This is a genomic window from Colwellia sp. 12G3 (assembly GCF_002836775.1).
Lineage (GTDB): Bacteria > Pseudomonadota > Gammaproteobacteria > Enterobacterales > Alteromonadaceae > Colwellia.
The window spans coordinates 1-115,343 of the sequence record NZ_PJAQ01000032.1 but is presented as its reverse complement, the minus strand read 5'-3'; the positions used below and the strand labels follow the sequence as shown (position 1 = coordinate 115,343).

At 38.7% G+C, this 115,343-nt stretch carries 98 protein-coding genes (1 of these 98 running past the window's edge); 48 read left to right on the top strand and 50 right to left on the bottom strand.

Annotation, left to right across the window (positions count from 1 at the left end; translation table 11 throughout):
• The 4 genes from CXF71_RS09375 to CXF71_RS09360 form a co-directional block, all read left to right on the top strand.
• A protein-coding gene (locus CXF71_RS09375; RefSeq protein WP_101232694.1) for a response regulator transcription factor crosses the window boundary here: on the top strand, window positions 1-687 show its 3' portion. It extends 15 nt beyond the left edge of the window; the window shows 687 of its 702 coding nt (coding positions 16-702); its start codon lies beyond the left edge, outside the window; it ends in the stop codon at window positions 685-687.
• The gene (locus tag CXF71_RS09370) at window positions 677-1,966 is read left to right on the top strand and encodes a sensor histidine kinase (protein WP_198559864.1); all 1,290 of its coding nucleotides are present in this window, start codon (window positions 677-679) and stop codon (window positions 1,964-1,966) included. Before CXF71_RS09375 ends, CXF71_RS09370 begins: the two co-directional genes overlap by 11 nt.
• 140 nt (window positions 1,967-2,106) lie before the next feature.
• The gene (locus CXF71_RS09365; RefSeq protein WP_198559863.1) at window positions 2,107-2,979 is read left to right on the top strand and encodes a carboxylate/amino acid/amine transporter; all 873 of its coding nucleotides are present in this window, start codon (window positions 2,107-2,109) and stop codon (window positions 2,977-2,979) included.
• 177 nt (window positions 2,980-3,156) lie between these two features.
• Window positions 3,157-3,387 carry a glutaredoxin family protein gene (locus CXF71_RS09360; RefSeq protein ID WP_101232692.1) on the top strand — a complete coding sequence of 77 codons (231 nt, stop codon included), beginning with the start codon at window positions 3,157-3,159 and terminating at the stop codon, window positions 3,385-3,387.
• Between the two features lie 135 nt (window positions 3,388-3,522).
• Here CXF71_RS09360 and CXF71_RS09355 read toward each other — a convergent pair whose 3' ends face one another.
• The gene (locus tag CXF71_RS09355) at window positions 3,523-4,707 is read right to left on the bottom strand and encodes an NAD(P)/FAD-dependent oxidoreductase (protein ID WP_101232691.1); all 1,185 of its coding nucleotides are present in this window, start codon (window positions 4,705-4,707) and stop codon (window positions 3,523-3,525) included.
• 365 nt (window positions 4,708-5,072) lie between these two features.
• Between CXF71_RS09355 and CXF71_RS09350 the strand changes: the two genes are divergently transcribed.
• Window positions 5,073-6,599, top strand: a complete 1,527-nt coding sequence (locus CXF71_RS09350; RefSeq protein WP_101232690.1) for a DUF4397 domain-containing protein — start codon at window positions 5,073-5,075, stop codon at window positions 6,597-6,599.
• Window positions 6,600-6,603: 4 nt separating this feature from the next.
• Window positions 6,604-6,933: a winged helix-turn-helix domain-containing protein gene (locus CXF71_RS09345; protein ID WP_101232689.1), complete on the top strand. Its 330-nt coding sequence runs from the start codon at window positions 6,604-6,606 to the stop codon at window positions 6,931-6,933.
• Between the two features lie 101 nt (window positions 6,934-7,034).
• Here CXF71_RS09345 and ftnA read toward each other — a convergent pair whose 3' ends face one another.
• The 4 genes from ftnA to CXF71_RS09325 form a co-directional block, all read right to left on the bottom strand.
• On the bottom strand, window positions 7,035-7,562 hold the full coding sequence (gene ftnA / locus CXF71_RS09340; protein ID WP_101232688.1) for a non-heme ferritin: 528 nt from the start codon (window positions 7,560-7,562) through the stop codon (window positions 7,035-7,037).
• A gap of 238 nt (window positions 7,563-7,800) precedes the next feature.
• Window positions 7,801-8,274, bottom strand: coding sequence for a peroxiredoxin (locus tag CXF71_RS09335; protein ID WP_101232687.1), 474 nt, complete (start codon window positions 8,272-8,274; stop codon window positions 7,801-7,803).
• Window positions 8,275-8,565: 291 nt separating this feature from the next.
• Window positions 8,566-10,518 carry a methyl-accepting chemotaxis protein gene (locus CXF71_RS09330; RefSeq protein ID WP_101232686.1) on the bottom strand — a complete coding sequence of 651 codons (1,953 nt, stop codon included), beginning with the start codon at window positions 10,516-10,518 and terminating at the stop codon, window positions 8,566-8,568.
• Window positions 10,519-10,619: 101 nt separating this feature from the next.
• Window positions 10,620-11,438, bottom strand: a complete 819-nt coding sequence (locus tag CXF71_RS09325; protein ID WP_101232685.1) for a class I SAM-dependent methyltransferase — start codon at window positions 11,436-11,438, stop codon at window positions 10,620-10,622.
• Window positions 11,439-11,723: 285 nt separating this feature from the next.
• On the opposite strand from CXF71_RS09325, the gene CXF71_RS09320 reads away from it, so the two are divergent.
• From CXF71_RS09320 to CXF71_RS09310, 3 genes are all read left to right on the top strand, one after another.
• Window positions 11,724-12,422, top strand: a complete 699-nt coding sequence (locus CXF71_RS09320) for a single-stranded DNA-binding protein (protein ID WP_101232684.1) — start codon at window positions 11,724-11,726, stop codon at window positions 12,420-12,422.
• Window positions 12,423-12,478: 56 nt separating this feature from the next.
• The gene (locus CXF71_RS09315; RefSeq protein WP_101232683.1) at window positions 12,479-14,605 is read left to right on the top strand and encodes an SHOCT domain-containing protein; all 2,127 of its coding nucleotides are present in this window, start codon (window positions 12,479-12,481) and stop codon (window positions 14,603-14,605) included.
• Window positions 14,606-14,798: 193 nt separating this feature from the next.
• The gene (locus tag CXF71_RS09310) at window positions 14,799-15,548 is read left to right on the top strand and encodes a TVP38/TMEM64 family protein (protein WP_101232682.1); all 750 of its coding nucleotides are present in this window, start codon (window positions 14,799-14,801) and stop codon (window positions 15,546-15,548) included.
• A 61-nt stretch (window positions 15,549-15,609) separates the two neighbouring features.
• On the opposite strand, the gene CXF71_RS09305 is transcribed toward CXF71_RS09310, so the two are convergent.
• Window positions 15,610-16,083, bottom strand: coding sequence for an NYN domain-containing protein (locus CXF71_RS09305; protein ID WP_101232681.1), 474 nt, complete (start codon window positions 16,081-16,083; stop codon window positions 15,610-15,612).
• A 149-nt stretch (window positions 16,084-16,232) separates the two neighbouring features.
• On the opposite strand from CXF71_RS09305, the gene plsB reads away from it, so the two are divergent.
• Both plsB and CXF71_RS09295 read left to right on the top strand, forming a co-directional pair.
• Window positions 16,233-18,668, top strand: a complete 2,436-nt coding sequence (gene plsB / locus CXF71_RS09300; RefSeq protein WP_101232680.1) for a glycerol-3-phosphate 1-O-acyltransferase PlsB — start codon at window positions 16,233-16,235, stop codon at window positions 18,666-18,668.
• Between the two features lie 107 nt (window positions 18,669-18,775).
• Window positions 18,776-19,570, top strand: coding sequence for a hypothetical protein (locus tag CXF71_RS09295; protein ID WP_101232679.1), 795 nt, complete (start codon window positions 18,776-18,778; stop codon window positions 19,568-19,570).
• A gap of 93 nt (window positions 19,571-19,663) precedes the next feature.
• Here the strand turns inward: CXF71_RS09295 and CXF71_RS09290 are convergent, their stop codons facing one another.
• From CXF71_RS09290 to CXF71_RS09260, 7 genes are all read right to left on the bottom strand, one after another.
• A complete protein-coding gene (locus CXF71_RS09290) occupies window positions 19,664-21,574 on the bottom strand; it encodes a putative bifunctional diguanylate cyclase/phosphodiesterase (protein WP_101232678.1) in 1,911 nt (636 codons plus the stop codon).
• A complete protein-coding gene (locus tag CXF71_RS09285; RefSeq protein ID WP_101232677.1) occupies window positions 21,574-23,166 on the bottom strand; it encodes a diguanylate cyclase domain-containing protein in 1,593 nt (530 codons plus the stop codon). Before CXF71_RS09285 ends, CXF71_RS09290 begins: the two co-directional genes overlap by 1 nt.
• Window positions 23,159-23,593, bottom strand: a complete 435-nt coding sequence (locus CXF71_RS09280; protein WP_101232676.1) for a hypothetical protein — start codon at window positions 23,591-23,593, stop codon at window positions 23,159-23,161. Before CXF71_RS09280 ends, CXF71_RS09285 begins: the two co-directional genes overlap by 8 nt.
• Window positions 23,593-24,837, bottom strand: a complete 1,245-nt coding sequence (locus CXF71_RS09275) for a hypothetical protein (RefSeq protein WP_101232675.1) — start codon at window positions 24,835-24,837, stop codon at window positions 23,593-23,595. The genes CXF71_RS09280 and CXF71_RS09275 overlap by 1 nt, the downstream gene beginning before the upstream one ends.
• Before the next feature lie 350 nt (window positions 24,838-25,187).
• Window positions 25,188-26,468 (bottom strand): TRAP transporter large permease, encoded by a 1,281-nt coding sequence (locus CXF71_RS09270; RefSeq protein ID WP_101232674.1) that lies wholly within the window; start codon window positions 26,466-26,468, stop codon window positions 25,188-25,190.
• Window positions 26,468-26,989, bottom strand: a complete 522-nt coding sequence (locus CXF71_RS09265; protein ID WP_198559862.1) for a TRAP transporter small permease subunit — start codon at window positions 26,987-26,989, stop codon at window positions 26,468-26,470. Before CXF71_RS09265 ends, CXF71_RS09270 begins: the two co-directional genes overlap by 1 nt.
• Before the next feature lie 130 nt (window positions 26,990-27,119).
• The gene (locus CXF71_RS09260) at window positions 27,120-28,211 is read right to left on the bottom strand and encodes a TRAP transporter substrate-binding protein (protein WP_101232673.1); all 1,092 of its coding nucleotides are present in this window, start codon (window positions 28,209-28,211) and stop codon (window positions 27,120-27,122) included.
• A gap of 551 nt (window positions 28,212-28,762) precedes the next feature.
• Between CXF71_RS09260 and CXF71_RS09255 the strand changes: the two genes are divergently transcribed.
• Both CXF71_RS09255 and CXF71_RS09250 read left to right on the top strand, forming a co-directional pair.
• Window positions 28,763-29,902, top strand: coding sequence for an FIST signal transduction protein (locus CXF71_RS09255; RefSeq protein ID WP_101232672.1), 1,140 nt, complete (start codon window positions 28,763-28,765; stop codon window positions 29,900-29,902).
• A gap of 13 nt (window positions 29,903-29,915) precedes the next feature.
• Complete coding sequence (locus tag CXF71_RS09250) at window positions 29,916-31,727, top strand: putative bifunctional diguanylate cyclase/phosphodiesterase (RefSeq protein ID WP_101232671.1); 1,812 nt, start codon at window positions 29,916-29,918, stop codon at window positions 31,725-31,727.
• Window positions 31,728-31,752: 25 nt separating this feature from the next.
• Here the strand turns inward: CXF71_RS09250 and ubiA are convergent, their stop codons facing one another.
• Together ubiA and CXF71_RS09240 are read right to left on the bottom strand one after the other, a co-directional pair.
• Window positions 31,753-32,616 (bottom strand): 4-hydroxybenzoate octaprenyltransferase, encoded by an 864-nt coding sequence (gene ubiA, locus CXF71_RS09245; protein ID WP_101232670.1) that lies wholly within the window; start codon window positions 32,614-32,616, stop codon window positions 31,753-31,755.
• 65 nt (window positions 32,617-32,681) lie between these two features.
• Entirely contained in the window at window positions 32,682-33,302 is a 621-nt protein-coding gene (locus tag CXF71_RS09240) for a chorismate--pyruvate lyase family protein (protein WP_101232669.1), read from the bottom strand.
• A gap of 260 nt (window positions 33,303-33,562) precedes the next feature.
• Between CXF71_RS09240 and CXF71_RS09235 the strand changes: the two genes are divergently transcribed.
• Complete coding sequence (locus CXF71_RS09235) at window positions 33,563-33,952, top strand: flagellar basal body-associated protein FliL (RefSeq protein ID WP_101232668.1); 390 nt, start codon at window positions 33,563-33,565, stop codon at window positions 33,950-33,952.
• An 18-nt stretch (window positions 33,953-33,970) separates the two neighbouring features.
• Here the strand turns inward: CXF71_RS09235 and glpG are convergent, their stop codons facing one another.
• The 4 genes from glpG to CXF71_RS09215 all read right to left on the bottom strand — a co-directional run bounded on the left by glpG (window position 33,971) and on the right by CXF71_RS09215 (window position 37,966).
• Window positions 33,971-34,861, bottom strand: a complete 891-nt coding sequence (gene glpG, locus CXF71_RS09230) for a rhomboid family intramembrane serine protease GlpG (RefSeq protein WP_101232796.1) — start codon at window positions 34,859-34,861, stop codon at window positions 33,971-33,973.
• A gap of 6 nt (window positions 34,862-34,867) precedes the next feature.
• Complete coding sequence (gene glpE / locus CXF71_RS09225) at window positions 34,868-35,194, bottom strand: thiosulfate sulfurtransferase GlpE (protein WP_101232667.1); 327 nt, start codon at window positions 35,192-35,194, stop codon at window positions 34,868-34,870.
• Window positions 35,195-35,612: 418 nt separating this feature from the next.
• The gene (tdh, locus tag CXF71_RS09220) at window positions 35,613-36,668 is read right to left on the bottom strand and encodes an L-threonine 3-dehydrogenase (RefSeq protein WP_101232666.1); all 1,056 of its coding nucleotides are present in this window, start codon (window positions 36,666-36,668) and stop codon (window positions 35,613-35,615) included.
• A gap of 89 nt (window positions 36,669-36,757) precedes the next feature.
• A complete protein-coding gene (locus CXF71_RS09215; protein WP_101232665.1) occupies window positions 36,758-37,966 on the bottom strand; it encodes a glycine C-acetyltransferase in 1,209 nt (402 codons plus the stop codon).
• A gap of 362 nt (window positions 37,967-38,328) precedes the next feature.
• Here CXF71_RS09215 and CXF71_RS09210 point away from each other — a divergent pair, with 362 nt between their 5' ends.
• On the top strand, window positions 38,329-38,757 hold the full coding sequence (locus CXF71_RS09210) for an Lrp/AsnC family transcriptional regulator (protein ID WP_101232664.1): 429 nt from the start codon (window positions 38,329-38,331) through the stop codon (window positions 38,755-38,757).
• Window positions 38,758-38,858: 101 nt separating this feature from the next.
• Here the strand turns inward: CXF71_RS09210 and CXF71_RS09205 are convergent, their stop codons facing one another.
• On the bottom strand, window positions 38,859-39,737 hold the full coding sequence (locus tag CXF71_RS09205; RefSeq protein WP_157826728.1) for a hypothetical protein: 879 nt from the start codon (window positions 39,735-39,737) through the stop codon (window positions 38,859-38,861).
• An 86-nt stretch (window positions 39,738-39,823) separates the two neighbouring features.
• Between CXF71_RS09205 and waaA the strand changes: the two genes are divergently transcribed.
• Window positions 39,824-41,179, top strand: coding sequence for a lipid IV(A) 3-deoxy-D-manno-octulosonic acid transferase (waaA, locus tag CXF71_RS09200; protein ID WP_101232662.1), 1,356 nt, complete (start codon window positions 39,824-39,826; stop codon window positions 41,177-41,179).
• The gene (locus tag CXF71_RS09195) at window positions 41,176-41,937 is read left to right on the top strand and encodes a 3-deoxy-D-manno-octulosonic acid kinase (RefSeq protein ID WP_101232661.1); all 762 of its coding nucleotides are present in this window, start codon (window positions 41,176-41,178) and stop codon (window positions 41,935-41,937) included. Before waaA ends, CXF71_RS09195 begins: the two co-directional genes overlap by 4 nt.
• 199 nt (window positions 41,938-42,136) lie before the next feature.
• Here CXF71_RS09195 and CXF71_RS09190 read toward each other — a convergent pair whose 3' ends face one another.
• Genes CXF71_RS09190 through CXF71_RS09180 form a run of 3 tightly spaced genes read right to left on the bottom strand, consistent with a single transcriptional unit; the run spans window position 42,137 to window position 45,362 of the window.
• The gene (locus CXF71_RS09190; RefSeq protein WP_101232660.1) at window positions 42,137-42,553 is read right to left on the bottom strand and encodes a phosphate ABC transporter substrate-binding protein; all 417 of its coding nucleotides are present in this window, start codon (window positions 42,551-42,553) and stop codon (window positions 42,137-42,139) included.
• Window positions 42,554-42,561: 8 nt separating this feature from the next.
• Complete coding sequence (locus CXF71_RS09185; RefSeq protein ID WP_101232659.1) at window positions 42,562-43,695, bottom strand: porin; 1,134 nt, start codon at window positions 43,693-43,695, stop codon at window positions 42,562-42,564.
• Window positions 43,696-43,742: 47 nt separating this feature from the next.
• Window positions 43,743-45,362 carry a methyl-accepting chemotaxis protein gene (locus CXF71_RS09180; RefSeq protein WP_198559861.1) on the bottom strand — a complete coding sequence of 540 codons (1,620 nt, stop codon included), beginning with the start codon at window positions 45,360-45,362 and terminating at the stop codon, window positions 43,743-43,745.
• A 224-nt stretch (window positions 45,363-45,586) separates the two neighbouring features.
• Between CXF71_RS09180 and CXF71_RS09175 the strand changes: the two genes are divergently transcribed.
• Window positions 45,587-45,907, top strand: a complete 321-nt coding sequence (locus CXF71_RS09175; protein ID WP_101232657.1) for a hypothetical protein — start codon at window positions 45,587-45,589, stop codon at window positions 45,905-45,907.
• On the opposite strand, the gene CXF71_RS09170 is transcribed toward CXF71_RS09175, so the two are convergent.
• The 3 genes from CXF71_RS09170 to rph all read right to left on the bottom strand — a co-directional run bounded on the left by CXF71_RS09170 (window position 45,904) and on the right by rph (window position 48,836).
• Window positions 45,904-47,292 (bottom strand): alpha/beta hydrolase, encoded by a 1,389-nt coding sequence (locus CXF71_RS09170; protein WP_101232656.1) that lies wholly within the window; start codon window positions 47,290-47,292, stop codon window positions 45,904-45,906. The genes CXF71_RS09175 and CXF71_RS09170 overlap by 4 nt on opposite strands.
• Before the next feature lie 158 nt (window positions 47,293-47,450).
• Window positions 47,451-48,104 carry an orotate phosphoribosyltransferase gene (gene pyrE, locus CXF71_RS09165; RefSeq protein WP_101232655.1) on the bottom strand — a complete coding sequence of 218 codons (654 nt, stop codon included), beginning with the start codon at window positions 48,102-48,104 and terminating at the stop codon, window positions 47,451-47,453.
• A gap of 18 nt (window positions 48,105-48,122) precedes the next feature.
• Window positions 48,123-48,836 (bottom strand): ribonuclease PH, encoded by a 714-nt coding sequence (gene rph / locus CXF71_RS09160; protein ID WP_101232654.1) that lies wholly within the window; start codon window positions 48,834-48,836, stop codon window positions 48,123-48,125.
• Between the two features lie 408 nt (window positions 48,837-49,244).
• Between rph and CXF71_RS09150 the strand changes: the two genes are divergently transcribed.
• The 4 genes from CXF71_RS09150 to CXF71_RS09135 all read left to right on the top strand — a co-directional run bounded on the left by CXF71_RS09150 (window position 49,245) and on the right by CXF71_RS09135 (window position 53,460).
• Window positions 49,245-49,778 carry a thioredoxin family protein gene (locus CXF71_RS09150; RefSeq protein ID WP_101232652.1) on the top strand — a complete coding sequence of 178 codons (534 nt, stop codon included), beginning with the start codon at window positions 49,245-49,247 and terminating at the stop codon, window positions 49,776-49,778.
• An 86-nt stretch (window positions 49,779-49,864) separates the two neighbouring features.
• Window positions 49,865-50,602: a gluconate 2-dehydrogenase subunit 3 family protein gene (locus CXF71_RS09145; RefSeq protein ID WP_101232651.1), complete on the top strand. Its 738-nt coding sequence runs from the start codon at window positions 49,865-49,867 to the stop codon at window positions 50,600-50,602.
• A gap of 97 nt (window positions 50,603-50,699) precedes the next feature.
• Window positions 50,700-52,427 (top strand): GMC family oxidoreductase, encoded by a 1,728-nt coding sequence (locus CXF71_RS09140; protein WP_101232650.1) that lies wholly within the window; start codon window positions 50,700-50,702, stop codon window positions 52,425-52,427.
• A 169-nt stretch (window positions 52,428-52,596) separates the two neighbouring features.
• A complete protein-coding gene (locus CXF71_RS09135) occupies window positions 52,597-53,460 on the top strand; it encodes a YicC/YloC family endoribonuclease (protein WP_101232649.1) in 864 nt (287 codons plus the stop codon).
• 269 nt (window positions 53,461-53,729) lie between these two features.
• Here the strand turns inward: CXF71_RS09135 and CXF71_RS09130 are convergent, their stop codons facing one another.
• Both CXF71_RS09130 and CXF71_RS09125 read right to left on the bottom strand, forming a co-directional pair.
• Window positions 53,730-54,905, bottom strand: a complete 1,176-nt coding sequence (locus CXF71_RS09130) for a conjugal transfer protein TraF (RefSeq protein ID WP_101232648.1) — start codon at window positions 54,903-54,905, stop codon at window positions 53,730-53,732.
• 11 nt (window positions 54,906-54,916) lie between these two features.
• Entirely contained in the window at window positions 54,917-55,996 is a 1,080-nt protein-coding gene (locus tag CXF71_RS09125; protein WP_101232647.1) for a hypothetical protein, read from the bottom strand.
• A gap of 293 nt (window positions 55,997-56,289) precedes the next feature.
• Here CXF71_RS09125 and CXF71_RS09120 point away from each other — a divergent pair, with 293 nt between their 5' ends.
• The 11 genes from CXF71_RS09120 (at window position 56,290) to CXF71_RS09070 (ending at window position 69,261) form a co-directional block, all read left to right on the top strand.
• Complete coding sequence (locus CXF71_RS09120) at window positions 56,290-56,955, top strand: YceH family protein (RefSeq protein ID WP_101232646.1); 666 nt, start codon at window positions 56,290-56,292, stop codon at window positions 56,953-56,955.
• Between the two features lie 41 nt (window positions 56,956-56,996).
• Entirely contained in the window at window positions 56,997-57,926 is a 930-nt protein-coding gene (locus CXF71_RS09115; RefSeq protein ID WP_101232795.1) for a mechanosensitive ion channel family protein, read from the top strand.
• A 79-nt stretch (window positions 57,927-58,005) separates the two neighbouring features.
• Entirely contained in the window at window positions 58,006-58,662 is a 657-nt protein-coding gene (locus CXF71_RS09110; protein WP_101232645.1) for a hypothetical protein, read from the top strand.
• 241 nt (window positions 58,663-58,903) lie between these two features.
• Window positions 58,904-59,848 carry a SphA family protein gene (locus tag CXF71_RS09105; protein ID WP_101232794.1) on the top strand — a complete coding sequence of 315 codons (945 nt, stop codon included), beginning with the start codon at window positions 58,904-58,906 and terminating at the stop codon, window positions 59,846-59,848.
• 50 nt (window positions 59,849-59,898) lie between these two features.
• Complete coding sequence (locus tag CXF71_RS09100) at window positions 59,899-61,836, top strand: DUF3604 domain-containing protein (protein ID WP_101232644.1); 1,938 nt, start codon at window positions 59,899-59,901, stop codon at window positions 61,834-61,836.
• A 3-nt stretch (window positions 61,837-61,839) separates the two neighbouring features.
• On the top strand, window positions 61,840-62,889 hold the full coding sequence (locus tag CXF71_RS09095; protein ID WP_101232643.1) for a HupE/UreJ family protein: 1,050 nt from the start codon (window positions 61,840-61,842) through the stop codon (window positions 62,887-62,889).
• A gap of 153 nt (window positions 62,890-63,042) precedes the next feature.
• Window positions 63,043-63,912: a peptidyl-prolyl cis-trans isomerase gene (locus CXF71_RS09090; RefSeq protein ID WP_101232642.1), complete on the top strand. Its 870-nt coding sequence runs from the start codon at window positions 63,043-63,045 to the stop codon at window positions 63,910-63,912.
• Window positions 63,913-64,177: 265 nt separating this feature from the next.
• Window positions 64,178-65,572, top strand: a complete 1,395-nt coding sequence (locus tag CXF71_RS09085) for a GAF domain-containing sensor histidine kinase (RefSeq protein WP_101232641.1) — start codon at window positions 64,178-64,180, stop codon at window positions 65,570-65,572.
• A gap of 255 nt (window positions 65,573-65,827) precedes the next feature.
• Window positions 65,828-66,355, top strand: coding sequence for an anaerobic ribonucleoside-triphosphate reductase activating protein (gene nrdG / locus CXF71_RS09080; RefSeq protein ID WP_101232640.1), 528 nt, complete (start codon window positions 65,828-65,830; stop codon window positions 66,353-66,355).
• Window positions 66,342-68,123, top strand: coding sequence for an anaerobic ribonucleoside-triphosphate reductase (nrdD, locus tag CXF71_RS09075; protein WP_101232639.1), 1,782 nt, complete (start codon window positions 66,342-66,344; stop codon window positions 68,121-68,123). Before nrdG ends, nrdD begins: the two co-directional genes overlap by 14 nt.
• A gap of 115 nt (window positions 68,124-68,238) precedes the next feature.
• Complete coding sequence (locus CXF71_RS09070; protein WP_101232638.1) at window positions 68,239-69,261, top strand: Gfo/Idh/MocA family protein; 1,023 nt, start codon at window positions 68,239-68,241, stop codon at window positions 69,259-69,261.
• A gap of 83 nt (window positions 69,262-69,344) precedes the next feature.
• On the opposite strand, the gene CXF71_RS09065 is transcribed toward CXF71_RS09070, so the two are convergent.
• Window positions 69,345-69,968 carry a helix-turn-helix transcriptional regulator gene (locus tag CXF71_RS09065; RefSeq protein WP_101232637.1) on the bottom strand — a complete coding sequence of 208 codons (624 nt, stop codon included), beginning with the start codon at window positions 69,966-69,968 and terminating at the stop codon, window positions 69,345-69,347.
• Window positions 69,969-70,148: 180 nt separating this feature from the next.
• On the opposite strand from CXF71_RS09065, the gene CXF71_RS09060 reads away from it, so the two are divergent.
• The 4 genes from CXF71_RS09060 to CXF71_RS09045 all read left to right on the top strand — a co-directional run bounded on the left by CXF71_RS09060 (window position 70,149) and on the right by CXF71_RS09045 (window position 75,898).
• Window positions 70,149-70,559, top strand: a complete 411-nt coding sequence (locus CXF71_RS09060) for a VOC family protein (protein ID WP_101232636.1) — start codon at window positions 70,149-70,151, stop codon at window positions 70,557-70,559.
• A gap of 53 nt (window positions 70,560-70,612) precedes the next feature.
• The gene (locus CXF71_RS09055; protein WP_101227376.1) at window positions 70,613-71,029 is read left to right on the top strand and encodes a VOC family protein; all 417 of its coding nucleotides are present in this window, start codon (window positions 70,613-70,615) and stop codon (window positions 71,027-71,029) included.
• 113 nt (window positions 71,030-71,142) lie between these two features.
• Complete coding sequence (locus tag CXF71_RS09050) at window positions 71,143-73,530, top strand: fatty acid cis/trans isomerase (protein ID WP_101232635.1); 2,388 nt, start codon at window positions 71,143-71,145, stop codon at window positions 73,528-73,530.
• A gap of 196 nt (window positions 73,531-73,726) precedes the next feature.
• Window positions 73,727-75,898 carry a prolyl oligopeptidase family serine peptidase gene (locus tag CXF71_RS09045; protein ID WP_101232634.1) on the top strand — a complete coding sequence of 724 codons (2,172 nt, stop codon included), beginning with the start codon at window positions 73,727-73,729 and terminating at the stop codon, window positions 75,896-75,898.
• A gap of 501 nt (window positions 75,899-76,399) precedes the next feature.
• On the opposite strand, the gene recQ is transcribed toward CXF71_RS09045, so the two are convergent.
• A complete protein-coding gene (gene recQ / locus CXF71_RS09040) occupies window positions 76,400-78,259 on the bottom strand; it encodes a DNA helicase RecQ (protein ID WP_232771430.1) in 1,860 nt (619 codons plus the stop codon).
• A 246-nt stretch (window positions 78,260-78,505) separates the two neighbouring features.
• On the opposite strand from recQ, the gene rarD reads away from it, so the two are divergent.
• On the top strand, window positions 78,506-79,408 hold the full coding sequence (rarD, locus tag CXF71_RS09035) for an EamA family transporter RarD (RefSeq protein ID WP_101232633.1): 903 nt from the start codon (window positions 78,506-78,508) through the stop codon (window positions 79,406-79,408).
• Window positions 79,409-79,477: 69 nt separating this feature from the next.
• On the opposite strand, the gene CXF71_RS09030 is transcribed toward rarD, so the two are convergent.
• Window positions 79,478-80,737, bottom strand: a complete 1,260-nt coding sequence (locus CXF71_RS09030) for a diguanylate cyclase (RefSeq protein WP_101232632.1) — start codon at window positions 80,735-80,737, stop codon at window positions 79,478-79,480.
• Between the two features lie 68 nt (window positions 80,738-80,805).
• Complete coding sequence (gene uvrD, locus CXF71_RS09025) at window positions 80,806-82,980, bottom strand: DNA helicase II (protein ID WP_101232631.1); 2,175 nt, start codon at window positions 82,978-82,980, stop codon at window positions 80,806-80,808.
• Window positions 82,981-83,355: 375 nt separating this feature from the next.
• On the opposite strand from uvrD, the gene CXF71_RS09020 reads away from it, so the two are divergent.
• Window positions 83,356-85,410 carry a sensor histidine kinase gene (locus CXF71_RS09020; protein ID WP_101232630.1) on the top strand — a complete coding sequence of 685 codons (2,055 nt, stop codon included), beginning with the start codon at window positions 83,356-83,358 and terminating at the stop codon, window positions 85,408-85,410.
• Window positions 85,411-85,430: 20 nt separating this feature from the next.
• Here CXF71_RS09020 and CXF71_RS09015 read toward each other — a convergent pair whose 3' ends face one another.
• The 4 genes from CXF71_RS09015 to lptM all read right to left on the bottom strand — a co-directional run bounded on the left by CXF71_RS09015 (window position 85,431) and on the right by lptM (window position 88,365).
• Window positions 85,431-86,198: an HAD-IA family hydrolase gene (locus tag CXF71_RS09015; RefSeq protein ID WP_101232629.1), complete on the bottom strand. Its 768-nt coding sequence runs from the start codon at window positions 86,196-86,198 to the stop codon at window positions 85,431-85,433.
• A gap of 91 nt (window positions 86,199-86,289) precedes the next feature.
• Window positions 86,290-87,003: a DUF484 family protein gene (locus CXF71_RS09010; RefSeq protein WP_232771429.1), complete on the bottom strand. Its 714-nt coding sequence runs from the start codon at window positions 87,001-87,003 to the stop codon at window positions 86,290-86,292.
• Between the two features lie 202 nt (window positions 87,004-87,205).
• Entirely contained in the window at window positions 87,206-88,036 is an 831-nt protein-coding gene (dapF, locus tag CXF71_RS09005) for a diaminopimelate epimerase (RefSeq protein WP_101227367.1), read from the bottom strand.
• Entirely contained in the window at window positions 88,036-88,365 is a 330-nt protein-coding gene (gene lptM / locus CXF71_RS09000) for an LPS translocon maturation chaperone LptM (RefSeq protein WP_101232628.1), read from the bottom strand. Before lptM ends, dapF begins: the two co-directional genes overlap by 1 nt.
• 156 nt (window positions 88,366-88,521) lie before the next feature.
• Here lptM and cyaY point away from each other — a divergent pair, with 156 nt between their 5' ends.
• Genes cyaY through CXF71_RS08975 form a run of 5 tightly spaced genes read left to right on the top strand, consistent with a single transcriptional unit; the run spans window position 88,522 to window position 93,280 of the window.
• Window positions 88,522-88,842, top strand: coding sequence for an iron donor protein CyaY (cyaY, locus tag CXF71_RS08995; RefSeq protein ID WP_101232627.1), 321 nt, complete (start codon window positions 88,522-88,524; stop codon window positions 88,840-88,842).
• 24 nt (window positions 88,843-88,866) lie between these two features.
• Window positions 88,867-89,820, top strand: a complete 954-nt coding sequence (gene hemC / locus CXF71_RS08990) for a hydroxymethylbilane synthase (RefSeq protein WP_101232626.1) — start codon at window positions 88,867-88,869, stop codon at window positions 89,818-89,820.
• Entirely contained in the window at window positions 89,804-90,646 is an 843-nt protein-coding gene (locus tag CXF71_RS08985; protein WP_101232625.1) for a uroporphyrinogen-III synthase, read from the top strand. Before hemC ends, CXF71_RS08985 begins: the two co-directional genes overlap by 17 nt.
• A 49-nt stretch (window positions 90,647-90,695) precedes the next feature.
• The gene (locus tag CXF71_RS08980; protein WP_101232624.1) at window positions 90,696-92,072 is read left to right on the top strand and encodes a uroporphyrinogen-III C-methyltransferase; all 1,377 of its coding nucleotides are present in this window, start codon (window positions 90,696-90,698) and stop codon (window positions 92,070-92,072) included.
• Window positions 92,069-93,280, top strand: coding sequence for a heme biosynthesis protein HemY (locus CXF71_RS08975; protein WP_101232623.1), 1,212 nt, complete (start codon window positions 92,069-92,071; stop codon window positions 93,278-93,280). Before CXF71_RS08980 ends, CXF71_RS08975 begins: the two co-directional genes overlap by 4 nt.
• Before the next feature lie 78 nt (window positions 93,281-93,358).
• Here CXF71_RS08975 and CXF71_RS21645 read toward each other — a convergent pair whose 3' ends face one another.
• From CXF71_RS21645 to CXF71_RS08950, 5 genes are all read right to left on the bottom strand, one after another.
• A complete protein-coding gene (locus CXF71_RS21645; protein ID WP_232771428.1) occupies window positions 93,359-93,538 on the bottom strand; it encodes a hypothetical protein in 180 nt (59 codons plus the stop codon).
• Between the two features lie 379 nt (window positions 93,539-93,917).
• Window positions 93,918-97,211, bottom strand: coding sequence for an SGNH/GDSL hydrolase family protein (locus tag CXF71_RS08965; RefSeq protein ID WP_157826726.1), 3,294 nt, complete (start codon window positions 97,209-97,211; stop codon window positions 93,918-93,920).
• Window positions 97,212-97,705: 494 nt separating this feature from the next.
• Window positions 97,706-97,912: a DUF3565 domain-containing protein gene (locus tag CXF71_RS08960; protein ID WP_101232621.1), complete on the bottom strand. Its 207-nt coding sequence runs from the start codon at window positions 97,910-97,912 to the stop codon at window positions 97,706-97,708.
• 49 nt (window positions 97,913-97,961) lie between these two features.
• Window positions 97,962-99,497, bottom strand: coding sequence for an FG-GAP repeat domain-containing protein (locus tag CXF71_RS08955; RefSeq protein ID WP_101232620.1), 1,536 nt, complete (start codon window positions 99,495-99,497; stop codon window positions 97,962-97,964).
• Between the two features lie 177 nt (window positions 99,498-99,674).
• Entirely contained in the window at window positions 99,675-103,157 is a 3,483-nt protein-coding gene (locus CXF71_RS08950) for a hybrid sensor histidine kinase/response regulator (RefSeq protein WP_101232619.1), read from the bottom strand.
• Window positions 103,158-103,458: 301 nt separating this feature from the next.
• Here CXF71_RS08950 and CXF71_RS08945 point away from each other — a divergent pair, with 301 nt between their 5' ends.
• The 4 genes from CXF71_RS08945 to CXF71_RS08930 all read left to right on the top strand — a co-directional run bounded on the left by CXF71_RS08945 (window position 103,459) and on the right by CXF71_RS08930 (window position 107,487).
• On the top strand, window positions 103,459-105,588 hold the full coding sequence (locus tag CXF71_RS08945) for a TonB-dependent receptor (protein ID WP_101232618.1): 2,130 nt from the start codon (window positions 103,459-103,461) through the stop codon (window positions 105,586-105,588).
• Window positions 105,589-105,650: 62 nt separating this feature from the next.
• Window positions 105,651-105,917 (top strand): hypothetical protein, encoded by a 267-nt coding sequence (locus CXF71_RS08940; RefSeq protein WP_101232617.1) that lies wholly within the window; start codon window positions 105,651-105,653, stop codon window positions 105,915-105,917.
• A complete protein-coding gene (gene pnuC / locus CXF71_RS08935; RefSeq protein WP_101232616.1) occupies window positions 105,917-106,561 on the top strand; it encodes a nicotinamide riboside transporter PnuC in 645 nt (214 codons plus the stop codon). The genes CXF71_RS08940 and pnuC overlap by 1 nt, the downstream gene beginning before the upstream one ends.
• Before the next feature lie 14 nt (window positions 106,562-106,575).
• Entirely contained in the window at window positions 106,576-107,487 is a 912-nt protein-coding gene (locus tag CXF71_RS08930; RefSeq protein WP_101232615.1) for a phosphotransferase, read from the top strand.
• 193 nt (window positions 107,488-107,680) lie between these two features.
• Here CXF71_RS08930 and CXF71_RS08925 read toward each other — a convergent pair whose 3' ends face one another.
• From CXF71_RS08925 to CXF71_RS08885, 9 genes are all read right to left on the bottom strand, one after another.
• The gene (locus CXF71_RS08925; protein ID WP_101232614.1) at window positions 107,681-108,103 is read right to left on the bottom strand and encodes a F0F1 ATP synthase subunit epsilon; all 423 of its coding nucleotides are present in this window, start codon (window positions 108,101-108,103) and stop codon (window positions 107,681-107,683) included.
• A 58-nt stretch (window positions 108,104-108,161) separates the two neighbouring features.
• Window positions 108,162-109,547, bottom strand: a complete 1,386-nt coding sequence (gene atpD, locus CXF71_RS08920; protein WP_101232613.1) for a F0F1 ATP synthase subunit beta — start codon at window positions 109,545-109,547, stop codon at window positions 108,162-108,164.
• A gap of 101 nt (window positions 109,548-109,648) precedes the next feature.
• A complete protein-coding gene (gene atpG, locus CXF71_RS08915; protein WP_101232612.1) occupies window positions 109,649-110,512 on the bottom strand; it encodes a F0F1 ATP synthase subunit gamma in 864 nt (287 codons plus the stop codon).
• A 38-nt stretch (window positions 110,513-110,550) separates the two neighbouring features.
• Window positions 110,551-112,092 carry a F0F1 ATP synthase subunit alpha gene (gene atpA, locus CXF71_RS08910; RefSeq protein WP_101232611.1) on the bottom strand — a complete coding sequence of 514 codons (1,542 nt, stop codon included), beginning with the start codon at window positions 112,090-112,092 and terminating at the stop codon, window positions 110,551-110,553.
• Between the two features lie 15 nt (window positions 112,093-112,107).
• On the bottom strand, window positions 112,108-112,641 hold the full coding sequence (atpH, locus tag CXF71_RS08905) for a F0F1 ATP synthase subunit delta (protein ID WP_101232610.1): 534 nt from the start codon (window positions 112,639-112,641) through the stop codon (window positions 112,108-112,110).
• A gap of 12 nt (window positions 112,642-112,653) precedes the next feature.
• Window positions 112,654-113,124: a F0F1 ATP synthase subunit B gene (gene atpF, locus CXF71_RS08900; RefSeq protein ID WP_101232609.1), complete on the bottom strand. Its 471-nt coding sequence runs from the start codon at window positions 113,122-113,124 to the stop codon at window positions 112,654-112,656.
• A 47-nt stretch (window positions 113,125-113,171) separates the two neighbouring features.
• The gene (gene atpE / locus CXF71_RS08895) at window positions 113,172-113,408 is read right to left on the bottom strand and encodes a F0F1 ATP synthase subunit C (protein WP_011040932.1); all 237 of its coding nucleotides are present in this window, start codon (window positions 113,406-113,408) and stop codon (window positions 113,172-113,174) included.
• Window positions 113,409-113,505: 97 nt separating this feature from the next.
• Window positions 113,506-114,291 carry a F0F1 ATP synthase subunit A gene (atpB, locus tag CXF71_RS08890; protein ID WP_101232608.1) on the bottom strand — a complete coding sequence of 262 codons (786 nt, stop codon included), beginning with the start codon at window positions 114,289-114,291 and terminating at the stop codon, window positions 113,506-113,508.
• A 43-nt stretch (window positions 114,292-114,334) separates the two neighbouring features.
• On the bottom strand, window positions 114,335-114,721 hold the full coding sequence (locus tag CXF71_RS08885) for an ATP synthase subunit I (protein ID WP_101232607.1): 387 nt from the start codon (window positions 114,719-114,721) through the stop codon (window positions 114,335-114,337).
• Window positions 114,722-115,343 lie beyond the last annotated feature (622 nt).

The following is a 115,343-nucleotide window of genomic DNA, read 5'->3' as shown; positions in this document are numbered from 1 at the left end:
ACATCACTTTATATGTTATTAGTTGAAGATCAGCTAAATATCGCGCTAAATATTTCAGACTACATGGAAGAAAAAGGCCATGTATTTGATTTTGCCAGTCAGGGAAAACAGGGACTAGAGATGGCGCTAGAGCATCACTATGACCTAATCATTCTTGATTTAAATTTGCCTGTTATGGATGGTCTAGAAGTTTGTCGGCAATTAAGAGAAAAATCCAATTGGCACATTCCTATATTGATGTTGACTGCAAGGGATAGTATTGAAGATAAAGTGTCTGGTTTTACCGTTGGGGCGGATGACTATTTAACAAAACCGTTTTCATTACAGGAACTTGAAGTGCGATGTTTGGCGTTATCTCGGCGTTATTTATTGCAAACCAGCGATATTCTAACCTTGGGGCCTTTAAGCCTAGATAGGAAAAGAAAAACAGTCACCCGTTCAGGGCAGCTGCTTGATTTACATTCTATGGGGTTTCGCATTTTAACGGTTTTAGCCGAAGCCTACCCTCAAGTTGTCAGCCGCTCGGTGTTATCGCAAAAAATATGGGGAGATGACCCAACAGAATCTGACGCCATGCGATCTCATATTTATCAGCTTCGTTGTGTACTGGATAAGCCGTTTGATTTTCCACTATTAAAAACGGTGCATGGTGTTGGTTTTACCTTGGATGTAACTGATGAGAAGTAAAACGATAAAGAATAAAGCGGTAAAATTTCATAGCTTAAGTCGGCACATTGTGGCCCAATTTTGTATATTTACCCTAGTATTATCGGCTTTTTATGGTTTGTTCTGCTTTATGCTCTTATACAGTTTAGAAGACAGTTTCATCGAACGAGAAGTTGTGCAGGAAGCTAACTATTTGACCACCCAATACCAACAAACTAAGCAATGGCCGGTGATTAGAAATTCATATATGGCACTGCATTTCTCGAAAAATAGTTTACCTGCTGACTTAAAACAACAATTTACCGATGAGCCTCAGCGGAAAGAGTTCTATGGCGCAGAGGGACGCCACTATCATCTTTATACTTTACCTCAATACCCAAATACCTACCTTACTGCTGAAGTTAGCCAAAAATTGTTAGTACGTCCCATTCGGGATGGAGTGCTTCAGTTTTTACTAATAAGTGGCGCTTTTTTAACATTAATCGCTTTTGTTATTGCCTGGATATTAGGACGAAAAACGGCGAAACCGTTAAAGCAGCTGGCTGATTTAGTTGACGGTGTTGCGCTTGAAAATATTCCCGATAGCTTCGCATACCAATTTCCTAACAATGAAATTGGTATTTTAGCGCGTGCGCTGGAACATTCTATGCAGCAAATTAGTAAAGCGTTAGAGCGAGAGAAATGTTTTACTCGAGATGTCAGTCATGAATTACGCACGCCTGTAGCTATTATTAAAAATGCGGTTGAGCTATACCAAGAAAAAAATATAACGAAAGATGAAGGCAAAAATATTATCAGTCGCATAGCCGATGCCTCGATACAAATGGAGCAAACCGTGAATACCTTGTTGGTTTTGGCCAGAGAAGAGCACACATCAGTTAAACAACAGTCGGTGAAATTGCTACCACTGATTGAGCAATCAATAATAGAACATGGTTATTTGCTTGACGGAAAACAGGTTGAGGTTCAGGTTAATGACAATTGCAACGCCAGTGTATTTGCGCAACGGGGCATGCTAAAAGTACTGTTAGATAACTTGCTAAGTAATGCCTTTCAATATACCGATTTAGGTACAGTAAAAGTCAGCTTTTTTGACGAGCAATTAATCATTGAAGATACCGGACCCGGTATTGAGTCGGCTATTTCAACAAGAGTAACTGAGCCAGCAGTAAAAGGTAGTCAAAGCACTGGCTACGGTTTCGGTTTATCTATTGTTAAACGCTTATGTGAACATCAAAATTGGTTGTTAACTGTGGTGAGTCATCAGGGCACGAAAATCTCTGTTTCGTTTGATGGATAAGTCGTTATTGATTTTGAGAAGGGAACAACCATTATCTGCAATCAATGCCTTATCTAAATCGTTTTTTTCTCCCACTGAACATACATTTTGAATGGTCACGGGTATATACTGTCGTCATTAATTAATTAACGATGATATTTATGGCCTATTTATTTGCAGTGACCCTGCTTTGGGCATTTTCATTTAGTTTAATTGGGGTTTATTTAGCAGGCCAAGTTGATGCGTGGTTTAGCGTTTTGATGCGTATTGCGCTGGCTACTTTAGTTTTTTTACCGTTTTTAAAGTTTAAAAAAACACCAAAGCCCTTAGCTATAAAGCTAATGCTCATTGGCGCTATACAACTTGGCGCCATGTATAGTTTTTACTATCACTCCTTTTTATACTTATCTGTGCCCGAAGTATTATTATTTACGGTAATGACACCCATTTATATCACCCTACTAAATGATGCGCTTGAAAAGCATTTTAATCCTCGATTTTTTGTTATAGCCATTATTGCCGTGTGTGGTGCTTTAGCTATTCGCTATGAAAGTATTAATAGTAACTTTTTGATGGGCTTGTTATTAGTGCAAGCCGCCAATATGTGCTTTGCCACAGGGCAAGTTACTTACAAACGCTTAATGATTAACAGTAAGCTGGATCATAAAACTGTCTTTGGATGGTTTTTTATTGGCGCATTAATAGTCGCTACTATGTGTTATGTTTTATTTGGCAATACAGATAAGTTACCAAGTACACCAACTCAATGGGGAGTGCTCATCTACTTAGGTATCATTGCTTCGGGCTTAGGCTATTTTTGGTGGAATAAAGGCGCGACGTTAGTCAATGTAGGTGCGTTAGCCGCAATGAATAATGTACTCATTCCAGCAGGTATTGTTGTTAACGTACTCATATGGAACACAGAGGCCGACATACTGAGGTTAAGCATCGGCGCTGGGATTATTTTAGCCGCATTATTACTTAATCATATAAACACGATACATTCGATGGGCAAAACCTTGCCTGCTGGCTAGTCATAAAATATTAAAAGATGATAAAACCAAGTTTCTGTTGGCAACTTCAAGCTCATTGGTTTACCAAAGTAGCTTGGTTTTCTTTGAATAGAATCGAAAGTTCCGTTAATTCATCTTTGTTTTTTTTTGAGAGTTAAGTAAAATAGTTAGTCTTTAACAGTTCTGTAAAGGTTAGTGATGAAACGCGTTGTTTTATATATTTCAGATAAATGCCCCCATTGCCGTGAAGCTCAAAAATACTTGGATGATAATGGCATTAAATACAGGGTAACAAATGCGAAAATGCAGCGCGGTAGAAAAGAGCTTGACGCTATAGGGGCTCGCTCTGTACCAGCCCTTAAAATTGGTAATGAAGTAATGATTGGCTGGAATCTAGAAAATTTTAAGAAACTCTATGCCGCAGATTAAGAAGTTCAATTCTCTAATTAGAGAATTGAGCAACCAATGGGCACAGAGTTATTGATTACTCCATTTCAACTGGATAACAAAATCTAAAGGAGCAGAGCATCATAAAACCTGCCCCTTAGCATTATACAAACCAAATTAAACTGCCTGTCCACAAGCATAACCACTAGACCAGCAAAATTGGAAGTTATACCCCCCTAACCAACCAGTAACATCAATCACTTCACCAATAAAAAATAACCCTGGCTGCTTTTTACTTTCAAAAGTCTTACTCGATAACTCATCGGTATCGACACCGCCAAGGGTCACTTCGGCCGTTCGGTAACCTTCAGTGCCGTTCGGTTTGATCTGCCATGCATGTAAGTATTCACTTAGTGCAGCAATCTCAGGGTGATTGAGTTGTTTAATGGGTTTGTCTTCGATGACGCCGTCTTTAACCAAAACTTCAACAAAACGTTTCGGTAATAAAGTCGCCAGTAAGTTTTTTACTGACTTTTGCCCTTGGTCATTTTGCCATTGGTTTAAAGTTTCAGTCAGGTTATGTTCGGGTAATAAATTGATCGTTACCGCCTGCCCTGCGCGCCAATAAGATGATATTTGTAATATCGCTGGCCCTGACAAACCTCGGTGGGTAAACAAAATATTTTCTTTGAAGCTGGTGCCATTTTCGCTTGTGACTTCGGTCAACAAGCTGATGCCTGATAGGCCATCAAAACGTTCTTTATCGTGCTCGTGCAAGGTAAATGGTACTAATGCGGCGATGGTTTCGAGTACATTTAAATCGAATTGCTCTGCAATTTTATAACCTATGGGTGTAGCGCCTAGTTTCGGCATGGTTAAACCACCCGAAGCGACAACTAAGGATTTGCATTGGTAGCTTTTGTCATTCGTTGTCACGCTATAACCGTCATCAATTTTGGTGACCGACAACACTTCACTGCGCAGGTTAACTTCAACTCCTGCCCATTCACATTCGGTCATCAATATATCAACCAAATCTTGCGCACTGTCATCGCAAAATAATTGCCCGAGGGTTTTATGGTGGTATTTCAGGCCATGGCGATCGACCAAATCTATAAAATCTTGCGCGCTATAACGGCTTAAAGCGGATTTGGCAAAATGGGGATTTTGACAAAGATAATTCTCGGGCGTTGTATTTTCATTGGTGAAATTTGAACGTCCACCACCACTGATCAATATTTTTCGCGCGGGCTTCTTACCCATATCAACCACAACGACGCTTTTACCGCGATAACCTGCTTGTGCTGCACACATTAAGCCTGCTGCGCCGGCACCAATTATTAATACGTCTGTTGTGTTCACTGTAATACCTTAAGTATAGAAGCCTATAAGAACGCTTAATAAGGAAGTTCTGTGAAGAAGACTTTGAAAATTTCGCCGCTATTATAATCTTTATGCAAATAGTGCGTATACAAAAACTTACCTTACCATTTTTCATTTGTTGTTTTCATAAGCATTTTTACCGAAGCCCCCTTTTCCATTGGCTGAAAACCCGTTGAATTACCTACCAAAAGTGCCGATTAATTAGGCTATTGTGCAAGAAAATGTCACGCTAAATAAAGAAATGCAAAGATTGTGTAAAGGCAGGAACTCTTCCCCAAAGTGACTATCTATTGCTGCATAACATTCACCAACAATTTGTTGCAACTTTACATAATGGAAAACAAATGACCACACTTAATACCCTACAAGCCTTAAAGAGCTGTCTTGCTGCCAGCCTATTATTATTTATTTTACTCGGCTGTGAATCTAGTGACGATAGTAGCGGAGAAGGCTACATTAAACTTTATAATTTATCGAAAGACTCGCCGAGTATTTATTTAACAGTCGATGAAAACCTTACTGAAAATAACGATGATGATGACCATTTTGAGCAAACTTACTCAGCCATTGCCTATGGTAATGCCCATAGTAATATCAGTTTAACCAGCCAAGACTATTACTATCAGCTAGCGTGGCAAGATGATGACAGCTCAGATACTGATGACCTTTCAGTTATTTATGAAAATAGCCTCACTTTAGCTGAAGAGACTATCCACATGATAGTACTTAGCGACAGCGTCTTAGCACCACAAGTGATGGTGCACAGCATCCCTGTTATTGATGATGAAGATGATACTACCGACGATCTTTTCAATCTTAGGGTGTTAAATATGCACTCAGACCAGCAACCCATTGATTTTTATCTTTCTAAAGAAAATGAAAGCTTTAATGAAGCCGTTCTAGTGGGTCAATATAGTTATCAGCAATTATCTGATAATCAAAAACTTGACCAAGATGACTATATTTTTTATATCACAATGGCGGGTAGCGATGAGGTGTTATTCAGATCAACTAGTATCCCTTTTGCTTATAGCTCTCAGAATATTATGGTAGTAAAAGAAAATAACGGTGCGGGGACATCGCCTTATCTATTAGATAAAATGTCTGATTCTGCGGTAATTGAGTATGTAGACGCCGAAGCTGAAGCACAATTTAGCGCCTATAATGCCGTTGCTAATCATGAGCAGTTAAGCAATTACCAAGAAGTTTTTTCTTTACATATTAACGGTGTGGGTGATAACCCCGCTATTGCTTCACTAGCCTATGGTGAAGTGAGTAATGCAATAACCATAGCTAGTGGTGACTACAGCGTAGACCTAACCGACACTGAGGAAAATACACCGTTATTAAGTAACCATTTATTATCTTTAGTTGAAAATACCAATAAAACATTATTTTTCTATGCTGAGCAAGAATATGTCGATACCGATAACGATGGTAATATTGATGAAAATGGTGATGGCATCATTGATGAAATTGAAGTTAACCTATTCTCTTTAATGGTTGAAAATAGCTTACTGACCAGTATTTACGAACATGAAGTTGAAATAGTTAACTTAATTCAATCTGATGATTTTTCTCAAGTTGCCGTATACTTTGTCAGACAAGACGAAACCATAGAGTCTTCGATTTATAACCGTGAAATAAGCTATAAAAATACCAGTTCACTTTTCCTAAAAAACAACAGCTATCAAGTTTTTGTTGTCGCTAAAGATAATGGCAGCTCTATCATATTAAACTCATTTGAATTGATACTGAATGAAGAATCTAATGAGCAGTACTTAATACTCGAAACAAGTAAGAATTCGCCCACTGGCTATAAAACAACAATGTTTCCGCAAACTCCCGAGCAACAACAAGAAGCAGAGTAGGCGCATGTTAACTACAGAGAAACACTTAACCCTAGACAAAATTTTTATTGCCCACGTTGAGTTAAATTTTTTAAATCGCACTGTATTTTTTTTAGGGGAGCCTGTTACCACTACCGGGCTTGAATTTAATTTACTTGCTTTACTTATGGTTGATGCAGGTTCATTGGTTTCAAGAGAGGTTATTGCTCAGCATATTTTTCAGCGTAAACTTGGCTGCTGTGATAAAAGCATTAATAGTCACATGACTAATTTAAGAAAGAAGTTATGGGTGATTTCTTCGTGCCCTGTTATTAAAACAGTTAAGGCCCAGGGGTATATATTCTTAAAGCCTTAATGATTTAACATCTTTGCAAATACACTAAAAATGTTCCCTTCAAAACTCTAAAACACTTTTGAGGGGAACATTTAGTTAGACGGTATAATGGAACAGGATTGTTATGCGCCAGCTTCTGTCATTATGCTGGTGCTACCAACTTTGGCTAGTTCCGCTAAATCCTTATCAACGAAGAACAACGCATGACCGTCATTCCCAACTAAGTTGATTTTATCTAAAATACCTTTGAACAAAGTCTCTTCCTCGTGCTGCTCGGCAACATACCATTGTAAAAAGTTAAAGGTAGAATAGTCTTGATTCGTAAAAGCTTCATGAGCAAGTGAGTTAATTCGCTCAGTGATTAAACATTCATGTTCGTAAGTCATTTCAAATAACTTACCTAACGATTCAAATTCATGTGGCGGCGCATCAATGGCACCAATAATAGGCAATGCACCGGTTTCACTTACGTAAGTAAATAAGCGATTCATGTGCTGAATTTCTTCATTAGCATGTTTACGTAAAAACTCTGCTGCGCCAGCAAAACCTTTTTCTTCACACCATGCGCTCATTTGTAAGTACAAGTTGGAAGAATAAAACTCGAGGTTAAGTTGTTGATTTAACTTGGTTACCATTTCAGCTTTTAACATGATGTTGCCTTAAAGATTTTAATTGGGTGAATTCTGCCTTTTTATCTGTATTGATTCAAGCAATTAATTGTATCACTTTAACTTTGAATACATAAAAAAACCTTATTAACCAATTGGTTAATAAGGTTTATCATTCTTATTCGTGTTCTTATATTCATTGCTTTTAGTGGCTATTGTACTGCCTGTTTTTAGTACGCTAACGCCCACCGTTGTCACTCATACTTATAACAACTGGCTATTAAAGCTGTTCCAGAATAACTTCAGCTTTACTGACTTCAAATGACTTAGGCTGCTCTACATGCAAGCTAATAACCTCGCCATTATCAATAATCATAGCGTAACGCTGAGAGCGTACACCACCAAAACTAGCGGTGTCCATGCTTAAGCCTAATGCTTTGGTATAGCTACCATCGCCATCGGCAAGCATCATAATATTTTCAGCATTTTGTGACTCGCCCCACGCATTCATTACAAAAGCATCGTTAACTGATACACAAATTATTGCATCAACGCCTTTGGCTTTTAATTCGTCAGCCGAAACTACGTACCCTGGTAAGTGTGCCGCAGAACACGTTGGTGTAAAAGCGCCCGGAACAGCAAATAATACGACCTTTTTAGCCGCAAAAAGTTCTGCGGTATTATGCGTGACCATTTCGCCGTTTTTCAATTCTTGTAGTTCGCCTACTGGCATTAGTTGGTTTTGTTGGATCATGAAAACACCTTTATGAGTTTGTGAAAAAATCGCGTAAATAGTTAAACAACTTACACTAGTGGAAGTTAACTATACTCGCTCCACTTGAAGATGCATGATTCAGCTGGAATTAGAAACGCCTTTAGGCAAGGCATTGATTGAAGAGAATAGTTATTCTATTGTCGAAATCAATAACGCAGCATAAAGCGTTTATAAACCAGTCCTTTGGGGAAGGCTGAGCAAATCATACTTCCTGAAACGAGCATCTTCAAGTGGAATGGGTATATACCTAGCTTAACAAACTTAAACTTATTAAGACGCTTTTTTAAGTGTCAGTCCGATATCGTTGACCTGATTACTTACATCGACTGAAATTACATTGGATAATTGCTGCGAGTCACTCACTTCTTTGTCTACATTAGCCATCGCTTGTTCAAAGGCAATAAAGTGCGTGCGTTGCAGGGTAATTTGCTCAAGCGTGTCTTGAGCAACCGTTGCAGAAACTTGCGCTTGCCCTGTTACGGCTAACGCAGTTTCTTGCAATTCATCAGCAATAATGCGTTGATTATAAGATGCTTTTTCAATGTCATTGATAATGCTTTCAATCGAATTACTGGCCCCTTGTAATTGGTTTAAGCGCGCTGAAATTTGTTTGAGCGATTCTTGTGTTTTACCTGCAAGTTGACGTACTTCATCGGCAACAACCGAAAATCCTCGACCATGCTCACCTGCCCTTGCCGCCTCAATAGCAGCGTTCAATGCCAATAAGTTAGTTTGGTCGGCAATGGCGCTGATCACATCGACAATAGAGGTAACTGACTCTACCGAGAGAAATAGCGAGGTGATCGCACTTTTACTTTCCTTAGCTGCCAAGTTGGTCGATTCACTAGCCGCTAGCACTTGTGACACATGCTCCTGACTAATCTCCATCGCTTGTTTGGTCGCTTGAGCATTGTTAACCACTTGCTCTGAAAGGGTGTTGACTGTTTCGGTTGCCTCACCCAAGGCTTCCAGAATTTTTCTCGCCCCTTGTACATGTTCACTGGTGGTATGCGAAGACTGGTAAATGCTTTTGACTTGGCTCTCCATCGTCGTTAATGCTTTGGCCACTAAATCAAGTTGCTGAGCTTTCTCTTTATCATCTTGCGCTAATTTATTGACCATGTGATTAAAGCTAGTGGAGATTTCACCAAACTCCGTTTTGTTATTAATATTGGTAATATTGTCTACTTTGCCCTGCTCCATTAATTGCACAAAGCTATCACGTAAATTACGTAGTGGCTTGAGAATAACACTTCGCTGCAACCAGTAATTGGTTAATAGAAAGACCACTAAAAAGATAAGTAATCCTATGACAATAATATAAAGCTGTTCATTTATTTGCTCTTGCTGTTGTGAAATATCTGTTTCACCTTGCATGATGGCTTTTTCAATATTGCCCACTTGTTTAGCTAATAACGCGAAGCCAATTTGTCGCTGCTGCTGCTGGGCTAAAGTATTTTCTAATTCTCGTTGGTAGCGATTGAATAAAGACTGTAATTCGTTAATAGCATCGAGGCTTAAGTCCTCTTTTTCTTCGCTATCGCCGAGCAAGCCTTCACTGTCATCAACTAAGTCGTTTTCGCTTTCTTCATAAATAGCTAAAGCTTTTTGTACTGATAAGAAACGACCTAGGGTTTTTAACTCTTTTAAAAGCGGCTTTATTGATTGAATATTTGGCTGTGGCTGGGTAAAAACAGCTTCTCTGGCACTGACTAAATCGGCAAGTAATTTCCCCATAGTCTGCATTGTAATAAGATAGTCAAACTGTTGCTTTACCGACAGGACTTGAGTCTTTTGTACATAGTGGGATAAATCATTATTAAGCGCGATCATTTCGTGTTCGCCATTACGCAAGAGTACTAAAGGATCACCACTGAGTTTACCCATGGCGCGAAATTTAGTCTCTATATTATTACCTAGAGCCTTGGCTTGTGAGTCGATTTGTTTAGAGAGTTTATCGATATTTAAGCTATGAGTTTGCTTTACAATAGCTGTAAGTTGTTTTTGTGCCTTGTTTAATAAAGCGGCATCACCTGTTTGTAGGTACTCAACAATAGTGCGATTAAACTTAACGGTTGTTAAGGAAATAAGCGTTTGATAGCCCTTATATTGTGTCCTACTTTTACTTAACGATTCACCTACGTGATACATGGTGACCATAAAAATTACGGCAAAAATACTGATTGCCGTCACAGACAAGCGAGAGAAACTAGAAACGCGCATAAATGAATGCCTTTAAGGTAAATAAAGGCAATAGTCACTCATCAATATGACAATACGGTTACATAAATGTGACGTATTTTGTAGGGTACGTAATGGCAGTACTAAGCCGTAGGCTTGGGAATGGCTTGTTTAACATAAACATCAAAGCGATTTTTTTTCATATTGATGCTCATCGACGGTTTTTTATTGGCTAGTGGCGGCGCATAGCTTGGTCTTTTTACCACAACGCGATACTTTGCTAAGGCTAAGGCTGGTGCAAGTAAATCATCTGCATCCAGATCTTCACCAACAAGCGATTGGAAAATTCGCATTTCTTTTTTTACTGCTGCCGACTTTTCACGGTGCGGATACATAGGATCTAAGTACACCACATCTGGAGCAATAGCTAAGTCTACTTCTTCTAGTGATGAGCCGTGAATTAACTGCATGTTATTAGCAATTTCGGCAACTTCATGATGTAGTTTCGCGCGCTCAATACCGTCATCTAACAATGCAGCTACAACAGGCATACGTTCCAATAAGGTAAGCTTACAACCAAGCCCTGCTAATACGAATGCATCTCTGCCAAGTCCTGCGGTAGCGTCTAAAACATGTGGTGTAAAACCATGTTTTAAACCAACCGCTTTGGCGATATCTTGACCACGGCCGCCACCAAATTTACGACGATGTGCGACTGCACCTTCAACGAAGTCTACTTTAATAGCGCCCAGTTTAGGCTCATCTAATTTACAAAGCTCAAGTGCGTGGTGATGCATTTGCAACATAAATTCAAGTTTTGGCTGTTTACTGGCAGCAGCAACATGCCCTATGTAGTTAAACTGCCATTTTTTGGCAAGTCGTTTAGCGTATTCGCTATCGACACTATCTACGTAACCAAGAGCAATGTTACTTAAGTTTTCGCTGACAATAGTTGGGCTCATTAGCTTCCTATATGCTTGCCCAAGAAAGACAAGATTTTTTGATTTGACTCTAAAATATTATCCTCATTATAAAAGCCATGGCCTTCTTTGTCTTTCACTAACCACTCAAATGGCTAGTTAATTGCGGCTAAAAATACTTTTAATACATTTCTAGGCATTTATTCCTGACAAACTATTAACAACAGCACTGCATTCATACTAAAATGTGATCACTTGTCCTAAATTACACCAAGAGAGAGTAAGTAACTGAGTAATTGGTTTACTGTACACTCACAGGAAAAACTTTTGTCATTATCAGATGCCGTTAATAAACATATAGAAACACCAAGTCCGCAGCTTTGTGCCGTGACTTTATTGGGCAATTTAGTGGCAACGCCAGATATTCGTTATCGTGCTAACCCTGCTACCGCTGTAACTGAAATTGTTTTAGCAACCTCGAGTAAGTGGTTAGATAAAAGCACCAATAAGTACAAAGAATGGACCAGTTACCATCATGTAAAGGTGGAAGGCGAGTTAGTAGAAAAGGCATTACTTCACGCCAACAAGGGTGACATTATTTTATTGCATGGTTATTTAAGTAATATCAAGCCCAATTCGACGGATAATAATACAAATCTCATCGGTATTGTACACGCCAATTTCGTCCAAAAGTTCAATAAGGGCTATACTCAAGCAATTAACCAAATTCACTGTAGTGCTCAATTAATCTCAAAACCAAAACTGATGTTAACCGAACACAATAAGCATATTACCCAAGCAAATATTGTTATTAACCAGCACATTTATAATACTGATAAGCAAATATGGCAGACAATTTCAGTAGAACGTGCCATTCACGTTTGGGGAAAACAGGCACAACATCTAGCAGAACATGGCGATATAGGGGATGAGCTGATGTTAGAAGGAAAATTAAGTTACGTCAGTGGCGCGAGCAAAGAGCAATTTATTGAAGTAAAAAATGTGCATTTATTTAAAAACACATAAAAGTATATTGTAAAAGATTCGTTAGCAAAAGACTGAACTATGGATGACTCTACATAATGCTTACCGTAAAAAAAACGCTCTGTTTTATGGTTTTCCTATGTCTGCTGATCACCAGTAGTGCCAGTAGTGCCAGTAAAGAAAATCAATATTTATTGCAAAAAGTAGCGCAAGCCCCGCAATTAAACAACGAAAAAGATCAGTGGCTGTTACTGTTAGAGCAACCAGGAAACAGTCAATATTATTACTTGGCGAATAGACGCGGCAAAATTTATCAGCTGGAACAAGACAGCCCTGATAACACCTCTTTATTATTAGATTTGCAGAATTTTTCATCTAAAAATAACATATTGCAGCTAAGTGCTTTCACTTTACACCCTAATTATTCCTTACGTGATCAAACAGGGTTTGGCACTTTCTATACGGCTCATGTTGAAAAAAAACTTAAGAGTAGAATAGAGAAACGCTTAGCCGAATCCGCTGTATCGACGCCACTTTCATTTGATGCGGTGGTAACCGAATGGCAACTGAATGGAGCCAAGCAAGTCGATGAATCAAGGCGACGTGAAGTTATAAGGATAGCCATTCCCACCGTAGAAAGTGGCATTAGGCAATTAAACTTTAATCCTTACAGTAAATCATGGCATGAGGACTTTTCACAACTGTATATTTCACTGTCTCAGAGCCCAACGCTAAAGCAATATCCGCTTTATTCCGGTGCAATATTACGTATTCATCCAAAACAAAATACCACTGAAAATTATAGCGTGCCACATAGCAATCCTCATTACGCTAAGGACAAAATTGATAAGACTCTTTATTTATTCGGCGCAGGCCAAATAAAGCAGTTTATTTGGCCTGATAAACATTCCTCTAGATTATTGATATCACACCAGTACAGTTTCAACGACACGCTAAGGCATTGGCTCTCCTATAGTGATGGTGGTGAAGACTGGCGACAACAACCACCTAAAGCGTTTTTATATCAAAATCAAAATGAGCTGCCAGCCAATAGTTTATTAGTCTATCGAGGCCAAAATGCCCCTGCCTTGCGCAACAAATTGTTATTGTTATCGAACAATAAACAACATTGGCAACTTAAATCATTATCTCGTGAGAAAGTATCTGAATCGACAGACGCCACTACTCAACAACAAAGGGCACTTTCTTCTCCAATAATAGAATGGCAATTACAGCAACCCGAGTTACAAGCAAATAGCTTAACCTTCTATCAAGATAATCGTGGAGAACTATTGTTTTTCAATGAAGATAGCGGTGCTATATATCATTTATTTCAACAAGATATTATTTATGGTTCACAAAAAAGTGATCAAAATGGCTTAAGTGCTGTCACTGCTTTTTTTGTTATTGTCATTGGTTTATTTGGTTCTTATATCTATTACCAAGTGATTATCCAACAAAAGTCAGCTAAGTCGCTGGTACGCAGGGAATTCTCTAACCTAGCATTAACAGAGGACAAACTCGCACTAAACTTATTTAGACGTCACCAGCATGACGCCGAAACTATGATAGCGCTGGATGAGATTAAGCAATGTCAACTTTTACTGGGTGATTTAGTTATTGCGACAATTAACAGCACACTTGCACATGGCTTTAATGACCAACAAGAGCAAGCGTTACGTGAGATATTTCATAATGAACAAATTGCTAAAATGGTTGATGGCAAAGTTAGGCGCATAAGCCTGATAATCAATACGAGTGAAAAAAACAAGTACATTATTTGTTTATACATGCGTAAAGGCAGCGATAGAATAACTAAAAATAGTTATTTTGAAGTGATCGATAATGCTATTGATTGGTGCTGGGTTATTGCCAAACACATCAATAAGGAGCAAACGGGAAAGCGCACTTTAAGACCTACCATCACTGCCAAAAATAATGCCCTAGCAGAACACACAACCCATGATAATACGCCACTGCATAACCAAGCAGCCATTATTCGACCCGCAACCCACCCTTACTCCCAAATAGCCGCTGTAGAGTCTAAAAAAATAATGGAAGATTCTATCTCTGAGGAAAATGGCGATGGCCCGACATTAGAATCAGCCAAAATAGAAACAGATTTGGTGAACGCATTAGAAAAATTGGTTAAACTACACCAAGAAGGTTTTTTAACTGCTGATGAATTTGAGCAGGCAAAAGCCAAGTTATACCATTTTAATTAAGTGTGTGATCTTGTGCTGTGTAGAGAAAAAATATCAAGGCAATACGCTCGATTGAACAATAGCTGTCTATGGCGATTGAAAGCAACGACGTTATTGGATATTTAGACTCTTTGAAAGTGAACTATTACTTAGTGTCATTGGTATTATCCAACCGTTAAAATAAAGCGGAGTCATTAATTCATTTGGTATAACCATGCTTTCCAATTTTATCCTATATACTTCCCGCGCACGTACCATCAAGATACTGGCTAGCCTCATTATGATAATGATTATCTTTATTGGGACATATCAATGGCTGATACATAGTCCCACGCTGCCTTCAACACTTGCCTCCACACTGGCAGAAAACGAAGCTGGTTTTAGTTTAAGTGAATGGACAATCGGTTTAGTTGAGCAACTTAATTGGCAGCAAGAAACTAGCTCACTGGCTTTTAATACACTGTTGTTGTTTGTTTTTTTATCGTTGGCAACCAGTATTGGCTTACCCAGACAAATTGCTGCTTTAGTTGCGGGTATTAACTTGGGTGCTTTCATCGGCGTGATTGTAGCCACATTGGCAGCAACACTCGGTTGCTTAATTACCTTTAGTGTCGCGCGTTATCTGTTAAGCGATAGCATCACCCGTAAATACCCAAGTCAGCTGAAGAAATTATCAATATTTCTTGGCGAACGAACGTTCTTAAAAGCTATTATTATACGAATATTACCGCTAGGCAGTAATTTTATAACTAATATTATTGCGGGGGTTAGTAAGGTATCCATGCCCGCTTATGTTAGCGGCTCTTTCGTTGGTTTTATCCCACAAATGATCATCTTTTCACTTGCCGGAAGCGGTATACGTTTAGGGGAAAAAAACGAACTAATTGCCAGCGGAATATTATTTATTATTGCGCTTTTACTCACCGCATATTTAGTTAAAAAGCATAAAGCAAAAAACGGCTAATAACGGCTAATAACGGCTAATAACGGCGATTTTATCTGATAAAACAGAGTGTTCATTTATATTATAACAATAGACTTTGCTCTATCTTATGGTGAACATCTGCCGCATCCACTAAGGACTTTGCCGTTAAACTTTCAACACTATAAACTTCGGTACTCACCCCATATTTCTCACGTATTTTTCGGAGCAACAAATCAAAGTCGCCATCACCTGAAAGTAAGATAACGGTATCTACCTCAGCTGCCGCTTCCATAATATCAATCGTAATACCCACATCCCAATCACCTTTGGCAGAACCATCACGACGTTGAATATAGGGTTTTAGCTTGACGTCAAAACCAATATGTTTAAGTGCTTTTTGAAATTTATGTTGTTGGTCATCGCTGCGCTGAATAGCATAGGCATTGGCAATAGTAATATCACCTTGAGCCATCAATTCTTGCCATAATAAACGGTAGTTAAATTGCTTAGCAAAAGCATCTCTGGTGGTGTAATAAATGTTTTGTACATCAACAAAAACGGCTATTTTTTTCAATGTGAACTCCTGAAATCAAAGGTATTTATTTATTATCAAAGGCAATAACTTTAGTGTGCTACAGTTTACCCACAAACCAAGACAATTTTAACTAATGATGCTAAAATTCACCTTTTATAGCTGTTAATGACTAATCCGAGCGATACAACATGTTGGCCTTACGTTCTTTTTTCTACTTATTATTAAAACTTCCACTAAAGTTACTGGTTCGCTGTAACATCATCGCAGATAGCCAAAGTATTACCGAACAGCCTAACAAGCCAATTTTTTACATTGTTCGTCATCAGTCTGCTTCCGACTTACTCGCCTTACAAAGTGCGTGTAAAAAACAAAATCTTCCCGATCCTCTTGGGCAAGTAACTATTAACGGTAAGCGCTTTAATCGCACTCTCTGTTTAGCAAAACCAACACCACTTTTTTCATGGCGAAAAGCCAGTAAAACGACGGCCATGGCTCAGGGTATAGCGCTCTTAAATCAACATGCCCATGATGAAGATCTCGATGCAAAATTAATTCCAGCCAATTTAATTTGGGGCCGCACGCCAACTAAGGAACGTAAAAATCTCAATATTGGTACCTTGATAGCGGATCAAGAATCTCCGAACTGGTTACGAAAACTCTTTATCGTACTGTTTTTAGGGCGCGATACCTTAGTGCGTTTTAGTGAAGCTTTTTCGTTCCGTAATATCACTGACAATCATGGTAGTGATGAAGTCGCCGCTCATAAGTTTTTACGGGTAGCTCGCTTTCACTTTCATCGTCAAACCATTGCGGCTAAAGGTCCCAGGTTAATGCACCGCAAACAGATGTTTACCGCTTTATTTGCCAACCCGTCAGTGAAGCGCATGATCAGCGACGAAGCAAAAAGTAAAAAAGTATCAGAAGCTGAAATAAAAAAACAAGCGTTAATCATCATGAATGAAATTGCTGGTGATTACAGTGTTTCGTGGGTACGTTTTGGCGAAATTATTTTGCACTGGTTATGGAAACGCTTATACAGCGCTATTAACGTCAGTAACGCCAAAGTGTTGCGTAAGTTAGCGCAAGATGGCCATGAGATAATTTATGTTCCATGTCATCGTAGCCATATGGATTACCTACTACTTTCTTATGTGATTTTACAAGAAGGCTTAGTCATGCCACGCATTGCTGCGGGTATAAACTTAAACTTCTGGCCTGCAGGCACTGTTTTTAGAAAAGGCGGCGCCTTTTTCATTCGACGTAGTTTTGGCGGTAATCGATTATACTCCACCATTTTCCGTGAATATTTAGGGCTTTTATTTGAACGTGGTTATGCCGTTAAGTACTACACCGAAGGTGGTCGAAGTCGTACAGGTAGAGTATTAGCGCCGAAAACGGGCATGCTAGCAATGACTATTCAAAGTTTATTACGCGGTATTGATAGACCACTGACCTTAGTTCCTGTTTACATTGGGTATGAGCACGTTATGGAAGTAGGCACCTACCATAAAGAATTAAGTGGTAGTGAGAAAAAAAGCGAATCAATGTTTGGCGTACTAAAAGCCATTAAGAGTTTACGTAACTATGGTAATGGTTATGTGAATTTTGGTGAGCCGATGAACATTAACGAATTTTTAAATAAACAAGTACCTGATTGGAAAGACGCTATTGACCCCATTGATCCACAAAAACCGACGTGGTTAACACCTACGGTAAATGTGCTTGCGGGACAAGTAATGGAGAACATTAATAAAAGCGCTGCGTTAAACGGTGTTGCTTTAACAGCCTTGATTTTGCAAGCGAGTAAGAACAAAGCCTTATCTAAACGTGAGTTAGAAAAACAGCTCGATTTTTTCTTAAATTTACAACGCCAAGCCCCCTTTAGTGAACAACTCACTATTCCTGAAGAAACAGGTGCAGAGCTACTAACACATGTCATATCTCTTAATAAGGTAACTATCACAGAAGATAGCTTTGGCAGCCTAGTTTCCCTCTCTGAGACCGCTAATTTAGAGATGCGCTATTATCGCAATAATATTTTGCACACCTATGTGGTACCCGCTATGGTTTGTCGCTTACTTGATAAGCACAGCAAAATAAATCAGGACGAATTAGTAACCAAAGTTCATAAGCTAACTGCCTTACTCAAAGAAGACTTATATCTATATCAAGAGACTAAACAAGTTGAACAGCAAACCTTACAGATTCTTAACGTACTAGAAAATATGAATATTGCTAAACAAAGTAAAGCTGGCTTTTGGTCACTCACTGATGATGGTGAACTACTCAGCCAAGTACACGCTATGGCGGAGTGTATTGATGAAAGCTTACAACGTCTGGCAATTGTTACCTCGTTAATAAGTCGTTTAGCGCCTATAAGTAAGCGTGACTTAGAAACCAAAGTTGTCGACATTGCTAAGCGCTTATCAGTATTAAACAACATTAATGCCCCTGAATTTATCGACAAACGAGCGCAAGCTACCTTAATAGCCACTATTCGGGAGCAAGGCTATATTGATATGAATGATGATGGTTTGCTTGTTACCAGTGAAAGCATGGCTGAAATAAAAGCCACTGTGATTAACTTAGTCGATATTGAAGTGCTACAGAGTATAGCCCGCTAAGCGCTTTGCTATGTTAGCTAGCTGAGAAACACCACTACGTATTGAACCTGTGGTGTTTTTTTTGGTCTATCACTTTACCTATTGAAGCTAAAAGAACTGAATACACTGTGTTAAAAGGACCTTACACTGCCATTGTTATCTCTGTGCTACTGCATTTATTAGTTTTATTTGCATTAACCTACAGCGCTATAAAACCACCTAAAATTATCAAGCAAGATAAAGCCAAGAACACCTCAATTAAAAGCTTTTTATATTCGGCACCCAAGAAAGTTGTCAATAAAAAAAGCATAGCTAAAAAAAGTACCGAAGAAAATCCGCCGCTACAAAAGATTGAGCCAAAGCAAACCGCCCCTCAAAAGCTAGTGAATACAGCACCATCAAAAGTAACTACCGCAATACCAAAAAATAAACCACCAAATACATTGCCAAGTAAAACAGTCACAAAAACACTGTCTACGCAGGTTACTAATGCCGTAAAAAGCAACACAGTGACGACTAAAAATAAAGTGGCAGGAGCAAGCCGAGGCAGTTTTTCTAGCTATGACCGTCTATCACGCTTAAGGCAAAAACTAGGTAACCAACAACGTGAGCAAGCTTTTTCCGAGTTAACACAAAAACGCTCGGCCTCGGTAATGGATGGTGATCCCTTTCCTGTGCCAAAGGCCATAGTGCCGCTAACAGTAGAACAACAGAAAAAGCTTAATACCAGCACTTCCCATGTCGGCTCAATTACCAAAAATGATAACGGTACATGTACCATTCATCGTGAACAAATGTTAGGCAGTCCGGTTCCAGCCACCACAGCCTCTTTCGCCTGTGGTGAGAGTAAGTTTGATAAAAGTTTTCGCGAACATATGCAGAAGGTGCAGGCCAAGTTTAGCACCAAAGGCCAGCGAAACTAATGTTGGGTAAGGTATATCCCCATGTTACTTCAAGATGCAGGCTTCAGCTGGAATTAGAAACGAGCATTTTGAAGTATCATGGGGATAAGCTAGCTATGCATTATTCTCAGATAATAAAGCAATAAACTCTTGCTGTGGTAAGGGTTTGGACCAAAGATATCCTTGCCCAATCTCACAGCCTAATTTAGCGAGTAAGTTTGCGGTTTCTTTATCTTCAATACCTTCAGCTACATTGGTAATATTCAAGCTTTTACTCATTTCGATAATCGCTTTAACAATTTGTAATTCATTACTTGATTGGCAAATATTCATCACAAATGATCGGTCAAGTTTAAGGATGCTCACATTGAATTTTGTCAAATAACCAAGGTTTGAGTAACCGGTACCAAAGTCATCAATAGCAAATGAAATGCCAAAAGACCGCAATTCGTTAATTTGTTTTTGAATAGAATTTATATCATCCATCAACATTGACTCGGTTAGCTCTAACTCTAAAAAGTGCGCAGGTAAGTTAGCCTGATGTAAGAGAGCCATGGTGTGCATAGCTAGATTACCGCGTTTAAAGTCTTCGGCTGATAAATTTACTGCTATACATAATTTAGTGAAGCCTAATTCTTGCCATTGTTTACAAGCATTTACCGAGTGCTCGATAACCCAATGAGTGATATCAGTGATTACTCCTGTCTGCTCTGCTAAAGGAATAAATACCGTTGGTGGGATAAAACCGAATTCAGGACTAATCCAACGAATTAAAGCCTCGGCACCAATAATTTTCTCGGTTGCTAAGTCGACTTTTGGCTGAAAGTGTAAAACTAACTCATTATTTTGAATGGCATTTCTCAATGCTTTAGTTAATTGTAGTTTTTCTTGTTCTTGAATAGCCATCGCTTGGTCAAAGAAATTGAAATCAGCCTTTTCACCTGCACTTTTAGTATGCATAGCTAGGTGTGAATTATGTCTTAGGTCTGCCATGGTACTACCGTCAAAAGGAGCGAGGGCAATACCTATATCTGGCTGTAAAACCACGTCAAAATCTGTGACATGAAAAGTATGACAACAAGCTTGATGTACTTTTTCAACAAAACTACTAATACCTCGATAATCGATAGAGTTCTTTAAGATTACAAATTCATTTTCCTGAAATCGGTAAATCGAGGTATTGTCGTTACTAAAAGAAATGAGCCTATTGGCAAGCTGCTTTAATGATTCATCACAAATGCGATGGCTATAATTCATTTTGATTGAGTGCTGGTTGCTGACATTCAAGGTAATGAAAGCCAGTATATTACCTGACGTTTTTTGTTGCTGTAAAATGGAGTCAAGATCTGTTTTACAGACCTGATCATTAGGTAGTTGCGTTAATTGATCATAACGGCTACGTTTTCTTAGTTGATTGATTGCTAATTCAAGCGAGGCATTTTTTTCTAGGATTTTTTTAAACCTTTTCCTGATATCAGAAAAGATATAAAAAACACCTATCGAAAAAAAAGTTAACGTGATGATATAACTAAAAACTCGCCCCCAAAGAGGTAACGACTCGAACAGTAGTGCCCCAGAGAGTAGCCCCTGGCTATGTGCAAAAGCAAAGAAACACAAAGCACTAACAAGGTAAACGAAAAGAGAAATAAAAATCAATTTACCTGATAAGACAATAGCCAACATGAGTAAACAAGGAAAGGCTAATACACTGGTATCAAATATGCCATTACCAAGCCAACAAGCGTAAGTAATAAACACGGCGACTGACCACAACACCATGCCTGAAATAACACTGCAAGTATCAGCGGAGGCCCACAAGAAAAAAAAGACTAAAATGATAATTGACGAAAACATAGCAAAAGCTAGCGTTGTTGGCAAAAAATCATTAAAAAACAATTCACTGAATAATAGTAAGGCAAGAATGGTTGTCAATATTTTCAGAGTCAACCTCAGCCGGTGTACTTTTGCTTGATCTGAAAACAACGTAATTGAGGAGCGTGGTACTTCATCTGGTAGTGCCATCATTACCGTTTACTATCATTATCTGAGTTGACAATATCACTGGTAAAAGCCAAGTAAAGTTCATTGTTAATCGATTTTTCTTTTTTCACTTGATACATAGCATTGTCAGCCGATCTGATTAACTCTAATAATTCCACTTGGTCATCTGGGTAAAAACTAACGCCCATACTTGCGGTAACAGAAACACTTTTATCATGCTGTGACAAATGCAGTGGTTTACTCAATTTTGTCGCTAATTTGGCACAAACATTAATCACTTCTTCCTTTGAAGAATTTGGTAAGATAATAACAAATTCATCACCGCCCCAACGAGATAATACATCCGCTTTTCTCAAGCTTTTGAGTAATTGACTGGAAACATGAATCAATAACTCATCGCCAGCATCATGACCAAAAATATCATTGATTGGTTTAAAGTCATTCAAATCCATCATGATCAATGCAAAAGGTTTCTGCGTTAAAGTTAGCTGTTTTAAATGATGCTCTGCCGCCTGACGATTCAATAAATGAGTCAAACCATCATAATTAGCCTTTTGATCAAGTAGGGTTATTTGCTGTTTACGTTTTGAGATATCGTGTAAGGTTATTTGATAATTCTCTTGAAAATCATCTGTTACCAATAGCGTTACCACCACTTGCACCCAAATTTTTTCGTCTTGATATGATATTAGCTCCAACTCTGCTGTCGCTGATTCGTTGTTCGCAAAGGCAATTTGAATCTGTTCATGCAAGTCTTTTTTCATTATGAATAGGTCTTGTAAAAAGTTACCGTAATTCTTTTTTAAAGGTAACTTCAGCTGTTCAATTAATTTTTCAAATGTATCATTATAAAGCAAAATATCACCCTGAGGCTCAACTAATACAATGGCAGACGTTGCATTTTCAAATAGCATTCTAAACCTTGTCTCTAATACTTGAACCTCATTTCTAAGGCTTTTTTCTCTCAGCATTTGTTGTTCGGCTTTTGCTAATAAATCATTAACATCGTCAGTTAGTTGTCCTATTTCACTGTGTTGGTGAGATACCGGTTTGTCTATTCGCTCACTCGTGCCAGGACTTGTTGAGTGAAGCGCCTTGCCGATACTTAAGATGGGCCGAGTAATAACATAATAGGTCACTAAAATTGAGATAATGGTGATAATGAGTGCTTCAATTGCTACAACAAAAGCATTGGTTGCACTAATCTTATTTGCTTTCGCGCCAAGGTATTCTTCATTGGCTTTGACAAAAAGAACCCCCACTTGCCGCTCTTTTTGAAAAGGTGAAAATAAGACAAACTCAAGTGTATCTGTGGTCTGCCGATAATTATCACTTTTCACCATGAGCGTGTCAGTTTTAATGGCTGCAGAAGTAATAACATCATTGCTAATCAAGCCATTAACAACCTCTTTGGCTAGCTCCTTATCACCCAAATAACTCGCGATCGATGCCGTAGGTGAAACCGTATTATATAATTGATTAATACTTTGCTTACCTAAGGCTTGCTCATTAAGAAAGGTAAAGCGATAGAAAAGCTGGGTGGTAATAAGCCCAACAATAACTGCTGTAAAGGCAATGACTATTGCCAATCGAATAACGATACCAGATTTATTCATTTAAAATATAAACAACCTTTAAATCTTCGGTGATGAGTGACTCCGGCACATAACCAATAGCCTGTTCATTAGCTATGATAAAATCGATTAAATCATTTTCGTTTTGCTTAAATACCGCATCACGCTTCCTACCAGTAAATCGTAGTCTTGACCAATAGGCGTTAACTCGTGACATAGGCATGCCGACAAGGTTTTGATAAAAATCGACCTTAATCTTATGATCGCCATCAAGCTCAACCGGTATCGCCTTAACATCATTAGGGAAAGCCACATATTTCCCCATAAACAAATCTATAAGCTCTGAACGAGATAATTTTTCGACCGTATTATTCTTATTAACAACGACCACAAGAGGTTCCTGAGCACTCACTGACAGAACAAATAACGCCAGCATTAGTAGGCTGGAAACTTGCTTAAACTTACCCATCAGAAAACCATGCTCAAATTTAATAGAAAGGTATTCACCTTTTCTACTTCATTATGCTCTGATTTATTCAACCACAGGATACTGCCCGTTTCTTCTACCTTGGTATAATTCCATTGCACAGATGAAGCCATATAATTGGTAATATCCCAACGCCAGCCCAGAGAAATAGTATGCTGATTTGCCGAATAAAAATTCATTAGTCCTGTTACGCCATGGATAAGTTCCTCTAATACGACTTCATTAACGCCAGGTTCATCAAAAACATAAGTATCGGAATCAGTAAAAGCATAGATACTATAAAATTGATGGGCATTAACTTGATATGACAAAGCAGCATAACCACTACTTATTTTAGGTATTACCTCACTGTCTGATGTTATGCGTGACAACTCTGCTGAGGCTAGCCAATTTTGCCATTGGTACTGAGCACTTACTGAAGAATAGTCGACTTTTTCCCCTGTCATCAGTAACGATTCCGAAAATATTTCTGAATTAGGCCATAAGAAATCAGGGACTGTATTGATGATGTCGATTGCAAAGGTGTTAGATTCAGGTTCGTTGGCAATGGTAACTTGGCTATGCTTTGCCTGTACTAACCAGTTAAAGTGATCAAATGATAGTGATAGACCAATAATATCCTCAATTTTGATCTCTTCAACTATAGTGCTTGCTGATATTTCGGCTTCACTCGAACCAGTAAACAGTTTAGCTTTAAAAACACCACCTAAACCTCTTTGTTGATAGCTAACATCAATACCATCAATACTTCGATAGGGAATAATGCCATAAACTTCATTAGGGGCAGTCGCCCAGATATAAGAAAAATCAACATCGCGGTATTCTGTCAATAAAAAAAGGTCTGGAGCCGTTCGACCAAGTCTCACGGTCCAATTAGTGTTAACTTCATACCGTAAAAAGGCCAGTGTGGTATATCTGTCTAATGAAGGTTCAGGAAGGTCTCTAAGCACACCTTGATACACGGCATCGAAACCTGATGCAATAGACCAATCAGCTTGCAAACCAAGCAGTGAATGTTGCTTGAAATCAACCTCTCCTGAATAGACCGCCCCAGCTGAACCTACATTTTTACGATAACCATGATGCTCAGAGTCAGAATAAACCGCGCCTATGGTTGCAAAACCACTGAATTGTAGTTTGTCACTTTCTGCATCATTGGCTGTGACATATGATGCGAATAGCAAGAGAGGTAAACAGAGTAATTTTTTATATTGAACTAGGTGCATACAAGGGAACAACCGCATAATAGCTTGTCTATAAAATATATATTAACATTGGTGATTAAGCAATGCGCCACAAATAAAACAGAAGCAAACAATAATAAAAACAATAACTAAGACTAACCATACTCAGCGCAAAGATATAACATATCAGCTACGCAGTTGTAACAAAACTGTTACAATATTTAGTTAAGGTACCATAATCACACGGGTACATCCCCCCCATAAAACTTGCGTGGTCGGCTATTTATTGCACTAGTGTTATCAGAATATCTACTTTGAACGCAATGAGTTTCGATGCCATGGGTGTATCGCCACTCATTAGCGATACACCGAGCAGGGTTAATAAATAATCGCTATGAAATGATCAATTGGTCTGGAAAAAACAGCACCAATAACAGTACCGCTATTTGTATTAAAATAAAGGGAATCACCCCTTTATATATGGTGGTGGTTTTAAGGTATTTCGGCGCCACACCTTTTAGGTAAAATAAACTGAAACCAAAGGGTGGTGTTAAAAAGGAAGTTTGCAAGTTCATTGAGATTAAAATGGCGAACCATACTAAGTTTACATCTAAAGCTATGGCTACTGGGAGTAAAATAGGTACCACTAAAAATGCAATTTCGATAAAATCAATAAAGAAACCGAGTATTAAAATGGCAAGCATCGCCAAGGCAATAAAAGTCCACTTGCCCCCTGGCAGCTCCATAAAGAATTCTTCAATGAGATACTCGCTGCCCGAATAACTGAACACCATAGAAAATGCCGTTGCACCAATTAATACCGCAAAAACCATCGAGGTAACTTTCACTGTTTCTTTGGAAACTTCATGCATTTTACTAAAAGAAAATGTGCCATATAAAACCGACAAAATAACCGCACCTACCGCACCTATGCTGGCAGATTCTGTTGGTGTCGCAATGCCCGCAAATATTGACCCTAGCACAGTCAAAATAAGTATTAATGGCGGTACAATATCTTTTAATGCTTGTACTAGCAGTTCACGTTTATTTTCAGTAACAACTAACGGTGGGACGAATTCAGGTTTAATTTTTCCTAATATCAAAATATATATAACATAGGCAACAACCAGTAGCATGCCAGGTAAGGCTGCAGCTCGGAATAAATCCCCAACTGGTACGCCCATAACATCACCTAAAATGATTAAAATAATCGAAGGCGGAATAATTTGTCCTAGCGTGCCTGAAGCACAAATAACGCCGGTAGCCGTTGGTTGGTGATAATTGTTCTTTAACATTACCGGTAAGGAAATAACCCCCATAGCAACAACGCTAGCCCCCACAACACCCGTTGATGCAGCTAATAATGCACCAACCACTATGGTAGAAATAGCGACACCACCAGCAATGCCACCAAAGAGTTTAGCGGCAGACTCAAGTAATCGCTCTGCCAAGCCTGTTTTTTGTAACACTATGCCCATAAAAATAAACATCGGCACAGCCATTAAGATAGTGTTCTCCATAATGCTCATAATGCGATAAGGCATAAAAGCAAATAAATCAGCGCCTAAAACAATCGTGCCTACGATTAATGAAACTCCTGCAAAGGTAAAAGCGACTGAGTAGCCAAGAAATAAACACACAAGGGCAATAGCAAAAAGTACAATACCTGTCATTACTCTTCCCCTGCTTCAAGCGGCGTTGGCGCAGTCAGAATTTTTAATTGAGCAATCAGTACATGAAAAATAGAAAGCATCAAAAAAATGGAAGAAAGGGGAATAACACTGCGTACAATCCAACGATGTGGCAAGCCTCCAGGGTCGCCACTGCCTTCGCCCATTTGATAGGCTTCAAAAGTATAATCCCAGCTGTAATAGAGAATAATAAGGGTAATAGGTAAAGCTAAAACTATCGAACCAAAAATATTCACCAAGGCTTGTTTTTTTGCTGACATGCTATCGTAAAAAATATCAACGCGCACATGGCCATCTTCTTTAAAGGTATACGCAATGCCAAACATAAACATGCCCGCAAACAGATGCCATTCAAGCTCTTGCATACCAATACTTACATCATTAAAAAAGTAGCGCATGATAACGTCATAAAAAACATTAATGATCATTAATACCATAAGCAAGCTACAGAAATTACCCAGAGCATCGATAATTTTTCCCGTTATTTTTAACACTGAATCCATTTAGTTCTCATCTTAGTAAAGCAATTTAGTCATTCAATTAATAATCAAAAACCAGTGAGATAACTTATCCCACTGGTTTTATTTTTTATATAAAATATTTATATAAATGTCGTTCGTCCGTGACTAAAAGCTATTTTTTAGCATCAAAATTATCAAGATAAGCTCTGTCTGACAAATTAGTCCAAGCACGTACCTGATCTTTATAATCATTTAATGACTTAAGAATCTCTGCCGTCATAGGGTCTTTAGCGGCAAACTCTTTTAGTAACTCATCATTTGCTACCATAAGCGCATTCATTACTGGTTTAGGAAATGAGCGCATTTGCACATTTGGGTAATCTTTCTTAAGCGAAGCTAAGTTCACCCCACTGGCATGCATTGATTGAGAATACATATCGTATGCAGCCACTTTCATGGCAACGGTTAATATTTTCTGCAAGTCTTTTGGCAATGAATTATAAGCTTTTTCATTCACCATAAACTGTAACTCAGTGCCGGGCTCGTGCCAACCGGTGTAATAGTATGGCGCTATTTTATGAAAACCCATACGTAAATCTAGTGATGGGCCAACCCACTCTAGCGCATCAATCGTATTGCGCTCTAATGCGGTATAAAGTTCACCCGATGGAATATTGGTAGGCTTTGCGCCTAATTTTGCTAACACTTCACCAGCAAAACCCGGAATACGCATTTTCAGCCCTTTAAAATCTTCTACGCTGTTAATTTCTTTTTTAAACCAACCGCCCATTTGGTTACCAGTATTGCCGCCGGGGAATGACATAATTCCATATTGGTCATAAACTTTTTTCATTAACTCCATGCCGCCGCCATAATAGAACCAAGCATGCTGCTCAGACGCTATCATGCCAAAAGGCACAGTAGTAAAAAACATGGTATTGAAGTTTTTACCTTTCCAGTAATAAGACGCTGAATGCCCCATCTGATATTGGCCACTTTTGACAAAATCAAAAATGCCCAGTGCAGACTTATGCTTATTAGAAGAATCAATACGAATGGTTAAACGGCCATTGGACATTTCCTTTACCATTTTGGCCATATTTTTAGTGGTGTCACCAAAAATAGGAAAGTTAGGTCCCCAGGTTTCAGCTAAGCGCCAACGATATTGTTTATCATCATCCGCATGAGCTAAGGCAGAAAGCCCCAGCGAAGATAAACCAAGCGATACGACAAGTGCCGCCTTTACGAAAATTGATTTTTTCATCTATTCCTTCCTTTCACTTATTGTCATTAATTATTTTTATAAGAACTTCACGTTACGCAAATTCAATTGAGCTTATACCAATTACACTAATAAATTGATCAACGTAGAGTTATATTAGCGAACTCAGAACAAGCAAAATTACTTAAACATAGTTATTCTATATTTCTTTAATTTTGAGCCGTTATTGGTTCGCTAATAAACTCCCAAAGGGCGAGCTTAAAAGGCTTACATGCGTCGTTATTGATTTCGACAAGGGAATAACCATTCTCTCAATCAATGCCTTGCCTTGCCTCTAAGCCTTTTAATTCTCGCTAAGTGGTCAATTAATTAATGTACTTGGTATTACTAGTTGTACTGTACTTTTATTGAACAGCGCAACTAGACATAAGTAGTAGCTGCATCATCCATTGATTAGCCTAACGATAATTAACTAATAAACAAGCATCTATATTGAAAATACAATAATTAACACTAGTTTTCTATTAATAACTTAGGCATTATGCTAGGTACAGTGAAGTAATAATAAAAATAAAACCAATGGATACAATAAGATGGACGCTGAATTATTCACTTGGCATACTCAAAGCGATACTTTACATGATTTACAAGAAGGCTTAAGTCTCGCCCAAAATAGCGGGGCTAAAAGCTTATTAGTGCTAACATGCAAACAAAATAATTATCCTGAAGAAGTACTCAACTCACTATTAAGCGCCTGTCCACTAAAGCTCTTTGGTGGCATTTATCCAATGCTTACCCTTCAAGAGACTTTAATCAAGCAAGGTGCTTTGATTATTGGTTTTAAAGAAGACTTTGATGTCACATTGTTTTCACAACTAAATCATGTAACCAATGAAGCCTGCTTAGAAAAACTTATTACTTCAACCTTAGAAAAAAAAGACAATTTCAGTGGCCAGGATAATTTTTTGATGTTTTATGATGCCTTAATCCCCAACATTGAAGGATTTGTCGATTGCCTCTTTGAATGCTTAGATCACGGTATTAATATCGCTGGTGGTGGTGCTGGCAATTCAGATCTTATCCAACGACCTTGCATTTTTACCAACCAAGGTATTCATAGCAATACGGTGTTATTGGTCACCTTACCAAGAAAGCTTAATACTAGCGTTGCGCATGGCTGGCGCATTTTTCAAGGACCTTTTTTAGCCTCTGAAGTGCAAGGGCAAACTGTGCAAAGCTTAAATTATCGACCTGCATATGAAATTTATTGTCAAGCCATTGAAAGTGCCACTGAACACAAATTCAACAACACTGAATTTTTTGATATTGCTAAAAACTTCCCGCTAGGCATTGAAGACATCAACAATAATCTAATTGTTCGCCACCCGATTTTAGAAAAAAACAATACATTACAGTGCTTTGGTAATATTCCTATTAATTCAATGGTCTATTTACTTGAAGGTGATACAGAAACATTAATCGATGCAACAGCGCTGGCAGCAATCACCGCTTTTTCAGAACTTTCTCAAACAACAATACCAACAACTATGATCTTCGATTGCATTAGTAGAGTATTATTTATGAAAGATGAGTTTGAAAAAGAACTCAATGCCATTGCTACACATTGCCCTTCACCTGCACTATTTGGCGTAATTTCGCTAGGGGAAATAGCCAATAGTCAAAGTGGCGCTATTCGCCTTCTCAATAAATCAATCGTAATTAGCTCTTGGTAACAACTAGGTCAATATGAATAAAGCACTTTTTATTATTTCACTACAACATGAGCTTGCCATGGCTATTGGCAATAAGCTTGACTTAAGAGCTATGTTAAAAGTTTTTTTAAAGGTATGTTTTAACCGCCTTGACTTAACGAGTGCACATATTCATGTTTATTGTGACCAGAGTGGTATTCCTTGCAAGTTAAGACTACTTGAAAGCACTAGTTTTCAACACTTTTTAAGTATTCCAAAAAGTAAACGTGGTCAACCCTGGGCTCAAAACACTCACCTTAATAACTTTGTAGAACAGCTCAACAACAGCCAAAGTAATAGCTCTTTTCAATGTGAAAATGGTCAATATCTATTTGGCTTTATTATCCCTAACCATGGTTTACTCACCTTTGAAACCCACTATATTTTAGGCGATGAAGTACAAAAAGCGCTGCAACCTGTTTTACAAAAATTAGCTTCCAGCTGTTACACCTCATTAGTGCATGACTCCCTAGTAAAAGAAGTGCATTCTAGGCAACTCATTGAAGAAAAGGTGGCTTTTCAAGCTCAGCACGATGGCTTAACCGGCTTGTTTAACCGTCAGCATATAAATCATCTACTCGCTAATGCAATAGAGGAAGCTCATCTCAACAAAAAGATTGGTAGTGTGCTTTTTATCGATCTCAATCGTTTTAAGCCGATAAATGATTCCATGGGTCATGCTGTCGGCGATAAAATCTTACTCACCTTATCTAATAGGTTACATTCATTAAGCAGCGAACATATAGATATTGGTCGATTTGGCGGAGATGAATTTATTATTCTGCTGAAAAATCTCAAGATTGATTATCAAGAAACGGTTAACCAACTTATTGAACAAATTAACCAATTACTTGCCATTCCTTTTGTTATCGATGCTAATTCGTACAAACTCACTTGCAGTATTGGTTATGCCTTCTTTCCTCTGCAAAGTAGTACGGTTAATAACCTGATTAAATTTTCCGATATTGCCATGTACGAAGCCAAGCGAGCTAAAAGTCAAAGTGGTAAAAAATACCAAGCAGCAATGTCAGAAAAAATAAAAAGGCGCTTGGACTATGTCGATGATATGAAACAAGGGTTAGAGCAAGACGATTTTAAATTATACTACCAAGCGCAATATAACCATTATGGTGACATAATTGGTGCGGAAGCATTATTACGTTGGCAGCATCCTATACATGGCATGGAATCTCCTGCGGTTTATATTCCTATTGCCGAAGAAAGTGAGCTCATTCTCGCTATTGGTCAATGGGTTCTAGAGCAAGCCTGTCGTGACATCAAGAAACTAGAGCAACTGAAGCTACCAGAGAGTTTTGATAAGATATCGATTAATATCAGTGCTAAACAGTTAATTCAACCTGATTTTCAAGAGAAAATACTGCATGCTATTGAGCAGAATGATATCCCCGCTAAACGCTTAGGGTTAGAATTAACAGAAAATCTGTTAGTAGAAAACATTGAAGATTCAATCAAGTTAATTGCTTCGCTAAAAGAAAAGTCTATTGATTGTGCGATTGATGACTTTGGTACCGGCTACTCCTCTCTCACCTATTTAAAGCGTATTCCAGCAAGCGTATTAAAAATAGACCGCTCCTTTGTCGCTAACATAGCCCAAAGCAGTGAGAGCGCAGCTATTGCCAGCATGATTATCAGTTTAGGAAAGACCCTGAAGATGAACGTGCTAGCTGAAGGGGTTGAGACGATAGAAGAGTTTAACTGCTTAAAAGATCTTGGTTGTTATCACTACCAAGGCTTCTATTTTAGTACACCGTTACCCTTTGATGAGTTTATCCGACTATTAAGCTAATGGACTAATAACGTACAGTACAGTACTATAAATATTCAATTGCAATACCAACAAACACACTTAAACCAACCCAATGATTATGCAAAAAAGCTTGGAAACACGCGTTACGCTCTCGATTAACAATCAAGAGTTGTTGATAGCTAAATAAGCCTGCTGCCACAATCAGACAACATTGATAAGGCCAACCAAAGGCTAAAATATCACCCACTGTCCATAATAATGCCAAGGTTATTAACTGTAAAAATCCGATAATACGCTTATCGTTTTCGGCAAATAAAATAGCAGTAGATTTTACCCCTATCTTAACATCATCATCTCTATCAACCATGGCGTACATGGTGTCGTAAGCAACCGTCCAGCATAGATTAGCCGTAAACAGTAACCAAGCAACTAGCGGTATCTCACCTTGTACTTCTGAAAAAGCCATTATCATACCCCAACTAAAAGCAGCACCTAAAAATAATTGTGGTAGCTGGGTATGGCGTTTCATAAAGGGGTAGAGAGCCGCTAAAAATAGTGCAACAACAGAAAGATAAATCGTTGACCAACTCAGCATCAGTACTAAACCAAGTGCCATGCCAATTAAGACGCCAAACAAATTAATAGCTTCCGTAGGTGTCATCATGCCATTAACGAGTGGCCTATCCTTAGTGCGTTCAACCATGCCATCTATTTTTCTGTCCGCATAATCATTTATCACGCAACCGGCACTACGCATAATGAAAACACCCAAACTAAAAACCAACAATATTTGTAAATTCGGCCAACCATCACTAGCAATCCATAATGCCCAATAGGTTGGCCATAATAATAAATAGGTACCAATAGGCTTATTCATTCGAGTAATTAATTTAATCGCTAGCCATTTTTGTTGAATTATTTTCAGCATTTATATGTTTCTTTTTTAGTTACTTTTATTTGTTTTTTATTACGTGAGCAGTTGTTGATTATTGATTATTGATAGGCAAAAGCATCAGGTAAAAAAACCTCCGCCACCATCAAAGGCTTATTATCCACCATAAAGATAGAGCGGCGCCCCCAAAGTGCTTTATTTTCCGTTATTACAGCGTTTACCGGTAACTTATCAATAGAGTGCATAATCTCTAATTTAGCGGCTAATATTGCGACACTCGAATCGCTGGCAAAAGCCGAGAGCTCTAATCGCATACGTTGTAATGATGGGTTATTAAACAGTACTTGCCCTAGCGGTTGTTCACCTAAATGAGCAAGCGCTTTTTCTTTACCCGTTAAGCTTGCCAGGGGTAGTAAACTTCGCGCAAAAACCTGCGGAACATTATCACAATATAAAATAACTTCACGCACCAATATAGGCTCGTCGACTTTAATAAGGGCGCAAGCTTCTTCTGCTGAGCATAACTGTTGTTGTTCACCAATCACTTTGACTTCGAAATTTTCACCACGGCTTTTTAATCGCGCGGTTAGTGAACCCTCATCAAGCAGCCAATCTTTAAGGGGCTCAGACAACAAAGATGCACTTTCGGCACTCACTGGCTGCCAATGCCCCTTTAAAGTTACTGGAAAGGTTATAGGAAAACTCACTATTTTCTGTTTCATAAATCTACTTCATAAAATAATAGGGTGTAAAATCGTCGCTATAATAGCAGACCTAAAAGGTAAACTCATTTATCTCAAGTAAGGTAAGCTTAAAATCAATGTCCGCGCAGCTTATCTGCTCATTCATGCCTATTTATTATCTCTTTGAGCGCTTATTTTTTGATAAAAAAGTCATGCTTTAATCAAAAATAGTCAAGCAAATGACTAAAATCAGGTTATGATAAGGGTAAGTTCAATCATCCCCAGTCGACTATTATTTTATGTATAAATACTTATTTCTCTTTTCTTTTTTACTAACCGTAAGCGCAAATGTTTCTCAAGCAAAAGCAAGTGATTATGCTTATTTTGGCTTTGAACCAGATATTGTCACCAACTATGTCGCCGTGAAAAAGAAAATGGGCTATGTGCGTTTAACCGTAGAGTTGATGGTTGATGGCAATGATTTAACTATCGTTGAGCATCATGCGCCGTTATTACGTGATGCCATCATTAATATTATTGGTCAGCAAGCAGAAGCTAAAGTGAAATCGATGAAGGGTCGTGCGGAAATTCAGTTGCAGTGCGAAGAACAAGTAAAAGAGTTATTAACCAAAGAGACCGGCCAACCACTGATAAAAAAATTACTCTTTACTCAATGGTTAGATAACTAAAGATTAGTGAATAGTAAGTTATTTGTTATCGTTAATTCCAATAACCTTGACGGTAAATAACGCCAAAAAACAACCTGAGAGTAAGCCAAGTAAATGTGCAGTGTTAGCCATATTAACAGGCAGTAAATCAGCAAAGCCAAGTACTAGCCAAAAAAGTAAGAATCCAACTAATGGCTTCGCAAGAGACAAGCCTCTGTCAGGGGCTAAATAACCAAACCACCAGACAAATCCTACCAGCGCATACACCACACCAGATAAACCACCAAAATTGGATCCCGACACTAAATATTGCCCTACGTTGGAGACAATAGCAGAGATGAGCAATAAATTAATGAGTGTTACTTTACCTAACGTTTTTTCTACACTGCCCCCTAACTGCCACCACCACATGGTGTTAAAGACAATATGTAGCCAAGAAAAATGAAAAAAAGCAGGGCCAATTAAGCGTATGGGATCAGTTAATAAAGCATCCATTGATAGCTGAGGATAAAACTGAAGGGTATTAAAGATAGTTTGCGCCCAGCCAAGCTCACTACCGAGAAAAACCAGCCAGCATAGGGTAAAGATGAGTAAGGTAACAATACCCGCATGGGCTAAAAAACTGTCTTTAAAATTATTTATTAAACTAAAGTCATCCGCATTTAAGCTGACTGTTTCACCCCTATCCCATGCCGCTTGTTGATATTTGTCGGCATAGGGTTGCAAAATAAAGGCATCAAATTCTGTTTTTGCTTGTAAGATTTTATCTTCTGGACAATAAATCACATGGCCTTCATCTCGGCTTGATTTGAGCTGTGATTTTATACCTAAAGATTGCAGATAATTACTGAACAATAAGGCGACATTATGGTCTTTAAGTTGAACCAGTGGCTGTAAAGTATCCGTATTATCTGCAGGCTTACTTGTCATCAGCAATTATCGCTCTATATTGTCAGGAAATTGTGTTTGCCACTGGGTAAAACCACCGTCCAGAGAGTAGACGTCGGTAAAATCTTGGCTTATCAAAAATTCTGCGGCTTGTTGGCTCGAGATGCCGTGATAACAACAAACAACGATGGGTGCATCAAGATCTGCTTCACGTAAAAAATCAGGTAATGATTCATTAGTTAAATTAATTGATTCTGCAATACGACCATTGGCAAAGGAATTAGTATCTCGAATATCTACCACAACATGTGACTTATCTGCCATAACTGCTTGTAAATCACTGACTGACATATGCTTAAAACTATTCTCTGGCACTATATATTCCTCATTTAATTTTTAATCACTACCAGGAAGGCAATAACTTTTTTATATTTTAGACGTTAATCAAAAAGCATCTACTAGCACTAAGGTGAGTAGATGCTTTTTTTCAACAGACACTAGTATAACGAATTAATACCAATCCGTATAAGAAAGTGATCGCTTAGCGAGAGTTTAAAGGTTTATAGGCAAGGCATTGATTACAGGTAATGGTTGTTCAGGAGAAACTGCTCCTGCGTTCTCTATTAAGCAACATCCATGTAGCGTCCTTAGCAAAATCAATAACGCTGTATATAAGCCTTTAAAACTCGCCCTTGGGAATGCATGCACACCATGATAACGTCACCAAATGAGATAAATATAGAGTGACTATATCTAGACTCATTTTGCTTGTTCTAATGTCGAGCATGTCATTCTAAGTGGTCACTTCTTTATGCGGAGTGGTATCAGTCCAATCTAAAATAACCTTGCCAGATTGACCAGAGCGCATCATATCAAAGCCCTGTTGAAAGTCATCGATATTGTAATGATGGGTAATAATTGGACTGAGATCTAAGCCCGATTGAATCAAACTTGCCATTTTATACCAAGTCTCAAACATTTCACGGCCATAAATACCTTTAATGGTAAGCCCTTTAAAGATAACTTGGCTCCAATCAATGGCCATATCACTACCTGGAATACCCAACATGGCAATTTTCCCACCATTGTTCATATTTTCTAACATGCTAGTAAAGGCCATTGGAACACCTGACATTTCCATACCAACATCAAAGCCTTCGGTCATACCTAATTCTGTCATGACATCAGCAAGATTTTCTTTACTGACATCAACCGCGCGGGTAGCGCCCATTTTACGTGCTAGATCTAAACGGTATTCATTAATATCGGTGATTACAACATGACGTGCACCAACATGCTTAGCAACCGCTGCGGCCATAATACCGATAGGACCAGCTCCAGTAATTAGCACATCTTCACCCACTAAATCAAATGACAATGCGGTGTGAACTGCATTACCAAAGGGATCAAAAATTGCGGCTAAATCATCAGAAATTTCATCCGGTAATTTAAAGGCATTGTAAGCAGGTATCACTAGAAATTCTGCAAATGAGCCAGCACGATTAACACCAACACCCACCGTATTACGACATAAATGCGTTCGACCACCGCGGCAATTACGGCAATGGCCACAAGTAATATGACCTTCACCTGAAACTCGGTCACCTAAACTAAAGCCTTTAACTTCTTGACCAATACCCACCACTTCACCAGCATATTCATGACCAACAACCATAGGTACCGGAATGGTTTTTTGTGCCCATTCGTCCCAATTGTAAATATGAATGTCGGTACCACAAATAGCGGTTTTGTTAATTTTTATCAGCAGGTCATTATGGCCTAATTTTGGCTTTTCGGTATTCGTTATCCAGATGCCTGGTTCTGCTTTTAACTTAGCTAAAGATTTCATTGTGTTCTCTATCTATTTAATATTCAATTACATACAGGTTGTATAGCCCAATTTCTTATGTGCCACAAATTGGGCTATACAAGTGATAGTTAGATAACCGCCATTTCTTTACCAATACGGATAAAGGCTTCAATAGCATGATCTAACTGCGCTTTATTATGTGCAGCAGAAATTTGTGTACGAATACGCGCTTGCCCTTTAGGTACTACCGGGAAAGAGAAACCAATTACGTAAATACCTTCCGCTAATAAGCGATCAGCCATTGCACTCGCAATTTTAGCATCACCTAACATTACTGGTATAATCGCATGGTCACCACCAGCACAAGTAAACCCTGCGGCTTCCATGCTATTTCGAAAATAGGCGGCATTGTCTTTAAGCGTTTTACGCAACTCTCCGCCTTCGGCTAATAACTCAAGCACTTTCAATGAAGCGTTTACAATTGCTGGTGCTAATGAATTAGAAAATAAGTATGGACGAGAGCGTTGACGTAACCATTCAACGACTTCTTTTTTCGCTGAGGTGAAACCGCCTGAAGCACCGCCCATGGCTTTACCTAGAGTCCCAGTGATTATGTCTACACGACCCATTACGTCGCAATACTCATGGCTACCACGACCTTGTTCACCAACAAATCCTACGGCATGTGAATCATCAACCATTACCATAGCATTGTATTTATCCGCTAAATCACAAACACCTTTTAGGTTAGCGATAACGCCGTCCATGGAGAAAACCCCATCGGTAGCAATTAACTTGAAACGTGCGCCAGCTGCATCGGCTTCAATTAAGCTTTGCTCTAAAGCAGCCATATCATTGTTGGCATAACGGAAGCGTTTAGCTTTACATAAACGTACACCGTCGATAATAGAGGCATGGTTTAATGCATCACTAATAATAGCGTCTTCAGGACCTAATAAGGTTTCAAATAAACCTGCATTCGCATCAAAACAAGAAGAGTACAAAATGGTATCTTCCATACCTAGAAACTTACTAATGCCTTGCTCTAAAGTCTTATGGATATCTTGAGTACCACAAATAAAGCGTACTGATGCCATACCAAAACCATGCTCATCTAAGCCTGTTTTTGCCGCGGCAATTAATTCAGGGTGATTTGCTAAACCTAAGTAATTATTGGCACAAAAATTTACTACCTCTTCACCCGTATTCACGGCTATTTGTGGCTGCTGAGCAGTAGTAATAATACGCTCAGCCTTGTATAAGCCGTCTTCTTTTACTTGCTCTATTTGTGCAGTTAAATGCGAGTAAAAACCTTTTGTAGATGCAGAACCAGTCATGTGAATTCCTTAAATAATTATTATTGTTCAATAGTCATATTATCAACTCAGATCGTACTATAAGAAAAGTGACACTAATTGAGGATATGACCTTTTTTATAGTTAAATTGACATATGTACCTGTCAAAGTGTAAGTTAAAGGCTGTATTATGAATATATACCCTTGTTCATTCAAAGTGCAGCTATTTAGTGACAATTAAAATAACTTTAGGCAAACCAAATAATTTAAACATAGTCATTCTATGGTTTGGTTATTTAGCGCCGTATAACGTGATTTTAAACCCATCGAATAAGTGCTTGTGCAACATCACTACTTCGTTGCATCGCTTTGTAAGGGAATAACCATTAAAGTGGAGTGTAGTTTGTTAACTGAAAAAGATGAAGAATTGCTGTCAATATTACGGCTTAATGCTAGAGCAAGTGTTTCAGATATCGCCAGAGCAACGGGTGTTTCAAGAACAGCTATACAAAATCGACTCAATAAGCTTGAAAATAATAACGTGATTAAAGCATACAGCGTTGTGCTCGACAGCGCTTACACCAGTGGCTTAATTTCGTCTAATGTCTCGTTAAAAGTAAAACCAAACTTACGACAAAACATTTGTATAGCCTTGCGAAAAGTGCACCAAATAAGCCATATCCATTCGATAAGTGGCGAATATGATTTATTGGTTACCATACAAGCCAGCACCTTAGAAAAACTTAGTGAAGTACTCAATATGGTATGCTCAACTGAAGGCGTGGAAAGAACCAACTCTGCTATTATTCTTGATACCATCTTTGAGCGTTAGAGCGACCATTTTGACACCTAAACCCTCGGCGTAAATATGACACTAATTAATCGAGTTAACTTATATGCAGATGATGTGGTGTCGATTTTCGTCGGATATTTTTAGCGTAAAGTAAACTTCAGCCACAGTGCAATATCATCAACCAAATACTTATTAGCGTTGATTATTTGATAATTTTGTCTGTCACCTTTGTATACTTGCTGTTTTGAATCTTTGGAGCCATTCCAAGTAAAGAGTTCCTGAGCGGTAGCATAACTCATAGCATGTTGAGCAGAGCTAATAAAATAACTAGGGATATCGACAAGATTCTTATAGCGCTCTTTATCGGCATAAGACATCTCTGGGGTTAATAACACCATTGAATTTATGTGCACGTTTTCAGCTAACGCCACTGCATAAGCGCCGGCACAACCATTGGCAACAATTGAAATCCCCTGACTATTATCAACTTTACTACGTAAAAAGTTATAAGCTGCCAATAAATCTTCTGACCAATAAGACATTAAAACAGCCACTTCTGTTTGATAACTAACAATATCCTTCGCATTTTTTTTCACTGCTAAATGAGAATATCCTTGGTCAACACTATTACCATAACCGCGAAGGTCGAGCGATAAGGTATGTAAGCCTTGCTGGGCGATACTTATTGATAGTGTTTTATATTTTGTTCGATCACTATGGCAATCATGTAAAACAATGACACCGGGCATATGTTGAGCCGATGCTTTATTGGGTAAAAACCGATAATCTGCCGTTAATAAAAAATCATGATCAGCACGTGCCTTAAACTTGACTTGATATTGAAGTTTAGCCTTAATTGTATCCTGTTCAGCGGCAGCTTTTTCAGCAAACGTATTGGGTAAAGATACGCTTTGTGCATTGGCAGACATTGAAAAGCTGTGAACCGCTAACAAGCAAAAGTAACAAGCTTGTTTTATTTTAGCGGTCGCTACGATTTTCATTAATTTTTGCTGCATCATTTTTACTATCATAATTGCTAACGCTTATTTGGAAACCCTTTGGTATAATCTACCGATAAACTTATTATAGAGCAATATCCACCGATATGATTTCCTTGCTAATTTACCGTCTCTTACTATTGCTATTATGCCCATTATTACTGGTTTTCTTACTCGTTCGATCTAAAAACAACAAAGCTTATCGTCAACGTCTGCTAGAACGCTTGGGCTTATTTCCAAATCCCTACAAGCAAGGTGGCATTGTTGTACATGCCGCCAGTGTTGGTGAAGTTATTGCGTTAAAAAGCTTTATCGACAAATTACTACTCAATTATCCTAATTTACCCATCACCATAACGTCGTTTACACCAACCGGCTCAGCACAAATAGTGAAGCTCTTTGGTGATCGTGTTCAGCACGGTTATTTACCGCTAGACCTATTTCCCTGCACGGCATTATTTCTGCAACGACTCAAACCTGAAATGATGATTTTCATGGAAACCGAATTATGGCCGAACTTAATTGCCCAATGTGCACAGAAAAATATTACATTATTATTAATTAACGGCCGTTTATCGCAAAAATCATTAAAGAGCTACCAAAAAATTAGCCCGCTAATTGAACCTTGCTTAAACCGTTTCAACAAAATACTCACGCAAAGCCAAGAGAATTTATCGCACTTTTTGCTGCTAGGTGCGCAGGCAGATCGATGCATAAATAGTGGTAACTTGAAATTCGATATCACAGTTAATGAGCAAGTTATCAATAAAAAGGCTGAGTTAGCCAAGTTACTTGTTACTGATGATAGCCAATCCAGAAGAAAAATTTGGTTAATCGCCAGTACACATGATGGCGATGAAAAAATTGCCTTAGCGGCCTTTAAGGATTTGTTAACTCAATATCCTCAACTGTTATTAGTTTTAGTACCGCGCCATCCAGAACGTTTTCAGCAAGTCGCCAACCTTTGTCTTGAACAAGGTTTTTCATTAGCAAAGCGCAGTGAAAACACCGTAATTAGTGATGAACAAGTTTGGTTGCTTGATAGCCTAGGTGAATTAATGGCCGCCTTTGATTTATGTGATATCGTCACTATAGGCGGCAGTTTCAGTGAAGTCGGTGGTCACAATCCGTTAGAGCCCGCATTATTTAATAAGCCTGTTATCGTTGGTTACAACATGAGTAACTTCAACGAAATAATGCAGCAGTTAAGACAAGAAAATGCCATTATTGAGCTTTCAGCGGACGAACCTAGCACTCAACTTGTCAATGAAGTTAGTACCTTATTACAACAACCAATCCTACAAAAAATGCTTGGTGAAAGTGCACTAAAAGTAGTATTAGCTAACCAAGGAGCCAGTGAAAAAACCTTGGCTCAAGTAATAAAGCTTCTGCCCAAGATTCCTATTGATATTGACACTATTAATACTGACACTACTCCAAATTCTGTAGGAGATAACGCGTGAGTCAAGCGATACCGACCGCACAATTTTCTAAACTTGAACAAGGCAAGGTTGCTTGTTTTTTCAATGAAACCCTCATTACTGATTTCAGTGCCGACATGCTTAGCCCAAGTTATTGGCAACAAAAAGAGGCAGTAACCGGTTCAGCGCAAGGTCGTGGCACCACTTGGTTTGTCGCCTATAGTGATAACAATAGCATTCAACATGACTGGGTATTACGCCATTATTACCGTGGTGGTTTAATGGGTAAAATCAATAAAGACTCCTACTGGTTTAGTGGTTTAGAAAGTACCCGCGCCGCTTGTGAGTTTGCCCTATTGCGCCATATGCAAACGTTACAACTTCCTGCTCCTGAGCCAATAGCCTATCGAGTTGTTCAACATGGCTTAAGTTACAAAGCTGACTTGCTTTCCAGCCGTATTCAACAAGCCCAAGATTTAGTAGCCATTTTAAGTGTAAAAGCGTTAGTTGATGATGTTTGGCGACGCATTGGTGCCACTATTAAACGCTTTCATCACCATGGGATTTATCACCATGATTTAAACAGTCATAATATTTTACTTGATGATAAAGAACAGGTTTTTTTAATCGACTTTGATCGCGGTGAATTACGTACTAACCCTGTTAATACGAGTTGGAAGCAAGCTAACATGGCACGTTTACAACGTTCATTCTTAAAAGAATTAAATAAGTTAGAAAAATTTTATTTTACTGAACAAAACTGGCAAACATTAATGAAGGGGTATAATCGTAGCAATTAATTTTGCAGGCTGAACAGAATAAAAATAAAGCGAGTCTCTCGACGTTTTAATGAAATATCTTACATTTACCACATTCAATGATTGCTTAGTTCATATAAAAAAGAAGGTCTGCTTAATTCTATTAAGCAGACCTTCTTTTTTATTTCGCGGCCTTTAAAATACGTAGTCAAATATTTCGACTAATAAGTAGGATTTTTATCTAGAACGTTTTCACCACTTTCACAGTACCATCAACACTTGCTGCATCAACATATCCTATAGCGCCTGTGTTCTCTGCAACAAAAGAAAGTACTGCCGCATCATTGTCTACTTCAGTGGGAGGATTACCTTTTCCTGAAAAAACCCTCTTAGACCAATACGCTTTTATTTGGCTCGAGCTTTTGTTAAGTACCTTTTCTTCAAAAACCACCCGAGCTGCTGTACCCGCTTTTGAATTAATAGGTATTGCAGACTCTCCGTCACTGAATTTTTTCAATTTCCCTAAAAATAATCGAGAAATTTCGGTATCAGATATAGCACCTCCATTAGCGGTATTGACTACAATAGAAACATCCGCATAACAGGTATGTGAAATAGCTAAAGACGTTAATAATAAAATACTGATAATAAATTTCATAAGACCTCCTAAAACACAGTTACAATAGCGGTACGGAATAATCCGGCATCTTTGGTACTATCTAAGTCATTTGAATAACTGGTATATTCAAACTTTAATGCGGTGGAATCATGAAAGTCCCATCGTAACCCCATAGTGTAATAAGATTGCTCTTGAGTTAGTGAATTAGTAAATCCATTAGTAACTGCAATCAAACCATCTAGTTGAGGGCTAACACCAGACGGAACCCCTCCAGTTATAGAGTCTTTAGCGTCATCATCAACGCCATACGTAATATGAACTAATATATTGTCCAAGCGATAGCCTGCCATTAAATAATAACTATCTGCATCTGCTATTGGCGTTCCATCTAACGTTAATGAAGTGTATTCACCAATGAGCAGAATGTTTTCATAGTCAACTTGGAAACCGAGTTCTATAAAATCACCGGTATCATCTTCGATAACAAAATTATTTGCTACATCAACAAAGCCACTCGCAGCCCATGGAGCATAAAGAGGACCACTATCTGTAATGATATTCATGTTGGTTTGAATATAACCGGCACGTAAGGTCAACCATTCTCTATTGATGGTAATTGATAACCCCATTAAGTCTTCAAAATCAGCTGGCGCATTATCCAAGGCAACTAAATCATCACTATTACCGCCGTAAATAAACTGTACTGTAGTATCAAACTCCCCAATACTTGTTGAGTAAATGGCACCCAATCCATCAAATGTATCAAATGGAACACTATATACCCCCTCTGGTGGTGTTATCCAAGGATAGGCGTAAGAAACATCTAAAAAATCTGAATACATATAAAACGGAACACGCTGACGGCCTACTAAAAACCTAAGCTCGTCTGTGGCATTATAACTTACATAGGCCCATTCAAACTCTGGACTCCATTCATTCTCACCGCGAGCGATAATTTGTGCTGTAACGCCAAAGCCATCACCAAGATCACTTGTTGCCTGCAAAGCAAACAATGAGCCATTTTTAAAGTCAAATTTGTCGTCAAATCCGTAGAGTGATTCATCGCTTGAGGTTGTGGTGCCTGCAACAATATTAGCAAAACCGTTGAACTCGATTTCAGCCTGGACACTGCTGACAGCTAAAGCACTACATAAGCCTAGAACCTTTATCTTTTGTTTCATGTTATACCTTCCGTTATTGTTGATTTTATTGTGACAGTCATTAACTATTAGACTTTAAACTGACGAGCTACTTCCTCTAATTCAGAGGATAACTCAGCTAATTTATTACTTACTAGGGCGATTTCAGCGGAGGCTGCAGAGGCTTCGTCAGCACAACCTTGAATATCCTCTACATGACCTACCATTAATCCTGATACTTGATGTTGTTCCTCTGTAGCAACTGCTATCGCGCCATTCATATCCGTAATAGTGTTCACAGTCTCAGTGATAGATACTAAACTTTCACCCGCGATATTTGCACTTTTAACACTCGCTTCTACACTGGCTTGAGAGTTTCCCATCATAGTTACAGCTTTACTCGCTGCGCCTTGAAGTTGCTCTAACATTTGATTGATTTGCTCAGTAGACTCTTGAGTACGAGAAGCAAGGTTTCTAACCTCGTCAGCAACAACAGCAAAACCACGCCCTTGTTCTCCTGCTCTCGCGGCTTCTATCGCTGCATTAAGTGCTAAAAGATTAGTCTGCTCTGCAATACCTCGAATGACCTCAAGTACAACATTGACTTTATTAGTGTCTTCTTGGAGTTGTAAAATAGTCTCTGCCGATTGAGTAACATTATCAGCAAGCTCTCTAATGCCTTGTACGGTAATTTCAACAACCTGTTTACCTTTATTCGCTTCTTCGCTAGCGTTTCGAGCTGAATCGGCAGCCTCTGCTGCATTAGTTGTGATGTCTGCCACACTAAGACTCATTTCTTCAACAGACTGCCTTGATTGCAAAACACTATCTGATTGACGCTGAAATGTGTTAATTGTTTGTTCAGACAAGCGCTGGATCGTTTTAGAGTTCTCAGCCAAAGGTAAGGCGGTATCAACAACCTTTTTAATAACACCCTGTAATTTCTCAATAAAACTGTTAAACCAAAAAACTAAATCCCCGATTTCATCGGTACTTGTTGTCGATAGCCTTACGGTTAAATCGCCATTTTCTTGGGCTATGTCTTGCAATGAATCAATAACATCTTTCAAATTAGAACGAATAGCCCGAGCAATTGGAATTGCTACAGCGAACAGTAAAATGATAGTGATTGTGCCCACAATAAGACCCGAAGATGACGTTGACTCTGCTTGTTCTGACATTGATTCAAAAGAAGCAGTAAAAGATGCATAACGTTGAGATTGGAACTTGTTTAGATCATTTTGAAGCAGCGCTAATTGGTCTGACATTTCTTTACTACGCTGCCCTAAGGTAGAAAAATCGGCAGTACCTTCAACCATTTCTTTAGATAGCGCATACGCTTTATTAAAATACTGATCAAAATTAGTCAACAGCTGACGTAAAAAAGCAGCACTCTCATCGTCAATAGGGATAGTTACGTTAATCTTATCTTTAATTTCTTGTGCAAAGCCTGTTGCATCATCAAGCAAGTCACCTTCCCCCATGGTGACTGCATTGCCAAATGTTTCTTTAATTTTATCCAGCCGAACTAAGCTATATTCGGAGGTTTTCAACAGTTGATATTCAACTCTGTAAGCCCTATCAACTTGATCAACAATGGTAGACATGGCAAGAATACTCATCATTAAATAGATACAAAAACCTAGAGCACCTACCGTTGGGATCAGTAAAATCTTAAATTGTATAGAGAGCGATTTAAAAGCATTCATAAATGGATACATCTCATTATAATTGTTCGAACAGTTCGATAATTATTCTAAGTCTAGGAAACAAAATAATATTTCTCAACCTACTGAAGTGATTGTTTTTTTGGAGCGGGGAAACTTAATAGTAATTGTATTTCAAACTGCTAGGGTTGATATAATTTGTTACTTGAGTGAAGTGAATGTTAACTTGTATACTTGATTTACTCATAACTTCTAACTAAATTCATATGAAATTTATTATCATATTACTGACAACAAGCCTGCTGTTATTTTCATACCCTGTAACAGCAAAAAAAACCGCAGTACCGGATATTAGCCACTTAGTTTCTAAAGAAGATTTTGCAAGATATACTGACGTAGCCGACTTTATTGAGCGATCGCCAAAGGTGACCATCTCCGTTGCGCCGTCAAAGGAAGATATAGATGAATATGGTCTACAAGTGGCTAAATCATTGACTGGTTCAGATTGTGATAGAGATGGGAAAATGGATGACAATCCAACCTGTAATGCTGTTTTTTATAAGCTGTGGTTAAAGTACGCCCGTTAATTACTAACTGCCAGTTGAGTAGCCATTAAAAAGGTTGTCATTTCATCAAGCATTTCTTGATAATACGGATTGTAAGTCAACCTTTGTATTGGTAATTTATTGGTCAAATTCATTTCAGTCACTTCCCCCTTGACCACCTGCTCATTCTGTTTACAGGCTATATAGCGCGTAGCATCTTTTACATAGTGACCACAATTTCTATATTGTCCTTTAACACCATAATGTGGGTTGTCAGGGGAATTAGTCGTGGCGATGTGAGCAACATCTAAAACGTCACTGCATAAATTTTCAGGTGAACATTCTGGCACAATCACCGCCATCACATCAGCTAACTTTTTAGGAAGTTTGTTGTTATCACCATAATAAATCAGCACACTTTTTTTCATCTGCTCTTGAGGTGATGCTAATTGCCACTCTTGAACTAATTTTAAGGTATGCTCCGTATCTATTGTTTGGTCATGCTCGCTGGCGACAACAAATATTGGGATTTCATGCATTTGTCGACTCGCCAATGCTTCATCACCAACTACAAGACTCATCAGGGCATGTACTTGTGCTCCTGCGTTATAGGGGAATGACTCATATTTTGCAAAATCGATATCCGCATCAAGGTCAATCCAGTCAACAAAGGGGATGGCATCAATATATTGAGCCAACCAAGCAAGATCACTCTTTGCCTTAGATGCAGGTGACCACATAAATAACCCTTTGATTTTTTCATCAACACTTGGTTGGTCCATCAAGTAGTTAAAGATGAGTGCCCCGCCGGTAGATAAACCACCTAAGTAGACCTGCTGATAATCGTTCAACGTTTGCTCAATAGCAAATTTTGCTGCTTGTTGCCACTCGCTATACTCAACATCCAACAATTCAGAGGGCGCCATAGCATGTCCTGGCAATAACAATGTACGTACGGTAAAACCCTGTTGGTAGAAATACTGGCTAAGATCATGAAAAGAAAACGGTGAGTCCGTTAAACCATGAATAAGTAAAATAGCTTTGTCATTATTCGCTTGAGCTAATTCATAGGGTGCAACTAACTGGCTTATTGTGGGTGTTTTCGACCATTTATTTTGTTTCGCTAATTGTTGGTAGGTATCAGTGACAATCGGACAAGGCATATTAGCCCTAGGGTTTTTATTACTAATGACCTGATAAGCATCGGTAAGGTATTGCTGGTAGCTTGATAAATTTTTGAAGTTAACCGCTGCTAGAGACTTAGCTGATGGTTCCTTAACTACTTCATTAGAGAAGCGATACTTGCCCGATTCAATCAGGGATACATAATCACCTTGAATGGTCAGGCAATCTTGCTGTCCTTGGGCAAATGACAAAGTACTGACCAACCATAATAGTAAGAACATATACTTATTGGCATTGTGCATGATGATTTCCTGTTAATTTAAAGTTGACGATAGACTAATTGTTCGGTAACAAGCTTTATACTACGCAAAAAAATAACGCCTTTGAAACATTTTGCTTCAAAGGCGTTATTATTTAAAGATAAGTTACTAAACTTTATTCACTAAAGACTGTTAGTACATTAGATACCGTAATTTAAACGATATTTTTTAATGCTTGCTAAGTTCTCTGCTAATTCAGGTTTACTCGCTACTTGTTCTTCAAGGAAGGTTACAACATCACCTAAAGTAACAATCGCCGCAACTTGCGTACCAAAATCACGTTCAACTTCTTGAATGGCTGAAAGTTCGCCTTGACCTTTTTCTTGACGGTCAAGCGCAATCAACACACCAGAAAGCTGTGCGCCATGTGTTTTAATAATTTCCATGGATTCACGGATAGCTGTACCGGCAGTGATAACATCATCAACTAGCATGATTTTACCTTCAAGATCAGCGCCCACTAATGAACCACCTTCACCATGCGTTTTTGCTTCTTTACGGTTAAAGCAATAAGGCACATCAATATTATGGTGATCGAACAACGCAACTGTGGTCGTTGTCGCAATTGGGATACCTTTATAAGCTGGGCCAAAAACCAAATCGAAATCAATTTTTGCATCCATTAACGTAGCCGCATAAAAACGACCTAAACGTGCTAAATCACCGCCGGTTTTAAACAGTCCCGCGTTAAAAAAGTAAGGGCTAACTCGACCAGACTTTAATGTAAACTCACCAAAGCGTAATACCTGTTTCTCTATCGCAAATTCAATAAACTCGCGTTGATAATCTTTCATAGTTAATTTCCTGTTCGCTTAGCTTAGTGCAGCTTTTTGTATGTCGAATAATTCATTGATTCCGTTTTTAGCCAATTCAAGCATCGCTTGCATTTCTTCAAAGCTAAACGGTGCTTCTTCAGCAGTACCTTGTACTTCAATAAGCTTACCGGTATCTGTCATAACAACGTTCATATCAGTATCTGCAGCAGAATCTTCTGGGTAATCTAAATCAGCAACAGCTTCGCCTTTATAAATACCAACAGACACTGCAGCAATCATATGCTTAAGTGGGTTAGTTTTAATAATATCTTTAGCACGCATATAGTTCAGTGCATCAACTAGCGCAACACAAGCACCAGTAATAGCAGCAGTACGAGTACCACCATCAGCTTGAATAACATCACAATCAACTGAGATAGTATTTTCACCTAAAGCTTTCAAATCAACTGCCGCACGTAATGCACGCGCAATTAAGCGAGATATTTCTAATGTACGACCGCTTTGCTTACCTGAAGCAGCTTCGCGACGCATACGTGTGTGAGTAGAACGAGGTAACATACCGTATTCAGCAGTAACCCAACCTTTACCTTGGCCTTTTAAGAAACGTGGTACACCAACTTCAACGGTCGCAGTACAAATTACTTTAGTATCGCCAAACTCAATAAGTACTGAGCCTTCTGCATGAGTGGTAAATTGACGAGTAATCGTTACGGGGCGAATTTGCCCTAATGTTCTGCCGCTTGGACGCATGGAGTGTTCCTTTATAGTAAATATAAGTTAAGACTGATATACCCGTTCTACTTGAAGATGCAGGATTCAGCGAGAATTTAAAGGCTTATAGGCAAGACAATGATCGCAGAGAATGGTTATTCCCTTATCAAAATCAATAACGTAGCATATAGGCATTTAAAACTCGCCCTTCGGGGATTGCTGAGCAACTCATGTACTTCATTGCATCTTTTTTTAAGGGAACCACCCTTAATAAAAAAATGCGCCTTGCTCATGAATCGCTCAACAAGCCTGAAACGAGCATCCTCAAATGGGACGGGTATAATTTAATTCCCGCTATTATAATGCTTATATGACTTTTTTGAAATATAGTTTGCCAACACAAGGTCATGTAGTTGTCATTAGTAACAAATATTAGCAGAGCGTATCATGAAAATTTGTAGCACCTTGGTTATCAGTTTAAGCTTATTGTTAAGTAGTATCGCAACGGCGAATACTTCAGCTACGGCGATAGCGCCAAACTTACCGACTTACAGTAAAATATACGATGACCAACGAGACCCTTTTAAAGATGCAACGGCAGCACTAGCCTTAGCGAAAGAAACTAATCGCCAAGTGCTTATTGAAATAGGCGGTAACTGGTGTAGTTGGTGTCACAAAATGGACAGCTTTCTTGCTAAAAATCCTGATGTATATAAAGCATTACATAGCCAATATGTGTTACTAAAAATTAGTGTCAGTGACAGTAATGAAAATAATGATTTTATGAAATCACTGCCTCCAGTGCTGGGTTACCCACATATGTATGTTTCAACAGCGCAAGGGAAAATGATTTTATCTAAAGATACTGCAGAATTATTGGCTGGTAATGATTATTCAAAATCACAATGGTTAAGCTTTTTAACTGACTGGTCTGTAAATACGACTAAAGCTAAAGCAAAGTTAGCCGCCTCAGTAGACTAGTTAATCTTTCCGCTGGAAGCAGATTTAAAATAGCGAAAACATCAAATCTTCTCGTACTAGGACGATTGGGTTATAGGAGCACATTAGTGAGTAATAAAGATAAATGTTCGTCTTTTTTTGATGAGAATTACCAAATACCTGAATTTATCAAAGAGACACAAGCACGGCAGGATCGACGCCAATTTCTTAAGTCGGCCGCAGGTATGGGAGCATTAGCGAGTTTACCCACCTTCAGTGTTAGCGCTAAAGCCCAAACCTCACTGATTGAGTTAGTTAAAACAGACCCTTGGTTAACGCTGGATGCCACACTCAATCAATTATTACCCAGTTCAGCAACGGGTCCTAGCGCGAGTGAAATTAGAGCGACCGCTTATTTACATCAAGTGATGACAGTACAACCCACTGAGCAAGACGAAAAAGAATTTATCCTTAAAGGTGTTGGTTGGTTAAATGGTTATGCCAACAGCGAAAAATCAGCAGACTTTGCACAATTAAATTTTGCCGATAAAGAGCAGTTACTTCGAGGCATTAGTCAATCAACAGCAGGCCAAAATTGGTTAAACACGTTACTCGGCTATATTTTTCAAGCCATGCTTTCTCCTGCTAGTTATGGTGGCAACCCTGACGGCATTGGTTGGCAATGGTTAGAGCATCAAGCGGGGTTTCCTCTGCCTGAAAAAGGCCAGCGTTATTTTGAATTACCGCCTAGAGCGCGAATTGATTTGATCAGCCACGTAGATTACGACAAAAAACGAATAGATAGTGACAACAAACGCGTAGCAACTAGTCGTAAAAAATCGCCCCAAGGAACGAGAAAATCATGAGTTATGACATTTGCCTCACCTGTAATGCTGGTAGCGGCTGCCATTCTAGCTTTATTAATAAAAACACTTTTACTTCTCCTACATTTGGCGGTATTTAATGAGTTATGACATTTGTATCATTGGTAGCGGCGCTGGTGCCTCCCCTATTGCTCATCAATTAGCAAAAGCTGGCGCTAAAGTATTGGTCCTTGAAAAAGGCCCTTGGTTGACTGAAAAAGAATTTTTCAAAGACGAGCTGACCATCAGCATTCATGATGCTTACAACCCAAAGCTCAGTGATGAACAGCACGTTATTGAAGAGCAATACCTTGATGAAAATGACAAACCTTTTTGGCAGGGTGAAAAAACTAGTGATTCAGGCTGGAGCTGGTGGAATGGTAATGTTGTCGGTGGTTCATCCAATTTCATGAGTGGTTATTTTCATCGCTTAAAGCCGATAGATTTCCGTTTAAAGTCAGAATTTGGTGCGATAAAAGGGGCTAATATTGAAGATTGGCCAATTAGTTACGACGAGCTTGAACCTTATTATGCCAAAGTAGAACGTGAAGTCGGTGTCTCTGGTCGTGTGGTCGAACATCCACACCAAGAACCTCGATCAACAGACTTCCCCTATCCGCCTATTGCCGAGTTACCCATGTCTTCATGGATAGATAAAGCCGCTAAAAAAATTGGCTATCATGCCATTCCCGTACCTAGAGCCATTTTATCTGAGCCGGCTATGGGCAGGCGCAGTTGCGAGTACTCTGGATATTGCAGCAGTTATGGCTGTGCGTCTGGCGCAAAAGGTAGCGGACGAGCGGCACTATTAAATCATGCTGTAGCATCAGGTAATTGCACCATAAAAGCTAATGCAAAAGTCTACAAAATTGCCAGTGATACAGAGGGTAAAATTACTGGCGTACATTATTACGATAAAGTCGGCCGTAAAAAATCTGTCAGCGCAAAAATTTATGTCGTGGCTTGCCAAGCGGTAGAAACTTCGCGTTTATTATTAGCATCTACCGGTGAAAAATTTCCTCAAGGTTTAGCGAATAATAGTGGTCAAGTAGGTAAAAATTTATTGTTTAGTGGTGGCGGTACCGGACAAGGTGATTTTAATTATGCAGACTTATCCGAGCAAAAAGTCAATGAGTTAAAACAAGTGGGTCCGTTTATTAATCGTGCCCTGCAAGACTGGTATCAAATAGCAGATAAAAACTTTACGGGCGCTAATAACAAAGGGCAAGCCAAAGGTGGCACCATAGACTTTTTATTCCACCAAAACCCTATTGCTAGAGCACGTGGCACACAGTGGGGAGTAACCAAAAGCGGTGATGAGCAATTACTGTGGGGCGAAGATTTAAAACAAAGTTTAAAAACAGAATTCACCAGTTATAAAACGCTACGCTTTGAAGTGTTTAATGACTGGCTACCTACTGACGATTGTTTTGTCAGCTTAGATAACGAAGTGACTGATCAATGGGGCGATCCAGTAGCCAAAGTACGTATTGGTTATCATGACCACGACCTTGAAGTAGGGGAATATTTATCGAAAAAAGCAGAAAAACTACTTGAAGCCTTAGGTGCAAAAAATGTTTCCTCCTCTGTCAGTGGTTATCCTTCAACAAATTTAATGGCCGGTGGTTGTCGTTTTGGTAATGATCCAAAGACATCCGTGCTCAATAAAAACTGCCAAGCCCATGAAGTGGATAACTTGTATGTTACCGATGGCTCATTTATGCCAACCGGTGGCAGCGTCCCTTATACTTTTACTATTTATGCCAACGCCTTTCGGGTTGCCGATAAAATAAAAGCACATTGGCAGCAGATACAGAAACAGGCATAATTAGCTTAATTCACTGGTATTAATCAACCGAGTCCTGTTGTCGTCATTCCCGAGTTCACTTAGTCGGGAATCCACGTTTGTTTCAATTAATTACTGCGAAACTGACGTATTGACAGGGATGTCGGCTATATTTGAGTACCCTCTTTTAGCAAACTTTCAGGTAACACTTATGATCTACAGCATGACTGCATTCTCTCGCATTGAAATTAAAGGCGATTGGGGCAACGCCGTTTGGGAGATTCGCTCTGTTAATCAACGATTTCTAGAAACCCATTTTCGCTTGCCAGAGCAGTTTCGTGGCATAGAGCCTGTTTTACGTGAGCGTTTTCGCAAACAGCTCAATCGTGGCAAAGTAGAATGTCACTTACGTTTTAATGCCAACCCAACAAACAAAAGCGAATTAGCGCTTAATGAAAATTTGGCTCTGCAACTAATTCAGCATGCTAATTGGATTAACGATCAAACACTTAATAGTAAAGTTAATCCTTTAGAAGTAATGCGCTGGCCTGGTGTGATGGAAGCACCTGAAAGCGATATGTCTGCTATTCAAGCCGAATTACTTGCTGCTTTTGATCAAGCATTGATTGATTTTGTCGCCGCTCGCGCCAGCGAAGGTGAAAACCTTAAAGTGATGATTGAGCAACGCCTTGATGCAATAACTGCTGAAGCCGATAAAGTGCAAACACATATGCCAGATGTTATTGCTTGGCAGCGTAATCGCATTATTGAAAAATTCACCGATGCTAAAATTGATTTAGACTCAGGCCGTGTTGAGCAAGAGTTAGTGTTATTAGCACAAAAAATGGATGTTGCCGAAGAGCTAGACCGCTTAAATAGCCATGTTACTGAAACCCAAAAAATATTGAAAAAAGGTGGCGCACAAGGTCGTCGTTTAGATTTCATGATGCAAGAGTTTAACCGTGAAGCCAATACTCTAGGCTCTAAATCCATTAATACTGACATAACAGCAAGTGCTGTAGAGTTAAAAGTACTCATTGAGCAAATGCGTGAGCAGATCGCGAATATAGAATAGATTCTGAGCAATACCTCAACACCTTGCCTGAGTGATGAAAGCCTTGCACTGGTGCCGACGATTATTCACTGGTCTATCTAATGCTTTAACGTTGGCGTTTGAAGTAGACAGCACCTCATGAGTAAGAGCTATCTACCTTAAATAATCAACTACGACAGCTTCATCATAAAAGTTAAATAAAAAAACCGCTACTTTAATAAGTAGCGTTTTTTTCGTTAGTAATAAATTAAAAGGTACTAAAAGCACCTTTTAAAATGAGATGGTTTAGTTTACCAAGCTACACTAAGGTTTAACGAATAACGTCTGTCTACTTCATCACCATGTTTAGGCCCTGTTTGCTCTTCATAGGTGGAGAAACCGATTCGAAATACTGATGCAGTAAAGTCAACACCTGCGGTTACCCCTCCTTGATAAAGACCTGTTGCAATTTCCAAAGATGACCAACTGTTATCATAGATTAATCCCGATATACCAAAACGTAGCCGTTTCATAAAGTCGCTATCTTCATAGTCGCTATAACTCACTTCATCGTTTTCATCTAAATTATAGATACGGTATTCATTCGCATTAAACACATCAACATAATCGAGTGCGATACGTGTTTTTTTGATGAAAGGTATATTAGGTTCAATCGAGGCACCAATATTTACTGTTGTGGGTTGCCTTCCATAATTATCGTCAAAATCAAGACTACCGATATTCATAACGCTTAAACCAATCGCTGGTTTGAGGTCTTTCATATAATAAAACTGATAAATCGCTCCTAAGTCAATCGAGTATCCATCGCTATCTTTCTCCATTTTATCACGTAGCTCATCACCTAAATCGTCACCATTTAATAGATCAGCGGGGGTTAACTTTCCTTCAAACGATTTCTGAAAAAGGTATTTTGCACCTAATCCAACTTGTAAGTTACCATTGCCGAATTTCTCAAAGGTATATGCCAATGCTGCAGTTAACCCACCATAGCCACGGCTTTGCACCTCTAAAATACCATCTATGCTGTTAGCGTGTGGGGTTAAGTTAATATCCGTGGCAGCCAGTAAACCAATACTCCAAGCATAATTACCATCGTTATTACTCATAGAACTATAGTTCGCAATATCAATATGAGTACGTACACCTGAATATTTCTCTAAAACATCAACAATTTCATCTTCATTATCACTGTCGATAGCATCACTTAAGTCATTCACAATATCGATAGAGCCATCACTCGCGGTCATGTTGATCCCAAGAAAGTCTACAATTAAACCATGATCTGTCGGTAAATTAGCAATACCTGCTGGATTAGAGAATACCGAGCTACTGTAACCACCAGATGATACATTTGCACCACCCATGCCCATAATGCGCATATCCTTATATAAATAAGCGAGATCGGCTGCATTTGAGAAAGGAGCTAATGTAAGTCCAGCTAGTGCTGGAATGATCCATTTTTTCATTATGAAATTCCTTATTCTTTATTTAAATATTTAATAATATCATCCATAGTGAAACAATCTTCACCTTCGGGTACTGCTGAACAGCCTTCACTTTTTATTTCTTCTTTAAAGTCATCAATAGACTGTTGGATTTCAGCTTCATCAACATCACCAGAGCTTGCAATTACCGCTTCAATGCTATCAAAGCCATTATTCAATGCATCTAATAGATAACTTTTGATATTAAGATCTTCTTCATCTTGACTTATTGGGCAGGTATAGCAGGTATTCTGGTCCGAATCAGTACAAATAGCGTAATCAACTTCGCAATAGTTTTTAGTGAAGATAGTGCTGCCTAGCGTGGTTGACTCTAAAAAATATTCAGGCTCACCCTGATAACTGATAGTTAAGTAGTTATATGTTTTTTCACTACCGTTACTTGCGATGAATGTCACTTCTTCGCTGTTATCGACTGTTACGCCAGCTTCACAATCATCATATGGTTCAGAAAAGTTACTATCATTTTTATGCTCGTAGCTATATTTAAGTGCACAGGTTGAGCGTAACATTGATGGATTATCGCCACTTTCATTATCAACCCATGCTGAGACGTCACCCCCCGTAAGTGCATCAATGGCCATCGTCACTTTTAAAACATCAATAAACCCTGTAATCAAACAAACAGTTTCCTGCGCGGAGGTGGGATAATCAATTGATTTACAGCTGTTAGTTTCGAGGTACTCATTTAGTGCTGTACGTGAAAGGTCGAGATCTGATAATACTGAAGGTGAGGCTGACTCTGCTATTTCTGCAACAAAACCTTCAAAGGTAAGTTCTTCGGTAGCGGTATCATCTTCAATCATTGCACGCATGATAACGGGTAGCGGCAAACCTGAACGACCTAAATAAGCACTACTTAAATCCACCAAATATTCCTTTTTTGGATACGTTGCTTGACAACTTTCATCAGCAAGGCGTTCAATAGCTGACTCGAAGCTACCGTTATCTAAATCATTTTGAATGTAATAACGGCACAGTTCTCTTTCTGTATCATCACAACCATTAAGTAATAACGTTGCTGGAATAAGAGCGAGCAGATAAGCTGTTTTCATAGTAATTTCCTTAATACAATACGAGGATATATTTTATTAACCTTAAACCAAGTAAAATTATTAAAATAATTACCTTTCACTTGGCTTTTAATAAATCGATTAAAAGACTACAAAGTGTAAATCTAAATTAAATTAAATCAAATTGTAACTTTAAGTTGTTTTGAGTTTCTTGAATAAAGGCTTTTAAGTATTACGTTATGAGCTACGATATGGACGATTTAACACGCTAATATAGTAAAAACCCCTATTGCTTGGTATAACATCAGTAAAGATTTTTATAAGGATATCTTCAGATGATCACACTTTCCCCAGAGCAATGCCGTGTTATCGGTGTTATGTTAGAAAAAGAAACCACTACGCCAGAGCAGTGCCCGCTTTCTTTAAACGCTATTGTTACGGGTTGCAATCAAAAAAGCAGCCGTGAACCGGTAATGACCCTGTCAGAAAGTGACGTACAAAACGTCGTTGATGAACTAGTACAAATGAACCAACTAATGGTGGATCAAAAAGCGTCGACTCGCGTTAATAAGTATTTTCATCGTTTTTGTAATACCGAATTCGGTAATTTGAAGTTCACCCCTCAACAAAAAGCACTTATTTGCGTACTATTGCTCAGAGGACCTCAAACGCCAGGCGAGTTAAGAACGCGCACTAATCGTTTAGCTGACTTTACTGATGTCGGTGAAGTTGAAGCCACCTTAAACCAGTTGCTCGACTTGAATGGCCAAACATTGGTACAAAAACTCGAACGAGAGCCCGGTAGACGTGATTGCCGCTATGTACATTTACTCTCAGAGTTTGATGAAGCCAGTTTTGCTCCTGCCACAAACACTAAAACTGACATAGCTCCCTTAGCCGATCATAAACAACTCACTCAGAGAGTCGATGAATTAGAACAACAAATAGCATCATTAACAGAACAAATGGCCTGTTTAACTGAGTTATTAAATGATGACTAAATATTAAATTACACACGCTAGCTATATTTATGGATATTAAAATGTCAGACCCCCAAAGCGACAACACTGAAAACTTAACCAGCACCATTACCGACACGGCGCAACAAGCCGTCGATCTTCCTGGGAAGTTGTTACGCACTGAAATTGAACAAGCCTCACAGATTTATCAAGTAATTATCGATTTTTTTACCAACTATAGCTTTCAACTAGTTGGTGCCTTATTGATATTTTTATTCGGTTATTCTATTGCTGGTAAAGTCGCTAAAGCGGTATTACGTCTTTGTGAAAAGCAAAAACTTGATGTTACCTTAAGCCGCTTTCTTGCCAGTACCACTAAAATGGTAGTAATGGTGATGATAACTATCATTGCATTGAGTAAAATTGGCATTAGTGTTACGCCATTTATTGCCGCCATAGGTGCAATTTCATTAGGTGCAGGTCTAGCATTACAAGGCTTACTAGCCAATTATGCCGCTGGCTTTAATATCATTATTATTCGTCCTTTTGTTGTCGGTGATACCATTGAAGTACAAGGAGTCACGGGCATAGTTAAAGAGGTACAATTAGCGTATACCATCATCCAAAATGAAGATTCAGCAGAGATCACTATTCCCAACAAGCATATTGTCGGTGAAGTGGTGCTTAACTCCAAAAAAGATACTTTATTAAAACTCTCTGTTGGCATCTCCTATCAAGACAACCCTATCGAGGTTATAGCGCTTGTTGAACGCACTTTAGCAAAACTTGATATATATACTGATGAAGTACGCATGCAGGTGGGTATTGATGATTTCTCTGACAGCGCCATTACCATTGGCATTAGACTTTGGATACCCACAACCAACTTATACGCAGCAAAATATAGCGCCTATAAAGCGATTTACTTAGCGTTTGAACAAGAAAAAATCACCATTCCTTTCCCTCAACAAGATATACATATTATTGAGTCAAATAAGGTTAAACAAATTTAACGATAAGGGTCTTGGCTAACTGGAAAATAGCCCTATGAATTTATATTCAAACCCAACTAATCTAAATCAGGAGCTACAAATGAATAAATTACCAATGTTATTATTAGGTGCAACTTTCGCCGCAAGTCCTTGCATGGTATTAGCAGAAGAAATAGCAAAGCAACAGGTTGATATTTCTGACCCTATGGCCGTATACACGGGAGGCGCGATTACTGGCGGTAATGAAGGTTTAGGTGGTGCATTTCAATTTGGAATGCACAAAGGGGATTGGGGTCTTTTGGGAAAGATTGAAGCAAAAAAAAATCTAGATGCTTTCAGAACCAGATTATTTACACCAAATAAAAATACCGGTACCGGTGTTTTTATTGATGCGGGTACCGACTCATCTATTGATGGCATAACGTCAAATTATGCAACTGTCGGGGTATTACAAGTGGTTCCCCTAGCTAAAAACCTCAGGCTATATGCAGGACTTACCTATGGTAAATCTTGGGAGAAAAATGACTACTTTCAAGAAACCAAAATTGCGATTGCACAAACTTATTTAAAATACGATATTAATAAAGACTTTTATATCATGCTAAACCCGCAATATACCTATGGGTTTGACGGAGAAGAAACACGTAACTTTTTTATGGAATTTAATTTTGGCTATCATATTGATGCAACACAGTTAGTTTATCTTGAAACATCAACTGAGAATGCTGTCGTTCTTAATTATAAGTTTAAAATTTAATGAACAAAGTACTGACACCGGTACATTCGTTCATTTGATTTAGATAAATATAGCAAACAGCTAAACATATGCCCGATGTTAGGCCATCTTTTATGATGTTAAACATGGCCTACTTCTTTAAATATAAAGCTCAATTTTTATTGTTTTTATATTAATGGTGTTTGTTAATATGTTTGCGCTAGTTGTGTCTCGTTATACCGTTGGATCTTGGGCTATTATGTCCAATCATAAGGATATTGTTATGTTAAAAAAGTTGACTCTTTTAAGTCTTCTATTCCCTTGTTTATCTTTTTTCACTTTTGCTGAAGAAGGTGGCAGTGGTCATTATATGCCGGGCTCTATGTCCTCATTTATGGATGGTGTTCCTGCGGCTCAAACTTTTATTGTTCGATTAAATGCCTTGGAATATAGCGGGAGTTATGACCATAGCTTACCTTTTGCGGGCATAGATGCTGCTAACGTAGACGTTAAATCCAAAGCACTAGCGTTAACACTACTGTACCGGCCAGATATTGATTTAGGGGAAAACTGGAGTTACTCCTTTAGTGCCTCCATTCCCTATGTCGACATGGAAGTATCTGCCAATGTTTTTACTGATGGTGTTAGCGATATACGAGTAACCGACTCGGATAGTGCCCTTGGTGATATTATTATTATGCCATTGATGTTGAATCAAAATATCTCACCTGACCTGAATATTAATTATCGTATTTCTTTATATGCGCCAACGGGCAGTTATCAAGTTGGAGAATTAGCCAATACAGGGAAAAACTTTTGGTCGGTTGAACCAACCGTTGCTGCTGTTTATATGGGACAAAAAAATGGTATTGAAGCAAGTGTTTTTGCCGGTATCGATTTTAATCAGGAAAACGACGACACCCATTACAAATCGGGTGCACAAGCCCATTTAGAAACAACCTTTGCTCAACATTTCCCTTTATGGGGTGGTTTAGCGGGTGCTGGACTAACTGGATTTTACTATAAACAAATAGTCGGTGATAGTGGTGATGGCGCTAATTTTGGTGATTTTAAAGCCAGCTCTGTTGGCGCAGGTCCGACATTGTCATTCGTTCATAAAACAGCGAGTGCTGACATCATGGCCGAGCTTAAGTGGTTGCATGAATTTAGTACGACTAAAAGAGTGCAAGGCGATACTATTTTTTTAAAAGTAATGGCTAAATTTTAACTCGCATAACAAAGAAAATATTTTCTATTTATAATAAAGGATTAATAAAGATGAAGATCAACGTTTCAATAATAGCTTTAACCACTGTATTTGCGTTAAGCGCTTGTTCAGAAAAACAAACTGACGCACAAAAAGATCAAAACCATGTTAAAGCCGTCAGCGCAGCGAGCACCGTGAGCAACCCCGACGAGTCTGTTGCTGCCCGTGCAGCAAGCATCAAAGAGCAAGAAGAAAATGCGCCAAGCAATCCACTGAAAAATGCTTATTTTGGTGAAACGCATATGCATACTAAATATTCATTAGATGCGTATATTGGTGGTAACCGCATGAGTCCGAAAGATTCATTAGAGTTTGCTCAAGGGCACGAAAAAGAAATTAATGGTCAAATGCACAAGTTGCATCGTCCGTTGGACTTTGCTGCCACTACCGATCATTCTGAATATATAGGTGAAATGTACACTACACTAGCGGAGGAAGCCGTTGGCCATAATAGTGAAGTCTTAACGGAGTTACGTGGGTTAACAGCCTATAAAGATCAAATTAGTTGGTTTGTTAAATATGTTATCTCGGTAAACAGAGGTGATGCCAAACCAAGTCACCCTCCTTTTTATACGGGTAAAGAAAGCACCATGAGCGCTTGGCAAATTATTTTACAAGCGGCCAAAGAAGAATATAAACCAGGGGTGTTTACCACCTTAGCGGCATTTGAATGGAGTGGCGCCCCTAAAGGCGGTAATTTACACCGTAATATTCTCTTTAGAGACATGGTAGTGCCTAAACAACCGATGAGTTACCTTGAAATTAATCGAGAAGAAGGTTTATGGGAATGGTTAGCAGAGCAAGAAAAGCAGGGTAGTACTGTACTTGCTATACCTCATAATTCTAACGCTTCAAAACTTAATATGTTTAACCCTAACGACTCTACAGGGAAACCTATTACTAAAGAGTACGCCGAACTGCGTAGTCATTTTGAGCGCACCATTGAAATGATGCAAATTAAAGGTAATTCAGAAGTTCATCGTAATTTTTGGCCAAATGATGAATTTGCTGATTTTGAAAATGCTGACTCGGTCGCTAAATTTAGTAATCGTGCCTTAGATAAGCGTAACTTCGTTCGTTGGGGCGTCATTGAAGGCTTAAAACATTATCAAAATTTAGGTGTTAACCCTTACAAACTGGGCTTTAACGGTGGTACTGATAGCCATAACGGTTTGACGGCTGATGTGGCGGAAGATAACTATATTGGTGGTCATGGTGCTGTCGACTCTACGCCTGAGTTACGTAGAACGGGTGAAGTACCAGAATGGTTAGAAGCTAAACATGAAAGCATTGGCTCTATTACTGGCGTATGGGCACCAAAAAATACGCGTGGTGCTATTTGGGATGCCATGTATAACCGTGAAACTTTTGCCACTTCTGGACCGCGTATGCAAATTCGTTTCTTTGCTGGGGAGCACTTAACGCCAATGCCTACTGATATTAAAGCCATGGTTAAAGAAGGTTATGCTAAAGGTGTGCCAATGGGAGGCACGATTAACGGCGCTGATTCTGCACCGGTATTTACTGTGTGGGCGGCAAAAGACAGCATAGGCGCTAACTTAGATCGTATCCAAATAATTAAAGGCTGGGTTGATCAAAAGGGTGAACAACATGAAAAAATCATCGATGTAGTTTGGTCTGATGAGCGTACAAAAGATAGCAATGGAAAATTAGCGAAAGTAGGTAATACCGTTGATTTAAAAACAGCTAAGTACACTAACACCATAGGTAGTACTATGCTAATGGCGAGCTTTACCGATGACGAGTTCAATGGTGAGTTACCCACGCTTTATTATGCACGTGCTATTGAAATACCAACGCCGCGTTGGTCAACCTATGATGCTGTACGTAATAACTTACCTTTATTATCCGATGTGCAAGCAACGATTCAAGAGCGTGTTTGGAGCTCACCTATTTGGTTTATGCCCGCACAAGAAGTTGCACACTAGTTAATGAACATACTTTTACTAAAAATGAAGCAGGTATTCAAAGGAGCACCTGCTTTTATTTTTCTATTGCTTATGTCGTTTGCAAACACGACGCAGGCTAATAAGATTCAATTAGCCTATTTGCAAATAGAAGCATTACCCCCCTCATCAATAGAGATGCAAGCCGCAGATGATTTAATAGTACAACAACAAATTTACCATAAAGTCATGTGGAAACAACCCGTGAATACCAATGGTGCTCCACTGACGCCAGTCTTTAGTGAGGGTATCAAAATTACTGATAAAGCAGCGCCGGTTATACTTAACGGTGCCAATATTCAATATTTTACGTTAACTGCACCACAAGGCTTAGCCAATAGCCTTCTTCGTATTGATAACTTAGAAAAAACCACCACAGAGGTCATGCTAAAATATCACAGTAGTATTAGTGATTACTCAGTGAGGTTAACACCATCGTCACCCAGTTATACCTTTCTAAAATCGCCCTCTTCTTGGCAAACTATTCAAAGCTACACTGTTTTTGGCGTAGCGCATATTTTGGAAGGTTATGACCATTTACTATTTGTTTTATGTTTATTGTTAATTGCTTCAAGCCTTAAAAAATTATTATGGGCGATTACCGGATTTACCCTAGCACATTCAATAACCTTAGTTTTGAGTACCCTCAATGTCATTAAATTAGCTATAGCGCCCGTTGAAGCCGTTATTGCCTTAAGTATCGTTTTTTTAGCGGTAGAAATTGCTAAAAATAATACTCAGTCGTTAAGTTATCGCTACCCCGTGGCAGTCTCTAGTAGTTTTGGCTTATTACATGGTTTTGGCTTCGCCTCCGTTTTACTCGAACTCGGTTTGCCTAAAAATGACCAATTTCTTGCGTTAGGCTTTTTTAATGTCGGTGTCGAAATTGGACAATTACTTTTTATTACTGCCATGTTATTCGTTATTTGGTCGGTAAAAAAGCATATAGATATTCGAAAGCACAATCGAATTAATGCCTACATTATTGGCTCTATTTCCAGTATGTGGTTATTTGAACGAGTATTGCAATTTTAACGCTTAGTTACGATGTATCGCAGCAGAGCATCAACAACAAGCAAAAAGGTGTGAAGCTAAAAGCGCAAGGTCACGTTTATACTTCACCTATTTGGTATAACTCAAAGGATAAAGGTCGCGCTTATATTTACGATTAAGCGTTACGGTAAAAAAATGATGAAACAATTAATTAAAGAGCCATTACTGCATTTTATTTTGTTAGGCGTGGGGCTTTTTTATTTTTATGCTGGCGTAGTACAACCTACCTCAGCAAATAATGAAATCTCCATTTCTGAAAGTAAAATTGAACAGTTGATTTACAGCTTTGAAAAAAGTGCCCTACGACCGCCAAGTGAAAAAGAGCTTAATACCCTGATAAAAAATCATTTCAAGGAACAAGTCGCTTATCAAAAAGGGGTTGAAATGGGCTTACTTGAAGGTGATACGCTGATTAAAAAGCGCATTCAACAAAAATTGGAGTTTATTGTTGAAGATGCCGTCAGTGACAGTGAACCGAGTGATGAACAATTAACTCAATTTTTGCAGGCGCATCAAGAAGATTATCGCCATGATGAACGCTTTAGCTTTGTGCAGCTTTACTTTGATCCCCAAAAGCATACTGACTTTAATGGCGATATGTTAACTATTTTTGAACAATTAACCGACCAACATTTTGATAAGCAAGAGCAATTATTGGCATGGTCTGATGATATATTTTTAGAGCTGGAATTTACTAATATCCCATTTCATCAAGTTGCTCGACTTTTTGGTAGTGAGTTTGCTATGTCATTGTCTTTGTTGCCTACAAATCAATGGCAACAAAAAATCAAATCAGGTTATGGCACTCACATTGTTTATTTAAAAGCGATCACCGGGGGCGAGTTACAACCTTTAGAGCAGATTCACGCCAAAGTTAAGCAAGATTGGCTAAATGAACAACGAGAACAAACATTAGCGGCTTTTTATCAAAATCTATTTGATGAATATCAAATAGATACCACCTTAAAAAATAACATGCCAAACGTCGATAAAAAAGGTAATTAGGCTGAAAATTAAAGTGGCCCCTAGCGGTAACAATTCACCAAGCTCCCATTAATTGCAAGTCACTACAAGCCATCTCTGATGAACTTGCTTCTATGCAAATATTTATAATGTAATAGTGTTTATACCTAGAATAATTAGGTCTTTTTATCATCAACCAAATAACTCTTAAATACGAGTAGTTTTCGCTCAAGTTAGCACCGAAAGTTAATAACTTTGTTTCGTATCAAATTTAGTTACTTTTAGCCGCTAGTACTGAATTTAAGCTATGAAAAATAATGATCCTTATGCCATAGTTAACTTAATTCAGTACTCAGGATTCCGTATGTTAACTCATATAAAAGAAATTGTTGAAGCCGTGTCAAATAGCTATGGCGATGAGTTTTTTACTAAATTAACGTTGGCGCTTCATAAAGTCATTAATGCAGATTACACCTTCATTGCACGCATCAATGCACAAGAGTTCAGCTGTAAAACCGAAGTGCTTGTGGCCAAGGGCGAAATAGTTGAAAACTTTGAATATTCCCTTAAAAATACCCCCTGCGCTAATGTTGCCGATAATGGGGTATGCTTTTACCTTAAAGATGTCTGTAGTTTTTATCCCGAAGACCAGCTATTACTTGATATGAAGATTCAAGCATATATTGGTACACCTTTGGTTGATTCAAAACACCAGGTAATAGGTTTGATCGTTGCTCTATATGAAACGGAACAAACTAATGAAGATGAAACTGGCTCGTTATTCCAGCTATTTTCAGGGCGTATTGCTGCCGAACTTGAACGCCTCGATTATGAACAATCACTTGAAGATAAAATAGCAGCACGCACCTTAGAGCTTTCCGACACAGTAAAGAAACTACAAACAACCCAAACGCAATTAGTAGAATCTGAAAAAATGTCGGCTCTTGGTAATTTAGTTGCTGGTGTTTCTCATGAAGTAAATACGCCTTTAGGTATCGCAATAACTACTCACAGTATCATAGAGGATGAATTTAAAAAGCTGAAAGGTAAACTTGATAGCCAAAGCCTAAGTATGAAAGATATGGAGAATTTCCGTAAAACGTCAGATAGTGCTTTAGTGATGCAGGGTGAAAATTTAAATAGAGCTAAGAACTTAATTGAAAACTTTAAAAAAACAGCTGCCGATCAACATCAATTAGAAATAGAAGTCTTAGATATTGGCCAATATTACCAGCGAGTTATTTCTACCTTACGTTCTATTTTAAAACCACAAAACGTTAGTCTAGAAATAACCTGTAAAGAAAAAATTGTGTTAGCCACTTACCCTGGAATTCATGCGCAAATATTAACTAATTTAATTAATAATAGTGTTAAGCATGGTTTTGCTAATAAAAATGACAACGATCCAGATATTAATAATCCAATCCAAGAAAACAAAATAACTATCGAGGTTAAAAAAATCACCGATGATGAAGTTGAAGTGATATACCGTGACAATGGCCGCGGGTTATCTAGTGCCGCGCAACAACATGTTTTTGAGCCTTTTTTTACTACCGCTCGTAAATATGGTGGTATAGGTTTAGGCATGTCTATTGTGTTTAACTTAATAAGCCAGAAGCTCAATGGATCAATTAAGCTAGGAAAAACTCAAAAAGGTGCTTGTTTTCATTATAAATTCAAAGCTAATGTGCCCAATAAATAAAAAATAACGGAAGCGGTCAAATCGCTGCTTTCATACTGATTATTCCCCTGTTCTGTCCACTTAGCTCACTACTCATCAACTTACACCGCTCTGATTAATCGCCACATGATGTGTATGGGTATTAATAAAAGCACCACATATTGTGTTTATTTCTATATTGACACTAATTCCCATGATCTAGATCAAGATCTCAAAACCATTAAATACTATATATTGTGTTTATCAAAACAATAATATCCATATATAGGCAACAAGATGGTTTTTAACTGCATTCCCCCTAGTGTCGTTTTCCAAGAAGTTCCTAATGAGATCAGCTTGTGCTTTAGTATTACTGGCTGCAAGGTCGGTTGCAAGGGCTGTCATAGTACCGAGCTATGGCAGGCAGAGAACGGTATATCACTCACCAATCAGAGCTTCATGCAGTGGCTTAAAAAATATCAGGATTTAATCAGTTGCGTGGTGTTTTTTGGCGGCGAATGGCAACCAAGAGCACTGATTGAAAAATTGCTCATCGCTAAAAAATTCGGCTTAAAAACCTGCCTCTATTCCGGTGAAGAGACTGATGAAAAAGCGGGCATAAAACACATTGATCTTAGAATTATCCAGCACTTAACTTTCTTAAAAACAGGTGCTTGGCAAGAAGCGTTAGGCGGCTTAGAAAGCCCAATCACAAACCAAATATTTCGTAATGTCATTACTGGCGAAAAACTAAATTACTTATTTACTAGAAACACTTTTAACACACCTCTACTTACTCAAGGAGCAAGCAATGTTGCGGCTTAATCAAGAACAAATCACCCATAAAAAAGACTTCATTAGAGATTACTTTTCAGCAGAAAATGCCGCTGATGGTTCAAAAATGGATGCCAATGCCAATGTTAGTCACAAAAATATTGCGACCTTAGAAGCTGAGTTATTAAAAGACTGTTTTGTGCAAATTAATCGTGCTTTGGTCCATGACAAAATACGCGATACTTTTGATGCTGATTTGGCCAAAGAGTATTTACGCCAAATTGAAGATCATGAAATTTATGTACACGATGAGACCAGTTTAAAACCTTATTGCACCTCAATTAGCATGTATCCATTTTTATTGGACGGCCTAACCAAGTTAGGTGGCGAATCTAAAGCACCAAAACATCTAGACTCTTTTTGTGGCTCTTTTGTGAATTTGATTTTTGCTATTTCAGCGCAATTTGCCGGCGCTGTTGCGACGGTTGAGTTCCTTACTTATTTTGATTATTTTGCCCGTCTTGAATATGGCAATGACTATATCAACACCCATAGATCTGAAATAGAAAATCATTTACAACATGTGGTTTACGCTATCAATCAACCTGCAGCCGCTCGGGGTTATCAAAGTGTTTTTTGGAATGTTTCATTATTTGATCAGCACTATTTTGCTTCAATGTTTGGTGAGTTTGTTTTCCCTGATTTTAGTAAACCCAATTGGCAGACCGTTGACCAGTTACAGCATTTTTTCCTTAGTTGGCTCAATAAAGAACGTGAACAAGCAGTACTTACCTTTCCGGTAGTTACCGCAGCAATGCTCACTGAAAATGGCCAGTGCAAAGATCAAGATTTTGCTCGAAAGCTCGCCCAACAAAAAGCTGAAGGTAACTCATTTTTTATCTATTTATCTGACAGTGCTGACTCATTAGCTTCGTGTTGTCGATTGCGTAATGAGATTTCTGATAACACCTTTTCTTATACCTTAGGTGCTGGTGGTGTTGCCACGGGCTCTATTAATGTCATTACCGTTAATATGAACCGTTTGGTGCAAGATGGTCGAGACTTAAAGACAGAAATAGAGAAAGTTCAAAAGTACCAAGTCGCTTACCGAAAACTGATGGAAGACTACCAAAAACAAGGCGCATTATCGGTTTACGACGCTGGTTTTATTTCACTTGATAAACAATTTCTTACCATTGGCATTAATGGTATGGCTGAAGCGGCTGAATTTTCCCACATTAAAGTTGGCAATAATGAAGAATATAAGCAGTTTGTCAGTCAGCAATTAAAAATAATTTACCAAGCTAATCAATCGGCTAAAAAAGAATTTGGTTATATGTTTAATACCGAATTTGTTCCCGCTGAAAACCTCGGCATAAAAAATGCGAAATGGGACAAAAAAGATGGCTACCAAGTTTCACGTGATTGTTATAACTCTTATTTTTATGTCGTTGAGGATGAGCAAACAAACCATATAGATAAGTTTGTCATGCACGGTCAAGAAATGACGCAATACTTAGATGGTGGCTCAGCACTGCACTTAAATTTAGATGAAGCATTATCTACCGATGCTTATATGAAGCTATTCAATGTAGCCGCTGCCACGGGTTGTAATTATTTTTGCATCAATGTAAAAATAACGATTTGTAATGAATGTGAAAAAATCGATAAACGCACTTTACAGCTCTGTTCAAGTTGCGGCAGTGATAACATAGATCACGGCACGCGGGTTATTGGCTATTTAAAACGTGTTACCTCTTTTAGTCAGGGCCGACAAAAAGAACATGCCCTACGCCACTATCATAAAGAAAGTGCTTAAATATCCCAAGCTAAGCTAGCCATCTTGTAAACAATAAACAAGATGGCTAGATAGACTCTTCGGCGACTAAATGTAATACTTTTCAGCTATAAATATGTTTTTTAAGGCTGTTCACATGACTAATTTTGCCGTTATCGGTACCAGTAAAATCACAGACGCTTTTATTGAGGCCGCCAGGCAAGATCCTCGCTTTAATTTAGTGGCGGTATATTCTCGCCAGCAAAAAACAGCGCAAAGCTTTGCCGATAAGCATAATCTTGAGCATTGTTTTACTGACTTGGCTTTATTAGCCAACAGTGACCTTATTGATGCGGTATATATTGCCTCACCAAACAACTTTCATGCACAACAAAGTATTGCCTTACTAAATGGCGGAAAACATGTACTTTGTGAAAAGCCAGTGGCTATTAACTGTGCTGAACTTGAGCAAATGGTTGCCGCCGCTAAAGCCAGCAATGTGACTTTTATGGAAGCAATGTTGGTGACTTTCCTGCCTAACTATCACCAAATAAAAAAGCAGTTAAAATCACTTGGCAATATACGAAAATATAGTGCCTCATTTTGCCAGTTATCATCTAGGTATCCCGCTTACTTAAGGGGTGAGAACCCAAATACCTTTAATTTAAATTTTGGTAACGGCGCTTTAATGGATATAGGTATTTATCCATTATATTTAGCAATCGATTTATTTGGTTTACCGACAGAAATAACAGGTCAATGTTATAAATTACCAACGGGTGTTGATGGCTATGGCGATATTTTATTGAATTACACTTCGACAGAGAACGACAATAACCAAGCGGCTTTACAAGCACATATAAGTTATTCAAAACTCAGTAATGGCAGCAATATTTGTGAAGTACAAGGCGAAAATGGTCACCTAACGTGGCAGCATTCATCACTATTCAATGAGGTTAGCTTGCATTTAAATGACGGTAGTTGCCAAATATTAACGTTAGCGCAAACCGATAATAGAATGACTTACGAACTGAGCCATTTTATCGATTTAATAGAAAGTGGTCACAATGAATCTTCAGTGAATAGCTGGCAACTTTCGCAACAAGTATTGTCGGTAATAGAACAGGCCAGAAAGCAGCAAGGTATTATTTACTCGGCAGATAAACCAGCAGAAAATTAAAAGGCTTAATTTCTGATAATAAACTCACCTTAAAAGCTCAGCCTTTTTAACGATGCTCTAACCAAGCATCGTTAATAAATTGTCTAGCTATTAACAGGCAATACTTTATAAGCACAACGTCTTGCCCCTTCAACAATATGCTCTTCTCGACTAATGGTAGCAACTTCGCTCATTAGCGTCTGAAACATTTGTAATTCTGAACGACAAAAGCTTAAACATTTACTGGCTGCAGCACAAATAGGGCAATGATTTTCTATTAACCAAAATACACCGTCATGCTCTTCAATGGTTGCCATATATCCTTCATCACTGCGCAATTTAGCTAAGGTTTGTAATTTTTCTTCCACGCCAAAGCGGTCAGCAAGGGCTAATCTATAGTTGGACATCGACGTTTCTTCTCGGTGACTGATCAACTTTTCCAAGCCATCATCCCCAAAAATAGTGATGACTGAGTCAAGTAACTGTACGGTTAATTCATCGTGACGATCAGCAAAGCGGCTATTACCTTTATCAGTCAATGACCAATACCGAGTAGGTCGGCCTCGAGCCGCTTTTTCATCCTTAAAAATCACATCACCGGAATCTTCCAGCCCTTGAACATGCTGGCGAACCCCCATGGTAGTAAGACCCAATTCACTTGCCAGTATTTTGGCCGTTAAAGGCCCTGCGGTCTTTAATAACTGAATTATTTTTTCATGTGTTTTCATTCAAACTACAGCCAATAAATGGGATATATCACTATTATTACGCATTTTTAGCATAATTTCATCGTCTAGCTCAATATTTAGTAAAGTTTTTTGTTTATATTTAACTTGACCTTCTTTAGTAAAGTGTTTACTTTATTAAAGAAATAAGACGCTTTACTAAAGCAAACGAAGAGAATAATGATGAATTTAAATCAAGTCACCCTTACTGTCATTAATATGGATGAAAGCACTGAGTTTTATCTTCGTTTAGGTTTCATTCAAATTGTCGATACACCACATTATGCTCGTTTTACTTGCCCTGATGAGGGCGCTACTTTTTCATTAAGCTTAGCGGAGGAAGATACTCTAAAGAATGCACAGAATAAACTGAGCACAGGCACAACGATCTATTTCGAGCATGAAAAATTAGAGCAATGGGTGGAAAAAGTTCAGAGCCGAGGTATTGTTTTTGACCAGTTACCAGCCGAACAATCCTACTTGTGGCGTGAAGCGATGTTACGCGACCCAAGCGGTAATAAAATCAAACTGTATTGGGCAGGTGAAAATCGTTTAAATCCGCCATGGCGAGTTGAGAAAAAGTACCAAGCATAGGACAACTACACGATTTTTGTTAGATACGTTTTATAACGTAAAGGAGAGCAATTATGATTACTTTAGAACACATTAATTTGGTCGTATCAGACATAGAAAAAAGCTTAACCTTTTACCAAGCCGCTTTTCCTCATTGGCATGTACGTGGTGGCGATAAAGGTGAATGGTCAGGAAAACCGAGAAACTGGTTACATTTTGGCGATGATTATCAATATATAGCCTTGGCCGATAATGGCGTTGGCGACAATAGAGACTTAACAGGTCATCAAGTAGGTTTAGCGCATTTTGCTTATGTCACCAGCGATATCAAAGGCACCATAGCGCGTATCACACAAGCGGGCTTCCCCATTCATAAAGAGGGTACACCTGATGAGTATAGAGAAAACATCTATTTTCTTGATGCTGATGGTTATGAAGTCGAGTTTGTTCAATATAATACCGATGTACCTGAGCTGAGAAATCGTTATTAGTCTCACTATTTACACACTATATAAGTCATTCAATGTTGAGGAATACATAGTCACTTTACAGTATTCATCAACATCGCTTAAACTTAGCGCATTGCAGCAATTTAAGGATTTTCATGCGTAAGTTTCAATGGCTATTTATTTTTCTATTTCTTTCGGGTTGTGCCACGTTAGGTGTAATGGAGTTTGATAAACTTTATGGCCCTAGCAATGTCGATAATCGACTAGTCCAACCTAAAGCAACTACCGCTCAAGCAATTAATTTTAATGAGCATATACAGCCAATTATTGAAAATCGTTGCGTCGTTTGTCATGGCTGTTACGACGCCCCTTGCCAATTAAAAATGGAAAGCCGTGCGGGTATTGAACGTGGTGCAAATAAAGCCATGGTTTATAATGGTGAACGCTTACTTACTGCAAACATTAGTGCAAGCCTAAGTAAGTTAACGGAGTTGAAAGCTGAGAGTTTACAGCCGCTGCGTGAACAAGGATTTTTCCCTGTGCTTAATGAGCGCCAGCAAACCGAGCAAGCTAATACTCAGGCTAGTTTGTTCTATCAAATGATCCAATTAAAGCAACAGCATCCATTACCGAGTGAGCCATTATTGAGTAACAATTTTGATGTTTCACTCGATAGAAATCAGCAATGCCCAACGATAGAAGAGTTTGAAGCATATAAGAATAAATTCCCTCTTGGCGGTATGCCTTATGCACTACCTGCACTATCGACAACTGAGCATACTCAGTTAACTAATTGGATAGCGCAAGGTGCAATCATGCCTGACGCCATACCAGCCAATGCGAAAGAGCAAAAAATGATCACCCGCTGGGAGACATTACTTAATGGCAGTTCAGCTAAGGAGCAGCTAATTGCACGCTATTTATTTGAACACTTATACCTAGCCAATTTATATTTTGATAAAACACGATCTAGTTATTTTAAACTCGTTCGTTCGAGCACCCCTAGCAGTAAAAAAGTAGCGGTTATTAATACGCGTCGCCCTTTTGATTCACCCTATGCTGACGGCAGTACTACTGCCATCGTCAATAAACCACAAGTGTACTACCGACTAATTAAGCATAACGAGATCATTATTGCTAAGCGCCATATGCCCTACCCATTTGGTGAGGCTAAATTAGCGCGCATCACAAAGCTTTTCTACCAGCCAGATTACGCGGTAACTAAGCTACCAGATTACCAATTAGTCAATGCATCTAATCCTTTTAAAACTTTTCAGGCCATTCCAGATAAAGCACGCTATCAATTTTTATTAGACCAAGCACAGTTCTCTATTATGAATTTTATCAAAGGCCCTGTTTGTCGTGGTCAAATTGCACTGAATGTGATTGAAGATAATTTTTGGGTGTTTTTCCTCAGCCCAGATAATTTTGATCATTATCCCAGTCAAGATTTCATTACTGCCAATACCGACCTGTTGCAATTGCCCGCGGCAACTAGCGATAAAACCATGTCATTACTGTACTGGCGACAATATGCCAAACGCCAGCAAAAATATATAAAAAACAAAGTAGCCTATTTGAAAGAAATTAACTTACAGCCTGAAGAATTAAATTTAGATTTAATTTGGTCAGGTAAAGGCAACCCTAATGCCAGTCTCACTGTATTTAGGCACTTTGATAGTGCCTCTGTATTACAAGGTTTTGTTGGCCCAACACCTAAAACCGCATGGCTAATTAGTTACCCTTTACTAGAACGTATTCATTATTTACTAGTCGCTGGTTTCGATGTGTATGGCAATGTTGGCCATCAATTGAAAACACGCTTGTACATGGATTTCCTTCGCATGGAAGCAGAAAGTAATTTCATCAGTTTACTGCCTAAAGCTCAACGCAAGTCTATCCATGAATATTGGTATCGAGGCACCAGCAGTGACATTAAGGATTATATTTTTTCTGATGATTTTGATCAGTTACCGGAAACAGGCATTAACTATCAAACCAGTAATCATCAAGAAGAGCTCTTTAAATTGGTTGGGCAGCATACAAAAAATATGAATGTTAGCCAATTTAACCTCTCTTCATTAGTACAAAGCAAAGCAGACAAGATCATGGCAAATATAAGTGAGTTACCTAATGAGAGCGTTGCTCTGTTACCACAAGTGAGCTATGTCATGGTATCAAATAGCGATAAAAAACAAGTCTATAGCTTAATCAATAACTCCGCACACAGTAATGTTGCGCATTTATTTTCTGAAGATAATCGTCGCCTACCTGCAGAAGATAATTTAGCCATTTTACGTGGTGTTGTCGGTACTTATCCCAATACATTTTTTAAAGTAGAACAAGTGCAACTCGCTGAATTTGTTGAAAGCTTGAACGCAATAAAAACAGAGCAAGATTACCGTAAACTTAAAGATCGGTTTGCCATTCGCAGAACTCATCCTGATTTTTGGATGTTTGCTGATGAATTACATGTTTGGTATAAAACCAACCAACCTAAATCGTCCGGCTTACTTGATTTTAACCGCTTAGAAAATCGTTAATTTTTTGTAGAAAATCAATTAGCAATACTCTGTAACAAAATACTGCCGCTTACCTCAATACTCAATGAGGTAAGCCGTAGTCTTGCTCAACCCTCTTCTGCTACACTGCCAAACGATTTGTAAAATAAATGTGAATATGCACCGTCATTCTAAGTGAATGAAGATCACAATAATCACTTCAACAAGCGAGATTCAAATGAAGAAACAAAGCCTTTTCTTGACCAGTATTTTGGTCACTAGTGTATTAGCCGGTTGTACTGGTAACAGTGTTGATAAAACATCAAATGCTGTTGCTTCAGCTCAAGAACAAACACAAAAAATCAGTTACCCTGTGACACAAAAAGGTGACGCGGTTGACAATTTTTTTGGTACTGATGTTGCTGATCCTTACCGTTGGTTAGAAGATGACCGTAGTGAAGAAACAGGTGCTTGGGTTACAGCTGAAAACAAGGTGACTTTCGATTATTTGTCACAAATCCCTTACCGTGGCCAGCTTAAATCTCGTTTAGCTGAGTTATGGAACTACGAAAAAGTTGGCGCTCCTTTTAAAGAAGGTAACTATACCTATTTTTATAAAAATGACGGTCTACAAAACCAATATGTGGTTTATCGTCAAAAAGATGGTGGTAAGGCTGAAATATTCTTAGATCCAAACTCTTTTAGCGAAGACGGCACCACCTCACTAGGTCAATTAAGCTTTTCTAAAGACGGTTCAATTGCCGCTTATGCTATTTCTGAAGGTGGTAGTGACTGGCGTAAAATCATCATCATTGATGTTGAAACAAAAAAAGTGCTAGAAACACCGCTTATTGATGTGAAGTTTTCAGGCATTTCTTGGTTTAAAAATGAAGGTTTTTACTACTCAAGTTACGATAAGCCAAAAGGTAGTGAGTTATCGGCAAAAACCGACCAACATAAACTTTATTACCATGTATTAGGTCAACCACAAAAAGACGATAAAGTTATTTTTGGTAACACCGCAGAACAGAAGCGTCGTTACGTAGGTGGTGATGTTACAGAAGATAATCGTTTCTTACTTATTTCAGGCGCTATTTCAACGTCAGGTAATGATCTTTACCTTAAAGATTTAACCAAACCTAATAGCCCATTAGTTACCATTACGGATAACTTTGATGCTGATACCTCTGTTATTGAAAATGAAGGTGACAAGTTATTCTTAGTGACTAACTTAGGCGCTCCAAATAAGAAAATTGTTACGGTAAATGCGAAAGCGCCAGCAAGTAACAACTGGACCGATTTTATTGCTGAAACAGATTATGTATTAAGCGCTTCAACAGGTGGCGGTTTCTTCTTTACTGAGTACATGGTTGATGCCATTTCTAAAGTTTACCAGTACGATTATCAAGGTAAGAAAATTCGTGAAATCAACTTACCTGGTGTAGGTAGTGCTTCTGCTTTAGCCGGTGATAAAGATGAAAGTACCCTATATTACTCATTTAGTAATTACAAAACGCCCGGCACCATCTATAGCTACAACATAGATAAGGGTAACAGTGATGTTTACCGTAAGTCAGGCGCTAAATTTGATAGCGAAGCTTACGAGTCAAAGCAGGTATTTTACCCTTCAAAAGATGGTACGAAAGTACCTATGATCATTACCTATAAAAAAGGTATTGAACTTAATGGTAAAAATCCAACTATCCTTTACGGGTACGGTGGCTTCAACGTTAGCTTAACACCAAGGTTTAGCGTTTCACGCGCAGTATGGTTAGAGCAAGGTGGTATCTACGCAGTTGCTAACTTACGTGGCGGCGGTGAATACGGTAAACAATGGCATAAAGCAGGTACACAGTTAGCTAAACAAAACGTTTTTGATGACTTTATTGCAGCGGGTGAGTTCTTAATCAAGCAAGATTATACCTCGAGTGACTACTTAGCCATTAATGGTGGTTCTAACGGTGGTTTATTAGTGGGTGCGGTTATGACACAACGTCCTGATCTGATGAAAGTAGCATTACCAGCTGTTGGTGTATTAGACATGCTGAGATACCATACCTTCACTGCAGGTGCTGGCTGGGCTTACGATTATGGTACTGCTGAGCAAAGTGAAGAAATGTTCACTTACTTAAAAGCTTATTCTCCTGTGCATAATGTTAAAGCCGGTGTTAGTTATCCAGCGACTATGGTAACTACAGGTGATCATGATGACCGTGTGGTTCCAGCACATTCATTTAAGTTTGCCGCTGAGTTACAAGCCAAACAAGCAGGTAACGCTCCAACATTAATTCGCATTGAAACCAATGCGGGTCATGGTGCAGGTACGCCAGTATCTAAAACTATCGAACAGTATGCAGATATTTATGCATTTACCTTGTTCAACATGGGTTTTACTGCATTACCAAAGTAATGTATTTAAGCGCTAGCTAAACCTTAGTTAGCGCTTATTTTAAACGAGTAAAGCTGATCTCGATCAAGTACCTGAGGAAATTACTCGGGTACTATTTCAACAAGTCTTATACCTGTTCCATTAAGTTTGTGATCTTGTTGTGCGCAGGAAAAATATTTCAAGGGTAGGCGCTTGATTGACTAATAGCTTGCTATTGGGATTGAGAACAACGTCGTCTTGGAGTATTTTAACCAGCACAAGTGGGCAATAACTTAATGGAATGGGTATTATTTATACCAATTAAATTTAAGTAACTGGAGTAAATTATGGGTTGTTGTGGTGGTTGTGGTGGCGAAGGTCATGATGAAAAAAAAGAGCAAGAACAAGCTCAAGATAAAACAACAGAACCAACTGAAGTAGCTGAGAAAGAGTAATTTACTCTCTATCAAGTGTGCTTTTACAAATGCCGATTAACCATCAAGGTTACTCGGCATTTTTTATATGTCATTTTTAGTGCGTTGGTTACTTATGCTCTTTAATCAACGCAAGAAACGGTTGGCCATAACGGGATAACTTCACATCACCTATGCCACTTATACTCAGCATTTCACGTGATGTTTTCGGCTGTACCCTTGCCAATTCAGATAAAGTTGCATCATTAAAGACAATAAATGGTGCAATGTCTTCACCATCGGCAATCGCTTTACGCAGTTCGCGTAGCTTTGCAAACAAGACTCGGTCATAACTTTTTTGTGGGGCTTTTTCTTGCCAGTAACTGGCTTTTTGCAGACGTGGGCTCGCCAACATCAAAGGCTCTTGCGCTTTTAATACCACGCCGGATGCTTGCGTTAAACATAAAATAGATTGTTGCTCTATATCTTGCTGTAAATAACCTAAATGTATTAGTTGAGCAATAATCGAGAACCAGTAACCTGTGGTTTTGCCTTTACCAATACCAAAGGTAGAGACTTTATCGTGTGCTAATTGCTTAATTTTATCGGTGAGTTCGCCACGTAAAACAGCAATAACATGATTAATATCACCTTGTTGTTCTACACGATAGACACACGACAATACTTTTTGCGCCTCTATGGTGCCATCAAATTGACTGGGAGGATCTAAGCAAATATCACAATTACCACAGCCTTTTTCGGTATATTCAGCGAAATAATTCAGTACTACCTGCCTACGGCAAGTTTGTGCATCAATAAAGGCATCCATGGCAGCAAAGCGCTGCATTTCAACATTGACTCGCTGTGGATTATCGCCTTCACTAATACGTTTCTTAATACGCGCAACATCTTTTTCATCGACTAAAAATAAGGCTTCTGCGTTTAAGCCATCACGACCAGCACGACCAATTTCTTGATAATAAGACTCTAAAGTACGTGGGGGTTCAAAATGTATAACATAACGCACATTAGGTTTATTGATCCCTAATCCAAAAGCAACGGTAGCAATGACTATTTGAATGTTATCTTTGGTAAACCCCTCTTGTACTAAAGAACGAATTTCGTTTTCTAGTCCGGCATGATAAGCCGCACAATTTATGCCACTAGCCGCTAAATACTTAGCTAATTTTTCTACTTGCCAACGACTGTTGCAATAAATAATACCACTATCTTCACCCTTCTTTTTGATATAACCCAGTAACTGCTTTTCGCCATTATATTTAGGGGCTAAGGTAAAACGAATATTAGGTCGGTCAAAACTATCAAGATGAATATAGGGGTTTGGTAGCGCAAGTTGATTCAAAATATCTTTACGGGTTGTAACATCGGCCGTAGCGGTTAACGCCATAACGGGCACGGTTGGAAAGTTTTGTTTTAAACATTGCAGCTTGGTATAAGCCGGTCTGAAATCATGACCCCACTGAGAAATACAGTGTGCCTCATCAATCGCAAATAAGCTGAGTGGTAACTGACTCAAACTTTGTAAGAAATAATAATTAGTTAAACGTTCAGGGGCAACATACAGTAATTTAATTTCACCTCGCCCTAAGCGAGCAAAAATTTCACTAATTTCGCTTTGTTCAAGACTAGAATTAATAAAAGCAGCTGATATACCTTGTCGAGTTAACCCATCTACTTGATCTTTCATCAAGGCGATCAACGGCGAAACAACGACTGTTACACCCGGCAATAATACCGCAGGAAGTTGATAACACAATGATTTACCGCCACCTGTAGGCATTAACACCAATGAATCTTGCCCTTGTAACAAGCTGTTAATAATTTTAGCTTGTCCCTCACGAAAGCTCTCATAGCCGAAATGATGCTTTAAAGTGTCGAGCAATAATGCACTATCTTCTGTACTAACTTCGGTACGTATTTCTGTACTGACTTCGGCACTGGTTTGGGCGTTGGCTACTGAGGAGTTCAAGAAGGTGTCGACTAATTGTCTTATGGATAATATTACTATTTTAACTCAGCGACACTGTGAAAACCTAGCACAGAAAAATATATTTATAACTCAAGTAAAATCATTTAGTTACTTATAAGTAAAGAGACTAGTATTAACAAGTTTACGATGCAAAAAATCCCCCCTTAGCTTTATAATACTTCAAGCTCTTAATGTCATGCTATTATCCACACTCTTTCATCCCTAATACAGTTGAACAAATAAATCATGACTGCGACAGCCCCTAATCAGCTTGAAGCCAATAGTAGCCGTAACGGTGCATTTAGTGCATTAAGTGCATACCTGTTATGGGGTTTTGCACCAATCTATTTTAAATTACTCACCGCCATTGAACCTGGTGAAATAATGATGCATAGAGTGATTTGGTCAACGGTGTTTTTGTTGGTGATGATCATTGTCATGAAGAAGTGGTCGCAATTAGTCGAGGTTTTCAAACAGCCGAAAGTATTATTGCAATTGTGTTTATCGGCTAGCTTTCTTGCGGTGAATTGGTTTTTGTTCATCTGGGCGGTAAACAACAATCATTTGCTTGATGCCAGTTTAGGTTATTACATTAATCCATTATTTAATGTGATATTAGGCATGATATTTTTTCATGAGCGCTTACGTCGCAACCAATTAATAGCCGTTGGTTTAGCTCTGCTTGGCGTATTGGTACAACTCATTGCTTTAGGTACTTTACCCATCATCTCACTTGCTTTAGCCAGTACCTTTGCAATTTACGGATTACTTAGAAAGAAACTCCCTATTAACTCATTCATCGGATTATTTATTGAATCCCTGTTAATGCTGCCTATAGCACTCATTTATTGGTATTTCTTTGTCGAAAGCAGTACAAGTAATATGGCAATAAATACCGCTAGCTTGAACTTTACTTTGATCATGGCCGGCATAGTAACAACAGCACCGCTATTGTTTTTTACTATTGCAGCTAAACGGTTAGCACTGTCGACCTTAGGATTTTTTCAATACTTGGGCCCAAGTATTATGTTTTTATTGGCTACCTTTTATTATCAAGAAACCATGAAAAGTGCTGAGTTAATTACCTTTGTATTCATATGGGCTGCATTAGTACTTTATAGTCTGGATTCATTTAAAAAGCGTGCTTAAATAGCTTATCTAAGTTCAAAAAAATAGCGCTTAAAAGCGCTATTTTTATTTTATTAGCAATGAAACTAGCTAGTCTTCTAATTCTGTGCCAAAGATGACCACCTGATTACGACCATTTTCTTTCGCTAGATATAAGGCATTATCCGCTTCATTCATTTGTTTAGAGAACTCGTCTGGGCTATCAAAAACCACCCCTATACTCAAGGTTATTGATATAGATTCAGCTCCAGCAGGCAGAGTAGAAACAGCAATTTCTCGTCTAAAATCATCTAGCTTATTGTATAAGTTGTCTTGGTCTATGCCATGCAGTAAAACGGCAAACTCTTCTCCGCCCAATCGAGCGGTAAGACCAGCACCAAAATGTTTACGCATATATAATGCCACGACCTTTAATACTTGATCACCCACGTCATGACCATAGCTATCATTTACTTTCTTAAAAAAATCGATATCTATCATCGCTAAACAATAAGGTACCTTTTTATTAATATATTCTTTAACGCGTAGTTCAGCACTACGGATAAAAGCACGGCGATTAGCAAGATCCGTTAAATAATCGGTATTCGCTGCATGTTGAATTTTGGCAATATTATTCAAACTTTCAATATTTTGAGTAATACGACAATAGAATTCTTCTGGGCAAAAAGGTTTACGTAAAAAGTCATCAGCACCATTTTTTATAAAACGCGCTGAATGAATGCCATTACTCGCACCTGAAATACCTATCACGGCAACTTGTTCTCGGGTATACATGCGTCGAATTTCATTGGTTAACGCAATACCATCCATCTCCGGCATTTCTAAATCAGTGATGACCATTTTAATACTTTTATGTTGAGTCATTTTTTCTAAGGCTTGAACACCATTATTAGCCGTTATCACATTAAAATTACGGCGTTTTAATAATTCTACAATATGGTTTCGCGCTGAAGATGAGTCATCAACCACTAAAATGGTGTTTTTATTATTGGTTTGCTGCCAATGCAAAACACGCTTTAAATACAAAAAGGCTTGGCTATTTTCTTTGGGAATATAATCAATGACTGGTTGTGATAGTATTTTTTGTCGTGTTTCATCATCCATTTTACCTGTCATGACTATGCTAGGAATACCATGGGACAGCACACACGCGATTGCCTCACCATCGAGAGCATCGGGTAAAGCATAATCAATAGTAGCCGCAAAAAAATCAGTATCTGTTGATAAAATATTTTCCACTTCTGCCAAATCAGTGGCAATGACCACATCAAATTTTAATGAGCGGGCGATCTGTTTGATAACAGTCGCTATCGGTTTACTGTCTTCTACTACTAATAATCTTTGAGACATCACAACACCTTTTTATTTTAAATGGACTATTTTCTGGCTGTTCGTTTCATTAACCAATATAGACTCAGTTATACGGCTTGTAAGTTGGCATACTCCACCACTAACCATTTACTTCCTACATCAGCAAAATTTACTTGAATACGTGATTGAGCACCACTGCCTTCATAGTTAAGTACTACACCTTCGCCAAACTTAGAATGCTTAACCAGTTGCCCCAACTTAAAACCAGTATTTTCAAAGGTTTCTAGTGTAAAAGTATTGGAGAACTTACCGACTTTACTGGGTCGTTTCACTTGCGACTGCATGCGAATTTCTTCGATACAATCTTCAGGTAACTCACGTAAAAAGCGGCTGGCTTTATGGAACTTTTCTTGTCCATATAAGCGACGACTTTCAGCGTGGCATAAGTATAGCTTAACCATTGCCCTTGTCATGCCTACATAACACAAACGGCGCTCTTCTTCTAAACGTCCTATATCTTCTACCGATTGTTGCGATGGGAACATGCCTTCTTCAAGGCCAGCAATAAAAACTAAAGGAAACTCTAGGCCTTTAGCTGAGTGCATTGTCATTAACTGAACCGCAGCTTCAAACTCATCCGCTTGTGATTCACCTGATTCTAATGCCGCATGAGTTAAAAATGCGGTTAACGGTGTTTGTTCTTCCGCTAATTCAGGGTCACTTTCAAACGTTTGACAAGCCGTAACTAGCTCGTTTAAGTTTTCTATACGCTGAGCGGCGCGTTCACCCTTTTCAGCTTGATACATCGCCTTTAAGCCACTATGACTGATGATGAAATTCGCTTGCTGATCTAAATCTAGGTTAGCGGTGTCATCTTCCAGTTGTTCAATCAGTTGCATAAATGCCGTAATCGTTTTAGCACCCCTGCCCTTCAACTGCTCAGCTTGTATCATGTTCTTACAAGCTTGCCACATGGTTACTTCCATACCCCGCGCTGCATCCCTAACTAATGCTAAGGTTTGATTACCTATGCCACGAGTAGGTGTATTGATAACGCGCTCAAAGGCTGCATCATCATCACGATTATTTATAAGGCGCATGTAAGCCAGCGCGTCTTTTATCTCTTGTCGCTCGAAGAATCTTTGTCCGCCATAAATACGATACGGCAATTGCCCTTGTAATAACGCTTCCTCAAGTAAACGTGATTGAGCATTTGAACGATACAATATCGCTACTTCATCCAATTTACCGCCATCGTCGCGCCATTGTTTTATGCGACCCGCGATAAAGCGTGCTTCATCAATTTCATTAAAAGCAGTATAAATTGATATTTTTTCGCCCGCTTCACCATCGGTCCACAATTCTTTACCCATACGGTTAGTATTGTTGCCAATTAACTGGTTAGCTGATTTCAAAATATTAGCGGTTGATCGGTAATTTTGCTCAAGGCGAATAGTTTGCGCATCATCATACTCTTTTAGAAAGCGTTCGATGTTTTCTATCTTGGCACCGCGCCAGCCATAAATAGACTGATCGTCATCACCGACAATCATTACCTTGCTACGGGCTTTACCCAACATAGTAAGCCATGCATATTGAATCGCGTTGGTATCTTGAAACTCATCCACTAAAATATGACCAAAGCGTTGTTGATAATGATCTAATAAGGCTGGATTTTTTAACCACAATTCATGCGCACGTAATAACAATTCGGCGAAATCAACTAAGCCTGAACGATCACAGGTTTCTTGGTAGGCTTTATAAACTTTAACAAACAACTCTTCAGTCGGGTCGAACTGAGCATCAATATGCTGAGGGCGAAGACCTTCATCTTTTTTGCCATTGATATACCAAACAAATTGCTTTGGTGGCCATTTTTTTTCATCAAGTTCGAGCGACCTAACGATTCGTTTGATTAGACGTAATTGATCATCGCTATCTAATACTTGAAAGCTTTGCGGTAAATTAGCTTCTTGGAAGTGCATTCTTAATAACCGATGCGCTAAACCATGAAAAGTACCTATCCACATACCGTGAGTATTACCATTCGTCACTTGCTCTACACGAGCACGCATCTCTGCTGCGGCTTTATTGGTAAAAGTTACTGCCAAAATGCTGTGCGAAGAAGCGCCCTCAACTTGCATTAACCAGGCGATACGTTGCACTAACACTCGAGTTTTACCACTGCCTGCGCCAGCCAAAATAAGCATATTTTGCTTTGGGGCAGCAACAACGTCACGTTGTTTATCATTAAGAGAGTCGAGTAATTCTGAAACGTCCATAGGGTTAAAACCTTTATTGAAGTGGCATTAGCTAGGTTAGGCTGATAATAGTGCTAAATAAAAATCAAAAGTATACCACCATTTATAGCTAGGTGTTGTGCTTTGCTGTTTATTTTTACAGTGATTCATTCGATATACTTAGCGGCACTTTATTAAACAAACGAAAGCCGTGAGCATAATATTACTCGCTACTATTCCTCAAACTCGCTACACTGACTTTTACTATTCACGGAATGAATGTAATAATACTAAAGGATAATAAGCTTATAAAGTAACGGCATAATACCGATTCTATTTTTGGTTCACCTTCACAATCTATGATCAATTTCCCAGCAAGCCCTCTTCTGCCATCAGTACTTAGCCTTGAGAAAATTTATGCTCAATAAAGACGAAATAAATATTTTGCGTACAGTGAAGTTGGCTCCGCTGTTTATTTTAGTGCTTTCACTCATTGCCATTGCTTTAATCTTTAAAAATAACAACAGTCATTTTAATAGTGAAGTTGACAGAATAAGAGCGGACTCTATCCTTGAAAGAACCCTACTTATTAAAAATGAAGTATTAAAAGTTCATGATCTTATTAAAAATGAAAAAGCCCAATCCATTCAGAAAATAAAGGACAGCCTCCAAGAAAGAGTACGAGAAGCGCATGCTATCGCCAGCTCTATCTATAGAAATAACCAAGATAAAAGTGCCGTCGAAATAAAGTTACTCATCAGTGATGCACTCAGAGATATTCGTTTTAATAAAGGCCGTGGTTATTTCTTCGTTTATCAAAGCGATGGTTTATCTGTCATGCATCCTATTTTGCCACATCTGCAAAACACCAATATATGGGATTTTAAGGATGTAAAAGGCAGTTATGTGATTCGAAATCTCAGTAATATTGCCACTTCGGTAGGAGAAGGTTTCTTTCGATGGTGGTGGAAAAAACCAGCAGACACTGAAACTGAATATGAAAAAATTGGTTACAGTAAGTACTTCGCACCTTTTGACTGGTTTATTGGTACTGGCGACTATGTACTCGATTATGAAGATGAGCTAAAAAAAGAAATATTAGCGCGTATTAGTCGAGTTAGATACGGTAAAGATGGTTATATTTTTGTGGTCAATGAAGAAGGAACTTACCTCAACCATATTGAAAAACAACACATAGGTAAAAATAGACTGGACCTGATCGACAACAATGGTTTTTTGATTACGCAAGAAATCATCAAAGCAGCCCAACGCGGCGAAGATTACTTATCCTACATAGGCACCATTAAACCAAGTACCGGCTTACCTGCGAGAAAAACATCATTCATCAAAGGCTTTGAAGATTGGCATTGGGCTATTGGCTCTGGAGCCTACTTAGATGATATTGAGAATGTAGTACTATCCAAGAAAATTGCTTTAAATAAAAAGAACCAGTTAAAGCTAATACAAACGCTAGCGCTAGGGGCAACAACCTCACTGATGTTATTCCTAATATCGCTCGCCTTTTCCAATAACATCAAACACCGCTTTCAACGGTATAAAATAAATGTCACCGATAAAACACAACAACTCAACCAATTGAACTTGAGTTTAGAAGATAAAGTATCGGATAGAACACAAGCATTAGCTGCTTCAAATAAAGAGCTTGAGTTAACCTTAACGAGTTTGAAAAACACCCAAGAAAAACTTATTGCTTCAGAAAAAATGGTTTCTATGGTTGGTTTAGTGACGGGGGTTGCTCATGAACTAAACACCCCTTTAGGCATTATGGTTACGTCCATGAGCCAAATAGAAGATGAAATAGAAACAGTCTTTGAAAAAATAAAGTCTCAGCAATTAACACGTACTGAATTAAAGCGTAGTGAGGAGTCATGCAGGTTAGCAGTCCAACTATTGGGTAGCAGTTTAGATAAATCGATTCAGCTTATTAAAAGCTTTAAATCTTTGTCGACATACAACGTACCTAGCCAACCACAAAAATTTTCCCCTAATAAATTGATTAAATCACTCAGTGATTCCTATCAATCAGTGCTAAAAGAGCACAACACACAACTAGCTTTGGTCTTTATTGATGAAGTAATGATTAAGAGTTATAAAGACGTCATTATTGATGTGTTAACGCAATTGATTGAAAACTCACTCACACATGCGTTCAATGGCATTAACTCTCCCTGCATTACCATACGCGTTAGCGCCACTAATGATCAGTTAATTATTGATTACTTTGATAATGGCTTAGGTTTAAGTGATGAAGGTAAGAAAAAAATATTTGAGCTATTTTATACCACTAAGCGAAATAGCAGCTGTACCGGATTAGGTATGCCTATTATCTACAACCAAGTCACACAAAAGCTACTAGGTAGCATTACTTACACAGAACCAAGTACGCAAGGAACAGGGTTTACAATCATTCTTCCAATGCTATATAAAACAGAAGCTTACCATCTTATTTAACCTAATAAAACTCAGTTAGATTAAGGTAGCAGGTGTGACAGATCACTAACTTGAACTAATTCAAGGTGAGGGATTTGTTGTAATTGTTTACCAACACCGTATTGCGGTAACCAAGCTGTTTGGCAACCCGCATTTAACGCACCATGGATATCAGCAAAACCACAATCGCCGACATGCAATAACTGCTCTGCAGGAATAGCTAACTGCTCACACACCAAAGTAAACATATCTGCTTCGGGCTTTTGCCTGAGTAAATGCTCACTTTCACCATGATAATTACCTGCTTGAAAACCAGCATGGTAAATGTGTTGGAAATAATGATCAATGCCCAAAGCTTTGGTATTTACATTACCATTACTGATTGCCACCAAAGGAAAGACTTTGCTTAAACTGGCTAATAGATCATGACTTGCTTTGGGTACGCTAAAGTCACTGCGTAAGCTAATAAAGTAATCTAAGCCTGCTTGTGCTTCTTTTGTCGCCATTTCTGCAGAGAGACTATGCGCTAGCAAACCTAAACGATAACTTTCAAAACGCAGTCTTACCACATCGTGAGAAATATCCTGATGCGCTTTAATCGCTTGCTGGCGATATGGCGCCCAAAAACGTCGGTTAAAAATCGGCTTTGGCTCAGATAATAACTTAGGTAACAAAGTGGCAAACTTTTCTGCAAAGTAATTCACCATCTTTTTTTCAATCGCCAGCATTACCGGACGATTGTTATATAAGGTGTCATCTAAATCAAAACTGATGGCTTTAATCTTTGTTAAACGTCGGTAGATTTGCATAGTATTGCCTAACCTTGAAAGTACTTACAATGCCAACTGTAGATGTAATAATTTAGCTTATCCGAATCAGCGGCTTAATAGCGTGGAGTTATTACCGTGTTATCTGTTGATGTAATAATTTAGCCACTAAACGCTTAAATTGATTAAGTAACAAGGTATCCATACGCGGATCAAAGTGATGAGCATCTTCGCTACCAATCGCTAAAAACCCTACCGCTTGTTCATCATGGGTTAGCTTAATCAATACAACTGAACCTGAGCATGGTTTGGAAAAAATCAGTGTTTGTTCACTTTCTTGCAAGCGCCCAAAATAATATTCATCATTCGTTAAGCGATTTTGCATCACACCCGCACAATCATTTGTTGATAAACTATGGTGCGTGACTTCAATATTGTTTGTCGGAATTAGCCATAACTTAAACGACGATAAAGATAACAATTCAGTGGTCGCTTGATGCAAACAATCGAGTAACTCTTCCGCTGATAAACAATCTAGTAAGCGTAAATAGAGGTCACTATAAAGTACAAACAATTGCTCATTATGGTTAGCTACCGACATTAACTGAGTAATTTCATCTTCTAACCCATGGACTTTATGGCGAAGTTGTTGCTGTTGACGCTCTACTAAAGAAACCGTACCTCGTTGCTCATCCGTTAAGCGTAAGCTAGTCATGAGACTATTATTACGATTAAAAAATTCAGGATTATCTTGTAAGTAACTTACCACTAACTCATCCGTTAATGGAATATCTTCACTATTAATACCTAGTTGTACATCATTCATTTTGCTAATTTCTTCTTTCATTGGGTGTCGTCGCTAATAGTGGATTGGGAAAGTAGCGGTTTATACTAGTTCCATTAATTAGGTGATCTACTTTATACGTAGATAAAACTTCCAAGTACAAGGCATTTATTTTAAGAACTAGTTATTCTAATTCTTAAATAAATAACGAAGTAGTTGGTAATTTTAGCAAGTAGAAATGATCACATAGTTATTGGGATTAGTATCATATGGATATTTGGCCATCAAACACATGTGTTGCCGGTCCAGACATTTTCACGGGATGACCCGGTCCTTGCCAAAATATACGTAACTTTCCACCGGGTAATTCAACAGTAACTTGCTTAGCTAGTTTTTTCTGCATGTAACCAATAACAACAGCTGCACAGGCACCGCTACCACAAGCTAACGTTTCTGCTGCACCACGCTCATACACTCTTAATTTGATATAATTAGGGCTAACAATTTCCATAAAACCGACATTAGCATCTTCAGGGAAACGTTCATGTATAGATAATTCTTGCCCAAGTGATTCAACATCCGCTTCAACAACACTATCTACGGTAACGACACAGTGGGGATTACCCATTGAGACAACACCACATAAAACAGTTTCACTTTCACTACGCAGAATATAAGTACCTTCCATTTTTTGTGCGCTAAACGGTATTTTTTTTGGTTCAAATTGTGGCACTGGCATAGTGACTGAAATATTACCATCACGCTCGATGTGTAAATTCATTTTACCTGTGCTAGTTGAAACTTTAATCTTGTGTTTATTACATAAACCTTTCATACGGACAAATTTTGCAAAACAACGAGCACCGTTGCCACATTGTCCTACCTCACTACCGTCAGCATTATAAATACGGTAATGAAAGTCTAAATCAGGATCATAAGGTGGCTCAACAACTAGCAACTGGTCAAAGCCCACGCCGAAGTTTCTGTTGGCAAATTTAGTGATTAATTCTGGCGATAAAAAAACATTTTGCGTGACATTATCAAGCACTAAAAAGTCATTACCTAAACCATGCATTTTAGAAAAATTGACTAACATTATTGTTGCTCTTTAACTTGGCCTGTTGGCTGCTTAACTGAGGGGGTAGTCGTTTGCTCAGTTGATTGTTGAACTGTTTGCTGTTTTTCCGACTCATCAATCGTTATCATTGCTGACTCTTGTGACTCAACGCTTTCTTTCACACTTGCCTTTTCGCTTTCATCAGCCTGCTCGACCACTTTATCTTTTGCTGTAACCGCTTCTTCAGGTGTTTGGTATAAATCACCTTTAATACCACAAGCAGATAGAAAAATGACGGCGACAAAAGTCAGTAAAATCGATTTAAAGTTGAATTTTTTATGTAGGTAATGAAGTCTATTGGTACGCATGATGGTTTTTTTGCCATGAAAGTCGTTTAAATCAAGCTTTTTAGCTTAACTTAACCACTCTATATCTATATTTATTTTGTCTGATTGCTATTATACTCACATGCTTATCAACAATAATACTCACTTAGACAAATAATGATATTTAAAGGATAGGCAATGACCGATAGCCAATACAACTTAATCGCTGAAGAGCTTCTTCTCGCTATAGAAGAGGCGATTGAAGATTCTGGTGTCGACATAGATTACGAAGGAGTGGGCGGATTATTAACGCTGACTTTTAAAAATAACAGCAAAGTGATTATAAACAAGCAAGCACCCTTACAGGAAATATGGGTAGCAACAAAGTTTAACGGCCACCATTTTGTCTTGAACAACGATAGTTGGACAGACAAGCGCAGTGGCGATGAATTTTGGCAGTTTTTATCAAACGCAGTTAGCATACAGGCTGAAACTGAATTAACACTTTCAGCGCAGTAATAACTATATATTTGGAAAAAGCGAATGAATAACACGACAGTACGAATTGCCACACGTAAAAGCGCCCTCGCCTTATGGCAAGCTGAATATGTGAAAGCACAACTTGAGCATTTTCATGACGGCATAAACGTTGTATTAGTTCCGATGACAACGAAAGGCGATATCATTTTAGACACGCCTTTAGCTAAAGTCGGTGGTAAAGGTTTATTTGTTAAAGAGCTTGAAGTTGCGATGCTTGAAGACCGTGCTGACATTGCTGTTCATTCAATGAAAGATGTGCCGGTAGATTTCCCTGAAGGTTTAGGATTAGAAGTTATTTGTCCTCGTGAAGATCCCCGTGACGCCTTTGTTTCTAATTCCATCAAATCATTAAGCGATTTACCTCAAGGCGCCATAGTGGGTACATCAAGCTTACGCCGTCAATGTCAATTAAAAGCAAGTCGTCCAGACCTTGATATTCGTGATTTACGTGGCAATGTAAATACTCGCTTAAGAAAATTAGATGAAGGCGAATACGACGCCATCATCTTGGCTGCTGCAGGCCTTATTCGCTTAGAAATGAGTGAACGTATTGCACAATTTATCGAACCAGAAGAAATGTTGCCTGCAAATGGCCAAGGTGCGGTTGGCATTGAGTGTCGTAATGATGACGAAAAAGTTAAGGCGTTATTAGCACCATTAGAATGTAATACTACCCGTATTCGTGTTCTAGCAGAGCGTGCGATGAATAAAGCCCTTGAAGGTGGTTGTCAGGTGCCTATCGGTAGCTATGGTGTGATTTCTGCTGACGGAAAAAACATTCATTTGCGCGGTTTAGTTGGCGCTGTTGATGGTAGTGAAATGATCGAAAGTGAAATCACCGGTCCTGTTGAAGAAGGTGAAGCACTAGGACATAAGCTCGCGCAAGAGTTACTCAGCCGAGGTGCCGATAAAATATTAAAACAGGTTTATTCAGTGAATAATGCCGAAAACAACTAAATTAACCGAAAAAACGTCTCAAGTGATTCCTCTTGAGACACCTACAAAGGGGTCGGCTTTACTTATGCCAGGTAAACCACTTAGGGTTTTAATTACCCGCCCTAAAGCTAAAGCTCAGCAACTTGCCTTGTTACTTGATCAACAAGGCATAGCCAATACTAGTCAAGCACTATTCGATTACCAAAGTAACGCCAGCGCACACAACATAGCCATAGCGCTAGAACATGCCGACATTCTTATCTTTGTTAGCGCTGCCGCCGTTGAATTTACACACGCCAGCTACCCGCTACAAAATAATTTACCTCAAACCATTTTTGCTGTCGGTAATGCCACCAAACAAGCATTACAGACACTAGGTATTACTACAGCGATATCGCCTCCTCCAGAGCAAGAGCACAGTGAAGGTTTACTTAAACTGCCACAATTGGTGAACGTAACAGGTAAAAAAGTAGTCATATTTCGAGGTAATGGTGGACGAGAGCATATTGCAAACAGTTTAATCCAACGCGGTGCCCTAGTAAGTTATGTCGAAAGTTACCAACGTGTATGGCGAACATTAGCGATAAATATCGCTGAGCAATGGCGAGCACAACAAATTAACTGTATTGTCGTTACCAGTAACGATATATTAGTAGCATTAGTAGAATGCCTAACCAGTGCAACTGATAACACAGATAATTATTGGCAATCACAATGTCTGTGGGTAGTGGTCAGTGAGCGAATTGAAGAAAATGCCAAAGCTTTAGGCTTAACACGGGTAATAAAAACTCATAGCGCTAGATCAAAAATACTCTGTAATACGTTGCAAGCACTCTCTTGTTCGTAAGCCCCCTTTATAAAGTAAGAGCTAAAGCAGATAACTAAAGTAAATAACGATGGAATATAAAATAATGTCGGATAACGAAGTCTCTAAAAGCAAATTATCGGATAAAAGTGACACCGAGAAAAAAGAGACCGCTACACTATCATCTGATAGTAATGCCAAAGTAAGCTCAGCATCTAATACCCCAAATACAGCGGTTAATAAAACGGTAGCGAAGCAACCTTCCCCGTCAAACACGCGTGTAACGGCTGAAAAATCTTCTAATAAAACCGCAACTATTGCACTGGTGATAGCATCAGTGAGTATTTTCGCTTCTATTGGCCATTACGTTTGGCAACAGCAACAAACTGGCGCGCAACTTTTAATGCTGAGCCAACAAAATCAGCAAGCAATACAACAAAGCCAAGCGCAGCTAAAAAGCAACTTAACGGCTGAATTTAACCGACAGCTGCAACAGCAGCATAGAGCAACAAGTGAATCGCAACAGAACGCTCAGCAAAAACATCTTGATAGTGATACTCAAATACAACGATTAACGGCTCAAATAAGCCAGTTAGACCAGCAAGTAAGTCAACGCCAGCCTAGCGATTGGTTAATACACGAAGCCGAATACCTTGTTCGTGTTGCTGCGCGCACTATGTGGTTAGAGCGAGATACTAAAGCTGCCATCAACTTATTGCGTGATGCAGATAATCGCCTTAAAGAATTAAACCATCCTAAATTTTTACCTGTACGGGCATTAATTAATGAAGATATTGAAAACTTGGCATTAATGCCAACGCTGACAAATCAAGAAGCCATTTTGACCTTGATGGCACTGAACAAACAAGTGCCAACGTTAGCGTTAGCCGGTGTTAATTTAGCTGAAGCACTCGATAAAACAAAAGAAGACTTTGTGCTGTCTGATAATATTGGTGACTGGCAAGAAAACTTAGCAAAAACCTGGCATAAATTTCTTAAAGACTTTATCACTGTTCGCAGAAGAACAGGCATGGTTGAGCCTTTAATGGCACCAGACCAACAGCAACATTTAAAGCAGAATTTAAGTTTGAAAATACAACTTGTTCAATGGGCTGCGAGTGAACAAAAAGAAACCATTTACCAGCAAACCTTACTTGATATTCAACAATGGCTAAATGAATTTTTTGATATGAGCTTACCGGTAAATAAGCGCTTCTATGATGCGATAGAGCAACTAAAAAAACAAACCATTAATTATGATTATCCAAGTGATTTACGTTCATTAGCAGCCATAAAGCGTTTGCTTCAAGATACCCAGCAAGGCACACAACATCAAGGTAACAAAGTAGAAAGCAACAAAACTGAGCAAGTTGAACAGCCGATTATTGACCAAAATATTAAACAAACGTCAACACCGAAAGACATGCCACAAACTGAAAATGAAGAAGCGAGTGGAGGTCAGTTATGATCCGCATTATTATCGCCTTGATTATCTTTCTCTTTGTGATGGCTGTCAGTCCTTTTTTAATTGATGAAAAAGGCTACATCCTCATTGCAATGGGCAACACCACCATAGAATTGACCGTCTTATCTGCCGGAATCATGTTAACACTACTATTCATTGCGCTCATTATTAGCCTAAAGCTATTACGTGGCGGCTTAAATTTTAGTTTTGGTACTTGGAACAAACTCGCTTTCGCCGGACAGCGTCGTGGTATTGCCAACTTCAATAAAGGACTTGCTGCTTATATGCTCGAGGATTATAGCCAAGCAGAAGAATTATTCGCTAAAAGTGCTATTCCATCAAAAAGAAAACAAAGTGCTTACTTGCTTGCGGCATCTGCCTCTGCAAAATTAGACCTAAACAGTAACACCAATCATTATTTAGCCTTACTTGAAAAAGAAACCATTAAACTCAAAGACGTAGGTTTAGAAAGTGTCATTGTTAATATTAAACTGTTAATGAACCAAGATAAGGCTGAAACCTACGCTAAAGCACGTGCGCTAATTGATGAAAATCATAAACAAATTGGCCATGACGCTCGTTTATTGGCACTTGAAATTGATTTATGCATCATTGAACAACGCTTTGCCCAAGCAGTACACTACTTAACTGCAGCACGCAAAGAAAAAACGATTACCGATGAAACGGTTCAAGTTTGGGAACAACTCGCCTATTACGGAAGCTTTGATGAGTGCATCAAGCAGCATGATAGCAATACATTACACGATAATTGGAATGGACTTAGCCGTAAAGTTAAACAACGAGAGGCGGTGTTATTTGCTTACTGTAGAGTATTAGCTGAAAACGAAGTCATCGAGCCGCTAAATAAGTTATTGGTACCGCTTTTTAAAAAGTCGCCTAGTAGTGACTTTTTAAAGCAAATTCGTAATCTACCAATTAAGCACGCAGATGAGTTAATTGCGATAGTACAGAAACAACTTCATAAGAATGTCCATAATGGTAAATGGCTTAGTTGTTTAGGACATTTAGCATTGAAAAGTGGACAGTACTCAATGGCAGAAAAAGCCTTTGGTAGCCTAATAAAGCTAGAAGATGAGGAATACGGTAAGCAATATGATCGTCAGGATTTGCAAGCATTAGCGCATGTTCACAGCCAACAAGGACAATACCAAGCGGCTGATGCTATGTGGTCAAAAGCAAGTACATTATAAGGAAACTGTCACTAAGGTTATTCTGAGAGGGTAATAAAGTAGTCGATTTAACACTTGCTATCGCTGCTTTATTATATGTTAAATACTGGTAAAACTTGATTGTTTTGGTGTTGGGGGCAATACCTGCAGGTCTTTGCTCAAAACTACCCCAGTGTCATTATCAACACCGCACAAATGCGCTTTTATTACGCTACGGCTACAAATATGATAACAAGGCGTATCTAATAAACTGATTTGTTGTGAATGAGGTTTAGGCATAACAGTCACTAGAGGAGATTTAGGTCTAGTTTATCGAAAGAAACATAAGCAAGTATTATAGGTGGCAGAATCAATTTATTGATAGCCCGTAACTATTGCCACTCCTTTAACCTTTATATCACAGCATTTATTACGAAGATTAAATATCGAAAAGGAAGCGTGACCATGTGAACTTGTGTAACTTGACTCATACTTAGCAAAATAGGAGTCTAAATTAAACTATTTGGATGGGAGACATTATGCCATCGAAGTTAAAACGCCAACTGCAAATTCCCTTATGAGTTCACTACTTTATTCTAGGAAATAATTGAGAATATAAATACATCATTTTAATTACTAAAACTCTTGTTAATTATTAAGTTAAGCACGTAACAAATCATCATGGTACTAGCGATCTTTGTAATCCATCAGCGACTAAGTCACTTAGAAATAACTTTCCTGCTTCATTATGATGAACAACGTCTGAGTTTAATATGCCTGTTTGATAGGGAAAGATAATATTGCCATCTTCTTGTACACTGACATTATTGTTTTTAAGGTAGTTCAAAAAATGGGTTCGTGCGGGAACAAAAGTGACACCAGAACTCAAAGCAACTTCTTCAGCCGCCGTTTGATATTCATCAAGCTGATCGTCATAAAGATTAGAGCCATCGGGTTTTTCATTATAAGTGGTTGCTGCAACTAAAACGACTTTGATGTTACTGGTTATACAGGCTTGAACGATTAAATTGAGATAACTCTTATAACTAGCCGTTGACGTATTGGGATTATTATTTAAGACATCATTGATCCCAATATATATTATCGCCACATCAACATCGTCAGTCACTATCTGATCAGCAAAAGGCTCAGGCTCAGTTAAGCCACCGCCAGCGTCATAACTTCTAATTCCCTCCCACAACTCCTGAATATCAGCACCATTAATACCTCGATTTAGTGACGTTGCTCCCTGTATTGACAATGCATCAACCAAAGATTGCTGCCAAACAATAACGTCGGTATTTGAATCACCGTAGAAACCTATTCTCATGCCAGATGTTATGTAACTATCAACACCCGTTATTTGATTAATACCATTGAGGGTATATAAAGCGGTGCGCTCTGCTTGTGCCGCGGGTGAGATATTATAAATTGGGTCAGTCTGTACATTTTCCGGCTGTACCATAAAAGAATAAACAGGGCTGTTCAGTGATGTATCACTTAAATTTGAAATGATTTTCCAGTTATATTTTTCTCCAAACGCCAAGTATTCATAAGGAATTAGTTCAGTAGTACTTACACTATAACTTGGGAGGCTAGGTTGCGGGAGTGCCTCTTTCCACAGATAAATATCATAATTTTCTACTCCAAGGCCATAGTTCCAGTTCAATGTTTGCCACGCTAATGCAGAAGTAGCTTTATCTATAGGATTGGTTGGAACTGCCGCGGTATCTGTTGGTAAACCCGTACTATGTAATATTGGGTCGCCAATATAACCATGAGCATTGTTAATAGTGCCCGTATTGGCGTCTGCAATAACCAGCGTGAGATAAGCATTGTCATCGGTTAGGTTAATATCGACGTCTTGTACTTCATGGTTTCCTGACAAAAGTTCTCCATAATGAACTTCTGCGCCATCAAGTAGTACCCAGTAGTTTATTTTTGCCCCCGTGGCACTACCAAATCGAGCTGTAAATTTAGTTATGGCAGCGCCATTGTTATAACTCAGACGAATTTTGTCCAAGTTGTAAGTCAGTCCAACGGTGGCGTGCATATCAATAAAAGCATGATTGTCGGGGTCGCCACTATAGTTTGGATTAGTGCCTAAATTATGAGATTGTAGGGATGGGTCACTATGACGATAAGGACCTTTACTGGGGATCCCATCATGTTGGGATATTCCCGTTTTGGCAGAGAAATCAAAGGTAATACCTGAGGTCGACACCACGGTTTCGCCATCCTTTTGAGGCACAAATGCACCGTCAACAATTCCGTATCTAGCTGAAAAGTCTTGTTGATTTAAGGATACGACCACACTGGTGCCCGAACTTCCCGTGCCCGGAAAACTACCGTTTCCTCCAGCTAATACGTCAGCTAAGCTATATTGTAGCAAAATGGGAGCAGAGGCATCGCTATCGCTCGTAATATCCCAGCGCAGTTCGTCGACAAAAAAGCTCAATAAATCGACTTCTGCAGCGTCGCTCCATATGCGATAAATATTATCTCGACACTCCTGGTAGGTAAAAACATTTGAACGGGGTACTACTGTTCCAATGGCTTGATAAAAGTTTGTAAGCCACGTTTCACCGCCCCATGTTTCATACGAATGGATGATCAAACCCGACATAAGGTCATTAATACTTTCATTGGTATTCCATGGCATGTACTCCTGTCGCCAACCATAGTCGAAATTGTAGCTTGAGTTACTCTTATAGGTTTTAAAATTTGCTACCATACGATCTCTAAACCACATTGAATCTTGACCAAAATATTCAAGTTCAACATCTAATATGTCTGACATCATAACTGCCATGGCATTATTCATACCAACAGTCCACCATCCCCAGTTCATGGGTTCATCATCCATTGCCCAGTCGAAAGATTCATTAAAGTATGGTGGCCAAAAGTTACGATTAGATTCATAAAAAAACACCTGATGGTAGCGTTCTTGCCCGCTTAACAATATGTCGTATTGCTCGTCAAAAAATCCTCTTCCAACTGAAATACCGCGCACTCCATGATTTGCTAGCCCGCCAGCCCCACAATTATCCAATGGAATTTGAATCGTGATGTGATCTTGCCATGGTGTATCTAAAGGGAGGTTTGTTAACCCTGTAATTGATTCATATTTATCATATAACCTATGAAAAAATTCAACCATTCGCGTCATAGTCGCATGATCAAATGCCAATGCATCGTTACCTTCAATGACAATAGCAATAGAGTCATCAAACCAAGCAACGGCTTCGGTGTTTGATGAACACCAGAAGTTATAATTCGTCGAAATGGCTTGAACGCCAGTTACTTCAATTATCGGACTAACAGTAATATCAACGGTATCATTTGCCGTCATTTCTTCATTGTCGGTGGCGGTCAATTCAAATGTAAATACTTCGATGGTGGTAACATCAGGCGCGGTAAAACTGGTCCTGGCATTGTTGGCATTCGTTAAAGTGACGTTGATCCCGCTAGTTTGATTCCAAGCATAACTGGCAATACGGCCATCACTGTCGCTACCTGAGCCCATCAGGGTGACGCTAGTTTGTTCATCGACTAGCTGGTCAATCCCCGCATTTGCTGCAGGCGCTGTATTAACGGGATTAACAGTAATAAGTACACTATCACTGGCGATAGCACCTTCATTATCGGTTACGGTCAACGTAAAAGTGAGTGCTTCTACAGCAGTTAATGTTGGCGCGGTAAAACTGGTGCTGGCATTTTTGGTATTCGTTAAAGTGACGCTGGTTCCGCTAGTTTGATTCCAAGCATAACTGGCAATGCTGCCATCACTGTCATTGCCTGTTCCTGTCAGAATAACACTAGTTTGTTCATCGACTAGCTGGTCAATACCCGCGTCGGCTGCTGGAAGTATATTCATTGTCGTCGGTATTATCGTATTGGTTGGTTCTCCTCCCCCCCCACAAGAAAGCACTGAAGTTAAACAAAACAAAAATACTGAATATTTAAACAACAAAATAAATTCCTTTTTTAATACTTATCCATCATGTCTATGAGCAGCTAGTATAGGTAAGTTTTATGTTTATGGTTCATTTAGTTATTATATTCATATAGAAATATGTAATATGTAAATAAAGGTCAGATGTGTTTATTACCTTTAACATGTTGCCATTAATCAGGAATTATATGCCGTTGAAATTAGCTCTATTTAACTACATAAGAATCAAAGCCCTTTAGTGCTAAGTTTCAATTTTGGTGGCTTAGTTCGAATTTATACTTAACAGGTATTGACAAAATATTTATCATCAAGAAATAGTTCTTGCAGCTAAGGTGAATGTTAGCTAACGACTTTGTTAGGTTCAAAGACACCTAGCGATAGAATACCAACGGCAGGAATGAGCTTGAAACAGACATTAGGTAGACTATGAACAAGAAAGAACTAGAAACCTTTGCTATTCTCTGCCTTTTCGACCATTTCAGTAAGAATACTTATTACTCTGTGGGAGAGTATTAAGGTATATCTTTTGGTGCGCCCTCATCACACTTTTTACATTTTAACAGCTGACCTAACATACCTTGACGGCCACTTTTTGAAATCACCCAAGGCCGATTAATAAAAGGTGGTTTGTGCCTAACATGCTGAAAGTGACCACATACTAACTCTGCTACCCAATGATGTTCTTCATCTTGATGATAATCACAAATCGCTTGTTTCATTATTAACTCGCTAAATCAGTATTACTCGTTTGGTATGACTAACTTGCTCTTACTGTGAAAAGAGTACTTTAAACTCTTTGGCTTTATTTTCACCATCAAGGCGAGAAAATTTCATTAACAAATCATCTTTACCGTCACCATTTAAATCTTCAACCATGACCAGCTTGCCATCTTTTGGTAACTCGGTACTGTAACTGACGCTACGTTTACTAAATGATTTATTCTTGTTACCCGGTTTTTGACCTAGGTATATTTTCAACTCATCGTCATCATCGGACAAAACCAACTCTTTTAAGCCATCTCCATTTAAGTCAGCTAACTTAACAATCGCACTGCCGCTTTGCCCTGAACTTAAGCTAAAGGTGAGTTCGACCCCTTTTTTAATCGCTGGCTTGCTTGGAAATTTATCTTGTTCACTCATTTTGAAAACATAAACATCTTGGTCAATACCACCGGTAACTAGGGCTCCGATAATTTGTGACAGACCGATGTCAAAACCCGCGAGTAATATCTCAAGTTTGTCATCACTATCAATATCAACAAATTCTAAACCCGTTAGCGTACCTTCCGCATGAATAACGCTGTCAGCCTGTGCTGCAAAACTTAAAACATCTTTATTTTTTTTACCCAGAAATATTTCATAATCATTAACACGGTCCAGTACACCTGATGCCTTGGTATAACGCACCACCATATCGATAATACCATCGGCATTTACATCACGTAGTTCTTCTATTTTTCGATATTCCAAATCACTTTGATCCAATTGTTCTCCGCTCTCGTCACGCTTATTCCACCAATCAGTGCCACTGATGGCTTCATTAATCGCTAAGTGTATTGGTTTGCGAGTAAACTGACTATTTCCGTATTGTGGATAAATAATCATTTCACCGTCACCTATCACTAGAATATCTGTTTTTTCATCAAAGTTAACATCACTAAAATATAACTTAGTTTGGCTGTAACTCGCGCCTGCTGATAAAACACTTACCTCTGGTTTTATCGGCAGTGTTTGCCTAGCAAAACTATTCATTCCCTGCCCTATAAAAATATGAGTCTTATTAAAGTCAGCAATAATAACGTCATCATATGCGTCATTATTTAGATCTTGAATAAAATCACCTCGGCTAAGGAAGTCAGCTTGCTCTTGAATATAGAGCGACTCTATCTTTACTAGCGACTTAAACTGTTTTTTTTGATAAAGGCTTAGAGAATCAGTAGAAAGAAAATAGAGTCTTTGTTGTTGTCCGTCTTTCGCTTCACTTAGGTCAAAGCGATAAAATTGTTTGGGTATTATGGTTTTTTCCGCGAAAACATACTGATTTTTTTCATGGTCTAACTGATAAATAATTAACCAACGATTACTCTGTTCATCCACAGAAAAGGTAACGAGCTCTTTACCTTTAGTCGGTAGTAAATCTGCAGCAATAACTTCTTGGCTGAGCTTATACGGCGCACTAATAATCACTTCACTAAACTCAACAGCACTCGACTTGCTCGCTAACGTTGTTAAAGAGGTGGCACAGCCGAATGTAACAAGTAGCGCAAACAAGGTTCTATTGTTAAACAACAAAGTTTTCTTCATTAAGTGAGATCCATATCGTAGGTTTTAACTATATTCTGATAAATGTAGAACACTAAAAGTAATTAGAGTTCCCTAGCTTTCTCTAACATATATCACATAGCTGAGTTTCAGTGCATTAAAAAAGCTGTTACATATTATGTAACAGCTTTAAGTTGTCATACCTTTTTTAAGAAAAATTTAGCTATAACCAACGTAATCAGCTTGAAGTTTTTTAGCCAGCGCGGCACTCATCATTGCCCTCAAGGCTGCCGGTTTAACAAGTTTTCTCATATAACCGACATCATAGTTTTTGGCCTTTTCCTCAATACCGGGTTCAGTTGTCGCTGTTATTAATATTGCCGGTAATGAATGATGACACTGGCTACGTAAATCTTTAATTAACGTTAAACCATCAACTTGCTTGTCTTGCGGATCATCTGCTTGGCTATCTGTTCGGTAACCCAATTGATAATCGACCAACAATATATCTATTTCATTACTGTGATTAGCAAACTCCGACAAAGCTGTTTCTCTAGAGTCCGCGGCGAGGATATTACATTGCCATGCCGAAAGTAGTTCAACCATACCACTGAGTACATCCGGATCATTATCAATACATAAAACGGTAATATCTTTTAAAGCAACAACAAAGCCTGGATTATTAACAATACGAGTTTGCACTAAGGCTTCAGCTTGTTCAACTTGCACAGAAAATTTACAGCCTTGCATAGCCTTTGATTGCAAACTTAAGCTATGTCCTAATAACTGAGCCAAACTTTGTGTAATATTTAATCCTAAACCTAATCCTCTACCTGCATGATTATTCGGTGTATTAAGCTGGGTAAACTGTTCGAACACCAGCACCTGTTTCTCAACAGGAATACCGGGACCATTATCTAAAATTTGAATGATTACTTGGTTGTTAAATACTCGAGCGCCCAGTAAAACTTTACCTGGGCTGGCATATCTAAAGGCATTACCCACAAGATTTTGAATGATGCGCCTTAGTAGGTGTCTATCAGATTTGACCCAAACTTTACTGGCCACCAAGCGAAACTCTACAGATTGCTCGATAGCAAGAGCTGCAAATTCTTGTGCTAAATCTTCAAATAAATCATTAAGGGCGAAGACTTGAATATTGGCTTTAATATTGCCACTTTCTAAGCGTGCAATTTCCGCTAAATCCCCTAATAAATCATTCGCCGCTTTAAGAGAGCGATCGATATTTTCGACTTGCCTTTGTTGAACCGCAGTTAAATTACTTTGTTCTGACAACGCAGAAGTAAATAATCTCGCTGCTTCAAGTGGCTGCATGAGATCATGGCTACAAGCGTTTAAATACTGACTTTTTTTCAAATGCGCTTGCTCTGCTTTTTCATGTGCTTTCGCCAGCGCTTCATTAGTTTTGGCTAAAGTTAGCGTTCTTTCATAAACACGGGTTTCAAGATCAAGATTTGCTTCTTTCAGAACTTGCTCAGCTTGTCGGTAAGCGGTGATATCAGAAAATAGCATAACAAAGCCGCCCCCAGGCAACGGATTACCTTCAATACGAATAGTTTGGCCACTCGCTTGTTGGCGTTCTGAACTATGCGGACTGCCTTTACGTAAGAAGTCTAATCGGCGATCGACCTGTGATTCAATATCACCGGAACCACACAAACCACGTTGTACATTATGACGAATAAGCCCTGATATGGGACTGCCCACATACACCAGCTCAGAGGGATACTCGAACAATCCTAAGTATTTTTTATTCCAGGCAACTAGTCGTAACTCATCATCGACAATCGAAATACCCTCACTAGCATTTTCAATAGCACTCTGTAGTAAATTTTGGGAAAACTCCTGCCGCTGACTCGAGGCATCTTCAACAAGTACCGCTAATTCATCAAGGGCTATATCACGACCATCCAATGCAGAAGACAGTACTAATCTAGCGGAAGATGATCCCATAACTGTTGCTAAGGTATTTTCGGTATGTTGCAGTAATTGCTGATTATAAATAACATTACCTAATTCTTTTTTATCGTGGGACGATAAAAAGCGATTGAAGTTAATTCGCGCTTTTTCTAAACCGACAAAACGCGAAGCTAATAACTCTAACTCACGGACATCGAGCTGTCTTTTTTTCTCTACTTTTAGTAACTTAGGTGACTGCCACTCTAAAAACAATGACGCTTGAACCCGCTCTTGTACGCTTTGTCTGCTTATTTGAGACAAGGCCCACATGACAATAATGTTAGCGCCTAAACTAAATAAGGTGGCTGTAGTTTTTACCGGTAGAAAACCTTCTGCAAAAGGCGAAGCATATAAACCAAACTGAGGTAAAAAGTTAAAAGTAAGCCAAAGTATAAAGCCAACTAAAATCCCACCATAAACGCCCACTAAACTGGCGCGACGCCAATAAAAGGCAGCGATTAGCGCAGGTGTTAATTGTGCGAATGCGCCAAAGGCCACTTCACCTAATGAAGAAAGCGTATCCGGCGAAGCCATAATGAAAACACCATAACCTAAAAGAATGACAAATAAAGCCAGTAGCTTTCTTATATTTAAAAGTCTTTTACGGAAATTGTCATAATCTGTTTGTGCTACTTTCTGACGACGATAAAGTAGTGGAAAAACAATTTCATTACTCAGCATGGTACTTAAGGCAATCGCAGAAATAATAACCATTGAACTTGCTGCAGATACGGCTCCTAAAAAGGCAAATAAGGTCAGCCAGGTTTGTTCGGTAACATCAGGCAGAAAAAGGACATAAGTATCAGATGGCACGGTATTGCCAAGCAACATTTGACCCGCCAAACCCAGTGGCGCAGCAAAAAAGGCAAAAACTAAGAGGTATAATGGGAACACTCGACGGCTAAGCCAAGTATCTTTTTGATCTTTAAGCTCAACAACCATTACTTGGAATTGTCTCGGCAAAGACAGGAACGCTGCCATAACAATAACGAGCATGGCAAACATTGATGTTACATTGTCTACCGTCAGTTGCTGCTCTAGTAATTCGTTAGCATTAGCCTGTTGCCAGATATCTGCTGGTGAATCATACAATACAAAACAAACAAAAATACCTACCGCTAAAAAAGCAAATAACTTCACTAATGATTCAAATGCGATAGCCAGCATCACACCTGGATGACGCTCAGTAACATCAATGTGCCTAATACCAAATAAGACAGTAAACACCGCTAAAACGAGACTAACAACTAACCCTATGTGCCACCTATTTAAGCTTTGATCCATTTGAAGTTGCTGAAACGAATACACCATCGCTTTAAGCTGTAGTGCGATATAAGGCATGGTACCAACTAGCGCAACGATAGTGACCATAATAGCGAGGTTGTGTGACTTACCAAACCGAGCTGCCAGTAAATCAGCAATGGAGGTTAAATGAAGCTTTAAGCTAACGCGAATAATACGTTGGATAAATGGCCAAGCGAAGACAAAGAGTAAAATAGGACCTAAATAAATAGGTAAATGCGACAGTAAACTTGTTGATGCTTGCCCTGTCGTGCCTAAGAAACTCCAAGAGGTACAGTAAACGCCCAAGGTCAGTGCGTAAATAATACTCTGTCCCTTTTTGGCCAACTGATGCCTGTATCTGTCACCCAAAAAGGCAATTAAAAATAACAAGCCAATATAGGCCAAACTTAACAGCACTAATTGCCAATTAGGAAACATAAATACTCGCTACTTTCATTTTTAGAATAAGATTTTCAAAATTAAGTATTTTAATATACCTAAGCTACTCAACAATAGTAAGATTATCGTGAAATTATTTGCTAGAATAGTGTGGAACCAAGGGGTGCACTGTCATTTAAGTTTTCAAATGATTAGTCGCTGAGAAATATACTCTTTGAACCTGGGCAGAAAATTATCGGTATTAATTTTCTGGCATAGGGATGGTTATAGATAAATATTAAAATTCATCAAAATTATCCTGCTTGTACACGCCCCTACTTTTATTTTTTGATGAGATTTTATGACGTTCTCCAAATCAGCTATTTGTTTAGCTATCACTACAAGTATCTTTAACTTTACCGCTTTAGCTGAAGAGCAAGCGAGTAATGACACTAACAGCACTGGCAATATTGAAACCATTACGGTTAACAGTGATTTTCGTCAGCAAAACTTACAAAACGCCCCGGTATCAATGTCGGTCTTAACCGATATAGAAATTAAGCAGCGTAATGCCAAGCATTTAGAAGAGTTAATTGCGGTTAGCCCTAATGTTAACTTTGCCAGTGGTTCACAACGGGCACGTTATTATCAGATCCGTGGTATTGGTGAACGCAGTCAATTTCAAGAACCTATTAACCCTTCTGTCGGTATGATTATTGATGATGTCGATTTTACCGGTATCGGTAGTATTGCTAACTTATTTGATGTTAGCCAAGCTGAAGTGTTTCGAGGCCCACAAGGTACGCGTTTTGGCGCTAATGCTATTGCCGGCATGATAAATATTACCACCAATGAGCCAACAGAAGATTTTGAAGGTGCTCTGCAATTCGGCGCCGGCAATTATAATACCTATGATTTGGGTGTTGCCTTATCAGGCCCTGCCAGTGATTCAGTAAATTACCGCTTTGCCGTCAATCAGCTTGCTAGTGATGGTTATATGGAAAATGTGTATTTACAGCGTGATGATACTAATAATCGCGATGAATTAAGTATCCGCGGAAAATTAGCTATTGAAGCAAGTGATGATTTAACCATTGATCTTGCTGGTTTCTATTTTGACTTTGACAATGGTTATGATGCCTTCTCTTTAGATAACAACAGAGACACCTATTCAGACCAACCGGGCTTTGATCAACAAAAAACAGCAGCTTTTTCTGCCAAATTCACCTATCAAGGATTTGAAAGCGCCACAGTATTAGCCATTATCAGTAATTCAGACTCTGATTTAGGCTATGGTTACGATGAAGATTGGGCCTACGCCGGTATATCAGACCCTGATGTTATCGAAAATCCTGATTATGCTTACTGGGAATACACATCTACTGACCATTATTATCGCGATAAAGCCGTATTAACTACTGAGTTACGCGCAATATCAAAGCAAGGTCAACAGATTTTTAGTGGCAGTACCGCTTGGGTTGCTGGTGTTTACTTTAAGCAAGACGATGAAGATCTTTTACGTCAATATACTTATGCAGCTGGTGATTTTACTTCAAAAAATGTAAGTAGCAGTGTTGCCATTTATGGACAGTTAGACTCTCAGCTGAGTGAACGTTGGTCAGCCATTTCAGGTTTACGCATAGAAAATCGCAGTGCCGACTATAATAATTCTGATTTATTTGATGATGATATTTCTGACACTATGCTAGGTGGTAAATTAGTACTTAGTTACCAGCAAACTGATGACAGCTTTTGGTATGGTTCAATCAACCGCGGCTATAAAGCGGGTGGCCATAATACCGATGGTACTTTACCTGAAGATTTGCGTAGTTTTAATCCAGAGTATTTGATGAACTACGAACTTGGATACAAAGTTTCATTACTTAATAATAGTGCTTATGTTCGCACGTCTGTTTTTTACATGGACCGTAAAGATATACAAGTAAGTAGCTCTAAAACCATAGTACGTGGCGATGGTAGCTCCGAGTTTATTAGCTATTTAGGCAACGCTGCAACAGGTAATAACTATGGCGCTGAAATTGAAGCAGCATGGTACTTAAATAACTTAGTGAACGTTTATGGATCTTTAGGTTTATTGGACACTGAATTTAATGACTTTGTTAATGCTGATGGTGTTTCATTAAGCGGCCGTGAGCAAGCTCATGCACCTAATTACCAATTCAATGTCGGTATTAATGTACAACCAAATGACCATTGGTTAATTAATTTATCCGTTGATGGTAAAGATAGCTTTTATTTTTCTGATAGCCATGATGAACACTCTGAAGCGGTTGCACTTATTAATGCCTCTGTTGCTTATCTACAAGATAATTGGCAAGTTAAAATTTGGGGGCGTAATTTAACCAATGAAGACTACGCTAACCGTGGTTTTTATTTTGGTAATGATCCTCGTGATGGCTATACCGCAAAACAGTATACCCAACTTTCTGAGCCGTTAGTTTTTGGCGCTACGTTAGACTATCAATTTTAAACACTGCTGATATTAAAGCCGGAAGAGGTAATATCTCTTCCGAACATCCTTTAAGGTACATAATGAAAATATCCATTGAACTGAGCTTTTACCCGTTAGCAGAAGAACAGTATAAAACTGAAATTTGGGCTTTTATAAAAAGGCTTAGGGCTGTAGCAGGTTTGAAAGTCATAACTAACGGTATGAGCACGCAAGTATTCGGTGATTATGATCTCGCGGTTACTCACGTAATGGCTGAAATTAAACACGTGCATAAAACAACTGGCGCTGCAGTTTTTGTTTGTAAATTTATTAATGGTGATCGTTCACAAGTTGAAGCGGAAACCTAATGTTAGAAGTTTTAAACAGTATACTAGCCTACTTCCAACAACTACCTTGGCTTGAACTCATTGCTATGATGCTGTCACTGGCCTATGTGATTTTAGCCGCTAAAGGCTCGTTATGGTGTTGGCCCGCGGCATTTATTAGTACAGCGCTGTACACGTTTATTTTTTATGATGTTTTACTGTTAATGGACAGCGCTTTAAATGCTTATTATCTACTTATGGCGGTTTATGGGTACTGGCAATGGTCTAAAGCAATTGATAAGAGTAATAAGGGGTCATCGGAACTAACTGTAGTTAGCTGGCAACTTAATTGGCACATTAAGGTCTGTCTGGGTTTAGCATTGCTTGCGCTAGGTTTAGGCTACCTTATGGATAACTTTACTCCAGCCCACTTTCCTTACTTAGATACGTTTACCACTGTTTATGCGATATTTGCTACCTTTCTAGTGACTAAAAAAGTACTAGAAAATTGGCTCTATTGGATTGTTATTGATCTGGTTTCTATCTATTTATATATTGAGAAAGGCTTAATACCGACCACTGTTTTATTCGTAATCTTTGTGATTGTTGCTTGTTATGGCTATGTTAAATGGTTAAAAATTTATAAAAAGGCGTCGGTAAGCCTGCAGCCATCAAGTATTAACTAAGCTGAGAAAGTTTAATGACACTTATTGAATCAGACCTTAACTCGCTTAAATCTCTGCCTTGCTTCACTAGCATTGTAGAGATTTTTTTACTCCCTAATGGTATGAGCCATACCTGCGTCAAAGTGAGCACATCAGAACAAGAGTATTTGGCAAAAAAACTCAATCAAGATACCGCTACTACAGAAATTTATACTGCGCTTATTTGCTCGAACAGTGGCTTAAGCCCTTGTGTCAGTTATCATGATAATGACTGGTTGGTAACTGAATTTATTACAGGGACATCACTAGCAAAACCTGAGTTAAACAGCTGCGAGCAGATTTCAACAGCACTCACTCTCATGGCAACACTTCACCAGTTACCAACTCCAGAGTACGATCTATCTATTCCGACTTTAGACTGCACTAAGTCAGTTAATGGGCTATTCACTAACCCTACTTCATTTAACGCACAAGTAAGACATAGATTAGCAAGTATCACTGATATATTGAGTTGTTTCATTAATGATCATATCGCTCATTGTGAAGTATCTAACGTAGTTTGCCACGGCGATCTCAATTTCACTAATGTCCTTATCGATACGGTCGACAAGGCTTGGCTAATCGATTTTGAATGTGCCCATTTAGCACCAGTGGAATATGACTTAGCGATGTTTATTGCAGTCAATAATATTTCAGTTCACCATATAAGTGAGATAACAAGTAATTATATTTTGTTGGCTCCAAGTTATCGACCTAATAGCCAATTGCTGACTTATTATATTCTCTATAGTTATTTTATTAATGGCTTATGGTATTTAGACAATATAAGTGATTCTAATGTCGATAACTCCTTGCAAAAACGAGCGATTGAGCAGTGGACTGCTTTCGATAGTTTCGCTATTAATCAGTCCTTAGCACTGCCAAAATTACTGCCGATAATTAATTAAGCCTGCCAGAAGTACCTATAAACGGCTAACGTACATCCTTGATATTTTTACAGACACAAAAAAGCCACTTTACTAAATTAGTAAAGTGGCTTTTTTAATCAGTATCTGTGTTCACTTCTAACGCTTACTTTTAAGCGTAGAAGTCACTAAATCTGTAGGCATCTATCTAGTTACTATTAAAAGTAACCGAATATTAGCTATGCTTGCTAGTCGCTTGAATAACACGTAATTGCGCTACTGCACGAGCTAATTCAGCGGCAACAGCTGCGAAGTCAACATCAGCGCCATGAGCGTTCATATTATCTTCTGCACGTTGCTTAGCTTCAAGAGCTGCCTGTTCATCCAAATCTGCAGCACGTGTAGCAATATCAGCTAGCACGATTACGTTATTTGGTTGAACTTCTAACATACCACCGGAAAGATAGATAACTTCTTCGCTACCATCGTCCTTGGTGATAAGTGCCATACCAGGTTTTAGTGAGGTCAGTAAAGGTGCGTGACCAGGCATAATGCCTAACTCACCTTCACTACCTGTGATCTGTAATGATTTAATGCTACCAGAAAACAAACTTTCTTCAGCACTTACTACATTCAGATTTACAGTTAATAATGCCATTTGACTCGACCTCTTTTACTGTAAGTACTTACATTTGGTGTAAGTACTTACTAGATAATTACATCTTACTCGCTTTCTCTATGGCTTCTTCAATAGAACCAACCATGTAGAATGCTTGCTCAGGCATGTCATCAAAATCACCAGCCAAAATGCCTTTAAAGCCAGAGATGGTGTCTTTTAATGAAACATATTTACCTGGAGAACCTGTAAATACTTCAGCAACGAAGAACGGCTGAGATAAGAAACGCTGTATTTTACGTGCACGGAATACAGTTTGCTTATCTTCTTCAGATAACTCATCCATACCTAAGATGGCGATGATATCTTTAAGTTCTTTGTAACGTTGTAATACTGTTTGAACACCACGAGCAGTTTCATAATGTTCAGTACCAACTACTAATGGATCTAGTTGGCGTGAAGATGAATCTAGTGGGTCAATCGCAGGGTAAATACCTTGCGAAGCAATATCACGACTTAATACAACAGTTGCATCTAAGTGAGCAAAAGTAGTTGCAGGGCTTGGATCCGTCAAATCATCTGCTGGTACGTATACCGCTTGGATTGAAGTGATTGAACCTTTGTTAGTTGAAGTAATACGCTCTTGTAGTATACCCATTTCTTCAGCAAGTGTTGGTTGGTAACCAACGGCTGATGGCATACGACCAAGAAGTGCTGATACTTCAGTACCCGCAAGAGTATAACGGTAAATGTTATCTACGAAGAATAATACGTCACGACCTTCGTCACGGAATTTTTCAGCCATAGTCAAACCAGTAAAGGCAACACGTAAACGGTTTCCTGGAGGCTCGTTCATTTGACCGTAAACTAACGATACTTTATCAAGTACATTAGAATCGTTCATTTCGTGATAGAAATCGTTACCTTCACGTGTACGCTCACCAACACCAGCAAATACAGAGTATCCACTATGTTCGATAGCGATGTTACGGATAAGTTCCATCATGTTTACTGTTTTACCAACACCAGCACCACCGAAAAGACCAACTTTACCACCCTTAGCGAATGGACAAACTAAATCAATTACTTTGATACCAGTTTCTAACAATTCGTTAGACATTGATTGGTCAGCATAAGCAGGTGCTTCACGGTGAATAGACCAACGCTCTTTTTCACCAATAGGACCAGCTTCATCAATTGGCTCACCAAGTACGTTCATGATGCGACCTAAAGTCTCAACACCAACAGGTACTTGGATACCTTGACCTGTATTTTCTACATTCAGTCCACGACGCAAACCGTCTGAAGAACCCATTGCGATAGTACGTACAACGCCGCCACCAAGCTGCTGTTGAACTTCAAGTACTAATCCTTCAAGGTCACCTTCGGTTATCTTTACTGCGTCATATACCTGAGGTACGGCATCTTGTGGAAATTCAACATCCACAACTGCGCCAATTATTTGGACGACTTTACCTGTACTCATGTTTATTCCTCTTAATTTAAGTTAGCTAAGCTTCGCTCAGCTAACTTTTCGTTAAATTACGAAAATTGTTATCAGATTAATTCGTCACCGAACTATTCTGCTTACCCTACCGCAGCTGCACCAGCAACAATCTCACCCAATTCTTGAGTGATTGCCGCTTGACGCGCTTTGTTGTATACCAATTGTAGATCGTCGATTAAATCACCCGCATTATCTGTTGCGGCTTTCATCGAAACCATACGAGATGCTTGTTCACAAGCAATGTTTTCAACAACACCTTGGTATACTTGAGATTCAATATAACGAACTAATAAACTATCTAACAAAGAGTTAGCATCAGGTTCGTAGATATAATCCCAACGATGACTAATTGCTTCGTCATCTGATTTAGGTAAAGGTAACAATTGATCAATTGTCGGTTCTTGCGTCATAGTATTAACAAATTTGTTATACACAACGTGTAGCCTATCAATTTCACCGTTATCATAAGCTTTAAGCATTACCGCTACACTACCAACTAAGTCAGTTAGTGAAGGGGAATCACCTAAGCCCGATATCTGTGCAGATACTTTAGCGCCCATATTGTTGAAAAAGGTAGTAGCTTTTGAGCCAATTACACAAAATTCAACTTCAGCACCTGATGCTTGCTTTTCAGCAGCATCAGCAAGTACTTTCTTAAATAAATTAATATTTAAGCCACCACACAAACCACGGTCACTTGAGACGACAATATAGCCAACACGCTTAGCTTCACGCTCTTCCAAATAGGAATGACGATATTCTAAGTTACCAAGCGCGATATGACCGATCACATTTCGTATATTTGTCGCATATGGACGAGAGGCCGCCATGCCATCCTGCGCTTTACGCATTTTACTAGCGGCAACCATTTCCATAGCGCTTGTGATCTTTTGAGTGCCTTTAACACTCGCAATCTTGGTTTTTATTTCTTTACCAACGGCCATGACTCTTCTCCGAAAACGTTACTTAATTAAAGACTCGATTACCAAGATTGAGTAGACTTGAATAACTCAAGTGCTTTATTCAAACTAGCTTCAATATCTTTATTGTAGTCACCCTTTTCGTTGATAGTAGCCATCAACTCAGCATGCTCATTGTTTACATATGCATGTAACGCCGCTTCACAATCAACAATCTTGTTGATTGCAACGTCAGTTAAATAGCCTTTTTCTGCGGCAAATAATGACACTGCTGTTTCAGCGATTGACAATGGGCTGTATTGCTTTTGCTTCATCAATTCAGTAACGCGTTGACCATGCTCTAATTGAGCGCGAGTCGCGTCATCTAAATCCGATGCAAATTGAGCAAATGCAGCTAATTCAGCATATTGGGCTAAAGCTAAACGAATACCGCCACCAAGTTTCTTGATGATCTTCGTTTGCGCAGCACCACCAACACGAGATACTGAAATACCAGCGTTAACAGCAGGACGTATACCTGAGTTAAACAAGTTAGATTCTAAGAAAATCTGACCATCGGTAATTGAGATTACGTTTGTTGGTACGAAAGCAGATACATCACCCGCTTGCGTTTCAATAATTGGTAATGCAGTTAAAGAACCTGTTTTACCTTTAACTTCACCCTTCGTGAATTTTTCAACGTATGCTTCGTTTACACGAGCAGCACGTTCTAATAAACGACTGTGAAGATAGAAAACATCACCTGGGTATGCTTCACGGCCTGGCGGACGACGTAAAAGTAATGAAATTTGACGGTAAGCAACTGCTTGCTTTGACAAATCATCATATACGATTAGTGCATCTTCACCGCGGTCACGGAAGTATTCACCCATAGAACAACCAGCGTATGGTGCTAAGTATTGTAATGCTGCAGCTTCAGAAGCCGATGCAACAACAACAATAGTATTTGCTAACGCGCCATGCTCTTCTAAGTTACGAACAAGGTTCGCTACAGTAGAAGCTTTTTGTCCGATAGCAACGTAAACACACTTAATACCTGTGTCTTTTTGGTTGATGATAGCGTCAATTGCAATCGCTGATTTACCGATTTGACGGTCACCAATGATTAATTCACGTTGGCCACGACCAATTGGAATCATAGAATCGATAGACTTAATACCTGTTTGCACAGGCTGGTCTACAGATTTACGTTCGATTACACCTGGTGCAACAACTTCTACTGGAGAGAAGCCATCATTTTCAACTGGGCCTTTGCCATCAATTGGTTCACCAAGAGTATTTACAACGCGGCCTAATAAACCACGTCCTACTGGTACTTCTAAAATACGACCAGTACCTTTAACTTTTTGGCCTTCCGCTAAATCAGCGTAAGGACCCATTACTACCGCACCTACCGAATCACGGTCAAGGTTTAACGCGATAGCAAAACGGCTACCAGGAAGTTCGATCATCTCACCTTGCATTACATCTGCAAGGCCATTAATACGAATAATACCATCTGTTACAGAAACGATAGTACCTTCGTTACGAGCTTCGCTGACAACGTTAAACTGTTCAATTCTATTCTTGATCAGTTCAGCGATTTCAGTGGAATTCAGTTGCATGCTCTGTTCCCTTATCTAAGATTGTAGTGTTGTTGCTAAGCGGTTCAATTTACCTTTGATAGAACCATCTATTACCATGTCACCAGCTTTAATTACTAAACCGGAAACGATACTCGCATCAACAAAACAATTAAGCTTTACTTTACGTGCCAAGCGCTTTTCAAGCGCGGCGCTTAATGTTGTTTTTTGCTCTGCAGTGATTTCTACAGCAGAGGTTACATCCACAGAAACTTCTTGATCAAAATCAGCTTTTAACGCTATAAATTGTTCAAGAACTTGTGGTAGCACCAACAAACGTTCGTTTTCGGCCATTACTTTCAAAAAGTTTTGGCCTTGACTGTCTACTTGTTCACCGCAAACATTTAAAAATAATGCTTGTGCTTGCTCTACTGAAGCTCCGCCAGATATATAACCTTTAATGGCACTATCTTTAGCAACTTCAGCTGCAAATGTTAACTGGACTAGCCAGCTATCAATTGCTTTAGCTTCAACAGCAAAATCGAACGCTGCTTTAGCGTAAGGACGAGCGACAGTTGTCAATTCAGACATAGCTCTTTCCTCTTAAAGTTCAGCGACGAGTTTATCTAAGATGTCGCTGTGTGCAGCGGCATCAATTGTACGCTCAAGAATTTTCTCGGCACCGGCAACAGCTAGAATTGCAACTTCTTTACGCAATTCTTCTCTAGCACGGTTACGTTCTGTTTCTATTTCCGCATGACCTGTTGCTAAGATTCTTTCTTTCTCAGCTTGTGCTTTACCGGCAGCTTCATCAACAATTTTAGCTTCATGTTTTTTAGCAGCATCAACAATAGATGCAGCTTGAACTTTAGCTTCTTTAAGTTGAGCTTTCGCTTTTTCTTGAGCAAGCTCAAGATCTTTAGCAGCACGGTCTGAAGCAGCAAGTCCGTCAGCAATAGTTGCTTGACGTTCTTCGATGGCACCAATAATTGGTGGCCACACATACTTCATACAGAATATTACAAATACGACAAACGCAATTAATTGGCCAACTAGGGTCATATTAATATCCATTGTGCGTACCTCCTATCAATTATTCGTTTAAAAAAAAAGTGGTAAAATTAACCAATTTTAACGAATAAGATGTATAAACCAATAGCAACACCGATCATAGCGATAGCATCGATTAGACCAGCTACGATGAACATTTTAACTTGTAGTTGTGGTGCTAGTTCAGGTTGACGAGCAGCAGATTCTAAGAATTTACCACCTAAAAGACCAAAACCAATAGCAGTACCAAGAGCACCTAAACCAATTAGTAAAGCCGCTGCAATATACATTAAGCCAAAGTTTTCCATTTTTATCTCCGATTGTTTAAAGTTAAAGTTTAAAAATTTCTTTTTTGATGAAGAAAGCTATTTATCCACTTGGATTTTATACCTTTCTTCGACAAATTTAGTGATCTTCATGCGCTAGACTAAGATATACGATAGTTAGCATCATGAAAATAAACGCTTGTAATGGGATAACCAACAAGTGGAAGGCTGCCCATAAAAAGTGTACTGGTAATTGGAATAAACCAATTGTTGCGATAAGTAAGAAAATCAACTCACCTGCATATAAGTTACCGAATAAACGAAGAGCTAGTGATAAAGGACGCGCTAGCATAGTTACCGTTTCAAGGATAAAGTTTACTGGGTATAGAGACCAGTGACCAAAAGGTTGTGTAGTAAGCTCTTTCATGAAGCCACCAACACCTTTTACTTTAATTGAATAGAAAATTATTAAGATGAAGACACCTAACGCTAGACCAAAAGTGATGTTCGGATCAGCTGTTGGAACTGGCTTCATATAAATGTCGCCCAATTCCATACCTGTAGTCCAATGGATCAGGTGAGGTAAAAGGTCAACTGGAACCCAATCCATAGAGTTCATCAATAGAACCCATACGAAAATGGTTAAGCTTAGTGGTGCAATTAACTCATTTTTGCCATGGAAAGTGCTTTTAACACTATCATCAACAAATCCAACAACCATTTCTACTGCACATTGCAGCTTACCTGGCACGCCAGGAGTCGCTTTTTTAGCAACGGAACGAAAAATCGTTAAAAAGACCAAACCCAAGAATACAGACCATCCCAATGAATCTAAATGAACAGCCATGAAGCCGTCACCTACTTTCAAATTAGCGAGATGGTGAGTAATATATTCTTGGCTGGTTAACTCAGCGCCTGATGACATATTAATTTCCCAATTATTAAAGTTTAAAAAATAAAAAAGTAAATTACCGCTGCTGCTTAATAATAAACGGCGTTATTATTGGCAAAGCCATAACTAAACAAAACATACCAAAAAAGGGTAGTGGGCTTACAACTACAAACTTTAGGGTTAAACCTAGAAGTAGCGCCATCAATGCCATTTTTTGTTTCACGCCACTAAAGAAAGACTCTACAACCATCTTTGACGCTCTCGCACCAGCATATTTAAATGCTTTATATGCGAATAATAAATTGGGAATTATCCCAATCAGGCTGCCTAACACAGCCGATTTGGCGGATTCAAACCCCCAAATGAAATATATTATCAGTGAACAAATGAGCGTAATTGCAATTATCAAAGCGATTTGCCTATAGGCAAATTTTCGGCCCTGCTTTGTCAGTTCATTTCTCATAGTTTTTTTAATTTCTTATACGAGATTTTTCGTACGAAACACTGATTTTTTAAAGTAAAAACTTTAAGTCTAAAAAGTTTGCGCAAGTATACTTAACTTGTCTTTTTTTGCAAGATATAAGGGCGCTACACGCACTATATTTGTGCGAATATTTTATATTCACCGAAGAAATACTAAATTCGATTAATATAATTTAATACTCACATCATAAGCGCCTTAGAGGTCGATTTTAGCTACTATAGTCAGTTAAGAATGTACTAGCTTGTATAAATATTTTTTAGCTTTTAAATGTGTCGATATGAATTACATAGCGAATTACAAAAAATAACAACTTTCTCCCTTGCTTCTAAACCGTAAATAGGAATTTAAACTAATCAATTTCTACAGCTCACTATTCTAAAACTTTATAGATGAATTTAATACGCATGTCTTATTAATGTATTAACCAAAAACGTCTGCAATACACATTAAGTAAAATCAAGGCTCTGTTTTCTCTTATAATTTCTTAAAAATTTGGGAACAAGTTTTCTTAAGTACTAATAAAATTGATTACCTACATTTCTTTTATCTGAAAGAGACTCTAGCAGCAACGTAACTGTTTTTGATCATCTATTATAAATCC

Excerpts from the sequence above, each read along its gene's own strand:
- CXF71_RS09270 (WP_101232674.1), bottom strand. The coding sequence starts at position 26,468 with ATGACAGGTATTGTACTTTTTGCTATTGCCCTTGTGTGTTTATTTCTT.
- CXF71_RS09330 (WP_101232686.1), bottom strand. The coding sequence starts at position 10,518 with ATGCGCGTTTCTAGTTTCTCTCGCTTGTCTGTGACGGCAATCAGTATT.
- CXF71_RS08930 (WP_101232615.1), top strand. The coding sequence starts at position 106,576 with ATGACACTTATTGAATCAGACCTTAACTCGCTTAAATCTCTGCCTTGC.
- nrdG (WP_101232640.1), top strand. The coding sequence starts at position 65,828 with ATGGTTTTTAACTGCATTCCCCCTAGTGTCGTTTTCCAAGAAGTTCCT.
- CXF71_RS09265 (WP_198559862.1), bottom strand. The coding sequence starts at position 26,989 with ATGGATTCAGTGTTAAAAATAACGGGAAAAATTATCGATGCTCTGGGT.
- CXF71_RS09280 (WP_101232676.1), bottom strand. The coding sequence starts at position 23,593 with ATGGGTAAGTTTAAGCAAGTTTCCAGCCTACTAATGCTGGCGTTATTT.
- ubiA (WP_101232670.1), bottom strand. The coding sequence starts at position 32,616 with ATGCTGAAAATAATTCAACAAAAATGGCTAGCGATTAAATTAATTACT.
- atpH (WP_101232610.1), bottom strand. The coding sequence starts at position 112,641 with ATGTCTGAATTGACAACTGTCGCTCGTCCTTACGCTAAAGCAGCGTTC.
- dapF (WP_101227367.1), bottom strand. The coding sequence starts at position 88,036 with ATGTTAGTCAATTTTTCTAAAATGCATGGTTTAGGTAATGACTTTTTA.
- CXF71_RS08955 (WP_101232620.1), bottom strand. The coding sequence starts at position 99,497 with ATGAAGAAAACTTTGTTGTTTAACAATAGAACCTTGTTTGCGCTACTT.
- CXF71_RS09045 (WP_101232634.1), top strand. The coding sequence starts at position 73,727 with ATGAAGAAACAAAGCCTTTTCTTGACCAGTATTTTGGTCACTAGTGTA.
- CXF71_RS09275 (WP_101232675.1), bottom strand. The coding sequence starts at position 24,837 with ATGCACCTAGTTCAATATAAAAAATTACTCTGTTTACCTCTCTTGCTA.
- CXF71_RS08885 (WP_101232607.1), bottom strand. The coding sequence starts at position 114,721 with ATGAGAAATGAACTGACAAAGCAGGGCCGAAAATTTGCCTATAGGCAA.
- CXF71_RS09365 (WP_198559863.1), top strand. The coding sequence starts at position 2,107 with ATGGCCTATTTATTTGCAGTGACCCTGCTTTGGGCATTTTCATTTAGT.
- CXF71_RS09105 (WP_101232794.1), top strand. The coding sequence starts at position 58,904 with ATGTTAAAAAAGTTGACTCTTTTAAGTCTTCTATTCCCTTGTTTATCT.
- CXF71_RS09315 (WP_101232683.1), top strand. The coding sequence starts at position 12,479 with ATGCTTACCGTAAAAAAAACGCTCTGTTTTATGGTTTTCCTATGTCTG.
- CXF71_RS09010 (WP_232771429.1), bottom strand. The coding sequence starts at position 87,003 with ATGAAAGAAGAAATTAGCAAAATGAATGATGTACAACTAGGTATTAAT.
- CXF71_RS09020 (WP_101232630.1), top strand. The coding sequence starts at position 83,356 with ATGCTCAATAAAGACGAAATAAATATTTTGCGTACAGTGAAGTTGGCT.
- CXF71_RS09100 (WP_101232644.1), top strand. The coding sequence starts at position 59,899 with ATGAAGATCAACGTTTCAATAATAGCTTTAACCACTGTATTTGCGTTA.
- CXF71_RS09050 (WP_101232635.1), top strand. The coding sequence starts at position 71,143 with ATGCGTAAGTTTCAATGGCTATTTATTTTTCTATTTCTTTCGGGTTGT.
- CXF71_RS08980 (WP_101232624.1), top strand. The coding sequence starts at position 90,696 with ATGGAATATAAAATAATGTCGGATAACGAAGTCTCTAAAAGCAAATTA.
- CXF71_RS09205 (WP_157826728.1), bottom strand. The coding sequence starts at position 39,737 with ATGATGCAGCAAAAATTAATGAAAATCGTAGCGACCGCTAAAATAAAA.
- hemC (WP_101232626.1), top strand. The coding sequence starts at position 88,867 with ATGAATAACACGACAGTACGAATTGCCACACGTAAAAGCGCCCTCGCC.
- CXF71_RS09260 (WP_101232673.1), bottom strand. The coding sequence starts at position 28,211 with ATGAAAAAATCAATTTTCGTAAAGGCGGCACTTGTCGTATCGCTTGGT.
- CXF71_RS09090 (WP_101232642.1), top strand. The coding sequence starts at position 63,043 with ATGATGAAACAATTAATTAAAGAGCCATTACTGCATTTTATTTTGTTA.
- CXF71_RS09240 (WP_101232669.1), bottom strand. The coding sequence starts at position 33,302 with ATGAAACAGAAAATAGTGAGTTTTCCTATAACCTTTCCAGTAACTTTA.
- CXF71_RS09170 (WP_101232656.1), bottom strand. The coding sequence starts at position 47,292 with ATGCACAATGCCAATAAGTATATGTTCTTACTATTATGGTTGGTCAGT.
- rph (WP_101232654.1), bottom strand. The coding sequence starts at position 48,836 with ATGCGTCCAAGCGGCAGAACATTAGGGCAAATTCGCCCCGTAACGATT.
- CXF71_RS09015 (WP_101232629.1), bottom strand. The coding sequence starts at position 86,198 with ATGCAAATCTACCGACGTTTAACAAAGATTAAAGCCATCAGTTTTGAT.
- CXF71_RS09085 (WP_101232641.1), top strand. The coding sequence starts at position 64,178 with ATGAAAAATAATGATCCTTATGCCATAGTTAACTTAATTCAGTACTCA.
- CXF71_RS09135 (WP_101232649.1), top strand. The coding sequence starts at position 52,597 with ATGATCTACAGCATGACTGCATTCTCTCGCATTGAAATTAAAGGCGAT.
- CXF71_RS09250 (WP_101232671.1), top strand. The coding sequence starts at position 29,916 with ATGAATAAAGCACTTTTTATTATTTCACTACAACATGAGCTTGCCATG.
- CXF71_RS08940 (WP_101232617.1), top strand. The coding sequence starts at position 105,651 with ATGAAAATATCCATTGAACTGAGCTTTTACCCGTTAGCAGAAGAACAG.
- CXF71_RS09070 (WP_101232638.1), top strand. The coding sequence starts at position 68,239 with ATGACTAATTTTGCCGTTATCGGTACCAGTAAAATCACAGACGCTTTT.
- CXF71_RS09325 (WP_101232685.1), bottom strand. The coding sequence starts at position 11,438 with ATGAGCCCAACTATTGTCAGCGAAAACTTAAGTAACATTGCTCTTGGT.
- plsB (WP_101232680.1), top strand. The coding sequence starts at position 16,233 with ATGTTGGCCTTACGTTCTTTTTTCTACTTATTATTAAAACTTCCACTA.
- CXF71_RS08960 (WP_101232621.1), bottom strand. The coding sequence starts at position 97,912 with ATGAAACAAGCGATTTGTGATTATCATCAAGATGAAGAACATCATTGG.
- rarD (WP_101232633.1), top strand. The coding sequence starts at position 78,506 with ATGACTGCGACAGCCCCTAATCAGCTTGAAGCCAATAGTAGCCGTAAC.
- CXF71_RS09125 (WP_101232647.1), bottom strand. The coding sequence starts at position 55,996 with ATGAAAACAGCTTATCTGCTCGCTCTTATTCCAGCAACGTTATTACTT.
- CXF71_RS09130 (WP_101232648.1), bottom strand. The coding sequence starts at position 54,905 with ATGAAAAAATGGATCATTCCAGCACTAGCTGGACTTACATTAGCTCCT.
- atpE (WP_011040932.1), bottom strand. The coding sequence starts at position 113,408 with ATGGAAAACTTTGGCTTAATGTATATTGCAGCGGCTTTACTAATTGGT.
- CXF71_RS09120 (WP_101232646.1), top strand. The coding sequence starts at position 56,290 with ATGATCACACTTTCCCCAGAGCAATGCCGTGTTATCGGTGTTATGTTA.
- CXF71_RS09310 (WP_101232682.1), top strand. The coding sequence starts at position 14,799 with ATGCTTTCCAATTTTATCCTATATACTTCCCGCGCACGTACCATCAAG.
- tdh (WP_101232666.1), bottom strand. The coding sequence starts at position 36,668 with ATGAAATCTTTAGCTAAGTTAAAAGCAGAACCAGGCATCTGGATAACG.
- CXF71_RS09345 (WP_101232689.1), top strand. The coding sequence starts at position 6,604 with ATGTTAACTACAGAGAAACACTTAACCCTAGACAAAATTTTTATTGCC.
- atpA (WP_101232611.1), bottom strand. The coding sequence starts at position 112,092 with ATGCAACTGAATTCCACTGAAATCGCTGAACTGATCAAGAATAGAATT.
- glpG (WP_101232796.1), bottom strand. The coding sequence starts at position 34,861 with ATGACAAGTAAGCCTGCAGATAATACGGATACTTTACAGCCACTGGTT.
- CXF71_RS09055 (WP_101227376.1), top strand. The coding sequence starts at position 70,613 with ATGATTACTTTAGAACACATTAATTTGGTCGTATCAGACATAGAAAAA.
- CXF71_RS09175 (WP_101232657.1), top strand. The coding sequence starts at position 45,587 with ATGAAATTTATTATCATATTACTGACAACAAGCCTGCTGTTATTTTCA.
- CXF71_RS08985 (WP_101232625.1), top strand. The coding sequence starts at position 89,804 with ATGCCGAAAACAACTAAATTAACCGAAAAAACGTCTCAAGTGATTCCT.
- CXF71_RS09335 (WP_101232687.1), bottom strand. The coding sequence starts at position 8,274 with ATGATCCAACAAAACCAACTAATGCCAGTAGGCGAACTACAAGAATTG.
- pyrE (WP_101232655.1), bottom strand. The coding sequence starts at position 48,104 with ATGAAAGATTATCAACGCGAGTTTATTGAATTTGCGATAGAGAAACAG.
- CXF71_RS08950 (WP_101232619.1), bottom strand. The coding sequence starts at position 103,157 with ATGTTTCCTAATTGGCAATTAGTGCTGTTAAGTTTGGCCTATATTGGC.
- CXF71_RS09235 (WP_101232668.1), top strand. The coding sequence starts at position 33,563 with ATGTATAAATACTTATTTCTCTTTTCTTTTTTACTAACCGTAAGCGCA.
- uvrD (WP_101232631.1), bottom strand. The coding sequence starts at position 82,980 with ATGGACGTTTCAGAATTACTCGACTCTCTTAATGATAAACAACGTGAC.
- CXF71_RS09060 (WP_101232636.1), top strand. The coding sequence starts at position 70,149 with ATGAATTTAAATCAAGTCACCCTTACTGTCATTAATATGGATGAAAGC.
- CXF71_RS09140 (WP_101232650.1), top strand. The coding sequence starts at position 50,700 with ATGAGTTATGACATTTGTATCATTGGTAGCGGCGCTGGTGCCTCCCCT.
- CXF71_RS09185 (WP_101232659.1), bottom strand. The coding sequence starts at position 43,695 with ATGAAACAAAAGATAAAGGTTCTAGGCTTATGTAGTGCTTTAGCTGTC.
- CXF71_RS09180 (WP_198559861.1), bottom strand. The coding sequence starts at position 45,362 with ATGAATGCTTTTAAATCGCTCTCTATACAATTTAAGATTTTACTGATC.
- CXF71_RS09115 (WP_101232795.1), top strand. The coding sequence starts at position 56,997 with ATGTCAGACCCCCAAAGCGACAACACTGAAAACTTAACCAGCACCATT.
- lptM (WP_101232628.1), bottom strand. The coding sequence starts at position 88,365 with ATGCGTACCAATAGACTTCATTACCTACATAAAAAATTCAACTTTAAA.
- atpG (WP_101232612.1), bottom strand. The coding sequence starts at position 110,512 with ATGGCCGTTGGTAAAGAAATAAAAACCAAGATTGCGAGTGTTAAAGGC.
- CXF71_RS09255 (WP_101232672.1), top strand. The coding sequence starts at position 28,763 with ATGGACGCTGAATTATTCACTTGGCATACTCAAAGCGATACTTTACAT.
- cyaY (WP_101232627.1), top strand. The coding sequence starts at position 88,522 with ATGACCGATAGCCAATACAACTTAATCGCTGAAGAGCTTCTTCTCGCT.
- CXF71_RS09030 (WP_101232632.1), bottom strand. The coding sequence starts at position 80,737 with ATGTCTCAAAGATTATTAGTAGTAGAAGACAGTAAACCGATAGCGACT.
- CXF71_RS21645 (WP_232771428.1), bottom strand. The coding sequence starts at position 93,538 with ATGCCTAAACCTCATTCACAACAAATCAGTTTATTAGATACGCCTTGT.
- CXF71_RS09215 (WP_101232665.1), bottom strand. The coding sequence starts at position 37,966 with ATGACTGGTTCTGCATCTACAAAAGGTTTTTACTCGCATTTAACTGCA.
- CXF71_RS09350 (WP_101232690.1), top strand. The coding sequence starts at position 5,073 with ATGACCACACTTAATACCCTACAAGCCTTAAAGAGCTGTCTTGCTGCC.
- CXF71_RS09095 (WP_101232643.1), top strand. The coding sequence starts at position 61,840 with ATGAACATACTTTTACTAAAAATGAAGCAGGTATTCAAAGGAGCACCT.
- CXF71_RS09190 (WP_101232660.1), bottom strand. The coding sequence starts at position 42,553 with ATGAAATTTATTATCAGTATTTTATTATTAACGTCTTTAGCTATTTCA.
- CXF71_RS09110 (WP_101232645.1), top strand. The coding sequence starts at position 58,006 with ATGAATAAATTACCAATGTTATTATTAGGTGCAACTTTCGCCGCAAGT.
- ftnA (WP_101232688.1), bottom strand. The coding sequence starts at position 7,562 with ATGTTAAAAGCTGAAATGGTAACCAAGTTAAATCAACAACTTAACCTC.
- CXF71_RS09360 (WP_101232692.1), top strand. The coding sequence starts at position 3,157 with ATGAAACGCGTTGTTTTATATATTTCAGATAAATGCCCCCATTGCCGT.
- atpF (WP_101232609.1), bottom strand. The coding sequence starts at position 113,124 with ATGGATATTAATATGACCCTAGTTGGCCAATTAATTGCGTTTGTCGTA.
- CXF71_RS09065 (WP_101232637.1), bottom strand. The coding sequence starts at position 69,968 with ATGAAAACACATGAAAAAATAATTCAGTTATTAAAGACCGCAGGGCCT.
- CXF71_RS09150 (WP_101232652.1), top strand. The coding sequence starts at position 49,245 with ATGAAAATTTGTAGCACCTTGGTTATCAGTTTAAGCTTATTGTTAAGT.
- waaA (WP_101232662.1), top strand. The coding sequence starts at position 39,824 with ATGATTTCCTTGCTAATTTACCGTCTCTTACTATTGCTATTATGCCCA.
- CXF71_RS08975 (WP_101232623.1), top strand. The coding sequence starts at position 92,069 with ATGATCCGCATTATTATCGCCTTGATTATCTTTCTCTTTGTGATGGCT.
- CXF71_RS09290 (WP_101232678.1), bottom strand. The coding sequence starts at position 21,574 with ATGATGGCACTACCAGATGAAGTACCACGCTCCTCAATTACGTTGTTT.
- nrdD (WP_101232639.1), top strand. The coding sequence starts at position 66,342 with ATGTTGCGGCTTAATCAAGAACAAATCACCCATAAAAAAGACTTCATT.
- CXF71_RS08925 (WP_101232614.1), bottom strand. The coding sequence starts at position 108,103 with ATGGCATTATTAACTGTAAATCTGAATGTAGTAAGTGCTGAAGAAAGT.
- CXF71_RS09285 (WP_101232677.1), bottom strand. The coding sequence starts at position 23,166 with ATGAATAAATCTGGTATCGTTATTCGATTGGCAATAGTCATTGCCTTT.
- CXF71_RS08945 (WP_101232618.1), top strand. The coding sequence starts at position 103,459 with ATGACGTTCTCCAAATCAGCTATTTGTTTAGCTATCACTACAAGTATC.
- atpB (WP_101232608.1), bottom strand. The coding sequence starts at position 114,291 with ATGTCATCAGGCGCTGAGTTAACCAGCCAAGAATATATTACTCACCAT.
- CXF71_RS09370 (WP_198559864.1), top strand. The coding sequence starts at position 677 with ATGAGAAGTAAAACGATAAAGAATAAAGCGGTAAAATTTCATAGCTTA.
- atpD (WP_101232613.1), bottom strand. The coding sequence starts at position 109,547 with ATGAGTACAGGTAAAGTCGTCCAAATAATTGGCGCAGTTGTGGATGTT.
- pnuC (WP_101232616.1), top strand. The coding sequence starts at position 105,917 with ATGTTAGAAGTTTTAAACAGTATACTAGCCTACTTCCAACAACTACCT.